General features: G+C 40.1%; 117 protein-coding genes, 3 tRNA genes, 1 other RNA gene and 2 pseudogenes (2 of these 123 only partly in view). 73 read left to right on the top strand and 50 right to left on the bottom strand.

The annotated features are described in order from the left end of the window. Positions 1–294 carry the start of a small ribosomal subunit biogenesis GTPase RsgA gene (gene rsgA / locus RF53_RS00975; RefSeq protein WP_039036361.1) on the bottom strand. 765 nt of this gene lie to the left of the window's left edge, so 294 of the gene's 1,059 nt are visible here — the first part of the coding sequence; the start codon lies at positions 292–294; the stop codon falls past the left edge of the window. Positions 295–456: 162 nt separating this feature from the next. Between rsgA and orn the strand changes: the two genes are divergently transcribed. The 4 genes from orn (at position 457) to RF53_RS00995 (ending at position 1,551) form a co-directional block, all read left to right on the top strand. Then, the gene (gene orn, locus RF53_RS00980; protein WP_008130263.1) at positions 457–1,002 is read left to right on the top strand and encodes an oligoribonuclease; all 546 of its coding nucleotides are present in this window, start codon (positions 457–459) and stop codon (positions 1,000–1,002) included. A 170-nt stretch (positions 1,003–1,172) separates the two neighbouring features. After that, positions 1,173–1,248, top strand: a tRNA-Gly gene (locus RF53_RS00985). Positions 1,249–1,286: 38 nt separating this feature from the next. Further along, a tRNA-Gly gene (locus RF53_RS00990) sits at positions 1,287–1,362 on the top strand. A gap of 113 nt (positions 1,363–1,475) precedes the next feature. After that, positions 1,476–1,551: transfer RNA gene (locus RF53_RS00995), tRNA-Gly, on the top strand. A gap of 225 nt (positions 1,552–1,776) precedes the next feature. Here the strand turns inward: RF53_RS00995 and RF53_RS01000 are convergent. The 3 genes from RF53_RS01000 to RF53_RS01010 all read right to left on the bottom strand — a co-directional run bounded on the left by RF53_RS01000 (position 1,777) and on the right by RF53_RS01010 (position 3,180). Further along, positions 1,777–2,205, bottom strand: a complete 429-nt coding sequence (locus tag RF53_RS01000) for a secondary thiamine-phosphate synthase enzyme YjbQ (RefSeq protein ID WP_039036362.1) — start codon at positions 2,203–2,205, stop codon at positions 1,777–1,779. Beyond that, the gene (locus RF53_RS01005) at positions 2,202–2,669 is read right to left on the bottom strand and encodes a chemotaxis protein CheX (protein WP_006792077.1); all 468 of its coding nucleotides are present in this window, start codon (positions 2,667–2,669) and stop codon (positions 2,202–2,204) included. Before RF53_RS01005 ends, RF53_RS01000 begins: the two co-directional genes overlap by 4 nt. Before the next feature lie 73 nt (positions 2,670–2,742). Continuing rightward, the gene (locus RF53_RS01010; protein WP_033019044.1) at positions 2,743–3,180 is read right to left on the bottom strand and encodes a transcriptional repressor; all 438 of its coding nucleotides are present in this window, start codon (positions 3,178–3,180) and stop codon (positions 2,743–2,745) included. A gap of 94 nt (positions 3,181–3,274) precedes the next feature. On the opposite strand from RF53_RS01010, the gene RF53_RS01015 reads away from it, so the two are divergent. The 8 genes from RF53_RS01015 to RF53_RS01050 all read left to right on the top strand — a co-directional run bounded on the left by RF53_RS01015 (position 3,275) and on the right by RF53_RS01050 (position 8,794). Beyond that, positions 3,275–3,895 (top strand): MarC family protein, encoded by a 621-nt coding sequence (locus RF53_RS01015; protein ID WP_006792079.1) that lies wholly within the window; start codon positions 3,275–3,277, stop codon positions 3,893–3,895. Positions 3,896–3,988: 93 nt separating this feature from the next. Next, entirely contained in the window at positions 3,989–4,963 is a 975-nt protein-coding gene (gene dusA, locus RF53_RS01020; protein WP_082014407.1) for a tRNA dihydrouridine(20/20a) synthase DusA, read from the top strand. A 240-nt stretch (positions 4,964–5,203) separates the two neighbouring features. Beyond that, the gene (locus RF53_RS01025; protein WP_039036363.1) at positions 5,204–5,884 is read left to right on the top strand and encodes a PspA/IM30 family protein; all 681 of its coding nucleotides are present in this window, start codon (positions 5,204–5,206) and stop codon (positions 5,882–5,884) included. Positions 5,885–5,892: 8 nt separating this feature from the next. Further along, on the top strand, positions 5,893–6,108 hold the full coding sequence (locus RF53_RS01030; RefSeq protein ID WP_008130273.1) for a PspC domain-containing protein: 216 nt from the start codon (positions 5,893–5,895) through the stop codon (positions 6,106–6,108). Position 6,109: 1 nt separating this feature from the next. After that, entirely contained in the window at positions 6,110–6,436 is a 327-nt protein-coding gene (locus RF53_RS01035; protein ID WP_008130274.1) for a hypothetical protein, read from the top strand. 79 nt (positions 6,437–6,515) lie between these two features. After that, on the top strand, positions 6,516–7,025 hold the full coding sequence (locus RF53_RS01040; protein ID WP_082014408.1) for a copper chaperone PCu(A)C: 510 nt from the start codon (positions 6,516–6,518) through the stop codon (positions 7,023–7,025). Positions 7,026–7,033: 8 nt separating this feature from the next. Next, a complete protein-coding gene (locus tag RF53_RS01045) occupies positions 7,034–8,020 on the top strand; it encodes a DUF2333 family protein (protein ID WP_010555652.1) in 987 nt (328 codons plus the stop codon). 3 nt (positions 8,021–8,023) lie between these two features. After that, complete coding sequence (locus RF53_RS01050; RefSeq protein ID WP_006792087.1) at positions 8,024–8,794, top strand: TIGR04219 family outer membrane beta-barrel protein; 771 nt, start codon at positions 8,024–8,026, stop codon at positions 8,792–8,794. A 33-nt stretch (positions 8,795–8,827) separates the two neighbouring features. Here the strand turns inward: RF53_RS01050 and RF53_RS01055 are convergent, their stop codons facing one another. Together RF53_RS01055 and RF53_RS01060 are read right to left on the bottom strand one after the other, a co-directional pair. After that, positions 8,828–9,715, bottom strand: coding sequence for a TIGR03899 family protein (locus RF53_RS01055; protein ID WP_039036364.1), 888 nt, complete (start codon positions 9,713–9,715; stop codon positions 8,828–8,830). Next, positions 9,684–10,265, bottom strand: coding sequence for an SRPBCC family protein (locus tag RF53_RS01060; RefSeq protein WP_039036365.1), 582 nt, complete (start codon positions 10,263–10,265; stop codon positions 9,684–9,686). The genes RF53_RS01055 and RF53_RS01060 overlap by 32 nt, the downstream gene beginning before the upstream one ends. A gap of 152 nt (positions 10,266–10,417) precedes the next feature. On the opposite strand from RF53_RS01060, the gene RF53_RS01065 reads away from it, so the two are divergent. Together RF53_RS01065 and RF53_RS01070 are read left to right on the top strand one after the other, a co-directional pair. Beyond that, positions 10,418–12,613 (top strand): bifunctional diguanylate cyclase/phosphodiesterase, encoded by a 2,196-nt coding sequence (locus RF53_RS01065; RefSeq protein ID WP_039036366.1) that lies wholly within the window; start codon positions 10,418–10,420, stop codon positions 12,611–12,613. A 107-nt stretch (positions 12,614–12,720) separates the two neighbouring features. After that, entirely contained in the window at positions 12,721–14,907 is a 2,187-nt protein-coding gene (locus RF53_RS01070) for a YgiQ family radical SAM protein (protein WP_039036367.1), read from the top strand. Positions 14,908–14,975: 68 nt separating this feature from the next. Here the strand turns inward: RF53_RS01070 and mgtE are convergent, their stop codons facing one another. From mgtE to RF53_RS01130, 12 genes are all read right to left on the bottom strand, one after another. Continuing rightward, positions 14,976–16,334 (bottom strand): magnesium transporter, encoded by a 1,359-nt coding sequence (gene mgtE, locus RF53_RS01075; protein ID WP_006792092.1) that lies wholly within the window; start codon positions 16,332–16,334, stop codon positions 14,976–14,978. Positions 16,335–16,442: 108 nt separating this feature from the next. Further along, positions 16,443–16,715 (bottom strand): HPr family phosphocarrier protein, encoded by a 273-nt coding sequence (locus RF53_RS01080; protein ID WP_006792093.1) that lies wholly within the window; start codon positions 16,713–16,715, stop codon positions 16,443–16,445. A 43-nt stretch (positions 16,716–16,758) separates the two neighbouring features. Next, positions 16,759–17,604: an RNase adapter RapZ gene (gene rapZ, locus RF53_RS01085; RefSeq protein WP_039036368.1), complete on the bottom strand. Its 846-nt coding sequence runs from the start codon at positions 17,602–17,604 to the stop codon at positions 16,759–16,761. A 19-nt stretch (positions 17,605–17,623) separates the two neighbouring features. Beyond that, entirely contained in the window at positions 17,624–18,076 is a 453-nt protein-coding gene (ptsN, locus tag RF53_RS01090) for a PTS IIA-like nitrogen regulatory protein PtsN (RefSeq protein ID WP_039036786.1), read from the bottom strand. A gap of 4 nt (positions 18,077–18,080) precedes the next feature. Further along, a complete protein-coding gene (hpf, locus tag RF53_RS01095; protein WP_006792096.1) occupies positions 18,081–18,368 on the bottom strand; it encodes a ribosome hibernation promoting factor in 288 nt (95 codons plus the stop codon). A 26-nt stretch (positions 18,369–18,394) separates the two neighbouring features. Beyond that, the gene (locus tag RF53_RS01100) at positions 18,395–19,894 is read right to left on the bottom strand and encodes an RNA polymerase factor sigma-54 (protein WP_006792097.1); all 1,500 of its coding nucleotides are present in this window, start codon (positions 19,892–19,894) and stop codon (positions 18,395–18,397) included. A 69-nt stretch (positions 19,895–19,963) separates the two neighbouring features. Beyond that, positions 19,964–20,689 (bottom strand): LPS export ABC transporter ATP-binding protein, encoded by a 726-nt coding sequence (gene lptB, locus RF53_RS01105; RefSeq protein ID WP_006792098.1) that lies wholly within the window; start codon positions 20,687–20,689, stop codon positions 19,964–19,966. Continuing rightward, positions 20,686–21,222, bottom strand: coding sequence for a lipopolysaccharide transport periplasmic protein LptA (gene lptA, locus RF53_RS01110; RefSeq protein ID WP_039036369.1), 537 nt, complete (start codon positions 21,220–21,222; stop codon positions 20,686–20,688). Before lptA ends, lptB begins: the two co-directional genes overlap by 4 nt. Next, positions 21,212–21,766 carry an LPS export ABC transporter periplasmic protein LptC gene (gene lptC / locus RF53_RS01115; protein ID WP_006792100.1) on the bottom strand — a complete coding sequence of 185 codons (555 nt, stop codon included), beginning with the start codon at positions 21,764–21,766 and terminating at the stop codon, positions 21,212–21,214. The genes lptA and lptC overlap by 11 nt, the downstream gene beginning before the upstream one ends. After that, entirely contained in the window at positions 21,763–22,314 is a 552-nt protein-coding gene (kdsC, locus tag RF53_RS01120; protein ID WP_039036370.1) for a 3-deoxy-manno-octulosonate-8-phosphatase KdsC, read from the bottom strand. Before kdsC ends, lptC begins: the two co-directional genes overlap by 4 nt. Further along, complete coding sequence (locus RF53_RS01125) at positions 22,315–23,286, bottom strand: KpsF/GutQ family sugar-phosphate isomerase (RefSeq protein WP_039036371.1); 972 nt, start codon at positions 23,284–23,286, stop codon at positions 22,315–22,317. Positions 23,287–23,289: 3 nt separating this feature from the next. Then, positions 23,290–24,258, bottom strand: a complete 969-nt coding sequence (locus RF53_RS01130) for a calcium/sodium antiporter (RefSeq protein ID WP_033019047.1) — start codon at positions 24,256–24,258, stop codon at positions 23,290–23,292. A gap of 381 nt (positions 24,259–24,639) precedes the next feature. On the opposite strand from RF53_RS01130, the gene RF53_RS01135 reads away from it, so the two are divergent. The 7 genes from RF53_RS01135 to murA are packed head-to-tail and all read left to right on the top strand — an operon-like array spanning position 24,640 to position 29,305. Next, positions 24,640–25,455: an ATP-binding cassette domain-containing protein gene (locus RF53_RS01135; RefSeq protein ID WP_074210176.1), complete on the top strand. Its 816-nt coding sequence runs from the start codon at positions 24,640–24,642 to the stop codon at positions 25,453–25,455. Next, positions 25,455–26,234 (top strand): lipid asymmetry maintenance ABC transporter permease subunit MlaE, encoded by a 780-nt coding sequence (gene mlaE / locus RF53_RS01140; protein WP_006792105.1) that lies wholly within the window; start codon positions 25,455–25,457, stop codon positions 26,232–26,234. Before RF53_RS01135 ends, mlaE begins: the two co-directional genes overlap by 1 nt. Before the next feature lie 14 nt (positions 26,235–26,248). Then, complete coding sequence (mlaD, locus tag RF53_RS01145; RefSeq protein WP_006792106.1) at positions 26,249–26,797, top strand: outer membrane lipid asymmetry maintenance protein MlaD; 549 nt, start codon at positions 26,249–26,251, stop codon at positions 26,795–26,797. Between the two features lie 5 nt (positions 26,798–26,802). Beyond that, positions 26,803–27,483, top strand: a complete 681-nt coding sequence (locus RF53_RS01150; RefSeq protein WP_010555664.1) for an MlaC/ttg2D family ABC transporter substrate-binding protein — start codon at positions 26,803–26,805, stop codon at positions 27,481–27,483. Further along, the gene (locus RF53_RS01155; protein WP_006792108.1) at positions 27,476–27,769 is read left to right on the top strand and encodes an STAS domain-containing protein; all 294 of its coding nucleotides are present in this window, start codon (positions 27,476–27,478) and stop codon (positions 27,767–27,769) included. Before RF53_RS01150 ends, RF53_RS01155 begins: the two co-directional genes overlap by 8 nt. Before the next feature lie 5 nt (positions 27,770–27,774). Next, positions 27,775–28,032 (top strand): BolA family protein, encoded by a 258-nt coding sequence (locus tag RF53_RS01160; RefSeq protein WP_006792109.1) that lies wholly within the window; start codon positions 27,775–27,777, stop codon positions 28,030–28,032. Positions 28,033–28,045: 13 nt separating this feature from the next. After that, complete coding sequence (gene murA / locus RF53_RS01165) at positions 28,046–29,305, top strand: UDP-N-acetylglucosamine 1-carboxyvinyltransferase (RefSeq protein ID WP_006792110.1); 1,260 nt, start codon at positions 28,046–28,048, stop codon at positions 29,303–29,305. Between the two features lie 45 nt (positions 29,306–29,350). Here murA and RF53_RS01170 read toward each other — a convergent pair whose 3' ends face one another. The 3 genes from RF53_RS01170 to RF53_RS01180 all read right to left on the bottom strand — a co-directional run bounded on the left by RF53_RS01170 (position 29,351) and on the right by RF53_RS01180 (position 32,463). Then, positions 29,351–30,433, bottom strand: a complete 1,083-nt coding sequence (locus RF53_RS01170) for a trypsin-like peptidase domain-containing protein (RefSeq protein WP_039036372.1) — start codon at positions 30,431–30,433, stop codon at positions 29,351–29,353. 101 nt (positions 30,434–30,534) lie between these two features. Beyond that, complete coding sequence (locus RF53_RS01175; protein WP_008130320.1) at positions 30,535–31,887, bottom strand: Do family serine endopeptidase; 1,353 nt, start codon at positions 31,885–31,887, stop codon at positions 30,535–30,537. Positions 31,888–32,019: 132 nt separating this feature from the next. Next, positions 32,020–32,463 (bottom strand): YhcB family protein, encoded by a 444-nt coding sequence (locus RF53_RS01180; protein WP_008130322.1) that lies wholly within the window; start codon positions 32,461–32,463, stop codon positions 32,020–32,022. A gap of 132 nt (positions 32,464–32,595) precedes the next feature. On the opposite strand from RF53_RS01180, the gene zapE reads away from it, so the two are divergent. From zapE to RF53_RS01220, 8 genes are all read left to right on the top strand, one after another. Then, entirely contained in the window at positions 32,596–33,684 is a 1,089-nt protein-coding gene (gene zapE / locus RF53_RS01185) for a cell division protein ZapE (protein ID WP_039036373.1), read from the top strand. Between the two features lie 270 nt (positions 33,685–33,954). Continuing rightward, complete coding sequence (gene rplM / locus RF53_RS01190) at positions 33,955–34,383, top strand: 50S ribosomal protein L13 (RefSeq protein WP_002957960.1); 429 nt, start codon at positions 33,955–33,957, stop codon at positions 34,381–34,383. Positions 34,384–34,391: 8 nt separating this feature from the next. Further along, on the top strand, positions 34,392–34,784 hold the full coding sequence (rpsI, locus tag RF53_RS01195) for a 30S ribosomal protein S9 (RefSeq protein WP_086007041.1): 393 nt from the start codon (positions 34,392–34,394) through the stop codon (positions 34,782–34,784). A gap of 579 nt (positions 34,785–35,363) precedes the next feature. After that, on the top strand, positions 35,364–35,954 hold the full coding sequence (gene petA / locus RF53_RS01200; protein ID WP_006792117.1) for a ubiquinol-cytochrome c reductase iron-sulfur subunit: 591 nt from the start codon (positions 35,364–35,366) through the stop codon (positions 35,952–35,954). Beyond that, on the top strand, positions 35,954–37,219 hold the full coding sequence (locus RF53_RS01205; protein WP_039036374.1) for a cytochrome b: 1,266 nt from the start codon (positions 35,954–35,956) through the stop codon (positions 37,217–37,219). The genes petA and RF53_RS01205 overlap by 1 nt, the downstream gene beginning before the upstream one ends. After that, positions 37,216–37,959: a cytochrome c1 gene (locus tag RF53_RS01210; RefSeq protein WP_006792119.1), complete on the top strand. Its 744-nt coding sequence runs from the start codon at positions 37,216–37,218 to the stop codon at positions 37,957–37,959. The genes RF53_RS01205 and RF53_RS01210 overlap by 4 nt, the downstream gene beginning before the upstream one ends. 79 nt (positions 37,960–38,038) lie before the next feature. Further along, entirely contained in the window at positions 38,039–38,665 is a 627-nt protein-coding gene (sspA, locus tag RF53_RS01215) for a stringent starvation protein SspA (protein WP_006792120.1), read from the top strand. Beyond that, the gene (locus RF53_RS01220) at positions 38,665–39,099 is read left to right on the top strand and encodes a ClpXP protease specificity-enhancing factor (protein ID WP_006792121.1); all 435 of its coding nucleotides are present in this window, start codon (positions 38,665–38,667) and stop codon (positions 39,097–39,099) included. The genes sspA and RF53_RS01220 overlap by 1 nt, the downstream gene beginning before the upstream one ends. 61 nt (positions 39,100–39,160) lie before the next feature. Here the strand turns inward: RF53_RS01220 and dolP are convergent, their stop codons facing one another. From dolP to RF53_RS01240, 4 genes are read right to left on the bottom strand one after another with little or no spacing between them, the layout of a single operon-like run. Next, on the bottom strand, positions 39,161–39,730 hold the full coding sequence (gene dolP / locus RF53_RS01225) for a division/outer membrane stress-associated lipid-binding lipoprotein (RefSeq protein ID WP_008130334.1): 570 nt from the start codon (positions 39,728–39,730) through the stop codon (positions 39,161–39,163). After that, positions 39,723–40,316, bottom strand: a complete 594-nt coding sequence (locus tag RF53_RS01230) for an SIS domain-containing protein (protein ID WP_006792123.1) — start codon at positions 40,314–40,316, stop codon at positions 39,723–39,725. Before RF53_RS01230 ends, dolP begins: the two co-directional genes overlap by 8 nt. Positions 40,317–40,341: 25 nt before the next feature. Then, positions 40,342–40,713, bottom strand: coding sequence for a YraN family protein (locus tag RF53_RS01235; protein WP_006792124.1), 372 nt, complete (start codon positions 40,711–40,713; stop codon positions 40,342–40,344). A 9-nt stretch (positions 40,714–40,722) separates the two neighbouring features. Beyond that, the gene (locus RF53_RS01240; RefSeq protein WP_039036375.1) at positions 40,723–42,600 is read right to left on the bottom strand and encodes a penicillin-binding protein activator; all 1,878 of its coding nucleotides are present in this window, start codon (positions 42,598–42,600) and stop codon (positions 40,723–40,725) included. 61 nt (positions 42,601–42,661) lie between these two features. Between RF53_RS01240 and rsmI the strand changes: the two genes are divergently transcribed. Beyond that, positions 42,662–43,519: a 16S rRNA (cytidine(1402)-2'-O)-methyltransferase gene (gene rsmI / locus RF53_RS01245; protein ID WP_039036376.1), complete on the top strand. Its 858-nt coding sequence runs from the start codon at positions 42,662–42,664 to the stop codon at positions 43,517–43,519. A gap of 41 nt (positions 43,520–43,560) precedes the next feature. Then, positions 43,561–43,924: RNase P RNA component class A (gene rnpB / locus RF53_RS19090), an RNA gene on the top strand. Between the two features lie 58 nt (positions 43,925–43,982). Here the strand turns inward: rnpB and RF53_RS01250 are convergent. Next, positions 43,983–44,999 carry a mechanosensitive ion channel family protein gene (locus tag RF53_RS01250; RefSeq protein WP_425273085.1) on the bottom strand — a complete coding sequence of 339 codons (1,017 nt, stop codon included), beginning with the start codon at positions 44,997–44,999 and terminating at the stop codon, positions 43,983–43,985. A 176-nt stretch (positions 45,000–45,175) separates the two neighbouring features. Between RF53_RS01250 and RF53_RS01255 the strand changes: the two genes are divergently transcribed. After that, positions 45,176–46,129: a YihY/virulence factor BrkB family protein gene (locus tag RF53_RS01255; protein WP_039036377.1), complete on the top strand. Its 954-nt coding sequence runs from the start codon at positions 45,176–45,178 to the stop codon at positions 46,127–46,129. Positions 46,130–46,136: 7 nt separating this feature from the next. On the opposite strand, the gene RF53_RS01260 is transcribed toward RF53_RS01255, so the two are convergent. Beyond that, positions 46,137–47,021: a LysR family transcriptional regulator gene (locus RF53_RS01260; RefSeq protein ID WP_039036378.1), complete on the bottom strand. Its 885-nt coding sequence runs from the start codon at positions 47,019–47,021 to the stop codon at positions 46,137–46,139. A 129-nt stretch (positions 47,022–47,150) separates the two neighbouring features. Continuing rightward, the gene (locus RF53_RS01265; RefSeq protein WP_082014409.1) at positions 47,151–50,162 is read right to left on the bottom strand and encodes a bifunctional diguanylate cyclase/phosphodiesterase; all 3,012 of its coding nucleotides are present in this window, start codon (positions 50,160–50,162) and stop codon (positions 47,151–47,153) included. Positions 50,163–50,437: 275 nt separating this feature from the next. Between RF53_RS01265 and RF53_RS01270 the strand changes: the two genes are divergently transcribed. Then, positions 50,438–51,283 (top strand): pirin family protein, encoded by an 846-nt coding sequence (locus RF53_RS01270; protein WP_039036380.1) that lies wholly within the window; start codon positions 50,438–50,440, stop codon positions 51,281–51,283. A gap of 16 nt (positions 51,284–51,299) precedes the next feature. Further along, positions 51,300–52,271, top strand: a complete 972-nt coding sequence (locus tag RF53_RS01275; protein WP_039036788.1) for a glutathione S-transferase family protein — start codon at positions 51,300–51,302, stop codon at positions 52,269–52,271. Positions 52,272–52,279: 8 nt separating this feature from the next. Here RF53_RS01275 and RF53_RS01280 read toward each other — a convergent pair whose 3' ends face one another. The 3 genes from RF53_RS01280 to RF53_RS01290 are packed head-to-tail and all read right to left on the bottom strand — an operon-like array spanning position 52,280 to position 53,324. Then, entirely contained in the window at positions 52,280–52,522 is a 243-nt protein-coding gene (locus RF53_RS01280) for a hypothetical protein (RefSeq protein WP_039036381.1), read from the bottom strand. Between the two features lies 1 nt (position 52,523). Next, complete coding sequence (locus RF53_RS01285; protein WP_008126785.1) at positions 52,524–52,979, bottom strand: hypothetical protein; 456 nt, start codon at positions 52,977–52,979, stop codon at positions 52,524–52,526. A gap of 6 nt (positions 52,980–52,985) precedes the next feature. Beyond that, entirely contained in the window at positions 52,986–53,324 is a 339-nt protein-coding gene (locus tag RF53_RS01290) for a hypothetical protein (protein ID WP_010555679.1), read from the bottom strand. A gap of 498 nt (positions 53,325–53,822) precedes the next feature. Between RF53_RS01290 and mraZ the strand changes: the two genes are divergently transcribed. The 16 genes from mraZ to lpxC all read left to right on the top strand — a co-directional run bounded on the left by mraZ (position 53,823) and on the right by lpxC (position 71,559). After that, positions 53,823–54,281 carry a division/cell wall cluster transcriptional repressor MraZ gene (gene mraZ / locus RF53_RS01295; RefSeq protein WP_006792136.1) on the top strand — a complete coding sequence of 153 codons (459 nt, stop codon included), beginning with the start codon at positions 53,823–53,825 and terminating at the stop codon, positions 54,279–54,281. 28 nt (positions 54,282–54,309) lie between these two features. Next, positions 54,310–55,248 (top strand): 16S rRNA (cytosine(1402)-N(4))-methyltransferase RsmH, encoded by a 939-nt coding sequence (rsmH, locus tag RF53_RS01300; RefSeq protein ID WP_010555681.1) that lies wholly within the window; start codon positions 54,310–54,312, stop codon positions 55,246–55,248. After that, complete coding sequence (gene ftsL / locus RF53_RS01305; protein ID WP_006792138.1) at positions 55,245–55,574, top strand: cell division protein FtsL; 330 nt, start codon at positions 55,245–55,247, stop codon at positions 55,572–55,574. The genes rsmH and ftsL overlap by 4 nt, the downstream gene beginning before the upstream one ends. Beyond that, entirely contained in the window at positions 55,571–57,388 is a 1,818-nt protein-coding gene (locus tag RF53_RS01310; protein WP_039036382.1) for a penicillin-binding transpeptidase domain-containing protein, read from the top strand. Before ftsL ends, RF53_RS01310 begins: the two co-directional genes overlap by 4 nt. Beyond that, positions 57,381–58,859, top strand: coding sequence for a UDP-N-acetylmuramoyl-L-alanyl-D-glutamate--2,6-diaminopimelate ligase (gene murE / locus RF53_RS01315; RefSeq protein ID WP_039036383.1), 1,479 nt, complete (start codon positions 57,381–57,383; stop codon positions 58,857–58,859). Before RF53_RS01310 ends, murE begins: the two co-directional genes overlap by 8 nt. Next, positions 58,856–60,238 carry a UDP-N-acetylmuramoyl-tripeptide--D-alanyl-D-alanine ligase gene (locus RF53_RS01320; RefSeq protein WP_033019026.1) on the top strand — a complete coding sequence of 461 codons (1,383 nt, stop codon included), beginning with the start codon at positions 58,856–58,858 and terminating at the stop codon, positions 60,236–60,238. Before murE ends, RF53_RS01320 begins: the two co-directional genes overlap by 4 nt. Continuing rightward, on the top strand, positions 60,238–61,320 hold the full coding sequence (gene mraY, locus RF53_RS01325) for a phospho-N-acetylmuramoyl-pentapeptide-transferase (RefSeq protein ID WP_006792142.1): 1,083 nt from the start codon (positions 60,238–60,240) through the stop codon (positions 61,318–61,320). The genes RF53_RS01320 and mraY overlap by 1 nt, the downstream gene beginning before the upstream one ends. Beyond that, on the top strand, positions 61,321–62,655 hold the full coding sequence (murD, locus tag RF53_RS01330; RefSeq protein WP_039036384.1) for a UDP-N-acetylmuramoyl-L-alanine--D-glutamate ligase: 1,335 nt from the start codon (positions 61,321–61,323) through the stop codon (positions 62,653–62,655). Beyond that, positions 62,652–63,827 carry a cell division protein FtsW gene (gene ftsW / locus RF53_RS01335; RefSeq protein WP_006792144.1) on the top strand — a complete coding sequence of 392 codons (1,176 nt, stop codon included), beginning with the start codon at positions 62,652–62,654 and terminating at the stop codon, positions 63,825–63,827. Before murD ends, ftsW begins: the two co-directional genes overlap by 4 nt. Further along, a complete protein-coding gene (gene murG, locus RF53_RS01340; protein WP_039036385.1) occupies positions 63,824–64,900 on the top strand; it encodes an undecaprenyldiphospho-muramoylpentapeptide beta-N-acetylglucosaminyltransferase in 1,077 nt (358 codons plus the stop codon). The genes ftsW and murG overlap by 4 nt, the downstream gene beginning before the upstream one ends. Continuing rightward, entirely contained in the window at positions 64,901–66,352 is a 1,452-nt protein-coding gene (gene murC, locus RF53_RS01345) for a UDP-N-acetylmuramate--L-alanine ligase (RefSeq protein ID WP_008126805.1), read from the top strand. After that, on the top strand, positions 66,349–67,269 hold the full coding sequence (locus RF53_RS01350) for a D-alanine--D-alanine ligase (RefSeq protein ID WP_010555686.1): 921 nt from the start codon (positions 66,349–66,351) through the stop codon (positions 67,267–67,269). Before murC ends, RF53_RS01350 begins: the two co-directional genes overlap by 4 nt. A 1-nt stretch (position 67,270) precedes the next feature. Beyond that, on the top strand, positions 67,271–68,050 hold the full coding sequence (locus RF53_RS01355) for a cell division protein FtsQ/DivIB (RefSeq protein ID WP_006792148.1): 780 nt from the start codon (positions 67,271–67,273) through the stop codon (positions 68,048–68,050). Further along, the gene (gene ftsA, locus RF53_RS01360) at positions 68,047–69,279 is read left to right on the top strand and encodes a cell division protein FtsA (RefSeq protein WP_010555687.1); all 1,233 of its coding nucleotides are present in this window, start codon (positions 68,047–68,049) and stop codon (positions 69,277–69,279) included. Before RF53_RS01355 ends, ftsA begins: the two co-directional genes overlap by 4 nt. 21 nt (positions 69,280–69,300) lie before the next feature. Further along, on the top strand, positions 69,301–70,545 hold the full coding sequence (ftsZ, locus tag RF53_RS01365) for a cell division protein FtsZ (RefSeq protein ID WP_010555688.1): 1,245 nt from the start codon (positions 69,301–69,303) through the stop codon (positions 70,543–70,545). Positions 70,546–70,647: 102 nt separating this feature from the next. Next, positions 70,648–71,559 carry a UDP-3-O-acyl-N-acetylglucosamine deacetylase gene (gene lpxC / locus RF53_RS01370; RefSeq protein WP_008126813.1) on the top strand — a complete coding sequence of 304 codons (912 nt, stop codon included), beginning with the start codon at positions 70,648–70,650 and terminating at the stop codon, positions 71,557–71,559. 106 nt (positions 71,560–71,665) lie between these two features. Here the strand turns inward: lpxC and yjjG are convergent, their stop codons facing one another. The 3 genes from yjjG to RF53_RS01385 all read right to left on the bottom strand — a co-directional run bounded on the left by yjjG (position 71,666) and on the right by RF53_RS01385 (position 73,870). Further along, on the bottom strand, positions 71,666–72,340 hold the full coding sequence (gene yjjG / locus RF53_RS01375; RefSeq protein WP_039036386.1) for a pyrimidine 5'-nucleotidase: 675 nt from the start codon (positions 72,338–72,340) through the stop codon (positions 71,666–71,668). Between the two features lie 15 nt (positions 72,341–72,355). Next, complete coding sequence (gene yjjX / locus RF53_RS01380; protein WP_006794075.1) at positions 72,356–72,895, bottom strand: inosine/xanthosine triphosphatase; 540 nt, start codon at positions 72,893–72,895, stop codon at positions 72,356–72,358. Positions 72,896–72,970: 75 nt separating this feature from the next. Next, entirely contained in the window at positions 72,971–73,870 is a 900-nt protein-coding gene (locus RF53_RS01385) for a phosphoribulokinase (RefSeq protein ID WP_008126819.1), read from the bottom strand. A gap of 157 nt (positions 73,871–74,027) precedes the next feature. Between RF53_RS01385 and RF53_RS01390 the strand changes: the two genes are divergently transcribed. Beyond that, the gene (locus tag RF53_RS01390; protein WP_039036387.1) at positions 74,028–74,903 is read left to right on the top strand and encodes a hypothetical protein; all 876 of its coding nucleotides are present in this window, start codon (positions 74,028–74,030) and stop codon (positions 74,901–74,903) included. Positions 74,904–74,964: 61 nt separating this feature from the next. Continuing rightward, positions 74,965–75,330: a hypothetical protein gene (locus RF53_RS01395; RefSeq protein WP_006794078.1), complete on the top strand. Its 366-nt coding sequence runs from the start codon at positions 74,965–74,967 to the stop codon at positions 75,328–75,330. 118 nt (positions 75,331–75,448) lie between these two features. Here RF53_RS01395 and RF53_RS01400 read toward each other — a convergent pair whose 3' ends face one another. The 6 genes from RF53_RS01400 to RF53_RS01425 form a co-directional block, all read right to left on the bottom strand. After that, entirely contained in the window at positions 75,449–78,022 is a 2,574-nt protein-coding gene (locus RF53_RS01400) for a M1 family metallopeptidase (protein WP_039036388.1), read from the bottom strand. A 123-nt stretch (positions 78,023–78,145) separates the two neighbouring features. Further along, on the bottom strand, positions 78,146–78,826 hold the full coding sequence (locus RF53_RS01405; protein WP_039036389.1) for a hypothetical protein: 681 nt from the start codon (positions 78,824–78,826) through the stop codon (positions 78,146–78,148). Positions 78,827–78,923: 97 nt separating this feature from the next. Beyond that, a complete protein-coding gene (locus RF53_RS01410) occupies positions 78,924–79,274 on the bottom strand; it encodes a DUF2750 domain-containing protein (protein WP_006794081.1) in 351 nt (116 codons plus the stop codon). Between the two features lie 17 nt (positions 79,275–79,291). Beyond that, entirely contained in the window at positions 79,292–79,870 is a 579-nt protein-coding gene (locus RF53_RS01415) for a glutathione S-transferase family protein (RefSeq protein WP_039036390.1), read from the bottom strand. Positions 79,871–79,933: 63 nt separating this feature from the next. After that, on the bottom strand, positions 79,934–80,215 hold the full coding sequence (locus RF53_RS01420) for a peptidylprolyl isomerase (RefSeq protein WP_006794083.1): 282 nt from the start codon (positions 80,213–80,215) through the stop codon (positions 79,934–79,936). Positions 80,216–80,299: 84 nt separating this feature from the next. Beyond that, entirely contained in the window at positions 80,300–80,875 is a 576-nt protein-coding gene (locus tag RF53_RS01425; protein WP_039036391.1) for a glutathione peroxidase, read from the bottom strand. A gap of 81 nt (positions 80,876–80,956) precedes the next feature. On the opposite strand from RF53_RS01425, the gene RF53_RS01430 reads away from it, so the two are divergent. The 3 genes from RF53_RS01430 (at position 80,957) to RF53_RS01440 (ending at position 84,741) form a co-directional block, all read left to right on the top strand. Then, positions 80,957–81,445, top strand: a complete 489-nt coding sequence (locus RF53_RS01430) for a GNAT family N-acetyltransferase (protein WP_039036789.1) — start codon at positions 80,957–80,959, stop codon at positions 81,443–81,445. Between the two features lie 118 nt (positions 81,446–81,563). Next, a complete protein-coding gene (locus RF53_RS01435) occupies positions 81,564–83,537 on the top strand; it encodes an ATP-binding protein (protein ID WP_006794086.1) in 1,974 nt (657 codons plus the stop codon). A gap of 70 nt (positions 83,538–83,607) precedes the next feature. Then, on the top strand, positions 83,608–84,741 hold the full coding sequence (locus tag RF53_RS01440; RefSeq protein ID WP_039036392.1) for a response regulator: 1,134 nt from the start codon (positions 83,608–83,610) through the stop codon (positions 84,739–84,741). 124 nt (positions 84,742–84,865) lie between these two features. Here the strand turns inward: RF53_RS01440 and queG are convergent, their stop codons facing one another. The 4 genes from queG to RF53_RS01460 form a co-directional block, all read right to left on the bottom strand. Then, positions 84,866–85,996: a tRNA epoxyqueuosine(34) reductase QueG gene (gene queG / locus RF53_RS01445; protein WP_039036393.1), complete on the bottom strand. Its 1,131-nt coding sequence runs from the start codon at positions 85,994–85,996 to the stop codon at positions 84,866–84,868. Between the two features lie 111 nt (positions 85,997–86,107). After that, the gene (locus tag RF53_RS01450; RefSeq protein WP_039036394.1) at positions 86,108–87,325 is read right to left on the bottom strand and encodes a methyl-accepting chemotaxis protein; all 1,218 of its coding nucleotides are present in this window, start codon (positions 87,323–87,325) and stop codon (positions 86,108–86,110) included. Positions 87,326–87,383: 58 nt separating this feature from the next. Further along, positions 87,384–88,088, bottom strand: coding sequence for a glycerophosphodiester phosphodiesterase (locus tag RF53_RS01455; RefSeq protein WP_039036395.1), 705 nt, complete (start codon positions 88,086–88,088; stop codon positions 87,384–87,386). Continuing rightward, positions 88,085–88,951: a DMT family transporter gene (locus RF53_RS01460; RefSeq protein WP_039036396.1), complete on the bottom strand. Its 867-nt coding sequence runs from the start codon at positions 88,949–88,951 to the stop codon at positions 88,085–88,087. The genes RF53_RS01455 and RF53_RS01460 overlap by 4 nt, the downstream gene beginning before the upstream one ends. A gap of 157 nt (positions 88,952–89,108) precedes the next feature. Between RF53_RS01460 and RF53_RS19490 the strand changes: the two genes are divergently transcribed. The 6 genes from RF53_RS19490 (at position 89,109) to rlmB (ending at position 95,232) form a co-directional block, all read left to right on the top strand. Further along, the gene (locus RF53_RS19490) at positions 89,109–89,279 is read left to right on the top strand and encodes a hypothetical protein (RefSeq protein WP_006794092.1); all 171 of its coding nucleotides are present in this window, start codon (positions 89,109–89,111) and stop codon (positions 89,277–89,279) included. Continuing rightward, the gene (locus RF53_RS01465) at positions 89,276–90,379 is read left to right on the top strand and encodes a sensor histidine kinase (RefSeq protein ID WP_039036397.1); all 1,104 of its coding nucleotides are present in this window, start codon (positions 89,276–89,278) and stop codon (positions 90,377–90,379) included. The genes RF53_RS19490 and RF53_RS01465 overlap by 4 nt, the downstream gene beginning before the upstream one ends. After that, positions 90,376–90,990, top strand: a complete 615-nt coding sequence (locus RF53_RS01470; RefSeq protein WP_039036398.1) for a response regulator transcription factor — start codon at positions 90,376–90,378, stop codon at positions 90,988–90,990. Before RF53_RS01465 ends, RF53_RS01470 begins: the two co-directional genes overlap by 4 nt. Positions 90,991–91,104: 114 nt before the next feature. After that, positions 91,105–91,842 (top strand): enoyl-CoA hydratase/isomerase family protein, encoded by a 738-nt coding sequence (locus tag RF53_RS01475; RefSeq protein ID WP_039036399.1) that lies wholly within the window; start codon positions 91,105–91,107, stop codon positions 91,840–91,842. A gap of 199 nt (positions 91,843–92,041) precedes the next feature. After that, positions 92,042–94,483 carry a ribonuclease R gene (gene rnr, locus RF53_RS01480; protein ID WP_039036400.1) on the top strand — a complete coding sequence of 814 codons (2,442 nt, stop codon included), beginning with the start codon at positions 92,042–92,044 and terminating at the stop codon, positions 94,481–94,483. A gap of 5 nt (positions 94,484–94,488) precedes the next feature. Further along, positions 94,489–95,232 (top strand): 23S rRNA (guanosine(2251)-2'-O)-methyltransferase RlmB, encoded by a 744-nt coding sequence (gene rlmB, locus RF53_RS01485; RefSeq protein WP_006794097.1) that lies wholly within the window; start codon positions 94,489–94,491, stop codon positions 95,230–95,232. Between the two features lie 108 nt (positions 95,233–95,340). Here rlmB and RF53_RS01490 read toward each other — a convergent pair whose 3' ends face one another. Together RF53_RS01490 and RF53_RS01495 are read right to left on the bottom strand one after the other, a co-directional pair. After that, the gene (locus RF53_RS01490) at positions 95,341–97,497 is read right to left on the bottom strand and encodes a TonB-dependent receptor family protein (RefSeq protein ID WP_039036401.1); all 2,157 of its coding nucleotides are present in this window, start codon (positions 97,495–97,497) and stop codon (positions 95,341–95,343) included. A 198-nt stretch (positions 97,498–97,695) separates the two neighbouring features. Next, positions 97,696–98,541 (bottom strand): LysR family transcriptional regulator, encoded by an 846-nt coding sequence (locus RF53_RS01495; protein ID WP_039036402.1) that lies wholly within the window; start codon positions 98,539–98,541, stop codon positions 97,696–97,698. Positions 98,542–98,667: 126 nt separating this feature from the next. Between RF53_RS01495 and RF53_RS01500 the strand changes: the two genes are divergently transcribed. From RF53_RS01500 to RF53_RS01545, 12 genes and pseudogenes are all read left to right on the top strand, one after another. After that, positions 98,668–99,267, top strand: a complete 600-nt coding sequence (locus RF53_RS01500) for a hypothetical protein (RefSeq protein WP_006794100.1) — start codon at positions 98,668–98,670, stop codon at positions 99,265–99,267. 93 nt (positions 99,268–99,360) lie between these two features. Then, complete coding sequence (gene gcvT / locus RF53_RS01505) at positions 99,361–100,443, top strand: glycine cleavage system aminomethyltransferase GcvT (RefSeq protein ID WP_006794101.1); 1,083 nt, start codon at positions 99,361–99,363, stop codon at positions 100,441–100,443. Between the two features lie 205 nt (positions 100,444–100,648). Continuing rightward, the gene (gene gcvH, locus RF53_RS01510; protein WP_006794102.1) at positions 100,649–101,038 is read left to right on the top strand and encodes a glycine cleavage system protein GcvH; all 390 of its coding nucleotides are present in this window, start codon (positions 100,649–100,651) and stop codon (positions 101,036–101,038) included. A 155-nt stretch (positions 101,039–101,193) separates the two neighbouring features. Then, on the top strand, positions 101,194–104,085 hold the full coding sequence (gcvP, locus tag RF53_RS01515) for an aminomethyl-transferring glycine dehydrogenase (protein ID WP_039036403.1): 2,892 nt from the start codon (positions 101,194–101,196) through the stop codon (positions 104,083–104,085). A gap of 267 nt (positions 104,086–104,352) precedes the next feature. Beyond that, a pseudogene (locus RF53_RS19705) lies at positions 104,353–104,484 on the top strand (hypothetical protein); the annotation flags it as partial. A 252-nt stretch (positions 104,485–104,736) separates the two neighbouring features. Further along, positions 104,737–106,932, top strand: coding sequence for a hypothetical protein (locus RF53_RS01520; RefSeq protein WP_039036404.1), 2,196 nt, complete (start codon positions 104,737–104,739; stop codon positions 106,930–106,932). Positions 106,933–107,058: 126 nt separating this feature from the next. After that, complete coding sequence (locus RF53_RS01525) at positions 107,059–107,367, top strand: hypothetical protein (protein ID WP_033025556.1); 309 nt, start codon at positions 107,059–107,061, stop codon at positions 107,365–107,367. 467 nt (positions 107,368–107,834) lie between these two features. Next, positions 107,835–108,131, top strand: coding sequence for a type II toxin-antitoxin system RelE/ParE family toxin (locus RF53_RS01530; RefSeq protein WP_039036405.1), 297 nt, complete (start codon positions 107,835–107,837; stop codon positions 108,129–108,131). Positions 108,132–108,136: 5 nt separating this feature from the next. Then, on the top strand, positions 108,137–108,421 hold the full coding sequence (locus RF53_RS01535; protein WP_007579952.1) for an addiction module antidote protein: 285 nt from the start codon (positions 108,137–108,139) through the stop codon (positions 108,419–108,421). 603 nt (positions 108,422–109,024) lie between these two features. Beyond that, a pseudogene (locus tag RF53_RS19710) lies at positions 109,025–109,220 on the top strand (IS66 family transposase); the annotation flags it as partial. A 232-nt stretch (positions 109,221–109,452) separates the two neighbouring features. Beyond that, positions 109,453–110,427 carry a transposase gene (locus RF53_RS01540; protein WP_039036406.1) on the top strand — a complete coding sequence of 325 codons (975 nt, stop codon included), beginning with the start codon at positions 109,453–109,455 and terminating at the stop codon, positions 110,425–110,427. Positions 110,428–110,459: 32 nt separating this feature from the next. Then, positions 110,460–111,218, top strand: a complete 759-nt coding sequence (locus RF53_RS01545; RefSeq protein ID WP_039036407.1) for a substrate-binding periplasmic protein — start codon at positions 110,460–110,462, stop codon at positions 111,216–111,218. Positions 111,219–111,457: 239 nt separating this feature from the next. Here the strand turns inward: RF53_RS01545 and RF53_RS01550 are convergent, their stop codons facing one another. The 4 genes from RF53_RS01550 to RF53_RS01565 form a co-directional block, all read right to left on the bottom strand. Beyond that, on the bottom strand, positions 111,458–112,606 hold the full coding sequence (locus tag RF53_RS01550) for a hypothetical protein (protein ID WP_039036408.1): 1,149 nt from the start codon (positions 112,604–112,606) through the stop codon (positions 111,458–111,460). Between the two features lie 239 nt (positions 112,607–112,845). After that, the gene (locus RF53_RS01555) at positions 112,846–114,261 is read right to left on the bottom strand and encodes an amidohydrolase family protein (RefSeq protein ID WP_052242852.1); all 1,416 of its coding nucleotides are present in this window, start codon (positions 114,259–114,261) and stop codon (positions 112,846–112,848) included. Positions 114,262–114,581: 320 nt separating this feature from the next. Next, positions 114,582–114,827 carry a DUF4235 domain-containing protein gene (locus RF53_RS01560; protein WP_039036409.1) on the bottom strand — a complete coding sequence of 82 codons (246 nt, stop codon included), beginning with the start codon at positions 114,825–114,827 and terminating at the stop codon, positions 114,582–114,584. A gap of 196 nt (positions 114,828–115,023) precedes the next feature. Then, positions 115,024–115,343 carry the 3' portion of a YqhA family protein gene (locus RF53_RS01565; RefSeq protein ID WP_039036410.1) on the bottom strand. The gene runs 157 nt beyond the window's last position, so only the last 320 of its 477 coding nucleotides appear in the window; its start codon lies off the right edge, out of view; its stop codon occupies positions 115,024–115,026.

A 115,343-nucleotide genomic window follows, 5' to 3' on the forward strand; every position in this document is an offset into this window, starting at 1 on the left:
TAAATCGCCTTCACTTACTTTAGCGCGACGAAATAACACTTCGTCGCCACATACTAAATTAGATACCGTTCGGCGTATATTACAGCGAAGCACGTCTCCATTTTGCGTTTCAACATCAGCGTGCTGACCAAATCGACTGATCACAATAGCGCTTTCAACCTGACCTAAATTATCTGCCTGCCACTCTTGGGCACCTTTTTTAGCTGGTTTTGAACCTGCGCTATTAATACGCTTTTGATGATTGGCCTTGATCTGACGCGATTGGCCTTTACTTAATTTTTTCTGTTTTGCCACGTTTGGCCTATAACCTTGTTTAAATGTCGGCTTTGAGCATAATACCAATTCGCAATAATACTTAACCGAGTTGGTATAAAAAAAGCTTTAGCTCGACGGTTGATGCTAATATGATATATCGAAATGCGTTGGATCTAAAGAAAAGCACCGTTTAAGGTAATTATGACTATTAATAAATCAAACTTAATTTGGCTCGATCTGGAAATGACCGGACTTGAACCTGCAACCGATAAAATACTTGAAATTGCAACTGTTGTCACTGATGCAGACCTTAATATATTAGCCGAGGGGCCAACTATTGCTATTCATCAAAGCGATGAATTACTTAATGGTATGGATGAGTGGTGTACTACTCAGCACGGTAAATCAGGCTTAACTGCGCGTTGTAAAGCAAGTACGTTTGATGAAGAGTATGCGGTAGCGCAAACATTAGAGTTTTTAAAGCAATGGGTGCCAGCCGGTGCATCCCCAATGTGCGGTAACTCAATTGGGCAAGACAGACGCTTTATGAATAAATATATGCGTGAACTCGAAGATTTTTTCCATTACCGCAACCTTGATGTAAGTACGATTAAAGAACTTGCTAGACGTTGGAAACCAGAAGTGCTCGCTCAAGTGAATAAAAAAGGCTCTCACCTTGCCTTAGACGACATTAAAGATTCGATTATGGAATTGAAGGTATACAGAGAAAAATTCTTTAATTTGTAAAAAACACTTGCAAACACATCGTATTATTGTAGAATCCTGCCCCGCTCAAGACGATAACCCCCGCGGGGTTAGTGTGCTTGAGCAAGCGATTATGCGGCACTAGCTCAGTTGCCGGAATGTTGAACGCGACGTGTCGCGCACCAACGGACAAATTACTGACTAACCATAATGCGGCACTAGCTCAGTTGGTAGAGCGCGACCTTGCCAAGGTCGAGGTCACGAGTTCGAGCCTCGTGTGCCGCTCCAATTTCTCACCAAAGAAATTGGAGTTAAAATTTAGAAATGCGGTACTAGCTCAGTTGGTAGAGCGCGACCTTGCCAAGGTCGAGGTCACGAGTTCGAGCCTCGTGTACCGCTCCAATTTCTAACCAAAAAATTTTAGTTAAAATACAAAATGTGGTGCTAGCCCAGTTGCTAGAGTGTTGAACGCGACCTGTCGCGCACCAACGTAAAATAACTAAAGAAGTAAAAATGCGGTACTAGCTCAGTTGGTAGAGCGCGACCTTGCCAAGGTCGAGGTCACGAGTTCGAGCCTCGTGTACCGCTCCAATATCTTTATCCCTTCAAAATATCTACATTAAAAAGCATAATTCAAACTGTTATTACCTAATTTTACCTATTTATAATATTCAGCATTCAGGCTTTGATTATTTGACTTTATCACTTTTGCGCAGAGCCAGCTTTTCATTAATAAAGCGATATTTTATCCTGAGGTCATATAGTTGAATTAAGAGGGGGGGGATACTTTTTGACTGAGAAGTTTTGAAATTTCAGTTAAAGCAGCTCACCTTGAATAGTTGCTATAATGCGCCTTGCGCCACCAACATCTCGGTGCTCGCCTAAATAAATACCCTGCCAAGTTCCTAAAGCTAAGTATCCATTTGAAATTGGAATACTTAACTCACAACCAAGTATGCTGGTTTTTATGTGGGCAGGCATATCGTCGTCGCCTTCATAATCATGACGATAATAAGGCTGTCGCTCAGGTACAAATTTATTGAAGTGACTTTCCATATCCATACGCACAGTAGGATCGGCATTTTCGTTAATCGTTAGACTTGCTGATGTGTGTTGAATAAATAAATGCAGTAAGCCTACTTTATAGTGGGCAATTTCGGGGAGTTGGTTTAAAACGTCATCATCAATTAAGTGAAAACCCCGAGAACGAGGTTTTAGTGAAATTGTTTTTTGTTGCCAACTCATAGTGTATCGAAACTAACTTCTATATTGGCTGTGCCAGCGTCGCTACTAAATGGCATTATGATTTTTTTGCCTTGGCTTTTATGTGTTATTGTATGGCCCGCACCTGAAACAACGATAGGTGTAGCCATATCAAAATCAAACCCTTTTTCGCCTAACAGGTTTTTTGCACCACCGGTTACCATATTAGTGATTTCACCCACCATGTCTGTGACTTCTTCATTAATAGTGTCTGGGCGCTCGCCAAGCATACGCTCCATAATTGTAAGAGCTAGACTTTCGTCAAATGTGATTGAGAACGACCCACGCGTTTGCGGGCCAACCATACCAATTAAACCAGATACATCGCCACAGGCGACTTCATCAGTTTTAATGCGCGGTTTACCAGGTTTCAACTGTGTTTGTGCCATGGTGCTTAACACGTTGATTAATGATGATAAAAAAGGATTGATAAACTCTACATTCATACTGAATACTCTTAAATTTGTGCTATTGAATGGCTACAACTTACTAGTATAGCCATAAAGAATTATTTTGTTTTTATAAAGCTCTGCAAGACTCACATTTACCATGAGCTTCAATTGTTTGCCCTGATACTACAAACCCACTTTCTGCCGCTAAGTTGTTTAGCTCATGAGAGATAACGGTAGAGTGAAGTTCTTTAACATATCCGCAGTTGTCGCAAATTAGCAATTGTACGGGATGAATATGATCAAAATGATGACACAACATAAATGCGTTGGTGCTTTCAATTTTATGAATAAATCCTAGTTCGGCTAAAAAGTCTAATGCACGATAAATAGTGGCTGGCTTGGCACCAGACTCAGTGATTTTTAGTTGTTCTAGTAGATCATAGGCACCTACACCGCCTTGTGCACTGGCTAATAAGCGAAATACTTTTTCACGGATAGGCGTAAAACGAGCGCCACGGTTGTCACATACTTGCTTAGCTTTACTAACTAGTGATTCTATATTCATCATTCTCTTATCCTTACGCTACCATGATATACTAACATACTGTGTTGTAGTTGCAGTGTTTTTATTAGGCGCTTTTTATTTAGGAAACCCCGAAATGAACGAATTATTAGCCATTTTTATCTTCTTTTTTGCGGTGATAGACCCAATAGGAACTGTACCTGTATTTATTGCAGTGACCCGAGGAGAAGATGATAAATTTAAGCGCAAAGTCATCTTTAAGGCCGTTGGGGTATCGGCTGTTGTGCTGCTATTTTTTGTTGTAGCTGGTGAGCTTTTATTAAATGCGATTGAAATTCCATTGTCGGCTTTTCAGATAGCGGGCGGCATAGTACTACTGCTTTTTGCACTGTCGATGATTTTTGGTGAAAGCAAACCCGAAACAGAAATAAAAAGCGTACGTGACAGCACTGAAACAGCCATCTTTCCATTGGCTATTCCTTCAATCGCGAGCCCAGGCGCTATGTTAGGTGCTGTGCTTATGACACGTAATGAAGAGTTTACTTGGATTGAGCAACTCATGACGTCCTCGATGATGCTTGCTGTTTTGGCTTTGGTACTCATATTACTTTTACTTGCAACACATGTGCATAAAGTTATTGGCGATAGTGGTGCGAGTATTATAAGTAGAATAATGGGACTTATTTTAAGCTCTGTTGCAGTAACTAATATTTTAAATGGTATAGCGCATTACTTTGGTTTGCAGGTATATAGCTAATATTGCTGCTAGTCGGGGTTTTGTGTAAAATGCGCCTCCTTTAAACGCCTTGCTTTTATACCCACTTGGGTTTTACATTTGGATGAATATATTTTGGATAAACCAACTTTAAACAGACGCTTTTCTGTCGCCCCAATGCTTGATTGGACTGACCGTCATTGTCGTACTTTTCATCGTAAAATGACAAAGCACACCGTGCTATACACAGAAATGATCACCACAGGCGCTATTTTGTTTGGCCGAGGCGACTACTTGCATTTTAACCAGCATGAGGGACCTGTTGCATTGCAATTGGGTGGTTCTGATCCTGAGGCATTGGCAAAATGTGCAAAGCTTGCCGGTGAGCGTGGTTATGATGAAATTAATTTAAACGTAGGTTGCCCGTCAGATCGGGTTCAAAATGGTCGCTTTGGTGCGTGTTTAATGGCCGAACCCGAATTGGTTGCTCAGTGCGTTGCGGCAATGAAAAATGAAGTTAGCATTCCGGTGACTGTTAAAACGCGCATTGGTATAGACGAACAAGATTCGTATGAGTTTTTATGTGCGTTAATTGAAGCAAGTCATAAAGTAGGCTGTGATGACTTTATTATCCATGCGCGCAAAGCATGGCTAAATGGTTTAAGCCCTAAAGAAAACCGTGAAGTTCCGCCACTTGATTACCCGCGTGTATATCAGCTTAAGAAAGATTATCCGCAACTCGATTTAAGTATCAATGGCGGCGTGAAAACGATTGAACAAAGTCTAGAGCATCTTCAATACATTGACGGGGTTATGGTTGGGCGCGAGGCCTACAGTAATCCGTTTATGCTTAACGAGGTTGATGAAAAAATTTACGGCGATACAGCTAACACGCAAACCCGTCATGATGTTGTGCGCTCTATGTATGATTACATTGAAGAGGAAATGCGATTAGGCGCTAATTTTTGGCATGTTGCACGTCATATGCTCGGTATTTTTCAGGGACAACCTGGTGCGCGTGGCTTTAGACGTCACCTTTCAGAGAACGGCCATGGCAAGCAGGCTGATTTATCTGTAATGGATAAAGCACTTAGCTTTGTTCCCGAGTAATTTTTTCAAACGTAATATATAAAGCCACTTATACAGTGGCTTTTTTGATCCTAAAAATTAGTCAAAAACATAATTTATTGGCCAATTATACTTAGCACTATTCAGTGTGTGGTCATTTTAATCTTATCTTTTTTCATTTCAACTCTTTGATAATAAACTTCTTTTATTAATATAAAGTGACTTGGCATAACTCTTGGAATCTACTCGTTGTAATTAATTAAAAATCAACAGGAGAATACAATGGGAATAGTTAATCGCGTAAACGATGTTATTCAATCAAATATAGTGGCAATGCTTGATAAAGCAGAAGATCCTCAAAAGCTTGTTAACTTAATGCTTAACGATATGCAGGATGCATTAAACGAATGCCGAAGCACAGCCGCTGCGCTTTTATGTGAAGAAAAAGCAATTACCCGCCACCTTGATACTAAAAAAGCAGAGCTTGCGACATGGCAATCTAAAGCTGAGTTAGCAATTGAAAAAGGACGCGATGATCTTGCAAAGTCAGCACTCATTTCTAAACAAGCTGTAAGCGAAAGCATTGAAAAGAAACAAGCCCAACGTGAGACTTTACAAGAGTCTTTATTAAAAATTAGATCTGACTGTGAACGCCTTCAACAAAAAATAGCAGAGGCAAAAACAAAGCAAGCTCAACTAGCGCAGCGCCATGATGTAGCCGTTGCCAGGTCGCATATAAATACTCAGTTAAATAGCGATAAAGTAGCTCATGCACTTTCTCGTTTTGAGCAAATAGAGCAACGTGTTGAGGGTATTGAAGCACAAGTCGAGGCGTATGAGTTAACTGATAAAGCTAATTCGACGGCAACTCAAATCGAGTCACTTGTTAAAAACGAAAAAATTGATACAGAGCTGGCTAGTTTAAAAGCACGCTTAAATGTTAGTTCTAAACAAAGCGCCTAGGAGGAGTTATGAGTCGATTTAATCATCAGCGTGGTTGGTTTAAAGACACGCTAAATAAAAAGATATCTGGCGTATGTAGTGGCTTAGCTTACCGATTAGATTTTCCGGTGTGGGCAACACGTTTGGTTACTATTTTACTGTTTTTAAGTTTTCCGTTTGTAGTTGCGCTTAGTTATTTTATTGCGCATTGCTGTTTAGAAGAAAAGCATATTAAGGAATTTTAAAATGAAAGCTATAGCTGTTTGTATACTCATTTATTTGGTGTTTTTTACTAACTCATTCTCATTTTTAAACTTTGACACGTGGCAGTTTCCATTGTGGATTGCAGATATGAGCTGGGTTGGTGTTGAATTAGTGAGTGTACTTATAGCCATTGTAGCCGTTGCCGCAATTGCTGCGTTAGTGACTTTAGGTTTGATTGGTGCAGCAGCAGTGGCTGTTATTGGTACTGTTTTGGCTTTGCTATTTGGCTCAGTGATGATTGCATGGCCATTATTATTTATTGCCGTATTGTGCTGGTTAGTGGCTGATAACAAAAAAGTGGTTTCTTAATCCTTAATTTAACTCACTATTCCCCGTTAACTATGTTAAATTTAACGTGTGATATTACGTTTTTACAAGGATTAAAATGATGACAAAATTGTGTTTATCTTTTGTGTCTGCATTGGCTTTTAGTTTTTTTTCGTCATCTTTGGCTGCGCACTCTGGCCATAACCATTCAGCCGATACCGCACAACTTGAAGTAAGTAACGCGCAAGTTAGAGAGTTCTTACCTGGCGGTAAGGCAAGTGCCGCCTACTTAACTATTTCCAACCATAGTGGTACAAATGCAATATTAACAAAGGCCAGTATTGACGGACTAGCACGTGTTGAAATACATGAGCATGCACATGTTGATGGTATGATGAAAATGCAAAAGGTTGAATCGGTCATTGTGAAAGCGCATGAAAGTGTCGATTTTCAGCCTGGAGGCTATCATTTAATGGTATTTGAGCCACAAGAGCCTTTAAAAGCAGGGCAAGAACGCAAACTAACGCTATATTTTAGTGATGGTAATCGCTTATTTACAAATATTGAGGTGGTTACGCTAGAGTCGCAAATAAATAAAGCTAAGTCGTCAGCACAACATTCTCATCACTAGGAGTTTACATGTCGCAACACAAAGGAAAAATAGCAGGCATTATAGTTATACTGCTTATTATATTTTACGCCATTGCCGTTTACTGGAGTACTGAGCCTTCACGTTTTGATGTGGTTGAAAGTGCAAAAGAGCAAGCGCAACTTCGAAATGAAACAATGGTGACGGGTTACATTACTACATCAACACTTATCACTGTTGCAAATACGCTACTTGATAAGCCAGGCGGATATTTATCAAACGACGTTATACCACCTAGCATTATTATGGATGATATGCCTGCTTGGGAATATGGCGCACTTGAAATGGTTCGTGATTTATCACTTTCTATGAGAAAAGATTTTAGCCGCTCTCAATCGCAATCAACTGAACACGAAGCGCTTAAAAAAGCACAACCTCAATTTAATATAAGTTCTGAAGCTTGGGCGTGGCCAAGTGCTGAGGGCGAGTACCAAAAAGGGATTGATTACTTAATTGTTTACCGTACGCAAATGGCTCATCAGCATGAGCGCGATAGTCAGTTTTATGCCCGCGCTGATAACTTACGTAGTTGGTTAAAAGAAGCTGAAAAACGTTTAGGCAGTCTAAGTCAGCGTTTAAGTGCAAGTGTTGGGCAAGATAAAGTTAATACTGACTTAGCTGGTAATTCTTCAAATAAGCAAGCAACGCTTGCTCCATTGCAGCAGCAAGTAAGAACACCATGGCTTGATATAGATGATGTGTTTTATGAATCTCGTGGTGCAACGTGGGCGTTACTGCATTTTTTACAAGCCGTAGAGTATGACTTTAACGATGTGCTTGAAAAGAAAAACGCACGCGTTAGCTTACAGCAAATCATCCGTGAACTTGAAGCCACGCAAGAAACCGTGTGGAGCCCACTAATTTTAAACGGAAATGGTTTTGGCTATGTTGCTAATCATTCTCTTGTTATGGCAAATTATATTTCTAGAGCCAACGCGGCTTTAATCGAACTAAGCGAACTATTAGCGCAAGGATAAAAAATGAAAAAGTATTGTTTAGCAGCTGCCTTATCTATGGCATGTTTAGCACCTGTAGCTCAGGCTGATACCCTATTAGGTTTGTATGTAGGTGTTGATGGTTGGCAGTCGGATAATGAAGGTCAGCTTTCTTACAAAGCAAATGCACCTCAAGATTTTAACTTTGAAGATGAAACATACATAAGCTATTACGCCGCGCTTGAACATCCGGTGCCATTAGTACCTAATCTTAAATTAAAGTATACAGAACTCGAGCTAAATGGCTCTACAGTGCTAAATGATACATTTAGCTTTAATGGTTCAGACTACGTAGTGGGTACAACCGTTAATTCTGTAAGCGATTTAACGCATGTAGATTACATTTTGTATTACGAAATATTTGATAATGACCTGATTTCTATTGATTTAGGTCTAAACGCAAAGCAGTTTGACGGTGACATCATTGTTAATGGTACAACGCAAGATGGTGGCGCAAACTTTACTGAAACGGTTGAGTTTTCTGGTTTTGTGCCACTTGCATACGCGCGTGCAGAAGCAGGCTTACCACTTACAGGTTTAAGTGTGTTTTTTGAAGGCAGCCTTTTGGCAATTGACGATAGTAAAGTTCAAGATTATCAAGTAGGTGTTGCTTGGGAACTTGTAGATAACTTAGCTGTAGATATTGCTGTTAAAGCGGGTTACCGATCAATGGTATTAGAGCTTGACGATATTGATGATATTACTACTGATATTGACGCATCGGGTCCGTTTGCAGGTATTCAGGTTCATTTTTAATTAGTGCCTTCTAATTGAACAAAGCGTGGCGTCCTATTTTGTAGTATGCCACGCTAAATCAAACTCTCCCTCTAGTGCCGTGTTTACCAGCTGCTTATATACTTTATTTACAGGAAATCGTATGAGTTTAGATAGTTCATCGCCGGTTTGTGTGAATTTGTAATAGCTTAAAACCAAATCACTATTTTTTGCTTTAAGCGTCACCTTTTGAGATAAAAACGACAACGTGAGTTCTTGGCCAGCTTTAAGCACCGCAGATTCGATTTCTTTTCTGTAAAGCAAATTCAAATCCATTAAAGTTAAAATATCAGGAAAGCCTATTCCTGTTTTACCTAAATTTAATGACACTTTATTTCCCTTACGAAGTAGGTCAAATAAAGACGGTTTTTTATAAAAGCCAAGTAAAATAAAGTGGCTATCGTCTTTTTCATTATAACCTGACAAAGACACGCATTTTTGCAAAGAGTCGGCTTCGCGCTGAGTCATGTGTTTTAGTGTTTGTAAGCTTTTAATTGAAAAAGTCCCCGGGCTTAATGTTTCACCGGTTAAAATTTTTGCCCACAATGCTTGCATAGAGCTATTTGAGGTGTCCTCACATAAAGCAATAAAGTGTTCAACCCAATCTGCATCAGGGTGTTTATTGCTAGCTACATCGGGGCAAAACTCCATTGCTTTGGTTAAGATAGCTTCTATATTTTGTTGGCGCTTAATAGCCAGTAAATCTTGTCTTTGCTTTGCGCGAGTCAGCAAAGGGTGTTCGCTATTTATATGGTACTGCGGTTTTACTTGCCCTTTTGTATTGTAACTTTGTTCTGATGATGGCGAAGTGTCGTTGTTGGGCACCTTAGTCACAGGGTAGCCAAGTAACGATTCTATTATATTAGCTAGATTAATCCGTGCTTGTGCTGTTTTTACTGTCATGGCTATTTGCTACGCTTTGTATATCGCTTAATTGTGCTACGGTTTTTAAATTATTTAACCCAAGCTCTAGAGTGTTATTTAAAATATACTCATATACGAGTGCCATATAGCCTGAAATGAGAAGAGTCGTTGATTGTCCCTCAATATAACAGGTCACGATATTGGCATTTGCCTGCGGTGAAAATGTGAGTGTGCCTTCAATAATGTGTTCATTATTTAGCAATATGTTGAACGACATTTCATCATCACTTAGGGAGGTTATAGTCATTTCACCATATCCCCATTTTCCTATCCATGATTGATGAGCGCCTACACCAGCGCCAGGTTCATTAACAATAAACTCAATGGTGGGGTCTACTTGCTGCCAAGGTGACCATGTGTGCCATTGGTTAAAGTCTGCAACAAGTGTTTTTATTGTGCTGGTATTGGCATTAATTTCTACGTGTTTACTTACACGATAATCTTGTGGCAGCAGTAATCCGACTACGACTATTATAAGTAGTAAAACTAATACATATTTGAACAGTACTTTTAATAATTTAATAACCATACCTTTGGTAGTTTTTTTAACTATATATGTAACAACTTTTTGTTAATCGACTATAGTATGAATTAGATCATAAGCCAAAAACTAAATTTATAGCTTTTTAAACATTACGTTAGAATATTTAAGCATTAAGCAGTATCAGAAAAAGGGTAAATATGTCGTCTGAACAAAATGATTTTCTATTTTTAGACCCACAGCAAGACGACGAAATAGTTGTTGAGCCATCTCGTTTTTGGGATATTTTAATTGTAGACGACGACGAAGAAATTCATACGGTTACAAAACTCGCATTATCTGGACTAGAGTATGGTGGTGCTAGGCTTAGGTTTCATCACGCATATTCTGGCGCTGAGGCCAAAAATATACTAACTCAGCCCAATGATATATCTGTTATTTTTTTAGACGTTATTATGGAAACTGACGATGCCGGCTTTCAGGTGGTTAAACATGTCAGAGACACTCTTAATAACAAACGCGTTCGCATTATTTTACGTACGGGCCAAGCCGCTAATATCCCCGAAGAAAAAGTTATTCGTGAATACGATATAAACGATTACAAAACTAAAACAGAGCTGACACGCTCAAAACTTGTGACAACGCTTATCGCTGCTATTCGTTCTTACGAACAGATATGCCTACTTGAGTATCAAGCGCAAGCGATGAATACTATTTTATCTGCCTCTAAATACATTTTGGGGCAAACAGATATAAAAGTATTGTGCAATAAAGCACTTGAATTTATGGGGGTTATTTTAGGTTGTAAATCTAACGGATTAATTTGTACCAAGCTTGATGGTGAAAATTTTATTCAGGTTCTGGGCGGGTGTGAAAAGTACGAAGAATATTTTGGTGAAAAATTAGTTAATGTTAACCAAACTGCGTTATCTCAGGTTGAGGCCTGTTTTGGACAACTCACTCATCAATATACAGACAACAGCATCACCTTTATTTTAAAAAGTAAGCACCGCAAAGCTGCTTTATACATTGAGAGTGGTGGAGCACCGACAGATATTCAACTGCAGTTTGCTGAAATATTTTTAACTAATATTAGTATTGCGCTCGATAATATACGGTTGTTTGTAAAGCTAAGAGATGCAGCTTATAGAGACCTACTCACTGGTATTTCAAATAGAACTGATTTTATTGAGCGCATAGATGATTTTCAAAACGTCAGTGAAAACAAATATGTGTTTGTTTTGTTAGACGTTATTAACTTCTCAGATATAAATGATGGCTTAGGGCAAGATGTAGGTAATAAGCTACTTATTGCTATTGTTGAGCGTTTGAGAGCAGTTGTCCCCACAGCTCAATTACTCTCTCGTGTAGGTGCTGATGTATTTGGTTTTTTAATCCCAAAAAGTGAATTTGTTTTAACTGATTTTAATGAAAAGTTAAGTCCGTCGTTTTCTGCTGCGGAACATGTGTTACCCATCGATTTTAGAATTGGCTTATGCCAACAGCAAGACTTTCAAGGCTCTGGTTTAGAAACATTAAAAGTGGCTTATATTGCTTTAAATCATGCTAAAAAAATAAAGCACAAGGAAGGTGTTTATTACAGTATTGATATGCAAGAAAAAATGGAGTGGCGATTAGGTTTAATTAGACAGCTGCGCCATGATTTTGCCAGAGGGAAGCTCGAAGTATGGTACCAACCGCAGTTATCGTTTGATGATTTGTCATTAATTGGTTGCGAAGCTCTTTTACGCTGGCCGTTGGAAAATGGCTCCTACATTTCACCCGCAGTGTTCATACCTTTAGCTGAAGACGCTGGACTCATCGTTGATATAGGGCAGTGGGTGTTAGAGCAAGCGTGCCAACAGCAAAAGCGATTAGAAAATGAAGGAACTGAAATATGTATTGCTGTTAACGTGTCGGTTCCGCAATTTAAAGTTAAAGGGTATGCGCAAACAGTAAAAAATACCTTACTAAAATACGGTGTGGACCCAAAAAACATTGAGCTTGAAGTCACTGAAAGCGTAGTAATGGATGAATTAGACACGGTTATTAATACTCTGAGGGAGCTTAAGGCGTTGGGTATTGAAGTGGCTATTGATGACTTTGGCACAGGGTTTTCTTCATTAAGTTATATACAAAGCCTTCCTATCGATAGACTAAAGATTGATAGGTCGTTTATTAAAGATCTTAATAATGGTGATACCGGTGCCGTTGCTGGATTAGTAATATCGTTAGGTGCAAAGTTAGGTTTAAAAACAATAGCAGAGGGTGTTGAAACGCAGGAACAAGCTAAGTTTTTAAAAGACTTGGGATGCGATGAAGTACAAGGGTTTATGTATGCTAAACCTATGCCTGAAAACAAGTTATTAGAGTTCATTAGTAAACGAAAAACATAGATAGTTATAGGCTTAGTGTTAAAGGTATTTCATACGTTGTAATGTTGTATATATAAACAAGTCTATGATGTATAATTTGCGCCTTTTGTTATTCTACGGTCACATTTATGAGCACACTCAAAGCTAAGCGCGCCTTATTCTCTTACCCCAAGTATTGGGCTGAGTGTTACGGCACTGCACCATTTTTACCTACATCACGCGAAGAAATGGATGCACTTGGCTGGGATAGCTGCGACATAATAATAATTAGTGGTGATGCGTATGTTGACCACCCAAGCTTTGGGATGGCAGTAATCGGACGTGTGCTCGAAGCGCAAGGTTTTAGAGTAGGTATTATTGCTCAGCCCAAATGGGATACAAAAGATGCATTTATGGAGCTTGGCAGGCCAAACCTATTTTTTGGTGTAACTGCTGGTAACATGGACTCAATGATTAACCGTTATACAGCTGAAAAGCGTATGCGTCACGATGATGCTTATACACCAGACAACGTAGGTGGTAAACGCCCAGATCGAGCGGTGATGATTTACTCTCAGAAGTGTCGTGAAGCATACAAAGGTATTCCTATTGTTATTGGCGGTATTGAGGCCAGCCTTCGCAGGATAGCCCATTATGATTATTGGCAAGAAAAAGTGCGCCGTAGCATTTTGTTTGACTCAAAAGCCGATATATTGATTTACGGAAATGCTGAGCGCCCATTAGTAGAAGTTGCCCACCGTATTGCCGGTGGTGAAACGATGGATACGATTCAAGACATTCGTGGTACCGCTGTGATTCGTAAAGAACCTTTGCCGGGCTGGCGGGGGAGTGATTCAACAGCTATTGATAAAATAGGTAAAATAGACCCCATTCCAAACCCTTACGGAGCCGATGATGTTGGCTGTAGCAAGTCTGAGTTTAAACAAGCAGGTATTGATTTAAAAGCAGAAGCTGCAAAGCCTATTACCGTGCAGCCAGCGCGTCCTAAGCCATGGGAGAAAACGTATGTTAAACTTCCAGCGTACGAGCAAGTAAGTGTTAACAAACCTTTATACGCGCATGCCTCAAGGATATTACACCAAGAAACTAACCCTGGTTGTGCAAGAGCTTTATTTCAGCGTCATGGCGATCGCTCTATTTGGGTGAATCCACCGGCTTATCCTTTAGAAACACATGAAATGGATGCGGTATTTGGATTACCTTATCAACGAATTCCTCATCCACGTTATGGCGACGCTAAAATACCTGCTTACGACATGATAAAAACGTCGGTGAATATTATGCGTGGCTGTTTTGGTGGGTGTTCATTCTGTTCGATTACAGAGCACGAAGGGCGTATTATTCAAAGCCGATCGCAAGAGTCCATTATTGAAGAAATTGAACAGATCAGAGATAAAGTGCCCGGTTTTACTGGCGTTATTTCCGATTTAGGTGGGCCAACGGCCAACATGTACAAATTACGTTGTACAAGCAAAAAAGCAGAAAGTACCTGCCGACGCTTATCGTGCGTATACCCTGATATTTGTAAGCACATGGACACGGATCACACGCCTACAATCGACTTATACAAAAAAGCACGTGATGTAAAAGGCATTAAAAAAGTTCTTATCGCTTCGGGCGTTCGCTATGACCTTGCTGTACGCGATCCTCGCTATGTTAAAGAGCTGGTGACACATCATGTGGGCGGGTATCTAAAAATAGCGCCAGAGCATACTGAAGACGGTCCATTATCAAAAATGATGAAGCCAGGCATGGGTGCTTACGATCAATTTAAAGAATTATTTGATAAGTACTCGAAAGAAGCGGGTAAAAAGCAGTATTTAATTCCGTATTTTATTTCTGCGCATCCAGGAACTAAAGACGAAGATATGGTAAACATGGCTTTATGGCTTAAGTCTAACGACTTTAAGTTGGATCAAGTGCAAAACTTTTATCCATCTCCAATGGCCAATGCGACCACTATTTACCATACAGAGATGAACTCACTGCGTAATATCAAGAATAATAGTGAAGTAGTGCCAGTGCCAAAAGGAGCACGCCAGCGCAGATTACACAAAGCTATTTTGCGCTACCATGATGCATCGGGCTGGCCAATGATACGTGAAGCACTTCGCAAAATGGGTAAAGCCAACTTAATTGGCAAAGGGCCAAACTGTTTAGTGCCAGAAGAAGGCCGTGATGAAAAAGCGGGTAAAACCGTTAATAAAGGCCGTAAAGGGGCTCGCCCAGCGCTTACACGTCATACGGGATTTAGTCAGTTTAAAAAGGCTAATACAAAACCTAAAGTGGGTGGAAATAGGCACAAAGCCAGATAGTTATTACCGAGACAATAAAAACGCGCAGCTATAAATTAACTGCGCGTTTTTTATAACAGCTTTTAAATTTATATTAACAGCCAAGTGGCGGTGCCTAAAAAGGCAAAAATACCCACAATATCTGTCACTGTTGTTAGCACTACACTGCCTGCAAGTGCAGGGTCTATATTCATTTTTTTAAGTAAAATTGGAATACTTGCACCAGCAACCCCTGCCACAACTAAGTTCATAAACATGGCAAAAGCGAGTACGCCGCCGAGCATAAAGTCCCACTGCCAAAGTGCAATAACACCCGCTATCAACAATGACCACAAAATGCCATTGAGTGCTCCAATAGCGAGTTCTTTCATCATTAAAAAGCGTTGGTTGGTTTGATTTATATGACCAACAGCTATACCACGAATAACAAGTGTGAGTGATTGACTACCAGCAACACCGCCCATAGAAGGAACAATGCCATTAAGCACTGCTAATATGGGTAAAATATCGAGTGTGCTTTCAAAAAAACTGGCTACAAAGGCGGCCGCAAGCGCAGTTAATAAGTTAACTCCTAACCATACTGAGCGTTTTTTAGAGCTTTTTAAGACAGGGGCAAAGGTATCTTCTTCATCATCAAGGCCCGCCAAACTCAGTAAACTATGTTCGGCGTCTTCACGAATTACGTCAACAATATCATCGATCGTGACACGACCAAGTAGCTGATCGTTGTCATCAACAACTGGGGCCGAGATCCAATTATGGCGCTCAAACAGTTGTGCGACTTCACTTTCATCCATTGAAATTGGAATTGACTCACATTCTTCATCCATTAAATCGCGAACAATTTTTTCTGGTGGATTAGTTAGCAATGTACTCAGCGATAAAGCACCAATAAAGCAGTTATGTTTATCAACCACATACAGGTCATCAGTGCCTTCAGGTAACTCTCCGCGAAGTCGAATATAACGTAGTACGACATCAATGGTCACATCCGGGCGAATAGTTACCGTATCGGTGTTCATGAGTGCACCTGCAGAACGCTCTTGATAAGATAGCGCTTGTGTTGCGCGTTCTCTATCTTGGGTGTCCATGGCGCTAACAACGTCTTGGTAAACGGTGTCAGGCAAACTACGTAATACTTCACCTAGGTCATCGTGACCCATGTCTTCAGTGGCAGCAGCAATGTGCTCAGGCTCCATTTGGGCAATAATACCCAGGCGCACGTCTTCTGATAATTCTTCGAGTACATCACCTTGAACATCAGGATCAACTAACTGCCATAGCAAGCGACGAATTTTGTGTGGAGATGATTCTAATAATAACGCAGTATCACATGGCGCTGTTTTTGCGAGCATGCGCCTAACTTGAACAAACTGACCACTATTAAGTGACTTGGTCACTTGTTTTAGTTGTTGTAGTGGGTAGTCTTGTTCAAAAGCTTCGGGCATTGGCGTCCTTTATTTATACTGTAACTGTTACCTAATGGGTGGGGGAGTACGACCTAGCAGCCAGTTATTTTGATTATAGTTATTTTATTTAAATGTTAAAAATTAACGTTACTCTTGTTCGTTAAATCGTTGCGAAATAAGTTCTCCAATTGCATTTAAAGCTTGCTCTGCATCAGGCCCTTCACATACCACTTTAACTTCTTTACCTTGGCTACTTTCAAGTAGCATCAGTGCTAATACACTGTCACCAGCAGCTTCTTTATCATCTTGAAACAAGGTGATTGAAGCATCAAATTTTACAGCGAGTTGGGCTAATACAGTCGCGGCTCTGGCATGCAGTCCTAATTTATTTTGTATTAAAAAAGTGTCTTCTATACGCATACATTACTCTATCAAAGCTGAACAGGTTATTAGTTTTGTAAAATTACTTTTCTTGTTCTCTGTGACGTATTTTTACATTGGGATGCGTAACTGCAAAGCTTTCGCCAATTGTTTGCGCTAAATATACAGAGCGATGTTGCCCGCCAGTACAGCCAATCGCAATAGTTAAATAGCTTCTGTTATTTCGCTCTAGGTGTGGTAGCCATGTTTGTACAAAGGTTTGTATTTGCCATGTAAATTTTTGAACTATGCTGTGGCTAGCCAAATAATCTTTTACTGGTTGGTCTAGGCCATTGAGTGGTTTTAGTTCAGGCTCCCAGTGCGGGTTAGGTAAAAAACGTGCATCAAATACGTAATCTGCCTCTTTAGGAATGCCATGTTTAAAACCAAATGATTCAAATGTAACAATCAGCTGCTTATCTTTTTTACCTAATATTTTTTCGCGAATTGATTCAGCAAGTTGATGAACGCTTAGCTCACTGGTATCGATCATGTAATCGGCGCGCGTAATTAGCACATCGAGAAGTTCTTTTTCTTTTTTTATGGCTAAATCAAGCGGAAGTGAATCTATTGATAAAGGGTGTAAGCGTCTGGTTTCAGAAAAGCGCTTAATAAGGGTTTGATCTTCACTGTCTAAGTAGAACAGCGTTGGTTTTGTAAAACCCGGTAAGTATTCGATGATGTGATTAAATTCATCTTGCTCTTTTGGTAAATTTCGCACATCTATACTAACGGCAATTTTATCGTAGTTATCAGAAACGCTTCTAATTAAAGAAGGTAATAAATTTACTGGAATGTTATCTACGCAATAATAACCTAGATCTTCAACAACGCGCAAAGCAACCGACTTACCAGAACCAGAACGGCCACTTATGATAATCAACTCCATTAATCACCCTTTAAATTTGTTACGATTGGTCAACAATAATTTGATACAACTCAGCATCCGATTTAGCACAGCGAAGCTGCTTACAAAATTCTTTATTTTTTAGTTTATCAGCTATCGTTGCTAGCGTCTTTAAATGCTGTTGGTTATCGCCTTCAGGTACGATGAGTGCAACAAAAATATCAACAGGGCGGTTGTCTATAGCATCAAAATTAATCGGTGTTTCACTTACTAACACCAATGCTAAAGGTTCTTGTGCGCCGCTCATTCGGCCATGTGGAATAGCAATACCTCTGCCTATCCCTGTGCTGCCTAGCTTTTCGCGGGTTAATAAAGCGCCCAAAATATCCTGTTGAGATAAATACGGAAATTTATCGTGAGCCAGCTCGCTAATAAACTCTAAAATTCTTTTTTTACTATTAAAAAGGACCGCAGCTTTACTGCAGTCCTGGCATATAAGTGAACTTAATTTCATCATATTAGTGTCGAGCAAGCTTCTCTTTGTGTTTAATTACTTGACGGTCAAGCTTGTCAATCAATGAATCAATAGCTGCATACATATCTTGATGTTCAGTGGATGCGAATAATTCAGCACCACTTACATGAATAGTTGCTTCTGCTTTTTGATTTAGTTTTTCTATATCAAGAATGACATGAACATTATTAATATGATCAGAGTGCCTTTCTAGCTTCGCAAATTTGGTATTTATATAGTCTCTTAATGAATCAGTTAGTTCTACATGACGACCAGTTAAATTTAGTTGCATAAGCATTACCCTCTTTGTTTAGCGTCTTAGATCAGGCTCTTTCGCTGATTTGACGGTGGAATAGCCAGAGATTCGCGATATTTTGCGATTGTACGTCTCGCTACTTTAATTCCTTGCTCAGCCAATATATCCGCAATTTTGCTATCACTCAATGGTTTTGCTGAGTTTTCTGCTGCGATTAATTTTTTAATAAGTGCACGTATTGCCGTAGATGAACATTCTCCACCATTTTCGGTACTTACGTGGCTTGAGAAAAAGTATTTAAGCTCAAATATTCCACGCGGTGTGTGCATATACTTTTGCGTAGTTACGCGCGAAATTGTTGATTCGTGCATTTCTACCATTTCGGCAACATCATTTAAAACCATCGGTTTCATGGCTTCTGGGCCGTGTTCAAAAAAGCCCTGTTGTTGTTTAACAATACAGTTAGTTACTTTTAAAAGTGTATCATTTCTACTTTCTAAGCTTTTTATAAACCATTTAGCTTCTTGTAAATGTGAGCGAATAAATTGACTGTCGCCGCTTGATTTAACTGTACGCGACATCGCTGCATATTGGCTGTTTACACGAATTTTTGGCATGCTGTCTGGGTTTAACTCTACAATCCAGCGGCCTTTAATTTTTTTAACTGACACATCAGGTATTACATACTCAGACTCTTCTCGTACTATTGTGTCTGCAGGCTTAGGGTTGAGCGTATGAATAAGTGTCATTACTTCTTTAAGCTCATCTTCTTTGAGCTTCGTTTTTTTCATTAATGTACGGTAGTCACGAGCAGCTAACAAATCAATGTGCTCGGTTAAAATCATTTTTGTTTCATCAATAAAAGGCGTGCCTTTATCAAATTGATTTAACTGAATACACAAACACTCTTGTAAGCTACGTGCCGCAATACCCACTGGGTCAAATAGCTGAATGCGCTTTAATACCGCTTCTATTTCGTCAAGTTCAACCTCAACGTCATCATCGTTATCTTGATTAAAGCTCTCTAAAATCTCTTCGCAACTGAGTGTCAGTATGCCTGAATCATCCACCGCTTCTACAATAGCAATAGCAATGGCTTCATCTGTAGGGCTAAATGGCGTTAATTGTAATTGCCACATTAAGTATTCGTGAAGCGTTTCAGTTGATGCGCCCTGATATATAGACTCATCTTCAGGCATTGGTCCTGAAGATGATGCAGGGGCTGCACTCATGTACTCATCCCAGCTAACGTCCATTGCCATGTCGTCACTTACAGTATCTTTAGCAAGCGCTTCACCACTGTCTTGTTCATACTCGCTAGGGGCTTCATCTGCAGATACGGTTACTGTAACTTCATCGTTATCTGCTTTTTGCTCATTTTTGCCCGCAAGATCATCGGCATAGTCTTGCTCCTCAACCTCAAGTAATGGGTTGCTGTCGAGCGCTTCTTGTATTTCTTGCTGAAGATCCAATGTGCTTAATTGCAGCAAGCGAATAGCTTGTTGCAACTGAGGTGTCATTGTAAGTTGCTGGCCCATGCGCAGCTGTAGTGATTGCCTCATGTATCTCTAACAATCCTTTTAAGTTGTTATAGTTAATACTAGCAGATGCTTATAAATAAGGCGTAAATGTTACAGCCTAAATTGCTCGCCTAAATATACATCGCGTACAGTTTTATCATTTAATACGTGTTCAGGGGTACCAGAAGCAATCAGTTCCCCATGAGAAACAATGTAGGCTTTTTCGCAAACATCAAGGGTTTCTCTTACATTGTGGTCTGTTATTAATACGCCAATCCCACGGTTTTTCAGGTGTTCAATAATTTTTTTAATATCTAATACTGAGATAGGGTCAACACCGGCAAATGGTTCGTCTAGCAAAATAAACTTTGGATCTGCGGCTAAAGCACGTGCAATCTCTACTCGGCGACGTTCTCCGCCCGATAATGCCATACCTTTGCTATCGCGAATGTGTTGAATGCTAAATTCATCTAATAGATTATTCAATGTATCTTCTCTGGCTTGTTTAGTGAGCTCCTTTCGAGTTTCTAAAATAGCCATTAAGTTTTGATACACTGTTAATTTTCTGAATATAGACGACTCTTGTGGTAAGTAGCCTATGCCTAATCTAGCACGACTGTGCATAGGTAAAAGCGTAATATCGTTATCATCGATAGATATTTTGCCTTTGTCGCTAGGGACTAAGCCTACAATCATGTAAAAGGTTGTTGTTTTACCTGCGCCGTTTGGCCCAAGCAAGCCTACAATACTGCCAGCTTTAACTTCTAAGCCCACATTTTTTACAACTTCACGGCCTTTGTAGCTTTTGGCTAGTAGCTCTGCTTTTAATGTACTCATGGTTGGCCTTTGTCATTTTTTTTAGGCTCCACAGGCACTAAGATAGTGTGTACACGGTCAGTTGAGCTTTCATCTTTTTCGGCGCTAATAAGCTGCTGTTCTATATCGTAGGTAATGCTTTTAGCATTCATTTTTTGCCCAGCTTGAGATATCTCTGCATCTCCAATTAATGTTAAAAAACGCGTTGAAACATCGTATCTAACTTCATTAGCGCTGGCGCGCATTATTGTGCCGTCGGCTTGTTTTTCTTCAAAATAAGCAGGCTTACCTGTAGCTATTAACAATTGCTTGTTGTCGCCTAGCTCATCGCGCTTGTGAACCTCAAGGCGGTCTGCGGTAATTTTTCTGTCGCCATGAATAATTTCAACATTTTTTTCGAAGATACCTACGTTTTCTTTTAGTTGACCCTCTTGTTTATCCGCACTAATCGAAATTTGATTTGCAGAAATTGGCGCTGTTGGTTCAGCGGCATTAGTACCTAATGCAAGTAAAAATGTTGGAATAATAAAGAGTGTTGATAGTTTATTGGTCATAATAAATAGTTCGCGTATGGTTAATTAATTTTATCACTTCGGTTTTTAAATCGGCTTCTAAGCCTTTACCGGTGATTTTTAAATTGGGCCCTGTAACAATGACAGGCTGCTCTGATTGCATCGTTAGTAATTTTATATCTACCTGAATGTTATCAGCATTAATTTTATCTATCATTGCGTTATCAGTTAAATTACTAGCAACAACGTTACCTTCTAATATTAATTGTCTGCCTTCGTACAATGTTGCTTCATTAGCGTTAATTCGCCATGTTTGCTTGTTGTTGTATAGCGTAAAAATAGGTTTATCAAAAAAGGTAAACCCTAATTCTTGATATAGCTCCATTCGCGCTGCCGTTACTTTATGGCTGATTTTCCCATTTTCGTCATACGCTGTTTGTTTTAGCTCTATGGCTGTGTAATCTGGCTTTGCAATTATGTCTGCTTCGGTTTGTTGTGGTAAATTTACTTGTGTAAAATAAGGGTACCAAAGCCAAACCATACAGCTGATGAATAAAACGCTTAATATTATGCGCGCTGCATTCATGAACTAGTCCCTTTTGTGGTCAAAGGTTTGTTATTTTCAAGCATTAGCAGGTCGGTTAGTTCTCTCACTGCACCAAAGCCACCTGGCATTTGTGTTGTATAATGTGCTAAACGTTTTATTAGCGGATGTGCGTCATTTACTGCAACAGAAAACCCTACTAACTCCATCACTGGCATGTCTGGGCCATCATCGCCAATGTAGGCAATTTGCTCATCATTTAAATTGAGCTTTGTTTTTAGTTCTTCGTAAGCGAGTAATTTATTTTCTTGGCCTTGGTATATATGTTGTACTGTTAAGCTTGTCATACGCTGTTGTACTATTTTTGAGTGGCGTCCTGTAATTACCGCAACTTCAAAGCCACTATTAATTAGCGCTTTAATGCCAAAGCCATCTTTTGTATTAAATGCTTTGAGCTCTTCGCCTTGGTTACCCAAATAAATGCGACCATCAGAAAACACACCATCAATATCACAAATAAGTAGCTTTACTTTTTTTGCACGTGCTTTTGCGTCTTCACTCAATGGTTGATAGAGCTCTTCAAATTGCATTTATAATACTCCTGCTTTTAGTAAGTCTTGCATATTTAATGCACCAATAGGGTGGTTTTGCTCATTAACGATGATTAAACCATTAATACGCTTTTGCTCCATAATATTAAGTGCTTCAGCGGCCAAAATATCTTGCGTTGCCGTTGTGCAGGACTTGGTCATTACAACATCTATTTGTGTTGTATGTATATCAATTCGTTGTTCTAAAATACGACGTAAATCACCGTCGGTAAAGAGCCCTACAAGTTGTTGCTGAGAATCAACTATGGCTGTCATGCCTAAGCCTTTTGCCGACATTTCTATCAGTGCATCTTTTATAGTTTGAGTAACGTTAATAATAGGTGTGTTTTTACCGCTATGCATGACATCTTTTAGGGTCAGCAGTAAACGTTTACCTAAACTGCCGCCGGGGTGAGATAGCGCAAAGTCATCAGCTGTAAAACCGCGAGCTTCTAACAGTGCAACCGCCATGGCATCGCCCATTGCAAGTGTTGCTGTTGTGCTTGCTGTAGGGGCTAAGCCTAACGAACAGGCTTCTTTTTGTACTTTTATGCAAATATGTACGTTTGCAAGCGTTGCCATTGTTGAGCTAGCGTTGCCTGTCATGGCTATCATTTTTGCGCCGAGGCGTTTCAAAACGGGAATTATATTGAGGACTTCGCTTGTTTCACCAGAATTAGAAATTAGCATAACCACATCATTTTTAGTGATCATACCTAAGTCGCCATGGCTTGCCTCACCTGGGTGTACAAAAAATGCAGGGCTGCCAGTACTTGCTAATGTCGCCGCTATTTTATTGCCAATATGACCCGATTTTCCCATGCCTATAACAATAGTTCGGCCTTGGCAGTCGTATATTAACTGACATGCTTGATGAAAATTTTCATCCACATATTGTGCAATATCACTCAATGCTTGGCGCTCTATGTCTAATACACGTAGGCCTTGTTTAATAAAATTTAGCGTTGCCATTACTTACCCTACTTGACTGAAAATATACCCTTGGTAGCCTAAAAAAGCGATTAATAATAAGCCGCCCTCTACTCTATTGATGCGCTGAGCACCTCTAAAGTTCAATGACATGATAATAAGCGCAACCGTGGCACCAATCATAATAAGTATGTCGCGGTTAGCAACAGACGGGTCAATAACAGAAGGGTTAATAATGCCTGCGAAAGGCAGCACGGCAAGAATATTAAAAATATTAGAGCCAACAATATTACCCAGTGCTAAGTCATCTTCATTTTTAAGAACCCCTGCTATTGAAGCTGCAAGCTCGGGCAAGCTAGTACCTATTGCAATAATTGTTAAGCCAATGACTAAATCGCTTAGGCCAAAATATTTTGCAATATCGACCGCTGAATCTATTAAAAAATGTGCACTGACAGGGAGTAATACCATACCAATAACTAACCAAATGACTGCTTTTTTTGTTGGTACGTCATTGGGTACTTCATCACATGCTTCTGATACAAATGGGTCTGTTTGATTTTTAGCACGTAGCGAAACAATAATCAGCCCACCAATAAAGACGACAAAACCAATTAATAAGGCAACGCCTTCAGCAAGCGAAAAGTAGTTATCTGAAAAAATATACCAAGTAGCTAGAGATACGATAAGCACTAATGGGATTTCACGTTTTAATGTACTTGAAGAAACGCTAAGAGGCCTAAATAAAGCGGTAATACCTAATACCAGTAAAATATTTGTGATATTTGAGCCAATTGCGTTACCTACCGCTGTGTCTGTTTTTCCAGCCAATGCAGCAGAGGCTGACACCATCATTTCAGGTGCTGATGAGCCCATGGCAACAACAGTCAAACCAACAATTAAGGTTGGTACGCCAAAGTTTTTAGCCAGTGCGGCCGCACCATAAACAAACCTGTCAGCACTCCAAACTAGGGCTGCAAAACCAAGAATCAAAATAACAAACGAGGTAACCATTGTATTAAGCCAGTTATTCAAAATAGGAATGGCGCGAATAGTAACAAATGCCACGATGAAAGTATAAATAAAAGAGTAAGGTCAACTACGTAGACTAATTCATTTTACTAAATTAATTAGTCGGGGCTGTTAGGCTTTCAGTATTAAAGTTTTGCTGATGTATGGGGAATAACTACACCACCAGGTACTAACTTGCCAAAATTCTAAATGGGTTGCTGAAAATTTAACCTTAATAGGTAATAGACCTCAGTTTAAGTGTTGGTTAAGTGAAGATGAGTGAGTCTTAATGTGTGTTTTAAACGTACATTACAAAATCTTACGAATTGTTTTTTCCATATTGGATCAAAAAGATTTAAAATAGGGGCACTAGTGAACATTTTTATGGAGAGCGACTTGTCGCAATCAATAGTAGAAGTCAAGGATGTTAGCTTTTCCAGGGGCGATAGGGTCATATATAAAAATATGAGCTTTAGTGTGCCTAAAGGCAAAATCACTGCGATTATGGGGCCAAGCGGTATTGGTAAAACCACCATGTTGCGTTTAATTGGTGGCCAATTAAAACCTGATTCGGGTGATATTTTATTTGAAGGTGGCAGTATTCCTTCCATGACGCGTTCAGAATTATACGAAGCGCGTACAAAAATGAGCATGCTATTTCAAAGTGGTGCCTTGTTTACCGACATGTCTGTGTTTGACAATATTGCTTTTCCGATTCGTGAGCACACAAAACTAAGTGAAGATCTTATTCGTTTAGTGGTGTTAATGAAGTTGCAGGCTGTGGGTTTACGCGGTGCTAAAGATTTAATGCCCTCAGAGTTATCAGGTGGGATGGCAAGGCGTGCTGCTCTTGCTCGCGCAATAGCGCTCGATCCAGAGCTCATCATGTATGACGAACCGTTTGCTGGCCAAGATCCTATCTCAATGGGCGTGCTTGTAAAGTTAATTAAATCGCTCAATCAAGTATTAGGTTTATCGTCTTTAATTGTGACCCATGATGTAACTGAAGTAATGAGTATTGCCGATCACGTTATTATTATTGCCGATCAGGGCGTAATAGGCTCAGGTACGCCAGATGAAATGCGCAATCATGAATCTGAGCTAGTTCAGCAATTTTTAAAAGGTTTGTCTGATGGTCCTGTGCCATTTCATTTCCCTGCGCAAGCCTATGCAGATGAGTTGCTTGGAGAAAAAGCCTAATGTTGGATTTGTTTCAAAAGTTAGGGCATAAAACTCTGGGTCGCTTTGCTGCCCTTGGTCGCTCAGCTTACATGTTGTTCAGCGCACTCGCGCATGTTCCTAATTTTAAAAAAGGCACTCCGCTGCTTGTTCGCCAGCTTTATATGGTGGGTTCGCAGTCGCTGCTTATTATAATGGTATCAGGCTTGTTTATCGGTATGGTACTCGCATTGCAAGGCTACACCGTATTAGTAGGGTATGGTGCTGAAGATAGCTTAGGGCCACTTGTAGCACTGAGTTTATTACGTGAGCTAGGCCCTGTAGTTACCGCGCTATTATTTGCTGGGCGTGCAGGTAGTGCACTTACCGCAGAAATAGGTCTCATGAAAGCCACCGAACAATTATCATCATTAGAGATGATGGCAATTGATCCACTCAAACGTATTATTGCACCTCGCTTTTGGGCTGGTTTTATTAGCATGCCTTTACTTGCAATTATATTCTCTGCCGTTGCAATTATAGGGGCTCATTTAGTCGGGGTTGATTGGTTAGGTGTAGATACCGGTAGTTTTTGGTCAATTATGCAATCGCAAGTGTCGTTTCAGGCAGATGTACTAAACGGCATAATTAAAAGCTTTGTATTTGCAATAGTGGTTACTTGGATTGCACTTTACAAAGGCTATGACTGTGTTCCAACGTCGGAAGGGATCAGCAAAGCAACTACCGAGACAGTTGTACACTCGTCATTGGCCGTTTTAGGTTTCGACTTTATTTTGACAGCGGTAATGTTTACCAGCTAATTAGGGTATAAATAATGAATTCACGGAAATTAGAAATTTTAGTTGGCTTTTTTGTAGCGCTTGGCATTTTAGCTTTTGCTATGTTAGCGCTTAAAGTAGCGAATGCAGGTATTAGTGGCTCAGGCGAAACTTATTCACTCAATGCAAAGTTTGAAAATATTGGCTCATTAAAAGCACGAGCCCCCATCAAAGTAGGTGGTGTGGTAATTGGTCGCGTTGAGTCAATTTATGTTCATCCAAAAGAGTTTTTACCTGTGGTTGATATGACTATTGATGCGCAATACTTATGTCGTTTTTCAGATACAAGCTCTATATCCATACTTACATCGGGTATTTTAGGCGAGCAATACTTAGGTATAAATCCTGTTATTGCCTCCAGTTCAGCTGAACAGCGCTGTTTAGGTGAAACAGTAACCAACAATGAACAAGATACAGCAATTGATGATTTATTTGGCGTAGAAAGTAAGGCGTTAGGGAATGGGGATTCAATTATTGATACCAAGTCTGCCATTGTGTTAGAAGAATTAATTGGGCAGTTTTTATTCAACCAAGGTAGTGAGTAATTATTATGTTGAAAAAGTATTTAGCTATTATAACGCTTAGCGCATTAAGCCTAATGCAAACGGTGAGTGCTGCAGAAGTAAAGTTAGACGATCCAAATAAAATGGTGCGCAAGGTATCAGAGCATACATTTGACCGAATCAAAAAAGATCAACCATTGATTGTTAAAGATCAAGAGTATCTTCGCGTTATCGTTGAAGAAGAGTTGATGCCCTATATTGATTATAAATACGCAGCACTGCGTGTTTTAGGAAGTGAAGTATCTAAGGTACGAGCAATCACAGATGATGCTGAAAAAGCACAAGCAATTAAAGACATTCAGCGCTTTATTGGCGTGTTTAGAGAGTATTTAGTTGCTACGTATGCAGGTGTATTTACTCAATATACTAACCAACACGTTGAATTTGGTGCACCGCAACCATTTAAAGGTCAGGATGTGGTTGTAGTTAAAACAAAAATTATTGAAGATGGTAAGCCAGATATTCGCATTGATTTTAAAGTTCGTGAAGATCGCAGTGGTCAGTGGCGTGCATACGACATGATTGCTGAAGGCATAAGCTTGTTAGATGCTAAGCAAAGTGAGCTACAAGGCATTTTGCGTCAGCAAGGTATTGACAAAGTAAGTGACCTTTTAGAGCAAAAAAGTAAGCTTCCAGTTCAATTTAGAGGCAGCAGCTCGAATGACTAAATTGGCGATAAGCCAAATTGATGATCAACAGTTTCGAGCGAGCGGCGAGCTCTCTCGAAATTCAATTGGCGATGAACAACTTCTGAACAAGCAGCTACAAACTAAGCATAAAACCATCTATTTTGACCTAAGTGGGGTGTCAAGGGTTGACACAGCCGGCTTAGCTTGGTTAATTCACTCTTTTGCAGAATTAAAGCAGCAAGGTATTCGCCTTGAATTGCAAAATCCACCTGAGCAATTGCAAAATTTAATGCAATTGGGTCAAGTTACAACCCTATTTGAGTGAGAGTTATGGAAACTAGCCAAGTCGAAACATTATTACGCGAAGAACTTCAATTAGCAGAAGTTCATGTAAAAGCCAATGGAAGCCATTATGAAGTTGTTGCCGTGGGTGAGTGCTTCGACGGTTTAAGCCGAGTTAAAAAGCAACAGCTAGTATATGGTCCACTAATGAATACTATTTCAGACGGTACTATTCATGCAGTTTCTATTCGTGCTTTTACACCGACTGAGTGGAAACGCGAACAAAAATTTATTTTACCGCAATAAATAGGGCCTCCTAATGGATCAATTTGTAATTCAAGGTGGCACTTCACTTGCTGGTGAGGTGACTATTTCTGGTGCTAAAAACGCGGCACTGCCTATTTTATTTGCCTCACTTTTGGCCGACGGTAAAAGCACATTTACCAATGTGCCACGCTTACGCGATATTGTAACTACTGAAGCTTTGCTAAAAACATTAGGTGCAGATGTAAATTGGCAGGGTGACACCCTCGTCATAGATGGTGCAACTGTTGATAAAACGTTGGCCCCATACGATTTAGTAAAGCAAATGCGCGCGTCTGTATTAGCATTAGGGCCTTTAGTTGCTCGCTTTGGTGAGGCACAAGTTTCATTGCCAGGCGGCTGTGCTATTGGTGCTCGCCCTGTTGATATTCACATTCAAGGCATGGAACGTTTAGGTGCGCAAATTAGTGTTGAAAATGGCTATATCAATGCAAAAGTGGATGGTCGCCTTAAAGGCGCTGAGATCTTTATGGAGATGGTCAGTGTAGGCGCAACCGAGAACTTGTTGATGGCAGCAGCGCTGGCCGATGGTAAAACAGTACTTGAAAACGCAGCCCGTGAACCTGAAATTACCGATTTAGCAAATTGCTTGATTGCAATGGGTGCTAAAATTACAGGCGCAGGGACGAGCCGTATTGAAATTGAAGGCGTAGAACGCTTATCCGGTTGTGAACATAAAATTTTACCGGATCGTATTGAAACAGGTACGTTCTTAGTTGCTGCAGCAATGGCTGGCGGTGAAGTATTGTGTAAAAACACAGACTTTCATTCACTTGAACCGGTTATTGAAAAACTGCGCGCGACAAATGCCTTACTTGAAGTGAAAGACGATTCTATTTATCTGGATATGCGTGGTCGTGAGCTTAAAGCGGTGAATGTTAAAACAGCCCCGCATCCAGGGTTCCCAACCGATATGCAAGCTCAGTTTACTGCACTTAATGTAGTGGCTAATGGCAGCGCGACAATTACAGAAACTATTTTTGAGAACCGTTTCATGCATGTGCCTGAGTTACAGCGCATGGGCGCAAACATTCGTTTAGAAGGCAACACAGCAATATGTGGTGAGACTAAAAGTCTTTCTGGCGCTCAAGTTATGGCTACGGATTTACGAGCATCAGCAAGCTTAATCCTTACAGGGATTGTAGCGCAAGGTGAAACAGTTGTTGATCGTATTTATCACGTTGATAGAGGGTATCAGCGTATTGAGGATAAACTCAGCGCGCTAGGCGCTAACATAAAGCGTAAAGCAAGCTAACACGTTTAAATGATGGTCGGTGTGATTACACCGACCTTTCTTTATTTAGAGTTTGGTTTCAAGCTCAGCCACAGTAACCATTATTTTTTCGATTTTTCCATCTCTATACAATTCAAACTCTATTTCTTTACCTGGTTCAGTATTGCCAATTTTTTCGAGTACCTTTTGTGGATTAGCCACTGAAAGCCCTGCAATTTTTATTACAATATCTTGTTCTTCAATGCCTGCTTGCCACGCAGGCCCTAATGGGTCTAAATTTGTAATACGCATGCCGGTCACAGGGGTTAAGTTGTCATTAACCTCTTTGCCTGTACTGTCTACAGCTGTGCCTTCAAAGCCTAAGTAACCACGCACTACACGACCATGGCGAATTAGCTTAGCCATGACTTCCTTCGCTAGGGTGTAGGGGACAGCAAAAAAGATGCCTTGAATGTTTAAGTTTTCGCGGGTTTTAAATTGCGCTGAAGTAATACCTACTAAATCACCATTTGAATTAACGAGTGCACCACCGGAATTTCCTACATTAATTGCTGCATCCATTTGCAGTAGGTTATTAAACGGGCTATCGGTGATTTTTTGTTTACCTGTGGCACTAATAATCCCTTGTGTGATTGTTTGTCCTAGATTAAGTGGGTTGCCAATCGCTAATACAACATCTCCCACGCTAGTCGTATAGTCATCGTTTACGGGTATAACAGGAAGGTGTTCTGCATTTATTTTAAGTAGTGCTAGATCTGTAATTGTATCAAAGCCTATCAGCTGAACATCAAAAAAACGTCGGCCGTCAGTTAAAATCACCATGATGACATCAGCATTATTAACAACGTGATAATTAGTAAGTATGTAGCCATCTGGCGACATAATAACGCCAGAGCCTAACTCCTGAACGGTGTTTTTTCTTTTGTAGCGGGGCTCCTTGGAAATACTTTCAGAAAAAATAGTAACGACTGACGGGGCTGCGCGCTTTACTGCATCAGAAAAGCTTAAGTGGCTTGCACTCATTGCACTAGGGATAGGAACATTAGGCAGCAGCGCTGCTCTCATATTTGGGCTGAAAAAAACCACCAAAAAAGCAATACTGAGACCTGCAAATAGAGGAGGGAGGACAAATTTAATGAATTTCAGCACAAGTTTCTTATTATTAAAGGAGCAATCCCTTTATGATGGCACAAAAAAAATAACAGCGGCAAGTGCCACTGTTATTTTTATTACACATATACTGCGATTAATTACTGAATTAGGATAAATATAGACTCACGTCCACGTTTAACGCCTAGTACAATATTACCTTTCGTATTTTCGATGATTTTATTCATATCGCGAATTGTCTCAACACGTTGGCGGTTCACTTGAACTATCATGTCACCTTCTTCTAGGCCTACCCGTGCAGAAGGAGAGCGAGGATCGACAGAAGTAATTTCAATCCCCTTTGCGTTATTTTTCTGAACATTTTCTAATTCAGCCCCTTGAAATGCGGGGTGCAGTTCTTCGCCAACCGCTTTAACACCAGATGCACCGTCGAGTGTGACTTTGAGCGTTTTTATTTTTCCATCTCGGTAAATACTGAGCTTTATTTCTCTGCCTTCACCTAATGTAGCAATTTTACTTCGCAGTTCATGGAAGCCGCTTATATCGCTGCCATTAATGCTTACAATAACATCCCCGGCTTTTATGCCTGCTTTACTTGCAGCAGTATCATCCATTACCTGCATTACATAAGCACCTTGTTTAACATCAAGCTGTTGTGCTTTGGCTAAGCCCGCATCAAGTGGACGACCCGATATGCCTAGCGAGCCACGGCGTACTTCACCATGCTCAATAATCTGATCAACCAAGTTTTTCATCATGTTAGAAGGAATAGCAAAACCAATTCCAACGTTACCACCAGATGCACCTAAAATAGCGGTGTTAATGCCAATTAGTTCTCCATTTAAATTCACTAAAGCACCGCCGGAATTACCTTGGTTAATTGCGGCGTCTGTTTGAATGAAATCTTCGTAACCTTCAATGTTTAAACCACTGCGTCCAAGGGCACTAACAATGCCTGAGGTGACGGTGTGGCTTAAGCCAAACGGGTTGCCTATAGCAACTGCAAAATCACCGACTCGTAATTGGTCTGAGTTAGCAAGTTTGATTTCTGTCAGGTCATCAGCGTCTATTTGTAGTAGTGCAATGTCAGACTCTTTATCTGTACCAATTTTAGTAGCTTCAAATTCACGTCCATCTTCGAGTGTAACGATCATTTTTTCAGCATCTTGGATCACGTGATTATTAGTAACCACATAACCTTCATCTGCATCGATAATCACACCTGAACCCAAACCACTAAATTGGCGCTTTTGGCTGCGAGGTTGTTGCTGGCCAAAAAAGAACTCAAGTGGATCGGCGCGGCGGCGAACCTCTTTAGAGCCCGAAACCTGAATACTCACAACACCAGGGGAGATTTGTTCAAGCATAGGTGCAAGAGTCGGTAGCTGTTGCCCATTAACTGCTATTGGTAACTTTGCGTAAGACGCTACCGGGCTCATTAATAAGCTTGTAGATAAAATAGCAGCACTGATAAGTGATAATTTCATTTTCATAGTCAAGGTTTACTCCACTTAGGAAAAACAAAAATTAAAAAAGGCTGCATAAGCAGCCTTTTTTTAGTTTGTTAGTAAGATAAAACAACAAAGCTGTTATATCTAAAGACTATGGGGTCAAAAAAAAGTTCATCAAGATGCTTTAGAGCGGTCCTGTACTTTATTTTCACCAGCAAATAAACCAGACTCACCTGACACAAAGTCTGCCGGTTGCGCCTCTGCTGAAGAGCGATCAGAACGACGCTCTTTTAAAGATGCTTGTAATTGCTCTGTTGTTTCTTTTGAAAAGTAAGGGGCTGCTGGTTCTTTATTTCTATCTTCTAACAGTAATTGATTAGTTTCTTCTACATGACTCAAGAGCTGGTTGTAGTTATCTTTCATTTTATTTACAAGCTTGCTGGTGCTTGCTAAATGGTCAGCTACGTCTTGGCGGTATTGCTCAAGTTCGCTTTGCGCTTGTTCCGCTTGCTCTTTTAACTCATCTTGTTTGAACTGTTTTTTAGTAACAAATGCACCAATAAAAAATGCTATAACCGCAACAATAACGATTAAACCTACCCATATAACTGTGCCCATAAACTACCCCTTTGGGAAAATAACGAAAGAATGCTGATTCATTTATAAATCATATTAAGTGTAATATACCCCGAGTTATGATGCGTGTTAATATGCTTTACAAATTAAACTGCGTTTTGACTGAAAATACATATGACTCCTTGGCAAACATATCAACAAGATTTAAAACGAGATGACTTTGTACACGACGCAGCACAAGAAAATGCTGTGCGCCACTTGCAACGTTTATACGATGACCTCACGCAAGCAAAACCAAAATCAACAGGTTTTTTCGCTAATTTATTTGGTAAAAATGAACCAGAATCTATAAAAGGCTTGTATTTTTGGGGAGGAGTTGGGCGTGGAAAAACGTATTTAGTTGATACTTTTTATGAGGCATTACCAAGTGATCGAAAAATGCGCGTGCATTTTCACCGTTTCATGCACCGTGTGCATGATGAATTAAAAAAACTAAATAACACGACCAATCCGTTGGAAAAAGTAGCGGATATATTTAAATCAGAAACAGACATCATTTGTTTTGATGAATTCTTTGTGCAAGACATAACGGATGCCATGTTACTGGGTGGTTTAATGGAAGCGCTTTTTGCTCGTGGAATTGTTTTAGTCGCTACCTCTAATATTGTGCCTGACGATTTATATAGAAATGGCCTACAGCGGGCTCGTTTTATGCCTGCCATTGAACTGGTAAAACTCAATACTGAAATAGTGAATGTAGATTCGGGTATTGACTATCGACTGAGAACCTTAGAACAGGCTGAGATTTTTCACAGCCCGCTTGATGAACAAGCGGATAAAAATCTATTTGAATATTTTGATAAGTTGTCTGCTGAACCGGGTCAACTCGATCACCCTATAGAAATAGAAGGGCGCTTAATAAAAACGCGCAAAGTAGCTCAAAGTGTCGTGCTATTCGAATTTAGTGAATTGTGTGAGACTGCACGTAGCCAAGTTGATTACATGGAAATTAGCCGTTTATATAACACGGTAATTATCTCTAATGTAAAACAGCTTGGCCAAAGTAATGACGATGCAGCAAGGCGCTTCATTGCTCTAGTGGATGAATTTTACGAACGCCACGTGACGCTAATTATTTCAGCAGAAAAACCGATTACCGAACTTTACACCCAAGGTAACTTAAATTTTGAATTTAAACGCTGCATAAGCCGTTTACAAGAAATGCAGTCGTTAGAGTATTTGGCAAGAGAACATTTAGCTTAATAAAAATTAGAATGCCGGTCGTTTTGCGCTCTCAACACTTATTTGTAAATAGCGATAATTTTCTTGTGGGAAAAACAACCGATCGGTAGCAATGTGGTTTAAGTGCTGGTATACTCCCGCGTCTGCCACGTTGCGTTCTATGCCTTCATATAGTTTAGCCACTAATGAGCGGCGCAAAAGTCTAAAACTCGAAGGGGTTATAGCAAACTTAGAGCAGTAGTTAATATTAACTACTTGTGGTTTTAATTGAAAAACATTGGATTTTTATAAATGAAAACGTTTGTTGCTAAACCAGAAACAGTAAAACGTGACTGGTACGTAGTTGACGCTGAAGGTAAAACTTTAGGTCGCATCGCTACTGAAATCGCTCATCGCCTACGCGGTAAGCACAAAGCTGAATACACTCCACACGTAGATACTGGTGATTACATCATCGTTATCAACGCTGAGAAAGTTACTGTAACTGGTAACAAATTCAAAGATAAAGTGTACTACGCTCACTCTGGTTTTCCAGGTGGCCTTAAGTCTACTACTTTTGATAAACTTCAAGCTGCAAAGCCTGAAATGATCATCGAAAAAGCAGTTAAAGGCATGTTGCCACGTGGTCCTTTAGGCCGCGCTATGTACCGTAAACTTAAAGTTTACGCAGGTACTGAGCATAACCATGCTGCACAACAGCCTCAGGTTCTAGACATTTAAGGAGCACTATCATGGCAAATCAATACTACGGTACAGGTCGTCGTAAAAGTTCAAGTGCTCGCGTATTCTTACGCCCAGGCACTGGTAACATCGTAATCAACAAGCGCTCTTTAGAAGAGTACTTTGGTCGCGAAACAGCACGCATGGTTGTTCATCAAGCTCTTGAGCTTGTTGATATGACTGAAAAATTTGACCTTTTCATCACCGTTTCTGGTGGTGGTACAACTGGTCAAGCTGGTGCTATCCGTCACGGTATCACTCGTGCACTTATGGAGTTTGACGAGTCACTACGTCCACAACTTCGTAAAGCAGGTTTCGTTACTCGTGATGCACGTAAAGTTGAACGTAAGAAAGTGGGTCTTAAGAAAGCGCGTAAGCGTCCACAGTTCTCAAAACGTTAATCTATACGTTATCAAGAATTCAAAAACCCAGCTTATGCTGGGTTTTTTGTTATTGGCGATAAATTTCTTCTGATTCCTTTGAGCTTTAAAAAATTGTTAGCCTAAGCTGTAATTGCAAATTACTGTTTATGATGATCACACAGTGCAATAACGGCGTATTAATTGAACGAAAGGAAGTAAATAGCCAGATAGGTGCAAAAAAGTTAAATAATTATCGTAATTAGTTTAAATCCATCAGTTAATTGATGGAATTTTTTGCTACAATTGGCGTGGAAGTAAAACGATCAAGTTTTATAACACTATAGTGTAGTCTTAAAACTTCCGCTTAGTGGAGTTGATCTTGGTCACTACATCGTTTTTACAGAAGTGATATTATTACTTTTCGGCTCGTGCTCGAACTAGCTTAATCAAACCATTGGTGAAATTAATATTTTTCAAGACCTGAGTTGTTAATAACCTTGTTTTAAACAAGGGTTTTAATTATGATCATTTCTATTTTAAAAATTTCGAATAATTAACCTGCTGTAACTGATGTTCTCAATATAGCAAGTGTTGAGAATCGTAAGTGGAGATAAGTGGATGAGCAATGCGCCTGTAGACAATGGCCGACGTCGCTTTTTAACCATAGCTACCTCTGTTGTTGGTGGTGTTGGTGCGGCTGGGGCTGCTGTTCCTTTTATTGCGTCTTGGAATCCAAGTGAGCGAGCTAAATCTGCGGGTGCGCCTGTAGAAGTAGATATAAGCAAACTTGAGCCAGGACAATTAATACGTGTCGAGTGGCGTGGTAAACCTGTATGGGTTGTATCACGAACCCCAAAAATGCTTGAGCAAATGAAAGAACATGAAGGTCAACTTCGTGATCCGCAATCGCAAGAGCCACAACAATTAGAATCATCAACAAATGACTACCGTTCATTACGTCCAGAGATTTTTGTCGCTGTAGGTATTTGTACGCATTTAGGATGTTCACCTAGCTTTTTACAAGGTGGCTTTGGTGAAAAAGTGGAAGGGACTGATGATGGTTTTTATTGTCCATGTCACGGTTCTAAATTTGATATGGCTGGCCGTGTTTTTCAATCGGTTCCAGCACCATTAAACTTAGAAATTCCACCATATACTTTTCTTGATGAAACCACTATTTTAGTGGGCGAAGAACAAGGGGTGGCCTAATGTTTGGTAAGATTATTGGTTGGATTGACGACAGAATCCCAATGACACGTGTTTGGAACATGCATATTGCACAGTATCCAGCACCTAAAAACTTTAACTTTTGGTACTTCTTTGGCTCATTAGCAATGTTAGTACTAGTTAACCAAATACTGACCGGTATTTGGCTAACAATGAACTACGTACCGTCTGCTGAAGGTGCATTTGCATCAATAGAATATATCATGCGTGATGTAGATTATGGCTGGTTACTGCGCTATCTGCATTCAACCGGTGCATCAGCATTCTTCATTGTTGTATACCTGCATATGTTCCGTGGCATGATCTACGGTTCTTACCAAAAACCACGTGAGTTACTGTGGTTGTTTGGTATGTTTATTTTCTTAGCCCTAATGGCTGAAGCATTCATGGGTTACTTATTACCATGGGGCCAAATGTCGTTCTGGGGTGCACAGGTAATCATTTCATTATTCGGGGCTATTCCTGTTATTGGTGATGACCTTACACTTTGGATCCGTGGTGACTACGTAATTTCTGGTGCAACGCTTAACCGCTTCTTTGCATTACACGTAATTGCACTGCCATTGGTTATTGTTATCTTAGTATTTTTACACATTGTTGCACTACACGAAGTGGGTTCTAATAACCCAGACGGTATTGATAACAAACGTAAAAAAGGCACTGTTCCTGAAGAAGATAAGCCTAAATTTAAGTTCCATGAATACTACACTGATAAAAAAGACATTATTGATGCGATTCCGTTCCATCCTTATTACACAGTAAAAGATATTGTGGGTGTGGTTGGTTTCTTAATCTTGTTCTGTTGGGTTGTGTTCTTTATGCCTGCTATGGGTGGTTTCTTTTTAGAGGCGCCAAACTTTGAAGCGGCGAACCCACTTAAAACACCGGAACATATATTCCCTGTTTGGTACTTCACGCCATTCTACGCAATCTTGCGCGCAATCCCTGATAAATTAATGGGTGTTGCAGCAATGGGTGCGTCAATCGTAGTACTTGCGTTATTACCTTGGATTGACCGTGGTTCAGTTCGTTCTGTTCGTTACCGTTGTGGTTTCCACAAATGGAACATTGCAGGCTTTGTTATTACTTTTGTTCTTTTAGGTTGGGTTGGTGCTACACCGCAAACTGACTTTAAAACAATTGTTTCGCAAGTTTGTACTGTGACTTACTTTATGTTCTTCGTACTGTTATTTGTTTACAGTAAGAATGAAAAAACTAAGCCATTGCCTGAGAGGTTAACGAAATGATGAAAAAACTAATAATTGGTTTATTCGCTTTATCAGTAAATATGTTACCTGCAATGGCGGCAGGCCCGTCAGTTCCTTTAATGGACGCGGGTAACGATATATCTGATCAGCCATCTTTGCAGCGCGGTGCTAAGTTGTTCATGAACTACTGTCTTGGTTGTCACCAAATGCAGTATCAGCGTTATGAACGTACTTTCCGTGATATTGGTATTCCAACGGAAGTTGGCCAAGAGCAGCTTATTTTTGATGGTTCAAAAGTAGGTAGCCATATCAAGAACTCAATGGCTAAAGATGATGCAGCAAAATGGTTTGGTGCGGCTCCGCCGGATTTAACCAATGTTGCACGTGTACGCGGAAGTGATTGGATTTACACGTACTTGAAATCATTTTACAAAGATGAGTCTCGCCCATTTGGTGTAAATAATACGTTATTTCCATCAGTAGGTATGCCACATGTTCTACAAGAACTTCAGGGTGTTCCTACTCCTATAACTGAAGAAGTAACTGTTGACGGTGTAACAACTGTACATATCACAGGTACTGAAACAGATGGTTCAGGTGAGATGAGTGTAGATGAATATGACCAAGCAGTTCGTGATTTAACGAATTTCCTAGAGTACGTAGGTGAACCTACTCGACTTGAATCGGAAGCGCTAGGTATTAAGGTAATTGGGTTTTTAGTTATCCTATTTATCTTGGCATTTATGCTTAAGAAAGAATACTGGAGAGATGTTCATTAATTTTGAACATATTTAAAGGTAATTTTGCAATAGGGGCTTAAGCCCCTATTGCTGTTTTAGTTATTTAATGGAGGTAGGCATGGCCGTAGCTGCCAATAAGCGCCCTGTAATGACCCTTTTCTCTGGGGCTAACTGTATGTATAGCCATCAAGTACGTATCGTACTTGCAGAAAAAGGTGTAAGTGTAGATATTCATTTGGCTGAAAAGGATAATCTGCCAGAAGCACTTCACGAAATTAACCCTTACGGTACAGTGCCAACACTGATTGACCGTGAGCTTGGTTTATATCAGGCAAATATCATCATGGAATACCTTGATGAACGTTTCCCTCATCCTCCACTAATGCCTGTTTACCCGGTAATGCGTGGTCGTAGCCGTTTAATGATGCACCGCATTGATACTGATTGGTACAGCTTAGCTGCTAAAATCAGCAATAACACATCAGATGCAGCACAAGCTCGTAAAGAGTTAACTGAGGCATTACTTGCAGTAGCTCCTATCTTTAGCGAAGCTCCTTACTTTATGAGTGAAGAGTTTAGCTTAGTAGATTGTTACTTAGCACCACTACTATGGCGTTTACCTGAGTTTGGTATTGAGCTTAATGGTGCAGGCTCTAAAGAGATGAAAGAGTACATGATCCGTTTATTCGAACGTGAATCATTCCAAGCCTCTTTAACTGAAGCTGAGCGTGAGATCCGTTTATAATGACGCCTAATCGTCCTTATTTATTACGTGCTTTTTTTGATTGGATAGTCGATAACGAATGTACGCCACATATTGTGGTGGACGCTGGTTTTGCGAATGTGCAAGTGCCTACACAATTTGTGCAAGATGGACAAATAGTGCTTAACATTAGCCCATCAGCAGTAACACAGTTTTCGTTAGACCTAACCCAACTTAGTTTTAACGCGCGTTTTGGCGGTCAGCCAATGCAAGTTTATGTACCTTTAGGTGCTGTGCTTGCAATTTACGCCCGTGAGAATGGCGAAGGTACAGTCTTTACTGCAGACGAGTTTGTAGAGGACGAAGACGAGTTTGATACAGGGCTAGAAAGTGTTGATTCATCTGAGTATATAGATGAAACACCGCCAGAAAAACCTGAAAAGAAAAAAGGCTCACATTTACGTGTTATAAAATAATATGTAGATTACAAAAAAACCGCTTAAAAGCGGTTTTTTTATCGCTGTAGTTTAGTGACTTTTAATTAATATATTCAAATACCTTTACTACTCGCTCTACGCCCGACACATTACGTGCAATATCAACTGCACGATTAGCTTCATCTTGAGACACCAAGCCCATCAAATACACCTCAGCGTTTTCTGTAACCACTTTAATGTTATTGCTACTAATATCTTTAGCTGCTAGTAACTGTGCTTTTACCTTTGAGGTGAGCCACGAATCATGAGTTTGAGTTGTTATACCAATATTTGAACCAATACGAAGTTGGTTATGAATTTTACGAATGCCGGCAATCGCTTCTACGGTTATTTGTGCTTCGTTTTTCATTTCCTGATTAGCAACTTGACCAACAAGCAAAACAATACCATTGACACTTATAGCGTTAACTCGAGCAGACTTTTCTAGGCGTTCAACTTCACTAATAGCAATGCTAGCTTTAATTTCTATATTGTTATCATCGATTTGAGAGCCTATAGTGCGACGGTCGTTTGCAGCGGTTACTGCACTGGCAGTGCCGGCTACAACAGCTGCAGCACAGCCTTGTAATAATACAACGGTACCTAAAATAATAAGGGAGCGTTTAAACATAATTTTCATCCTGCGGGAAAAGCGTTAAATCTATAAGTTCACTTAAACAATGTAAGTTAGTTAAATGCGACTCTATAATACGGCTTGGACGTTTAGACGGTGTTCTTATTTCAACATCATTAGGGCCAAGTAAACCCACTAATTCACCGCCATCGTCACCGACCATAACAATGACCTTCATATCGCGTGTAAGTGCAGCTTCAACGGCTGAAATTACCTGCTTTTCATTGCCATTAATTGCTAATACCAATAGTAAGTCACCTTGTTGAGCGAATGCACGGATTTGACGGGCAAATGTATCGTGATCATCACTGTGATTGTTCTGCCCAAGATTTATATTTTCTTGTGACAAAGCAATAGCAGGCAAGCAAGGACGCTCTGTTTCGTAGTGATTGACCAATATACCCGCTATATGTTGCGCAAGCATATGACAGTTAGCTGTCCCGCAACAAATTAACTTATTACCGTTAATAAGGCTTTGTGCAATTGTGAACGCGGCCGATTCAAGCGCACTGGGAAGGACCTCTCCAGCGGCTATTTGAACTTGAATACTTTCTGTGAAAATTTCTTTTATTGTGTCTTGCATAGCCTACCAATTCTTTTTAGTATTTTTAAAATACGTTTTTAAGCCAATTATATGTAGGAGATGATTCTCCGGTTATGGCTACATAGTCAATTCTTAATGCCTGATTTGTTAAGTTTTTAGCTGCTAAGTAATGATGAATACTACGTTTAAGCCGTGCTTGTTTTTGGGCGCTGAGCGCATAATTAGCACCACCTCGAGCATTGTTTTTGCGAAACTTCACTTCCACAAAAACAAGGGTGTTACCCTCTTTCATAATAATATCGAGCTCACCAAAGGGGCAGTAATAATTACGTTCTATAGGTTTTAAACCTTGCGCTACTAGGTATTTTTGCGCTTGTAGTTCGTAGTACTGACCTTTTTCACGACTATTTTGCCACAGCTCTTTAAACCACGACATGCCGCCCCCTTAATTTATCGTTTTTACACCGCTAGCCGACTGCATAAATAAGGGCACAGGGCGTTGTGTTTTTAACTGCACAGACTTAATTTGGCGATTAGTATATTGAGCCCAATCAAGTACGCGTTGTAGGTGACCATTACTATTAACTGATAACTTACCGCTCAAACCGCTAAATTTATTGCCAGGCATTAAGCTCAACTGCCTAATATCGTTAATAACGAGTACTGCATCGTATGCCATGGCGAATAAGCGCTGGCTAATATCGGCTTGCTCAGGCCAAAGCAAATTATACTGCTCACGTAAGTTATGTTGTGTGATTTGTGAATTAAGCATCCAAGGTAATTCTGTGAAATACAGGCCGTCTAAATCGCCTTTGTCGGTTGAGTCAATTTGCTTACTGTGACTTTTTGAGCTCGCATACAGCGGAATTCGCTCTGAGAATGTACTCACATTTACATCGAGGTAGGGCTTAATTAAGCGTGTTTCTATTGCATCACCTAAAATATAAATTACATCAATATCACTACGTGAGCGTGTTTCACTTTCAACTTCTTGCTTGAATAAGGCTTTTATTGTTTTTATACGCTCTTTAGATTGATCAACTTCTAATAAGCTACTAACCGTTTTTGGCATGTCTTGATTGTTTTCATAAAAACCAATTTGAGGTTTAGTCTCGCTGTAGCGTTGCCATTGCTGATTAAAAAAATCAACTAAGCGCTGGCCATTCGTATTTTCTGGAGCGAGTAGCATGGGTTTTTGGTATCCCATAGCTAGAAAATGCTCTAAAGCTTGTTCAACTTCGTGCTCTGGGTTTAGGGCAAAATAGTAGTGTTGGAGCGAAATAGTGTCTCCATCGAATGTATTTAAATGCAACGTAGGAATATTAATAAGCGTTTCAGCTGCCGTAAGCTTATCTATGTTCGCTTTAAGTAGTGGCCCAACTACAAAGTCAGGGTTAATTTGGTCAAGTTTTGCTGCAATGTCTGCAGTACTTAAATTTTCATCAATAAAAATAGCTTCATTAATATTTTGTTTATCTAATGCGGCTAAAGCTCCTGCTTTTAAAGCATCACCTAGGCGTTCGTTAGGACCTGATTGAGGGAATAACAAAACTAAGCGGTCAATGTTCAAAGGTGCTAATTCAACAAAGTTTTCATCTTGTTTAGGTAACACGGCTCCAGCAGGGTGCCCCACGTAACGGCGTCGCCAATTATTTATTGCTTGATCTAACTCTACACCGCTACCTGCATATACTTGATGGTATAAAGCAAGATTTACCCAGCCTTGTTGAATAACAGAGCCACGGTTAAAACGCTCCAGCGCATAAGAAGAAAGCTGTTTTAGGTTATCCCATAATTGTTGGTCGAGTTGTGGTATATCAATATTATTTTTTGCAGATGTTTCTGATGCTCTAAAAAAATAGGGAGCCGCTTTTTTAGGGAAATTTTGTGAGGCGTAAATACTGGCTGTTAAAAACTGATGCCATGCAAAGTGTTCAGGTTGTGTCAGTTGACCATCTAACGATTGTAAAATAATCAAAGACTGGTCATTTTTATTTTGTTGCTTTTGCGCGTATGCAATATAAAGGCGATTTTGAGTTTGATCGACACTCGCTGTTAACTCTAGGTCGCTACCAATTTGCTCTAATAATGGCCAGTTCTTCTCAGAAATAGCAGCATCACGTGCGCTATACAATAATTGTATTTTATCTGCACCTTCGCGATTTACGGCCAATTGATAGATAGATTGAGCATTAGTCGCTTGATTTTTTAGCGCATTTGCACTGCTGCTGAAGTTATCGCTTTTTTTAATTGGTTTTTCGGTTGTGCTACACGCCGATAACCCTGACAATATAATTAATAGACCAACTAGTTTAAGTCGCACAATGATTTCCCAATACGTTAACGCGATTTGCTTATATTACTGACTGACGCAGGAGACCTCAATGTTAAATGAGGAGAATTCACATAAAATTGGCACTCTTTACGTTGTTGCCACCCCAATTGGCAATTATGACGACCTAAGTCAGCGTGCTATCGCGACATTATCGCAGGTTGACTTAATCGCTGCTGAAGACACTCGCCATACAGGTAAACTCCTTAGCCATTTTGGTATTAAGGCAAAAACATTTGCATTACATGATCACAACGAAAAACAAAAAGCACAGCAAATTATCGATCAGCTTAATCAAGGATTAAATATTGCTTTAGTATCGGATGCAGGCACGCCACTCATTAGTGACCCTGGATATGCGGTTGTAAACTTATGTCGTGAGCAAGGGGCAAGCGTAACCCCAGTACCAGGTGCGTGCGCTGCTATAACCGCGGTGTGTTGTTCAGGGCTGCCTACCGATCGTTTTCAGTTTATTGGCTTTACGCCCGCTAAAAGTAAGGCTCGCCAAGATTTTTTTATCGATGCGGTTAACTCAAGTATTACCAGTATAATGTATGAAAGTACGCACCGTATTATGGCAAGTCTAGACGATTTAGAAACTGCACTTGGCAGTGAACAGCAGGTCGTATTTGCCAAAGAGCTAACTAAAACGTTCGAAACTTTTTTTAATGGCTCAGTGAGTGAGCTAAAGCAGTTTTTAACCGATGATCCCACTAAGCAACGCGGCGAAATAGTTCTCATGCTGCCGGGCAAACCTAAGGTGGTAGACGACATTCCACCAGAGGCTCGTAAAATGTTGGCTCTACTTGAAAAAGAAATGCCAATGAAAAAGGCGTGCGGTGTTGTAGCTGAGTACTTTGGCATGAAAAAAAATGCACTATACAAAACAATTATTGAAGAAAAAGAGTAAATATTACTGCGCTTGGCTTTAGCGTCATGTATACTGCGCGCCGAGTCAGCCAAGATAATCGCTGCCTGTGACGAAAATGATCAGGGGGAGGAAAGTCCGGGCTCCACAGGGCAGAGTGCCAGCTAACGGCTGGGGGGCGTGAGCCCACGACAAGTGCAGCAGAGAGAAGACCGCCAACTTCGGTTGGTAAGGGTGAAAGGGTGCGGTAAGAGCGCACCGGGCCGCTAGTAATAGTCGGTTGCAAGGTAAACTCCACTCGGAGCAAGACCAAATAGGGTTCCTTATGGCGTGGCCCACGTTGGAACCGGGTAGGTTGCTTGAGCCATAGAGCGATTTATGGCCTAGACGAATGATTATCACTTTCTTCGGAAAGGACAAAACCCGGCTTATAGGCTGACTCACTCATTCAATAAAAAGCCCGCAGTTAACGCTGCGGGCTTTTTTGCATCTAAATTTTATTAACTTAAATAATATTCTTTCCTTGTTCAGGATCCCTTGACTGCTCTGCCTGTTCGCGTATTTCGTCAGTATCACTGCTTACATCGTTAAGTGTTTCGGTTTGCTCGTGGGTTTCCGGTGGTTTCTTTTCATTTAAACGCTCTTTTATTGCTGAGCTTGAAAAATCCTCGCCAGAGGCATTTAGTAAAATCCGTTCTCTGGCATCATCCGGCATACTAATATTTTTCTCAGTAAACTCATTAACTAGTTCACGCATAAGCTGAGAGCTTACTTTAAGTGGGCTATGCTGCTCGCTATTAACCCAAAAATATAAAATAAAGTTTATTGTTGATGAGCCTAAATTTTTTATAAGTACTTGTGCTGGGGGATCGTTTAATACGGCCGTTTGTTTGTTTGCTATATTTAGAGCAAGCGTTTGCGCGCTGCGTATGTCGTTATCGTAACCTATACCTATTTCCACTTTACCGCGCATTTTGGGGTTGGCAGTTAAATTTTTGATGGTATTTTTATATACCGTAGCATTTGGAATTTGAATGTGATTACCATCGTAATCAACAAGCGTTGTGGCACGGGCCGTTACTTTTTTTATAACGCCTAAACGTCCATCTACTTCAATTACGTCGTCTATTTTAAACGGGCGTTGCACACTTAAGAGTAAGCTTGCGATAAAGTTCTCAGCAATGTCTCTAAAAGCAAAGCCTAATATTAAGCCTATTAAACCGGTCCCACTCATTATGGCTACCGCAAATTCAGTAAGCCCTGCTAAACGTAAAAACAGATATAGGCCTAATAAAATGACTAAAGTGCTAATTCCGCGCCTTACAACCAGCAAAACTAGCTTACTATCGGTTACTAAATTGATAGGTTTTATGAGCATGCGTGAAAGAGGGCCTGCTGTAAAATAGCTGATAGTGAGTAAGAGTAAACCTAACAACAAGGTGGGTAATATTTGCGCTGTAGCGTGAACTAATTGCATGCTTTGGTCATAAAAAAATTGCCACGAAAACACATTTCCTTCCATTACCGGGTTCAATGAGGGGGTACTGGCAGCTGATGGTACGTCTGATGCTATTGTAGGCATTGGGTTTCTTCCGTGTTTAGTTACTTTTACTTTAACAGCAAGTTTAATACCAAACACCTTTTTTAAGTTGGCAGTTATTTTGCTTCATTAAAGTACTAACTATAGTGAGATTAAGTATGAAAAAGCCAAAAAGAGGTCAACATGCAGAGCAACCAGCACATATTCCCATGAAGGGCTGGTGGGATATTGCTAAGCGTATTTTTGCGCGCATGAGCAAAGATAATTTATCTTTGGTTTCTGCCGGAGTGGCATTTTATGCGTTACTTGCTATTTTCCCAGCTATTGCTGCTTTAGTTTCTATATACGCTTATTTTGCTTCACCTGCAGAGATCAGTGAGCACCTTAGGCAGTTTACAACCTTAATACCAAATAGTTCGCGTGAACTGATTTTATCGCAAATTTCAGAGCTCACGCAAAGCTCTCAGGCGCGGCTAACTTTAGGGGCGTTAGGCACGTTATTACTCACTATTTGGAGTAGCTCTAAGGGAAGCCAAGCATTAATTACAGCCTGCAACATAAGTTATCATGAATATGAAAAACGTTCTTTCTTGAGGGCGCAGTTTGTTCGTTTTATGTTTTCGGTAGGTGCTATTTTAGTCGCTATTTTTGCGCTGTTGATTATAGGTATTTTGCCTATAGTACTAAATTTAGTAGGTCTCAAAGACAGTATTGATTTGTTAATTAAGGTCGTGTCGTGGCCAATACTAGCACTTACGTTTAACTTTGCATTGGTGCTTTTATACCGTTACGCACCACATAGAAAAGCGGCTAAATGGCGTTGGATAACGCTTGGCTCTGCTATTGCAACCGTATTTTGGATTATAGCATCTATTGGCTTTTCATTTTATGTATCGCGTTTTTCAAGTTATAACGAAACTTATGGATCCTTGGGTGGGGTGGTTATAATGCTAATGTGGTTATACATAAGCGCGTACATCGTCACCATGGGAGCCGTGATTAACGCAGAAACAGAGCAGCAAACGGCAAAAGACAGCACAATTGGACCTGAGAAAGAGCTAGGTGAACGCGGCGCGTATGTTGCTGATCACTTAGGTATCAAAAACGATTAATCAATCGTTACTCTGCTGCAATTATTGCTGTAAGTTGATCTTTAAACTCTTGTGCTGCAGGGCCTAATCTATCAACATCGTTGCACATTAAATATAAGTTGAGAGGACGCGTAATGCCTTGCTCAAGGTTTAGTACCTTGAGTGTATGATCATTAATAAGATGAGCTACTTGATTAAACGGAAGCCACGCGTAACCTAGATTTTGGCTCACCATATCAATTGAATTACGTAAGTGGCTAACGGTCCAGCGCATATCTGCGCCTAACCACCCTTCGTCTTGATTAGTGTGTGTTGCAGAATCGCGCACTACAATTTGTCGATGTTGTTTTAAATCTCGAAAGCTTAATTGTTCTTCATATTTGTTAAGTGGGTGATTTTTATGCGCTACGGCAATAAACTCAACATCTGTCAATTTGCTACAACTAATGCCATAAATAGGAACTGATGAAATAGCTAAATCAACCACCGCATTGTTAAGTAATTCATTGGCGCCGGTTAGCACGCTTTCGATCAAATCGATTTTTAGTAATGGATAAAGCTCACTTGTTTTAGCAAGTGCTTGATACAAAATGGGCAGAGGGAATACTTCATCAACTGCTATTTTTAATGTACTTTCCACTCCTTCACTTAGTGTATTTGCAACAGATTCTATTTTATTCGCTTCTTCAATTAAAAACTCTGCACGGCGTAATATAAGTTTTCCACTTTCCGTTAAAAACGCTTTACGGCCTTTCACCTCAAGTAGTTTTATTTGCAAAGCGGCTTCGAGTTTTTGCACTGCATGATGAACCGTTGACTGGCTTTTAAATACCGCGGCACTGGCGCCAGCAAAACCACCATGTTCTACCACGGCTTTAAACATCCGCCATTGATCTAATGTGGGTTTTGCCATTTGAAATCCTGTTAGAAATTTATTTGCTTCTTGGACTTGACCGTATAGACGCATTTTTAATTGCATAACAGAAATAGATTAATTTATGTTTTAACCCAGCCCTAACAAAATTCATTAATCACGGTAAGTTTACTTTGAAAGAATTACTTTTTTCTCAGCAATAAGGTCCATAAAGTCGCTTTTATTTAAAGGCTTGGAAAATAAGTAACCTTGCCCATAATCACAACCAGCCTCAGTTAGTAGCTGGTATTGTAAAGGTGTTTCAATGCCTTCTGCTATTACTTTTAAACCAAGCTGGTGAGCCATTACAATAATTGCTTCACACAACGATAGTTCTTGGCTATCAGCTTTAATATTATCAACAAAGCGTTTATCAATTTTTAAGTAGTCAGTATCCATTTCCTGTAAGTAGGCAAGCGATGAGTAGCCTGTACCAAAATCGTCAAGCGCCAGTTGCATCCCTGATTTCACAATGTGTTTGAGGCGCTTTTGCGTCAGTTCCTCAGGGTTAACCATTAAGCCTTCTGTTATTTCAGCAACAATAGAAGAGGGGGAAATTTTAGCGGCATCAAGCATGGCATACCAATCATCAATACCACTATTAGCAGTAGATAATTGTACAGGGGAGACGTTTACACTTATTTGAAAATCGTCATCAGTCAATTTTTTTATATCGGTGAGTGTTTCTATTGCTTGGGAAAATACAAATTGGCCAATGGCATTAATTTGTCTTGTTTCTTCAGCAAGTGGAATAAACGCGATAGGGCTTATTAACCCTTTTTGTGGGTGTTGCCAGCGTATTAAGCCTTCGGCCTTGTGTATATGTAGATCGTTTAGCGACACAATAGGCTGATAAAATAATTCGAACTGGTTATATTCTATTGCACAGCGCAAGTCTTTGAGTAACACCATACGAGCTTGTGCTTGCTCTCTCATATCACGAGAGAAAAATTCAAAGCCATTACGGCCATTATTTTTAGCCTTATACATTGCCTGATCGGCTGCTTTTAATAGCTGCTCGGTGTTTTCACCATCTTCGGGCGCACAGGCTATACCCATGCTGGCACTTATAAATACTTCTTCATTTTCAACATGTAGCGCAGACGATAAGCTTTGTAAAATATTGCTAGCAATCTGGTTTATATGGCGAGTACTTTTAATATGATTAAAAACAATAACAAATTCATCACCACCAATACGCGCAACAAATTCGGCATTTTTAGCTGAATTGACAATACGCTGCGACACCACTTTTAATAGGTTGTCTCCATAGTGGTGGCCTAAAGTATCGTTAATATCTTTAAAATGATCAATATCTAAAAGCATCACAACAAAGCTTTCATTATTAGCATTAGAAAACTGTTTATTTAGTCGCTTTTTAAGCTCTAATCGATTTGGTAAATCGGTCAAATGATCGAAGTGAGCTTGTCGCCAAATTGTTTTATTTGCTTGAATTTTTTCAGTTAAATCAGTGAAGATAGCTATTCGGCGTGCAGGTTTGTTATTTTCATCGTAAACAGTGTCTATATTTAGCCACTCAGTAAATAGTACCCCATTTTTTTTACGGTTTATAATTTCGCCTTGCCAGCGGCCAGTGGCATTTATTGATGCCCAAATTTTTTCATAAAACTCTTTTGAGTGCTCCCCTGAAGAAAGTATGCGGGTAGAGTGGCCAATTACTTCGTCTTTAGAATATTGTGTTGTTTCACAAAAGGCAGGGTTTACATCAAAAATAATACCGTTGGCATCTGTAATTGCCATACTTTCACTACTATTGCCGTAAACAAGAGATGCTAAGTGAAGCGAGTCTTCATTTACTTTTCGTTGGCTGATATCACGCAGCACAAGTATTAACTCATCGTTCTTTTCAAGGTGATTGATATGAGCTTCAAAGTAATGAGTGCTTATGCCTGTACTTATTTTAAAATCAAATGTGATGACATCTTTGCGAGTAGATGCTTCATTTAAAATTTGTTCAGTGATGTCGGTTGGTAAAATATCTAATAATTTTTCAGGCAGTTTACTGCTTGCGGCGAATAGCGGGATAATAGTGCCACTAATATTAAGTACCTTACCTAGGTTATTTAACCTAAGGTACATATCGGGGAGGGCATTTAGTAACCCAGTCAACTCGTCGTGTTTGTTTTTTAAATCGGCTTCTGTTTGCAAACGTGTTTCAGCCATGGCTTCAAAGCGAGTATACAAAGCTGATAATTCAGGACTATTAGGTTTTATTTTATGAGCGGGCATATTGCCTTGTGCTAATAGGTCGGTTGCTTGGGAGAGTTTTTCAATAGGGTAAAAAATACTTTTTTTAATTAAATGGTGGCCAATAAAAGCAATAATTAAAATAGCGCTAAAAAATAAAATAATAGTTTCTAAAAAGTGCTTATTGGCTCGAACAATATATTTATCAGTGGGCGATGTGATGTAAATTTCTAAATTATTGTTATTAATGTCATTATAAATAGTTGCTCGGTGAAAGATTTGATTGACGTTGTTATCGTCTTTAAACATAGCTAATGAGCTATCGCCATGTAAAAAGTGTTTGTTGTTAATTTTTTCCCCTAAAGGTAGCAATGAGTTTGGGTAACTTGCCAGTACAAGGCCATTAGAATCAGCAATAACAGCGTTCGAACCAATTGGGAATTCGGCTTTGTCTAAAGCTGCACTCCACCAGTCAAGTGCAATCACTGTAACAACAACGCCCTTTAATTGCTCTTGCTTATCAATAATAGGGTGAGCAAAGTTAACACTGGGTGCTTGAATGCTTCTGTCGTATTGAAAATACCCAATTGAAAAGCTTTTATTTGCTATGGCATTTTTAAAGTATTGCCTATCACTAATAGACACATTTTTTACTATGCCATTGGTTACACAAATTAAGTTTCCTTTGTCATCAACTACACCAATATTGGCAACGTTTGTGTAGAGCTCTTGTATTTGGTAAAAATAGCCAGGGCACGTGTCCGGAAGTTTAGGTTTTGCAGCAATTGTGTTTGCTAAAAACCGAGTGAGTTGCTCAGTTTCTCCAATCATTGCTGTTTGTTGGTGGGTTAAATGCTTAGCAATATTAACGACTTTTTCTTCGCTTTTTTCAATTGCAGCCTCACGTTCTGCCCATAGGGCTAAAAATGTCACAAGAATGCCCGGGATACTAATAATGATTAGTAACCTATAAAATTGACTTTTGAGCGATGAGGTTAAAATACTCTGTCCCTTTTTTGAGTAAATTTAATGGTGATTGTAGTCAATAAAATATAAAAAAACCATATTTTATAAGTTGTTATGAAAAAATATTTTACTATCAAATCATTCTAAAAAAACGAATGGTTAGCGCGATATAAAGACATGGTTGTTTGGTTTTATCAGTGCTTAAATAAGTATAGATAATATTTCAGATAGTGATTTAAAAAATGAATATAGCAAAAATATTAACGTCCTATGCAACTCAAGATGGTGACGGTGTCAATATAAGCCGTATCCCTGGATTCGATGGTAAATACCTTGACCCGTTTTTAATGATCGATGAGCTCAAGTCAGATAACGAGGCTGATTATATGGGCGGTTTTCCTGCGCATCCGCACCGAGGTATGGAAACGTTTACTTATATTATTAAAGGAGGATTTGAGCACAAAGATCAAATGGGTAATAAAAAAGCGATCAGAGCAGGCGATGTGCAATGGATGAGTACAGGCAATGGAGTGATTCATAGCGAAATGCCTCTGCCTGATGCCAAAGACGGACTCCATGGTTTTCAAATTTGGATCAATATGCCAAGCAAAGAAAAAATGCGCGATCCCATTTATCAAGATACAACGCAAAGCCCAGCTCCAACTTTTAAAAATGAAAATGGTGTTACATTAACTGCCCTTGCTGGTTCATGGCAATTTGAGGCAGTTGAATTAACATCAAGTATTCAAAAGCTCTCTGCAAATGCCGCTTTAGCCGATGTAAATTTACCTGCTGGTAAGCAGCTAAAGCTTGCTCCTTTAAAACAACAAAATGTGATGCTTTACATACATTCGGGATCCCTTATCGCGCCAGATAATCAAACATTAAAGGCGGGTAAGTTACTAATTTTAGAGCAAGGTAGCGATATTGATATAGCAACGCAACATGGTGCAGGTGTATTAATTTTAGCGGGTGATCCGCTCAAGCAACCCATTGCACACATGGGGCCATTTGTTATGACAACACAAGCCGAAATACAGCAAGCCGTTCATGATTACCAAAATGGTCAATTTGGCACACTTATTTAATTTTGAGGAGCAAATAATGGGATTACTTGTTAATGGTCAATGGCAAGATAAATGGTATGACACAGATTCAAGCGACGGAAAGTTTGAGCGTGAGGCAGCGCAATTACGAAATTGGATCACGTCAGACGGTAGCGCAGGTGAAACTGGCGAAGGTGGTTTTAAAGCTGAGGCTGGGCGTTATCATTTATATGTTTCGTTAGCGTGCCCTTGGGCACACCGCACACTTATTTTCCGTACGTTAAAAAAGCTTGATGAACTTATTTCTGTATCGATTGTAAGCCCTGACATGTTGGCTAATGGCTGGGAGTTTGATCAAAATAACCACAGCACGGGTGATGCCTTATTTGCTAGTGATTACTTACACCAAGTTTATACTAAAAATAATTCTAATTACTCAGGGCGAGTAACTGTTCCTGTGTTGTGGGACAAAAAACAAAACAAGATAGTTAGTAATGAATCTGCCGATATAATACGCATGTTTAATAGTGCGTTTAATGAAATAACAGGTAATAAAGACGATTACTACCCTGAATCACTTCGTAGTGAAATCGATGAACTTAATGCGTTAGTTTACCCAAATATTAATAACGGTGTTTACCGAGCTGGATTTGCAACGGCAACGCACGCTTACGAACAAGCATTCGACGATGTGTTTACAGCTCTAGACAAAGTTGAAAAAATACTGAGTAAAAAACGCTACCTTGCGGGCGACAAAATTACGGAAGCAGATTGGCGATTATTTACAACGTTAATTAGATTTGATTGTGTGTATGTAGGGCATTTTAAATGCAATTTGCGCACAATTGAGAGTTCCCCTTCGTTGAGTGGATACTTAAGGGATTTGTACCAAGTTGAGGGGGTTGCAAATACGGTTGATTTCTATCATATTAAGCGGCATTACTATTTTAGCCACACTATGATTAATCCCACTCAGATTGTACCAAAAGGGCCAGAAATAAATTATTTGCAAGCACATGGCAGGGCATAGTTAACCAGCTAACCAATTAACCTAATTAGCCAGCCGTATTTTCTTATAAGGCTGGTTTCACTTCTACCGGATTGAACGGCAACGCCAGCTATAAATGCGCTGCTTAAGCCTACTTTACTGGCTGCAAAACGCTTTAATCGATATACAAACGCGGCTTGGTGTTGTCGCTTAAGCTCGCTTTGTAAATCCATTTGTTTAGTCAGTGCTTTTACGTTTGCATCAGGGTTTTTAATCAATATATCAACTAACATATTAATGTCCTTGTAAGTTTAATAATTGTTTAATGCTTTTAAGGGTTTTGCTAAAGCCTATTTTGTTGCTTAAATACGCAACGCTTTTCCATAGCCAAAATAAGCATGCGACCTGTAATAGTGTAACGGTTGCAATACTTACCCACACAGAACCAAATAGGTCGTATATCGCATAACCTGCCGCACCTAATACGCCCGCCCACAACAAAACCAAACCACTGGCAAAACAGCCTAAAAATATAGAGATCAATGCAAGCGATCTTAACGATAAGCGCCATTCAGCCTTTGCAAGCTGGTGGGTGATCTTTCCTTGAGTATGATAATCATCCTTGAGCTGTTTTGAATACGTTAAGAGTTTTGCAATATGATCTTGCCAATCGTCCTTTTGATACTGTTGATCAGTCGTTTGGTTTTGCGCTTTACCATCCTTGGTAGTGCTCGAGTGGAAATTTTCCATCAGGTTTTACTTACGACGGAACAATGAAGTAATTAACATACCCGCTGCAAATGCAATCCCTGCTGTAGCTAGAGGATTTTCAGATGCGAAGGCACGTGTTTTAGCTGTGCACTCACTCAGCTTTTCGCGAGCAATTAATTGCTTTTCGCTCAGTGCCTCAGCAGAACTAGATGCACCTTTTCTCACGCTACTTTCAGCTGTTGCTGCTTTTGTAGACAGTGCATCAACAGCATCGTGAGCAGCTGATGTTGCTTTTTCTGTCAGTGGGGCATCAGTCGTTTGTGCTTTAGTGTCAGACTTAATATCTGTAGTCGTATTTTGTTTAGTCGTCGTAGCAGTAGCCATAATCAATCCTTAATGAGTAAAAGTATTCAAGTAGTGTATTAGTTAAAGCAACAATTAAACCAGACTGTGATTTTTTTATAAAGTGTTGATTTTATTTGTTATTATATTTTATTGGTGAAGCGTTTTTAATATATAATAAAAACGATGTAGTAACTCTTACTGCCGATATAAGTAAATATTACAAAGTGAGTAAAACCCGCTAGAAAATTGTAATTATTCACTGTTTATTCAGTAATCAAACCATGTAAACAAAAAGTTATTAAAATGGATAAAAATATTTTTTTGTTTGTATCTCCACTTTTTCCCACGTAATTCAACCGCTTCGCCTGAACCCTTATTTTTTCTAGCTTAGAGACTCGTCAAAGGAGGTCAGCTTACTTGACAAAAAGGCTTGTCAAGCCCTAAACTGGAGCACTGTGGTAAAAAGTGGTTTTTAGTGGATCAAACTGGATCAGCATAGATTAATAGCTGATTAAAATAATTTAAAGCAGGCTAATTATGTTCCGTGGCGCGAGTTCACTGAGTTTGGATGATAAAGGACGTTTTGCGGTGCCGACCAAGTACCGAGAATCGCTGCTATCTGAAGATCAGGGAACAGTGATTTGTACCGTCGCGTTAAATGAGCCCTGCTTGTGGTTGTATCCATTGGCTGAATGGCAAGAAATAGAAAGTCGCTTAGCTAAAATTTCCAATATGAATCCACGCGCCCGTCGAATGCAACGCATGTTGTTAGGCAATGCGACAGAGTATCAACTTGATAAAAATGGTCGGATTTTGTTAGCGCCGTCGTTACGTGCGCATGCAGACCTTGGTAAAAAAATAATGCTAGTTGGGTTAATGAATAAATTTGAAATCTGGGATGAAGCGCGTTGGAACGAGCAAATGCGCCAAGACACTGAGCTTGAGAGGCTAGGTGATTTTGAGCCTAATTCAGATTTAGATAACTTTACACTTTAACGGCACAAAAAAAGGCAAACAATAGCTAATGACAGCGCAATTTGAACACGTATCTGTTTTGATGGACGAAACCATTGATGCCCTAGCAATTAAGCCAGACGGCATATATATGGATGGCACATTTGGACGAGGCGGTCATTCAGGTCAAATACTAGCTCGTTTAGGCGATGCAGGACGCTTACAGGCAATAGACCAAGATCCACAGGCTATAAAGTCGGCTGAAAAATTTGCAGATGACTCCCGCTTTGCTATAGCACACACTCGATTTTCAAAACTCTACGATGTAGCTGAGCAAAACGATCTCATTGGTAAAGTGGATGGCATTTTATTAGATATTGGTGTGTCATCTCCACAACTTGATGATGCTGAGCGCGGTTTTAGTTTTATGAAAGATGGCCCGCTTGATATGCGCATGGATCCAACAAGCGGCCGAAGTGCTGCTCAGTGGTTGGCAGAAGCTGAGTTAGATGATATCACCCACGTCATTAAAAAGTTGGGTGAAGAAAAGTTCGGTAAGCGTATTGCACATAAAATTTTAGAAACTCGAGAGCACACACCCATTACAACAACTAAGCAGCTTGCTGATTTAGTTGATGAAGCCGTACCAGTGAAAGATAAGTTTAAACACCCCGCAACGCGCACTTTTCAGGCTATTCGTATTTATATAAACAGCGAACTTGAAGAAATACAAACGGCGCTGCAATCGGCCGTAAAAGTATTAAAGCCGGGCGGTCGCCTAGTGGTCATTTCGTTTCATTCACTTGAAGATCGCATAGTAAAACAATTTATTAGAAAACAGAGTAAGGGAGAAGCATTACCCAGAGGTCTGCCTTTAACCGATGCACAAATAAATCAAAATCTGACGTTAAAAGCAGTGGGTAAAGCTATTAAACCAAGCACTGAAGAAGTAGCGCGCAATCCGCGTTCACGAAGCTCTGTACTTAGGATTGCTCAGAGGTTGGGATGAATACAAAAGCAAATCATCGTCAACCTCCCAATTTATTTTTCGAAATAATTAAAGGCCTTGGTGCTAATAAGCTCACCTTGGCCTTGTTGGTTACGATATTTGTTTCTGGCTTTAGCGTAGTGCAAGTCACGCATTTAGCGCGCGGGCAATTAATTGAACAAGATAAACTACTGCAGGAACGAGATGAGCTTGATTTAGAGTGGCGGTACTTACTAGTTGAGGAGGAGTTTTACTCTCAGCATGCGCGTATTGAAGAAGTAGCAACCTCGCAATTAAAAATGAAAAGACCGACGAGTCAGGATGAACAGGTAATTATAGTAAAATGAGAAATCGAGGCAAAAAACCAGTTAACAACTTAATCACATGGCGCTTTATGCTGGTGTGTTCGGTTGTGTTTTTGGTGTTTGTGACGCTAGTGTCTCGTGCCGCCTATTTACAAGTAATTGAACCTGATAAAGCACGTTCGGAAAGTGACAAACGTACAGTACGCGTTGAAAAACTTCATGTGCAACGCGGAATGATCTTTGACCGCAATGGCAAAGAGCTCGCGGTTAGTGTACCCGTTGTGAGTGTGTATGCTGACCCTAAAGCTTTACATAAATCACTGGTATCTAAAGTTGTTAGACAAGCGCGAAAAAATGGTGAAGACAAACAAGCGCTGTTAGATAATGCAGTAGAGCTAAACAAACGCACCGCACAGTATTATAAAAACGATTTACGTTGGCGCGAATTAGCTGATGTATTACGTATTGATCAGGCAAAAATTAACTCCCGACTTTTAAATGATCCGAGTCGTCGTTTTGTTTATTTAAAACGCCAAGTAACCCCTGCAGTAGCCGATTATATTGGTGGCTTGCGTCTTCCTGGTATTCATTTATTGGATGAGTCTAAGCGTTACTATCCGGCTGGCGAAGTGACCGCGCATATTATTGGTTTTACCAACATCGATGGTAAAGGCATTGAAGGTATTGAAAAGCTCTATGAAAATGCTTTAACCGGTGAAGAAGGTCGTCGAACTATAAGAAAAGACGCCCAAGGCCGTGAAGTGCAAGTGCTAGATGAGCGAGAACGTGTAGAGCCCGAAAGTATTCAACTAAGTATTGATCAACGTATTCAGGCTATTGCTTATAAAGCTGTAAAGTCAGCGGTTTTATCTTATAAGGCTACATCGGGTTCAGCCATGGTGGTTGATGTTAAAACCGGTGAAGTATTAGCAATGGTTAATAGCCCGTCTTTCAATCCAAATAATCTAACCGATGCGGCTCCTCATAAACGCAGAAATCGCGCTATTACTGATTTGTTCGAACCGGGTTCAACCGTTAAGCCACTGGCCATTTTAGCTGGGCTAGACTACGGCGCAATTCAAGCCGATGAACAAATTGACACCTACCCAGGTTGGATGCGTTTAGGGGGAAGTTTAGTCCAAGATACGCGTAACCATGGTGAAATGTCACTACGAGAAATACTAAAATATTCGTCAAATATGGGGGTGACTAAGGTTACTCAGTTGGTTCCAAAAGACTACCTGGTGGGTTTATTCCAAAAGGTCGGATTCGGATCTGACTCTGGCACGGGTATGGTAGGTGAAAGCAGTGGTTTATTTTACCCTAATCGTCGTTGGTCTGATCACGAAATTGCTGCATTGTCATTTGGTTACAATATTGCTGTTAGTACTGCGCAAATGGCTCGCTTCTATGCCATGTTAGGCGCGGGAGGTGTCAACAGACCGCTCACTGTACTAAAGCAAGATTCTATTCCTGAAGGGGATCGTGTTTTTCAACAGCAAGATGTTGAAGCTGTAGTAAACATGATGGAAAGCGTATTTGAAAGTGGTGGCACAGCACATAACGTTAAAGTTGATGGTTACCGTGCAGCGGGTAAAACGGGTACTTCTAAAAAAGCCGCAGTAGGTGGTTACGGTGATGAATATGTTGGTTATTTTGCAGGTGTTGCACCAGCAAGTAATCCACGTTTAGCTGTGGTAGTAATGATCAATGAACCTGGTGGTGATGTGTACTATGGAGGTGCCACTGCAGGCCCTGCATTTGCAGAAATCGTTTCTAACGCATTAAGAATATTAAACGTCGCACCCGACAAGGAAGAAGTTGCGTACGTAAAAGGTAAAAAGAACGATGCGTGATTTAAAAAGCATTTTAAAATACATAGAAATAGATGCACCATCGCAGCTTGTAAGTCATTTGCGATTAGATAGCCGAGACGTCAACCCAGGCGATGTATTTGTAGCAATAAAAGGCCATGAGCTAGATGGCGGGCAGTTTATAGCTAAAGCAATTGAAAAGGGTGCTGTCGCAGTTATTGCCGACAGACTGTGCGAGTTTGATGTTGCATTTGAGTCACTTTATTTAGTGTCTGAGCTTGATAAAAAGTTGGCTGAACTTGCTAGTCGTTTTTACGATAAACCGAGCCATAACCTTGATTTAATTGGTGTAACCGGTACAAACGGTAAATCGACTACCACGGCTATGATTGCTCATTTAGCGCAGTATTGTAATACGCAGTCAGCAATTATTGGTACGCTTGGTTTTGGTCATCCAGATAATTTAACGCCGCTCATAAACACCACGCCTTCAGCAGTCGATTTACAACATATATTGAGCGATTTACATCAAGCAGATAAAAAGCTGGTGGCAATGGAGGTGTCGTCGCACGGACTTGTGCAGCACCGTGTTGCACAGTGCCAGTTTAAAGCTGCTGTATTTACTAACCTTTCTCGCGATCACTTAGATTACCATGGTGATATGGCGAGTTATGGTGATGCAAAACTCATGCTATTTCGTGATTTTGACCCACAGCTTGTTGTACTAAACCAAGATGACAACCAAGCAGAGCAGTGGCTTGAAAAATACGATTTTAATAATTTAATTTGCTACGGACGAAAAAATTTAGCGCCTAAAAATGCACAGTATGTGTACTTTTCAGATGTTGATTATTCGGCTGAAGGTATTTCGGCGCAATTATCTACAAGCTGGGGTGATATTAAGGTAAAATCGCCGCTGTTTGGTGAATTTAATCTTTATAACTTAACAGCTGCTTTAGCCACGTTATTGGGTTTAGGTTATCCCCTAGAGCAACTTATTGCAGGTTGCCAACAACTTCAGCCAGTAGCAGGACGAATGCAAGCATTTAATGTTGCTGGTAAACCAACTTGCGTAGTTGATTATGCGCATACGCCAGAAGCATTAGCTTTAGCATTACAAGCATTGCAAAAACATGTGCCAGGTGGCGTGAGCTGTGTATTTGGCTGTGGTGGTGACAGGGACAAGGGGAAGCGCGTATTAATGGCCCAAGCTGCTGAAAAAAATGCTAACAAAGTGATTATTACCAGCGATAACCCACGCTCAGAAGATCCAAATATGATTATTGCAGAGGTAGCTTCAGGTTTAGCTGCACCTCAAAGCGCACATTTAGAAGCTGATAGAGCGTCAGCAATTAGTTATGCAATTAATAATGCAGCTTCTAATGAAGTGGTGTTAATTGCGGGAAAAGGCCACGAAGATTATCAAATTATAGGCGATGAACGTATCGACTTTTGCGATCGCCAGTTTGTACAAGAACAATTAATAAAAACAGATAGAGGGACTCAAGCATGATCCCGATGGATTTTGATTGGTTAGCCAATGTGTTAACAACCGATTATCAGGGTGATAATCAGCAAGTGCTCAACATAAATACAGATACTCGCACAGTATGCGAAGGTGAAGTGTTTTTAGCACTTAAAGGGCCAAATTTTGATGGCCATAAATTTATAGCTGAGGCAAAACAAAAAGGCGCGATAGGCGTTATTGTCGATCATAAAGTCGATGTTGATATTGCCCAGTTTATAGTAAATGACACGCGTATAGCATTAGGCGCAATTGGTACAGCTGTTATGGCGCAAGTGGCACCTAAAACAATCGCTATTACGGGCAGTGTGGGTAAAACCACCGTAAAAGAAATGTGCGCGGCTATTTTATCTGTGCATGGCGATGTGCTGGCAACCAAAGGTAATTTTAATAACGATATTGGCGTACCGCTAACGTTGTTGCGTTTAGAGCCACAACACCGTTTTGCAGTAATAGAGCTGGGTGCAAATCATTTAGGTGAAATTGCATACACAACGGCAATGGCTAAACCTGATGTAGCGGTAGTGTGTAATGTAGCACCAGCCCACTTAGAAGGTTTTGGTAGCTTGATGGGCGTGGCCAAAGCAAAAGGCGAAATTTTTGATGGCCTTAAAGAAAATGGCGTAGCCATAATTAATTGCGACAGTGAGTTTAGTCAATATTGGCTAGATAAACTTGAAGGGCGCAACATAAAGCGCTTTTCAACCTCTGAAAAACTCGATATTTGGGCTGAAGATATAAGCTTAGATGCTAATGCACGTGCAAGCTTTACGTTATGTACAAAACAAAAAAAGGTACCTGTTACTCTCGCATTACCAGGCAAACATAATATCAGCAATGCGCTTATTGCAGCTGCACTGACAAGCGAGCTTGATGTCACTTTAGATGATATTGCTCATGCATTGGCGACGATGGGCGATGTAAAAGGGCGCGTAAACTTAATAGAAGTGTCTGACATGCTCACCGTGGTTGATGATACTTACAATGCCAATGTTAAATCGGTTAAGGCTGCGATTGACTTACTGAGTGATATGCAAGGGCATCGTATTTTAGCGCTGGGTGATATGGGTGAGCTTGGTGAAGACGCACGTAAATACCATCAAGAAGTTGGCGAATATGCGCTTGAAAAAGGCATTGATGAGCTATTTACTCTAGGTGTGTTGAGTAAGTGTGCAAGCGATGTATTTGCGCTTGCGAATCGTCACTTCTCAAACCGTGACCAGATGCAGCAACAAATTCAAGCCACAATTAATCAAGTAAATAAAAAAACGACCATCGTCGTGAAAGGATCACGCAGTTCTCGCATGGAATTATTAGTAACCGATTTAGTTAATGGCCAGCAACAAGCCATCAATGGAGTATCATAATGTTAGTTTGGCTGGCTGAGTATTTAACACAGTATTTTAGTGGTTTTAATGTTTTTTCGTATTTAACACTGCGGGCTATTTTGGGGATTTTAACTGCGCTCATTATGTCTCTGTATTTAGGGCCAAAGCTAATTCGTGGTTTGCAAAAAATGCAAATTGGGCAAACAGTACGCGATGATGGCCCACAATCACACTTATCAAAATCGGGTACGCCAACTATGGGTGGCCTGCTTATTTTAGCGGCAATTTTTACAAGTACCTTATTGTGGGCCGATCTCTCCAATAAGTATGTGTGGGCAACGTTATTTGTAATTGGCTCACTGGGAATTGTCGGCTTTATCGATGATTACCGAAAAGTTATCCGTAAAGATCCAAAAGGGCTTATAGCGAAATGGAAGTACTTTTGGCAGTCAGTAATTGCACTTGTGGTTGCAACTGCATTGTACTTTACAAGTACGCAAGCTGCAGAAACGTCTTTAGTTGTGCCGTTTTTTAAAGATGTTTTACCGCAGTTAGGCTTGTTTTACATTGTTATTACCTATTTTGCATTGGTTGGAACATCAAATGCTGTAAACCTGACTGATGGTCTAGATGGTCTCGCTATTGTACCGACTATTTTAGTTGCGGCGGCACTTGCCATAATTGCTTACTTAACCGGTAATATTAATTTTTCTGCTTATTTACATATTCCTCATTTGCCATTAGCCAGTGAGCTTGTGGTTGTATGTACTGCCATTGTTGGTGCAGGGCTTGGGTTTTTATGGTTTAACACCTACCCGGCGCAAGTATTCATGGGTGATGTAGGCTCATTAGCATTAGGTGGAGCGCTGGGGATTATTGCAGTGCTGGTTCGTCAAGAACTTCTACTTATTATCATGGGCGGTGTCTTTGTAATGGAGGCGTTGTCGGTGATTTTACAAGTGGGCTCGTATAAGTTACGAGGGCAACGAATTTTTAGAATGGCGCCTATTCACCATCATTACGAATTAAAAGGTTGGCCAGAGCCGCGCGTTATTGTGCGTTTTTGGATTATATCTATTGTGTTGGTTCTCGCAGGTCTTGCGACATTAAAGATAAGATAAATGCAATATTTAAACGAGATAAAGAATAAACAAATAACAGTGCTCGGACTCGGTGTAACCGGTTTGGGCATTGTGCGTTTTTTACTATCTCACGGTTTAACGCCAAAGGTTGTCGACAGCCGAGCAAATCCCCCAGGGATTGAATGGCTGAGCAGTCATGCGCCTAGTTTAAATACACACTTTGGCAGCTTAGATGCTGCTGGGCTTAATAGCAGTGATATGATTATTGTAAGCCCTGGGTTAAGCCTTAAAACGCCTGCCATTGCGAGTGCTATTAATTCGGGTGTTGAAGTCATAGGTGATGTTGAGCTATTTGCGCGCATTAATACTAAACCTGTAGTGGCAGTGACTGGCTCAAATGGTAAATCAACCGTAGTGACTTTAGCCTATGACGTGTTAAAAGCGGCTGGCTTTAATGTAGCACTTGGCGGCAATATTGGTACCGCAGTACTTGATTTACTCAATGACGACTTTGATGTTTATGTGCTTGAGCTTTCGAGCTTTCAATTAGATACCACAACAAGCTTAAAATCGGTGAGTGCAACGGTGTTAAATGTATCTGAAGATCATTTAGATCGTTACGATAGCTACCAAGCATATATAGATTCAAAGCTATCTATTTACAACGGTACACAATGTCTTGTTGTTAATGAAGATGACAAACAAACGCATCCGTCCAGTAGCAGTGCTACGGCTAAAATTGGTTTTGGTACTCAACAGGGTGAATATTATTTAGGGCAGCATAATAGCAGTACGTATTTTTTCGCTAACAATGAAGCGTTTTTACCTGTTGATACACTTGCTGTTGTAGGTAAGCACAATTATTTAAATACGCTTGCGGTTATGGCGTTACTAAGCCCCTTTAATATTAGTAAAGAGGCTTATAAAAAGGCACTAAATGAGTTTAGCGGATTGGCTCATCGCTGCCAATTTGTTACTCGGCAACATGGCGTTAAATACTTTAACGATTCAAAGGCAACAAATGTAGGCGCTACCATAGCAGCCATAGACAGTTTGGCCACAGAAACTCAAAACTTAATTGTGATAGCGGGAGGCGATGCAAAAGGCGCTGATTTAAACCCGCTTAAACCTTACTTACAAAAGCATGTAAAAGCGCTGATCTGTTTTGGTAAAGATGCCAAAAAGCTAGTGGCTCTGAGCAGCAAAAGCCATTTAACAAATAACATGAGTGAGGCGGTTAATTTAGCTAAGCAGCTTAGTTCGCCGGGTAATGTAGTTTTATTAGCGCCAGCATGTGCAAGCATTGATATGTATAACAACTATATGCAACGTGGTGATGACTTTGTTAAGTGTGTTTTGGCGGATAACATATGATTGCGCTTGCACAAATAAAAGACACATTAACACCAAAACCTTCGCCGCAGCTTTATGATGTGCCTTTGCTTTATTCAATGCTAATGCTAATTGGTGTTGGCTTTATTATGGTGATGAGTGCGTCTATGCCCACGGCAGAGCGCCTTTTTGATAACTCACATCATATTGCTATTCGTCATGGGATGTTTTTGGCCGTTGCGTTTGTTCTTTTTTGGATCACGGTTTGTGTGCCAATGGATTGGTGGAAACGCTCAAATGCATATTTATTGATACTGGGCATGGTATTGCTCATTGCTGTATTAATTATTGGCCGCGAGGTTAATGGTGCCAAGCGTTGGATCCCAATTGGACCTATTGGTTTTCAGGTGGCTGAAGCCGCTAAATTGTACTTTTTTAGTTATATAGCGGGTTACTTGGTCCGAAAGCGTGAAGAAGTACAAGAGAACATCAAAGGCTTTGCAAAGCCTATTGCAGTGTTTGCTGTGTATGCATTGCTTATTTTGTTGCAGCCTGATTTAGGCACCGTAGTTGTTATGTTTGTAACAACAGTTGGCTTATTGTTTTTAGCGGGCGCAAAACTATGGCAGTTTTTTGTCCTTATTTTAACCGGGATTGGCTTGGTTGTTTTGTTGATTATTGTTGAGCCTTATCGTATGGCGCGTGTTGTTGGCTTTTTAGACCCTTGGGACGACCCATTCGGAAAAGGGTACCAGCTCGTTCAATCGTTAATGGCGTACAGCCAAGGTGGATGGTTTGGCCAAGGGTTAGGTAATAGCGTGCAAAAGTTGCAATACCTTCCTGAAGCACACAATGATTTTATTTTTGCGGTTATTGGCGAAGAGCTTGGTTTAGTTGGCGTGGTAAGCATTTTAATGGTGCTCGCCACTTTAGTATTTAGAGCACTATTAATTGGCCAGCAAGCCTTAAAGTGCGGTAAAGAATACGAAGGCTACTTTGCCTTTGCAATAGGTATTTGGTTTGCGTTTCAAACCATGGTGAATGTAGGGGCAAGTGCGGGGATTTTACCGACGAAAGGTCTTACATTACCGTTTATTTCTTATGGTGGTTCTAGTTTGATGATTATGACCATAGCAACCGGAATATTATTACGCGTTGATTTTGAAACTAAAATGGCAACTAAGCAAGCGACCTCAGGCGGAGGTAAACGATGAGTAAAAAGTGTGTTGTAGTCGCTGGTGGAACTGGCGGGCATATATTTCCAGGTATTGCAGTTGCTGATTACTTAAAAGCACAGGGGTGGCAAGTTACTTGGATTGGCACACCCGATAGAATGGAAGCAAGCGTTGTTCCTAAGCACAATATAGAAATTGATTTTATTAATGTAAAAGGCGTGCGTGGCAACGGATTAAAACGCCTTGTTAAAGCGCCATTCATGGTTATTAATGCAATATTGCAAGCGCGTAAGGTATTGAAAAATCAACGTCCAGATGTTGTTCTTGCCATGGGAGGATACGTAACTGGACCAACAGGTATTGCTGCAAAAAGTTTAGGTATTCCGTTAGTTATTCATGAACAGAATGCGGTTGCTGGCATGAGTAACCGATGGCTTTCACGATTTGCTAATCGGGTTTTAGCGGCTTTTCCAAGCGCTTTTGATGCAGGACAAGCCGAACTTGTCGGCAATCCAGTTCGTCAAAGTGTAATAGACATAGCAACGCGTGACGTTTCAACACCGGTTAATATGTTGGTTGTAGGAGGGTCGTTAGGGGCTCAGGTACTAAACCAAACACTTCCAAGTGCATTTAAAGCGCTTAACAAAACTAGTGCAATAAATGTATGGCACCAGACAGGTAAAGGACATTTAAACAACGTTGAGCAAACATACAAAACGCACATGTTCGAAAGCGATAATGTAAAAGTTGCGGAATTTATCGATGACATGGATGCAGCGTATGCTTGGGCTGATATTGTTATCTGCCGAGCTGGTGCGCTAACGGTAAGTGAAATTGCAGCAGCGGGAAAAATGGCTGTGTTTGTGCCGTTTCCTCATGCAGTTGACGACCATCAAACGGCTAACGCCCAATATTTGGTTGAGGCAGATGGAGCGTTACTCATGCAGCAAAGTGTATTTAATGAGCAATCGATTGTTGCGCTATTAACCCCTTACTTAGTAAACCCTAGTTTAATTAATAAAATGGCTAATAACGCAAAAAAACAAGCCATTTTAGATGCCACAGCAAGCGTAGCCGCGCACTGTGAGCAAGTATCAAATAAGAGAGCGTAAGTGAAAGAAGCATCAGTACAAAACAAAAGTATACGACCTGCAATGCGTCGAATAGAAACCATTCACTTTATTGGTATCGGTGGAGCGGGTATGGGCGGTATTGCCGAGGTGCTCGCTTTTGAAGGTTACCGTATTACAGGGTCTGATATTGCGCATAGTGCGATGACAGATCGCTTGATTAAAGCGGGTGCAGAAGTATTCATTGGTCATCACGAAAACAACGTAAAAGATGCCAATGTGGTGGTAGTTTCAAGTGCTATTGACGAAACTAACCCTGAAATAATTGCCGCAAAAGCTGCAAGAATTCCTGTTGTGCGTCGTGCTGAAATGCTAGCTGAATTAATGCGTTTTCGCCATGGCATTGCCATTGCAGGTACACACGGTAAAACCACAACAACAAGTTTAATTGCCAGCATTTATGCACAAGCTGGGCTCGATCCAACCTTCATTATTGGTGGTTTATTAAATAGTGCAGGCAGTAACGCTAAAGTGGGTAAAAGCGATTTTTTAATTGCAGAAGCTGATGAGAGTGATGCGTCGTTTTTACACTTACAACCTATGGTATCGGTGATCACTAATATTGAAGAAGATCACATGGATACATACGGTGGCAGCCTTGAAAAAATGAAAGACACTTATGTCGATTTTATACATAACCTGCCATTTTATGGTCTGGCTGTTGTATGTATCGACTCTGAGGTAGCCGCCGAACTAATTCCTCGTTTTGGGCGTCCTATTATTACCTATGGCGAGTCGCCAACGGCTGATTATCGTATGAGTGATTTTAGCCAGTCAGCTAATACGTGTACGTTTACGGTAACCAATAAACAAGGTGAGTGTTTAACGGCAACGCTAAATATGCCAGGTAAACATAACGCATTAAATGCAACTGCAGCGATTGCAGTAGCAAAAGATCAAAATATTGCTAACCAAGCAATTTTAGAAGCATTACAAAAGTTTGAAGGTATTGGCCGTCGTTTTCAACACTACGGCGAATTTGAAAACGAACGCGGCAATATAATGTTAGTGGATGATTACGGTCATCACCCTTCAGAGGTTGCAGCAACTATTGCGGCAGTACGCGAGGGGTGGCCCGATAAACGCTTAGTAATGATTTATCAGCCGCATCGTTATAGTCGTACTCGTGATTTATATGAAGACTTTGTAAAAGTACTTGCCGATGTAGATCAGCTTTTATTGTTAGATGTTTATGGCGCAGGCGAAGAGCCTATAGTGGGCGCTGATAGTAAAAGTTTATGTCGAAGTCTTCGTCAACGTGGCAAAGAGCCATTGCATGTAGCATCAAGTAAAGAGCTTGCGGGTGTATTAGCAGATAACCTGCAAAATAATGACTTAGTATTGACCCAAGGTGCGGGTAATATAGGTCAGTTAGTAAAAACGTTAGCAGCAACAGGCATGTCGATAGAAAAATTAAAACAAGGTGAAGTATGACCCAAGTAAATGCACAATTTGGTAAAGTAGCGGTAATGCTTGGTGGTAACTCAGCAGAGCGTGAAGTGTCATTAAAGTCGGGTCAGGCTGTTTTTAATGCATTACAAAATTGCGGTGTAGATGCGATTGCATTCGATCCTCAAAATCGGTCATTGTGGGAACTCAAAGAGTTAAATGTAGATCGTGTTTTTATTGCACTACATGGCCGAGGTGGTGAGGACGGAACTGTTCAAGGTGCACTAGAGTTTATGAACTTACCTTACACCGGCAGTAACGTACTGGGTTCAGCGCTGGCAATGGATAAAATTCGTTGTAAGCACTTGTTTAAATCAGCAGGCTTAAGCACCGCGCCTTATGCCGTTGTAGATGCTAAAAAAGGTTTTGATGCACACGCTATCATGGCTGAATTTAAAAAAGTGATGGTTAAGCCTTCTCATGAAGGGTCGAGCATTGGTATGGCACAGGCAACTACTGCGCAAGAACTTGAAGATGCATTAATCAATGCATTTAAGTTTGATAGCCAAGTGTTGGTTGAGCAGTGGATAACGGGTCGTGAATTTACAGTGACTGTTTTAGGTGATGAAGTACAGCCCGTAATTGAAATGACAACGCCAAATGGCTTTTACGATTATCAGGCAAAGTATCAATCAAATACTACGCAGTATCATTGCCCAGCCAATTTATCGGCGCACGATACGCAGCAATTACAGGCTATGTCGTTAGAAGCGTTTGACTTAGTTGGCGCAAGCGGTTGGGGCCGCGTAGATGCAATGCAAGATGAGCAAGGCAACTTTTATTTATTAGAGGTTAATACTGTACCCGGAATGACAGAAAAATCATTAGTGCCTATGGCAGCTAAAGCAAATGGGGCAAGTTTTGAGCAATTAGTTGTTCGCATTTTGGAGCAAACGCTTTAATATGCATCCCCTTTTAGAAAAAGCTCATAAAATCAAACAGAACCTAAATTGGTCGCTGATTTTTGGCGTGAGCTTTTTTTTAGTTGTTATTATTGGCTTAGTGCAAATTACAACGGGTGTATCTGATTGGTTAGTAAAAAATAAAGATGCACAAATAAAGCACTTAACGGTGCAAGGGCATCCTAAATACACAGATGAAACCGCAATAATAACAGCAATAAAAAAAGCGGATTTAAGTAGTTTTTTTGAGCTTGATGTAAAACATGTACAACAGCTAGTGCAAAATCTACCTTGGGTGGCCACTGTATCGGTGCGAAAACAATGGCCTGATACGATTCAGGTTTACGTTGTTGAACACGAGGCGGTTGCGCATTGGAATAGTGACTTGTTAATTAATAACAACGGTGAGGCTTTTCAAGCTCGCAGCGATAAGTTAAGTAAAGATTTACCTCAGTTATTTGGCCCAGAAGGGAGCGAACAAGAAGCATGGATTGCCTTTAAGCAGTTTGACGAAATGCTTAAAGTAAACGCGTTAACGCTTAAAAGTTTAGCGTTATCAGAGCGTTTTTCTTGGCAGCTTTGGCTTGATAGCGGGGTGCGCTTAAATTTAGGGCGTAGGGATAAAGCCAAGCGTGTACAACGTTTTATAGACGTTTACCCACGTATGGAATATCCAGAAAAAGCACAGATAGATGCAGTCGATTTACGGTATGATACCGGCCTTGCAGTGAGCTTTAAGCCAGTGCAAGAAGAACAATTACAAAATAAGAGTAAGGCATGACTAAGTCAGCAGAAAGAAACCTCGTGATTGGATTAGACGTTGGTACCTCGAAAGTGGTAGCCACGGTAGGTGAAATCACCGCAGATAACAAGCTCAGCATTGTTGGTGTGGGCAGCCAAGTATCCCATGGTATGGATAAAGGTGGCGTTAACGATTTAAACTTAGTGTCTGAGTCTATTCGCCGCGCTATAGACGAAGCCGAATTAATGGCAGATTGTCGAATTAGTTCAGTGTACTTGGGGATTTCTGGTAAACATATTCAATGCCAGAACGAAAGCGGTGTTGTTGCTATCAATAATACTGAAGTAACAGACGAAGATATTGAAAATGTGATTCACATTGCGCGTTCTGTGCCTATTTCAGCTGAACGTAAAATGCTGCATGCACTACCGCAAGAGTACAGCATAGACATGCAAGAAGGGATTAAAAACCCATTAGGCATGAGTGGTGTGCGTATGGAGGCACGTGCTCACATTATTACCTGCTCTAACGACATGGCTAAAAACATAGAAAAATGTGTTGAGCGTTGTGGCCTTGAAGTCGACCAATTGATATTTACAGCATTGGCTTCTTGTTATTCAGTTCTCACAGATGATGAAAAAGAGCTTGGAGTCGCGGTACTCGATATTGGTGGTGGTACAATGGACATCACTATTTATATCAACGGTGCGCTGCGTCATTCAGCAGTAATCCCTGTGGCGGGTAATCAGGTAACGGGTGATATTGCAAAAATATTTCGTACACCTATATCGCATGCAGAGTCACTCAAAGTACAATACGCATGTGCAAGCAGCCAATTGGCAAGCAGTGAAGACACTATTGAAGTACCAAGTGTAGGCGGGCGCCCTGCAAGATTAATGTCACGTCATACATTATCAGAGGTGGTAGAACCTCGTTTCAGAGAATTATTTGAACTTGCGATGGAAGAAATTCGTCGTTCAGGTTTAGAAGACCAAATTGCGGCAGGTCTCGTTATAACAGGCGGAACTGCCAAAATGACTGGTGCAATGGAAGTGGCGGAAGACATTTTTCAAATGCCAGTAAGAATAGGTAAACCAATCGGGATGGTTGGTTTAACAGACTACGTAGATGATCCTTCGTACGCAACCGCTGTTGGTTTGTTACAATACGGGCGCACCATGCAATCGATGAATGCACAAAAGTCGAAAGCAGAGGATAACAATAATTGGTGGAACCGCATTACTAAATGGTTTCAAGGCGAGTTTTAAGACTCAAGTCGGAGAGTGAACATGTTTGATATAATGGAACAACACAGCGAAGAAGCTGTAATAAAAGTAATTGGCGTGGGCGGCGGCGGCGGTAACGCTGTTGAGCACATGGTAAAACAGCAAATCGAAGGCGTGCGCTTTATTGCCGCTAATACAGATGCGCAAGCATTACGAAATTCTGCTGCTGACGTAACAGTTCAATTAGGCACACAAATAACCTCTGGGTTAGGTGCGGGTGCAAACCCTGAAGTAGGCCGCGAATCGGCTGAAGAAGATGCAGAGACTATTCGTGCAAGCCTTGAAGGTGCCGACATGGTATTTATCGCAGCGGGCATGGGCGGCGGTACAGGTACAGGGGCTGCGCCTGTGGTTGCTAAAATTGCTAAAGAGCTGGGTATTTTAACTGTTGCGGTAGTGACGCGTCCTTTCGACTTTGAAGGTAAGAAGCGTGCAGCGGCAGCTGAACAAGGTATCAGCGAGTTGTCAGAAATTGTAGACTCGCTTATTACAATTCCGAACAATAAATTACTTAAAGTTTTAGGCAAAGGCACTACACTTCTAGATGCATTTGCTAAAGCTAATGACGTATTATTTGGTGCGGTACAAGGTATTGCAGAACTCATTACGCGATCTGGTTTAATTAACGTGGATTTCGCTGACGTACGAACTGTTATGTCTGCTATGGGTACTGCTATGATGGGTACTGCATCTGCGTCGGGTCCTGATCGTGCACAAGAAGCCGCAGAAGCTGCTATTTCAAGCCCATTATTAGAAGACGTTGATTTAACAGGTGCCAAAGGTATCTTAGTTAATATCACCGCGGGTATGGATATTGCGATTGAAGAATTCGAAATAGTAGGTAACCACGTTAAGGCACTTGCCTCTGAGAACGCAACGGTTGTTGTGGGTGCGGTAATTGATCCTGAAATGAGCGACGAGTTACGTGTAACTGTAGTTGCAACGGGTTTAGGCGGCGATCGTCGTCCACAGTTTGGTATTGTTGATAACGGTTTTAAAAAGGCTTCGGGTTCTGATGTTGCAAACACGTCTAACCAAGCAAGCAGCATGTATGTGCCTAGCTTTGCAAGCCAAGACAGCACCGATGAAAGTGCAGCTAAAGCACAAACTGAAAGCGCAGAAAAAGCGAGTTCAGCAAGTTCTAGCAATACAGCAAGCTCGTCGTCACAAACGAGTAAAAAAGCGGATAAATCAGAGGGTGGTGATTACTTTGACATCCCTGCATTTTTACGCAAACAAGCAGACTAATAAAAACGTTATTTTGCTGGTAAATTGAGCGAATATTGTAAGGCGCGCGTATATATGTTACTATCCGCCGTCTAACTGTAATAAATTTAAGTGAGCGAACCTATGATTAAACAGCGTACGATTGCAGAAGTAGTCAAAGCCATAGGAATTGGACTTCATAAAGGTGAGAAGGTCACAATAACTCTCCGACCTGCGAGCGCAAATACTGGGATTGTATTTCGTCGTGTCGACCTTGATCCGGTTGTTGAATTTGAAACAACACCTGAAGCCGTTGGCGATACGCAGTTGTGTACCTGTTTAATTAACAAAGATGGCGTTCGTTTATCAACTACTGAGCACCTAATTGCTGCAGTTGCAGCAATGGGGATTGATAACCTAATTGTAGAATTAGACAGCTCAGAAGTGCCAATTATGGATGGTAGTGCATTACCATTCATTTATTTATTACAAAAAGGCGGCATTGAAGAGCAAAATGCCGCTAAACGCTTTATTCGTATTAAAGAAAAAGTACGTATTGAAGAAGGTGACAAATGGGCCGAAGTAGAACCGTACGACGGTTTTCACATCGACTTTGAAATCGCTTTTGATCACCCGGCTATTAACGAAAGTCGTCAGCGTGTTGGTTTAGACATCACCGCTCAAAGCTTTACTGAAGAAATTAGCCGTGCTCGTACTTTTGGTTTTATGAAAGATATTGAATACATGCATGCTAATAACCTTGCTTTAGGTGGCAGCATGGACAGCGCAGTAGTACTTGACGAGTTTAAAGTACTAAACCCAAATGGTTTACGCTACAGCGATGAGTTCGTTAAGCACAAAATACTAGACTGTGTTGGTGACATGTTTATGACAGGCCATAACATTTTAGGTAAGGTGACTGCGTTTAAGTCGGGTCACGATTTAAACAATAAGTTGCTTCGTAAAGTAATGGCAACCGAGTCAGCGTGGGAGTGGGCAACATTTGAAACGCCTGTAACGATGCCTGCACCCGGTCTTGAGTTAGCAACAGCCTAACCAAGCACTTTAAAGTACACACTTAAAACAGTTACAAAAAATGACGCTTATTAGCGTCATTTTTTTTGCTATGTATCTATTTTTTTAAAATAGTAAGTTTTAAAAATTAAATACCTAAAATGGCCTGTAACTGTTCTAATTTGGTTATTGTGTAAGTGGGGGTTATTCCTTCTGGTAATTGTTCACCAGGGTGTTGCAACCAACATGTATCTATACCTACATTATTACCGCCAAGTATGTCACTTGATGCGGTATCACCCACCATTAATATTTGACTCTTATTTGGGTTACCCATCAGTTCGAAGGTATGTTCAAAAATAGCTTTGTTAGGTTTTGCTATACCTACAAGCTCAGAAATAACTAACCATTCAAACATATCTTTTAAACCCGTATGCTCTAAACGTACTGTTTGCAGGCGAGCAAAGCCATTAGTAATGATGCCTAACCTAGCATGAGGCTTTAATTTATTAAGCAACTCAACAGCACCTGGTAATGGCTCACAAATTTGCGCCATTGCATCTAAAAATGCATCGTTTAACTCTTTAGCGGATACATTTAATTTTGCTGACCATTCGTTAAAGCGGGTTACCTGTAAGTAATCAGCGCTAATAACGCCATTTTGATAATCAACCCACAGTTGTTTATTGGTTTTTTGATAGTGAATGTAATCGTCTTTAGTAAAGTTAACGCCGTATTTTTTAAACATACGGGTCATACCGGCTAATATATCAAACCTAAATAAAGTTTCGTCTGCATCAAACAACACGTAGCTGTATTTCATTCAATTTCCTGTATTTTATTTGCGATAAAGGTCGCTATGTAAAAAGGGTGCCATGGCCAAAGTTAGTGCTTGGGTATAGGTACTTTCGCGTGTTGCATGGTTATTTGTAAGCAGGCCAATGGCGCCGCCTTTTTGTTTTATATTTGTGGTGTTAAATGCTTTATCCATTACATCGCCAAGCTCTTCGCCATTAAGTAATGCTTTAAAAAGTATATTGGGTAATGGAAGGTTACTGCTTCGCCCTACAACCTGTTCTGTGGCGTTATCAATAACTACATAGGCAAAGGTCGCTGCACCATAGCTAAATTGCTCTGCACCGCCTTCCATTGCCACGTAGTAATCGGCTTGATGGTGCTTTTTACAATAGTTAACACGGTTTTGCGCGCCAATACGTGTTTCATCTTCACCAATAGGTTGATCTGGCACGTTTGAAGGAGCGTTAACACCTAGGCAATCAATGGTGTTATTTGGAAAGTACATAGTAAAAATATGCTTTGCTGCATTTATTTTTACTGGATTTTTAGATCCAACTATAACTTTTAACAATGATGACATGCTGATCTCGTATTGAGTAAAATCAGCAGTGTACGTGACTTCTGTTAAACAAAAAAGAGCACTAAAGCGATAATACTAAATAGGTAAATCAAGCGGAGCAAGGTTCTCTAGTGCGCGCTTTTTCATAATAATATCTTTTATCAGCGGTGTTAATACAAGCTCCATTGCAAGGCCCATTTTACCGCCCGGCACTACCAGCGTATTAATACGCGACATAAAGCTACCTTCAATCATTCTCAGATAATAAGGAAAATCAACATCTTCAATGCCTCTAAAGCGGATCACAACAAAACTTTCATCAAGTGATGGAATGTCTTTTGCGCTAAATGGGTTTGATGTATCTACGGTAGGCACACGCTGAAAGTTAATATGCGTTCGTGAAAACTGAGGGGTAATATGATTTATGTAATCGTCCATACTACGCACAATTGACCCCATCACGGCTTCGCGAGAGTGGCCTCGCTCTGAAGTATCGCGGATTAGCTTTTGTATCCATTCAAGGTTAATAATAGGCACCATGCCTATGAGTAAATCAACATGCTTGGCTACATCAACGTCTTGGTCAACAACTCCGCCATGCAAACCTTCGTAGAACAAAATATCTGTATTATGCTCAAGCTCTTGCCAAGGAGTAAATGTCCCTGGCAGTTGGTTATAAGGTACAGCTTCATCAAAGGTGTGCAAGTAGCGGCGCAATTTGCCTTGCCCTGTTTCACCATAATTACTAAATAACGATTCAAGGGCGCCAAAGTCGTTAGCTTCACGGCCAAAGTAACTAATATGTTTACTTTCTTGTTGGGCTTCGCGTATTTTTTTGTCCATTTCGGGACGTGTATAACGATGAAAGCTATCACCTTCAATAAATGCAGCCTGAATATTTAGGCTACGAAAAATATGCTTAATGGCATTTGTCGTGGTAGTTGTGCCTGCACCCGACGAACCAGTAATTGCAATGATAGGATTTTTAGCTGACATGTTAATTCTCTTTTTTAGGACCAGGCTATATAACCAGACTAAACTTAACACTTTTTTAAGTCGTTTGGGTATCTTACGTGTTGACTGACTAAGCTCAAGTGACGCCATCAGCAAATAACGTTATCATGAGGTGCTTAAAATTAAAACGAGAGAAAGCATGAAACTTTTAAAACCATTACTTAGCTTCTTTTCATTAAGTGCGTTAGCTGCAGGTTGTGCGCACGCTAACATGCCTAAAAGCCAAATATTACTTGCTGATTTAAATACGCCATATGGTGTTCAAGTGACCATAGTAAGCGACAAAACAAGTTACAATAACCAGCCTTATTTAATTAATGACGATTTATACTTTACCCATGAGGTAATAACTAATAACCAAAGCCAAACCGATATTGCACACTACAATTTAACAACACGTGAAATAACTAACTTAACAAATACACCTGTCAGTGAGTATTCGCCAACGTTAATGCCTAATAAAACAAGTTTGTCAGCCATTGTTGTAGAGGCCGATTCAAAACAAAAGTTGTGGCAGTATCCGCTTGATATACAAAGTGCGCCTAGTCGTATTTTTGATTGGATAGAGCCTGTTGGCTACCATGCTTGGGGCATTAAAAACGATTTAGTGATGTTTATTTTAGGTCAGCCGCATACGCTTCAATACACCTCAGTAGACGCTGCTAGAGGTGAAATAGCCGCCAGTGATATTTCTCGTACACTTATTTATAACCACAACGCGGCGATGTTTTTATTTAGTTACACTAAAAATGATCAGCATATTTTAGCGAGCTTTAATCCACAAAATAAACAGGTAAGCGATTTATTAAGGCTACCCACTCAGGTACAAGACTTCATTTTAAAAGATGATAAAACAATTGCTTACGCTATTAAAAATCGTGTTTATCAACGTAAGCTCGATGGCAGTAATGAGATATCGCAATGGCTTGATTTAAGCACTTACTGCGAAACTAATATCACCCGAATGAGTTACAACAATGATAAGCTTGCATTTGTATGCGACGTAACACAATAAAGTAAGACTTCAAACTGCGTATGCGTTAAGGTAATACGCAAATTAACGAATAGGGATAAACATGGCGTACAGTGCAGATGAGTTAACAGAGCAGCTTATAAAACTACAATGCAGAAGTAATTTTAAAATTAAAAACATTGCTGAATACATGTTAGTTAATTCTAAAGAGGCCTTTTACACTCACAGTGAAAGTGGGAAAGGTAAAATAGTGATTCGCCCTGCGTTTGAAGTATTTAGCGATGACTTTAATGACATAGATGGTGTAACACGTGCACAAGGGTATTTTCATAGCAGTGAAATGACCCGTTTTCCAACTCGTATATATAAAAGCGCTCAACCAATTCATTATGGTGTCGCATTTAAAATAAATTCAGAGCAAGCTGCAAAAGACTTTATTGCTAAGTTGACGATGATCATTGGTAATTAATCTGAACTTTAGTTAAGAAGTTTTTTATCCGTAATTTGAGTTAATTAGTTTCGCCCTAAAATTATAAAGCCGCTGAGTGAATACTCAGCGGCTTTTTTATAGCTTAATCACATAGTGGTTATTTACTGTTTAAGAAGCTATTAACCGAATCAAGCTCGCGTTTTTTTAGTGCAATACAATCAAGCGTACTTTCTTCTAGTTTACTCAATGTACGGCTGTACCCAGGCACTTCTGAAATTTTATCGTTAAAGAAGTTTTGAGTGGTTGCTAAGCTTTTGGCATCACAGCCTACGGTTGTAAAGTACGGTAAATTAGGAATAAAGAACGGCGGCAAACTTGCTGTTACTTTATCGTAATTGTTATAAACCCAATCGATAAATAATGCTTGGCGCTCTTCTGTGTAACTTTGCCCAGATAAAATAGTACGCATATCAGACGCAGTTACTTCATCAGTTAAGCTGTAAGCCAGCACTGTATTTTGTAACTCAGACTCACCAAAAAAGCCCATAGCAGCTAGCATGTTAGTGCGCACTTGAGGGTCTTTAGTCGTTTTAAATGTTGTCATGAATTGATCAAGCAAGGCTTTATCACCATGAAAAGCCGCGAGTCTTAAATAAACACCTGCTAAGTATGGGTCTACTTTTTGAGGATTAGTCAAATACACTTGCGTTTGTTCTTTGGCTTTATTGATTACGTTTTGGTCTTCGCCATCAAAGCCTAAGCGTGATATAACGGCTGCACGAAGTTGCGATACTGCACCATCTTCGTCAATTTTTGCCTCTAAACCATATTTTTTAGCAGCAGGAGTCACTGCGTCACGGATAAATGCAGGCCATAAGTCTTTATTGCTTTCATCTTTGAACGTACGTTGCTGCGATACTAAGTAGCCCAGTGCAGTATTTGCTACACGAGGGTGGCTGTCACTTACAAATACTTCAAGTGTTTGCATTAACTTGGCGGCAGAGATAACGCCAGCCTTAAGCAGTGCATCGGTGGCCGATAATAGCGCTAAACGTTCGCGGTCAGTCAGCACTGTTGGCGCGTTTTCAATTAATGCGTTAAATTGCGCGTCATCCATTACCCAGCGGTAGTAGCCAAGAGCACCTTGGTCAGGGTAAATCCACTCTGGTGCAAAATCTAAATCAAGCGTTTGGCTTTGTTTGTTTAGTAAAACACTGGCTGTTTTAACGTTGTCGCCTGCACCGTATTTAATCGTTACTGGCACATTCCAAAGTTGTGCTGGCGCATCAACACCAGCATTTACAAAGCGGCTTTGTGAAATGGTTACTTTTTTGCCTTGCTGTTTAACACTCACAAGAGGGAAAGAAGACTGCTCGATAAATGATTTTAAAACACTGGCTACATCTTTATTTGATGCTTTACCTAGTGCTTGCCATAAATCAGCCGCTTCTGCATTTTTATAAGAGAAGTCTTTTAAGTAACGCTGAATCCCTTTTTGGAACGCCTCTTGGCCAATCCAGTTTTCAACCATTGCAAGTACTGAGCTACCTTTACTGTATGCAAGGCCCAAACCGTCCATAATGTCAGCTTCGGTTTTAATTGGCTTACGAATAGGCTTAGTACTTAAGCGGGCGTCTAGTGCCATTACGTTATTTTGTGGTAAGTCTAAATGTGATTCAAACTCAGGGTTTAGCTGCTTGGTCATTTTAGCTGCCATCCAGCTTGCAAACGCTTCGTTTAACCACAGGTCATTCCACCACTTCATGGTTACCAAGTTACCGTACCATTGGTGTGCTAGTTCGTGAGCAATAATAGATACGTTACGTTGTTTCTTACTGCGTGTCGCTGCTGCTAAATCAACGAGTAAAATGTCTTCGCGGTAAGTTACTAAGCCTGAGTTTTCCATTGCGCCAAATGGGAATTCAGGCACGGCAACTGAGTCGAGTTTTTTATACACATAAGGAATACCAAAATACTCTTCTAATGCTGCAAGTACGCGCGGCATATTATCTTTAGCATATTCGGCTAAATGAATTTTACCTTGAGGAGTAATAACACGCCCAGGAATGGGCATACCTTCAATGTCTATTTCTTCAAACGGGCCAACAGCCATCGCAACTAAATACGATGGAATAGGCGGTGTTTTATCAAAAAAGTGGGTTGTCATATCACCATTTATTGTTGTTTTTAGTTCTGGTGTATTGGCATATACTTTTTGTGAACTTGGAGCCGTTATTGTTAACTGAAAAGGAATTTTATAGCTTGGTTCATCAAAAACGGGGAAGGCACGACGTGCATCACTCATTTCAAATTGGGTAAATAGGTAAGGTGTACCTTGATCCAATGTTTTGTATAACCCCACACTTTGGCGGTTGTAGGGAGCAGAAAAATCAATATTAAGTGTGTATTTACCTGGTTGAATTTTTTCATCACAGCTAAATTTAACTTTACCTGTTTTAAGTATTTCATTACTTAAGTCACAGTTTTCTTTACCTAAAAGTTGCGCCATTTTTACAGCATAATCCACACCGTTTAGCTCAATGTAATGTGTTGGTTTTAATACTTCTAAGGCAATTTCAGTCATCCCTGTGAATGTATCTTTACTTGGGTCAAGTGTCAGCGATACATTTTGCGAACTTGGTTTTGCGAGTTTTTCGATAACGAATTCGTTAGCGTTTGCTGCATTTATTGCTAGCGCAACACTCACAGTTAAGAGGCTTTTAAGAAACATAGTGATCCCTTGTTTATTGTTAGAAACGCCCAGATTTTATGGGTACAGTTTATCCTACCAGTTTTTGTGAGGCGCGTAATTGATTTAAGAAGTGGCTTTGATGGTAAATAGTAACAAAGTTTGTCAGTGACTTTCGCGTGATAGAAAACGTTGCCAGCTGAGTTGTGTATTTATAATACGTACTTGTTGAATAACCGTATTTAATAAGCTGATTTCATCAAACTGACGGTTTGGGTATTCGTTAAAACCCATTAAATAATTAAAAGCATCTTTAGAGTTAGCCTGAAGCGCATAAATACGTACTTGTTGTTCAAAGTTAAGGCGTAAGCTACTAATGGCGGTTTTCATACCGAGCTGGTCAACGTTGGGGATATCACATTTTTGCAAATAGCCGGCACGATCGCCTTCACCCGAAAACCAAATACGTACTTTTTCACTGTATCTGCCGGTTTTAGCCGGGAGGTCAAACATAAGTCGCTGGTGGTTTTTAGACTTTATAAACTCAATATAATCACTAAATCCTGCATCGATAAGTGCTTTATGTACAGGGACTAAGCGAGGCTTTATTTTACCGTGAGTATGAAAGTTAAAACATAAAATATCATCAATAATACAAAGATCATCAAGTGTTAAACAGCCTATTTCATCACTGTAAGCACCGCTGTAATAGGCTATTAATGGCAGCCAAAAGTGCCAATGTTTTGCTTGCTCGCGGGGGAGTCGAACATCACCGTATATATATCCATTATAAAGAGTGTGCAGTTCCATAGCTGAAAAAGGGCGGCGACCAAGATGGGTTTTCAACGTAATACCTTGAAAATAGTGAGATGTTTTATTTTATACCCAACTAGCACTAGATGCTAGTCGGGTTATCAGGCTTTAAGGTCCTGTGTGTAAATTATTATTCACTTAAAGCACGAGCTAAACCCGTTGGTTCAATCTCTACACATACTTGGTCATCATTCCAATTTATGCCAACTAATGCGTCGTCCTCATTTAAATCTTCAACCCATGCATCTAAAAATTCATCAAGGTTAATTTCTACCGGACTGTAATCTTTCCATTCTTCTTTACACTGCGCTTTAGCCGCTTCTTCACTTTCCCAAAGCAGTAAAACATCAGTGTCGTCAAATTGGTTTGAGTCGCACACTACAAAGCCATTATCTTCTGCGCCCAGTGCCCAAATGACTTCGCTAACACGTACTTTTTCTACGAAGTTAACTAGCTGTGATTCAATTTCAATATCGCTCATGTGTTTACCTTATTAAGTTAGTGACGAGGATTAGTTTCTATTGCTGATTGACGTTCGCTAAATTGTGCATGAAATGCAACAAGTTCACTGTACTGACTAAAGTCAGTTAATTCACGAAAGCTAATCCAATCAAGCAGGCAGTATAAACTGATGCTGAGGTATTCACAGCTTTTAAATTGTTCATCGTTTAAATGGCTGTTTAAAAAGCTTAATGTTTGTTCTATTCGCTCATTTTGCAGATTAAAAAATAATGCATCGCTTCGTGTATCTAAACCTGAGCGCTCGCATAATAGCATTTCAACAAGCGAGTCGTTGCAGGCATTAATAGTGGTAAGTAAGTGCTCTTGCGGCCAGTTTAGCTTTGATTTGCCTGTTTTCTCTAATAAGTAGCGTATTATTGAGTTTGAGTCGCTCAGTGTTAAATCACCATCAATTAAAATAGGTATTTTACGGGCTGGGTTTTTATTGGCCATTTTAGGGCGATCTTGAGCTGAAAATATGTCTAAGCTTATAAGCTCCATATTACAGTTGTTTTGCAGAGCCCATATTCTAATTCGGCGAACGTAAGGTGAGGGAACAGAACCAATTAATTGCATAATTACTCCAAAAAAAAGCCGCTAAAGCGGCTTTATTAAACGTTAATAGCAGTAAAGCTCAATTTATTCTGAACGGCTAGTAACTTCAAGTAAATGGTAACCAAATTGCGTTTGTACAGGGCCCTGTACCTGGTTTATTGGGGCAGAAAAAACCACTTTATCAAACTCAGGAACCATCATCCCTGGGCCAAACTCACCCAGAGCGCCGCCGTCTTGTCCTGATGGGCAATTAGAATGTACTTTTGCTAATTCAGCAAAGTCTTCGCCTTGTTCAATTTTTGTTTTTAAGTCTAAACATTGTGCTTCGCTGTCTACCAAAATGTGTCGTGCGCTTGCCACTGCCATAAAATCTCCTGATTATAAGTGGTGTTTTTTTAACCTAGTGTATTGCCATACTAGTTAGTTTGTACAAATTGTACCAGTATAAATTTAGATTTTAGACAGGGAATTTTCCACTGCCTTAATCATTTTTTCTGAATCTGGTTTTACTTTGCTGTTAAATCGTAAAATTGTTTTACGATCAGCAGATACTAAATATTTATAAAAGTTCCAATTGGGCGAACTTGTTTGCTCGTTTAAATGCTTGAATATAGGATTTGCATCACTTCCTCTCACTTCGCTGGTGGCGAACATAGGAAAGGTGACCCCATAATTAATAAAACAGACTTTGGCCGTTTCTTTTTCGTTATCTTCTTCTTGGAAAAAGTCATCAGAAGGGAAGCCCAATACTACAAGCCCTTCGTCTTTGTATGTTTTGTGTAGTTTTTCTAAGCTTTCAAACTGAGGGGTGAAGCCACAGTTACTCGCAGTATTAACAATTAACAGAGGTTTGTTTTTGTAGTCGCATAAATTAATGGACTCTTTAGAGCGAAGCTTTCGGATATCAACGTTAGTAAAATCGTCACAGGTTTGGGGATTTATGGCTTCATTATTTGGCTGTGTTTGTGCCATTAAAGTTGAACTACCCAGCAACACAGTAAACCCTATTATCATTTTTTTAAGCATCATATTACCTAACTATCCGATTGTTTGATTGGCTGATCATACGCTAATATGGAGGAAATTGATCAACCACTTAAATTTACTATGACAACTCGCTTAGCAACTATTGACGACCTTAATGATATTGTCGCCATTTATAATGAAACCATAGAAGGGCGAATGGTAACGGCAGATACCGAAGAAGTAACCGTTGAAGAAAAAAAAGATTGGTTTAATAGTCATACCCAAAAACGCCCAATATATGTGTATTGCGAAAACGATACCGTACTTGCCTGGGTGAGTTATAAATCGTTTTACGGACGCCCTGCTTACGACGGAACCGTGGAAATGAGCATTTACATAACTAAAAATGCACAAGGTAAAGGCTTGGGTAAAAAGTTAATGCAGTTTGCGCAATCGGAGGCTAAAAAGCTTGATATTAGCGTGTTACTTGGCTTTATTTTTAGCCATAATTTGCCAAGCGTAAAGTTATTTAAGCACTTTGGTTTTGATGTGTGGGGGGAGTTACCAAACGTTGCCGTTATGGATAATAACTTATACAGCCTAACCATATTTGGTAAGCATTTAGAATAAGTTACGCTTATTTATTGGTCATATTTGTTTACAAATAACGCACAGGAATGTGTGTTTTTTTCGTGTTTTTATACTACGCTGGTAACATATTAATTTTATTGGTTGTAAGTGTAGTTTAATGGCTAGAAAAATATTGATCATAGACAGCAGCACCATCATAGCAATGAGAGTAAAAGTACTCTTAGAGCTCATTGGATGTAATGTTGAGCTGATTCATTTCTCTATGCTTGAGATGTTTACTCACGCCGAAAATTACGATTTAGTTGTCATAGCTCACGGTGTGCCGGTTGCCCCTATCAAGCCGCTAATTGATAAACTATCTCATGGGCGTTTATTATTACTTGCCCCTAAAACCGAAAACACAGAGCAGTTAACCGCATTTGCTGGCCTAAATAAAATAGTACCTGATGCTACGGTTGTTTATCCTTTCTTCTCTAATAAAGAGATCACCTCTCTTTTAGAGAGCTTGTTAGAGCTAGACTCTAACCATATGATGCAACTGCCCACTATATTGTTGGTCGATCATATCCAAAATCGCCTTGATAATATGAAGAGCAATTTAATTGGCGCACATATTAAAACCCTTACGGCAAGCAGCTTAAATGACGCACTCACGATTGCAAAAAGTAATAAAATTGATATTTTAATCAGCGATTTTAGCCTCGGTGAAGCGACTGGTCTTCAAATATTTTCAAAATTAAAAGTGTCGCAACCAAATGCACGGTGCTTGCTTTTCACTTCCCGCCCTGACCAAGTTTCAATGATTGAAGCTATTCGCCAAGGTGTTGAAGACGTACTGATTAAACCGCTCAATGAAAATATTTTACTGCAATCAGTGCATAAGCTTTGGCAAACTGAATTATTAAAACGCCGCAATGCCGAGTTAGTTGAGCGCCTTCAAGAAACCGTCGACGCTCTAATAGAAAAAGACAGCTTGCTACAAGTTATTTATAAACACACCCCTGACGCTATCATGCTATTTAAACGCAACGGTCAAATTATTGAAGCAAATGACGCTTGCTTAAGATTGTTAGATCTACCGTTTAGCGGGCTTTCTGGTAAATCGTTATTTGATTTTTTAGATAACGATTCGATTGCTGGAATCAAAGAAAAAATTTCAACATTAAACAGCAATCGTCAGTTCAGTTACGATTTACGTCTACCCATTAAAAGCGGTGGCACAGTGCCTTTATTTGGCTCTTTTAACGAAATAGATCACCATGGTGAGATTGCACTGGCTGTAATTTTTAAAAATGTAACTCACTTAAAACAAAAAGAAGAGCTACTTCAAGAAGCTAAAGGGTTACTAGAAGAAGAGGTCAAAGCCCGTACATCGCAGTTAGAGCATGCTAAAAATGTAGCCGAAGCGGCAAATTTAAGTAAATCAGACTTCTTAGCAAATATGTCACATGAGCTGCGAACCCCCATGCACTCAATTTTAAGTTTTGCACGCTTTGGACTCGATAAGCTAGAAGCTGGCGACTTTGCTAGAGAAAAGTTACTAAAATACTTATCTCGTATCGAGTGTAGTGGCGATAGGCTGCTATCTTTATTAAATAACCTTCTTGATTTATCAAAGCTTGATGTAGGTAAATTTCCGTTTAACCCGCGCCCTCATAATTTAGAAAGTATTATTAAAACGAGCATTGATGATGTGTCGGGCACGGCGATGGAAAAACACATTAATATTATTTTTCCTGCGCCAGATTCACCGGTCATTGTGCAATGCGATGAAGAGCAAATAAATCAGTTGTTGCGCAACGTATTGGGCAATGCATTAAAGTTTAGTGAGCCCAAAAGTAACATCACGCTTAAATTAGCATCGGATGGCCAATTTGCTGATATTGAAGTCATTGATAGTGGTATAGGTATTCCTGAAGATGAGCTTGATCATATTTTCACAAAGTTTGTGCAAAGCAGTAAAACAAACAGTGGTGCGGGCGGTACGGGGCTAGGCTTAGCACTTTGCCGAGAATTTGTATCGTTGCATCAAGGTCAAATTAGCGCGTGTAATAATACCAATGGTGGTGCCACAGTTCACATAAAATTACCACTTGAAATAAATTTAGACGAACACCTAGTCGATGAATAAAAGTACGCTAAAACAGTAAGTTGTTTATGTTAATACAATTTATTTTTGAATTTAAAAGGATGATTTAGTTATGGCTTTAACAAAAATACTAGCAGTAGATGACGAGCCCTTTAACCTTGAGATAATTGAAGAAATTTTAGAAGACTTAGATTTTGAGTTAAGGCTAGCCAACAGTGGCTCTGAATGCTTGGATATGGTTGAGGACTATATGCCTCAAGTTATTTTACTTGACGTAAGCATGCCGCAGATGAGTGGTTACGAAGTGTGTAAAACGCTTAAATCAAACCCAAGTACCGCACATATTATTGTTATGTTTGTATCTGCAAGAGGAACTGTGGAGGAGCGCATGGAAGGCTACTCAGCCGGCGCTGAAGATTACATAGTAAAACCATTTGGGCATGATGAGCTTAGATCTAAATTAAAAAATCTAAACCAAGTATTAGTAGAGAAACAAAGCCTAGAAAAACAAGTAGAAGCGGCAACTTCAACCGCGTTCAATGCAATGGCTAACAGCAGCGAAATGGGGCAAATAGTCAACTACGTAGAAAGCATAGCACTCATAACTAACCCAGACGATTTAGCAAAAGCACTTATTGATTGCCTACAATCTTTTGATTTACAAAGTAATGTAGAATTTAGATACGACTCTATTGTTAAACATTATGCTCTACATGGTGTTTGCTCGCCTATTGTGATCGAGTTATTTGAAATGCTTAAAAACAAAGGCCGTTTGCATGAGTTTTCGCAGCGCTTATTAGTTAACTACGAGCTAATTAGTTTACTCATCTTAAACATGCCAGGACACGATCCTGATAAACACGGCAGAATACGCGATCACGTGTGCTTTATTGTTAGTGTTACAGAACAGCAGTTACGCGCCATAATAACTAAGAACTTATTAGATGCGCAGCAGGTAAAACTAAACGCAGTAGCAAGTACAGTACACAGTAAATTTCATGGTTTGATAGATTTACTTAATGAAAATCGCTTAAACAACGAACAAGTATTTAAAAAACTTCAGGAAGAGCTTGAGGTTAGAATTCCAACAATGGGTTTAGACGAAGACCAAGAAATTTTTATCTATAAAAAAGTAGATGAAACAATTCAAAATTCAGTAGCCCGCGAGGAGTCTGTTATTCAGGTAAAAGAGGCGTTCGCAGACATTGAAAGAGAGCTTTCGATACTGTTAAACCATAGCCAATAATAAACACATAGACTTACTTTTAGGGCTTGTTTGCCATTAATATAGGGTTTACCGCCCTATAATGGCGAATAATCACACTCCAATAGCTCTGATTTGCTTTAGTACTAAATAGGCTTCTATGAATTTATGCATCTCGTGGTAAGCCTTTTTCCACTATCCTAATAAGTCTTTGCGTTTTTCTAAGTGAGGGTTGTTTATTGTTTTGCTGCTCCAGTGCCCATTGAATATGCTCTTTTACTAGATCACTACAACCATCAATTTTTTGTTCTAACGCGCTAATAATGTCAGGGTCAAAGTTTGCATTACCTAAACCAACGGCTAAATTACGTAACCAACGTTCATGTCCAATTCGGCGAATTGGGCTGCCTTCGGTATTTTTTAAAAATGTAGTTTCATCCCAACTAAACAGCTCAAGCAAGTCTTTGTCTTTTAACTGCGTGCGCGGATGAAAGTCTTGTTCGTCGGTTATTTGTCCATAGCGGTTCCACGGGCAAACTAATTGACAATCGTCGCAGCCATAAACTCGGTTACCTAATAAAGTTCTGTATTGCTCAGGAATAGGGCCTTGGTGTTCTATTGTTAAGTATGAAATACACTTACGGGCATCAACCACATAAGGTTCTACAATTGCACCTGTAGGACATAAGGTTATGCAGGCTACACACTTACCGCAGCCTTCAAAGGTATTTTCATTATCAACAGGTAAAGGTAAATCAATAAACAATTCACCTAAAAAAAACCACGATCCAGCTTCTTTGTTTATTAGTAATGAATGTTTGCCACGCCAGCCCAGCCCCGCTTTTTCAGCCAATTGGCGCTCTAATACAGGGGCTGAATCAACAAAGGGTCTAAAACCATATTCACCTACTTCTTGTTCTATTTTTTGGCCGAGCTTTTTTAATCGATTACGAATTAATTTATGGTAGTCTCGGCCAAGTGCGTAACGGCTAATATAGGCTTTTTGTTTGTTTTTTAATGTTTTAGCAAAGCCAGCATCGGGGGGCAGGTAGTTCATTTTTACCGATATAACACGTTGTGTGCCGGGAATAAGCTCGTCAGGGCGAGCGCGTTTCATTCCATGTGCCGCCATATAATCCATTGAGCCATGAAACCCGGCGTCAAGCCAACGCTGAAGCTGTTGTTCATGCTTACTCAAATCTATATCAGTGATCCCTACTTCGCTAAAGCCGAGTTCTTTTCCCCATGCTTTTATTTGCTGGGCTAATTTAGGGTAGTCAGGAGTTAGGTTGCTCACACATATTCACGCATATTAAATAATCGCCCTGTAATTTAGCATAATTACAGTGGTGTGTTGAGGTTTACGCATCAATAGGTGTTTGAGCGTAAACCGCGTTTATGATAAAAATTAAAGTACAAAGCGCTTCAATTGCTGCTGTGTTTGTAAGCTTAACTCTTGCGACAATTGACTGTCGGCAAGAGCGGTGTCTATTTGCTGTTTAGCCTGCTCGCCTAATTCAACAATTTGCTCTACCGATTGATGGGTTAAATTTTGCGTATCTTCTAGTAAATGTACGGCGCTGGCAATTTGCTGTAATTGCTGTTGATTACTCTCAAATTCATTAAGCATTTTACTAAACCCTTCAGAGGTTGAACAAATTGAGCTTTGTGCATTTTTAGAATGGTTAATAAGTTGCTCTGACTCTTTATTTGTTTCACTTACTAGGTCGTTCATTTGGGTTATAAAATCACTGATTTGGCGAGTAGCTCCACTTACTTTAACCGAGAGGGTACGTACTTCATCAGCAACAACAGCAAAACCACGCCCAGCTTCTCCTGCTCGCGCAGCTTCTATCGCGGCGTTAAGCGCGAGTAAGTTAGTTTGATCAGAAAACTCCTCAACCATTTTTAAAATACTGCGAATATTCTCACTGTTTTCCTTCAAGCCATCAACGGTGCTCGCAAAACTGCCTAACATATCAGTTATTAACTGCACTTTCTCAACCAGAGAACTCAGATCTTGAGCTGAGAGTTTTACAAAGGCTAAGTGCTCATTATTTACAGTATGAACACTGTCGGTATTGCCCACAATATTTTGCAAGCTTTGTGTTATTTGGTTACTGGCATCAATAATTGTATGACTTAAGGTAATTTGCTGTTCGCTCGAATTTTCCGTACTTTGCATTGACTCAGTTGCGGCTTTATTACTTTGTGCGCTGGCTTCAGCGCTTGTGTAAGTCGTGTTAAGTAATTGGCTTAAGTGGCTTGTAAAATCGTTATATTGCGTACTTAACGTTTTAAATTCGTCGTATGAAAAATGCGGAAGTTTAGCGTTTAAATTGGCATCTTGTTGATTAATTTTAATAAGTGTATCGCACATAGCTTTTACAGGGCGAACAATCAAAAAGCGCATGTAAAAAAGCGTAAACGCAAAGCCTGAAATAATAACCAAGGTTAGTAGCCAAAAAAGGCCAAGATTTTGTTGCTCACTTAAGCTGTCATAAAGCCAAAACAAAGTAATAGCTTGAAACAAAAAAACAAAACTTAAGTTACCAATAATTTTACGCGTTAGAGTAAAAAAGAATGTTTGTTCGATGTAATTATAAATTTTCATTAAGCCACTCATCTTGCTTAAACCTATGTTTGAACGCTTTTACACAGGCATTTGCAAGGTATAAGCGACTCTATTTATCAGCTAACGATAGCAAATATGCCTTGGATTGCATGGGAAAGTTAGTAAAAATCCCGTCTAAACCGAAGTCACGCATAAGTGCAATATCTTGTTGTTTATCGACTGTATAAGCGTAAACTTCAAGCCCGCGTTTTTTAGCATCATCTACAAACGCTTTGTTAATAAAATTTTTATCTACATGCACACTAAATGCATTTAAGTCTTGTGCAAACTTTGCATAATTAATTGGAATAGAAGACGTTAAAGCGCCTATTTTTAACCAGGGTAAACGCTTTTTAAGCCATTGTAATTGATGATGATCAAACGATGATACTAAAATATTAGCACATGAAATGGTTCCCGCACTGATATTACGTTCAAGCTGGTCAGCAAACTTTTCAAGTTCAAAGGTATGCTTAAGTTCTAAATTAAGTAAGGTTTTATTGTTATTCCAATCAAATAACTGTTGTAGCCTTGGTATACATTCGCCATTACCCGCATCAAGCTTTGTAAGGGTTGCTGCATCAAACTCACTAACTTTGCCTTTTCCGTTGGTGGTTCTGTCTAGCCACGAGTCATGTATTAGCATGTAATCATCGGTAGCGCTTTGAATATCTACTTCAATGCCGTCTACACCCATATTTAAGGCTTCTAAAATGGCGCTTTTCGTATTTTCGGGAAAGTGCCCGCTAGCACCCCTGTGTGCAAAAATTTTCATTGTCGAGCCTTCTTGGTTATTGACCATGTTTCAAAGCATGCAGCGCTTACAATAAGTGCGCCGCCAATCAGGGTCATTAATGTTGGGCGTTCGTGAACAATAATAATAGCCAAAATAGTACCGTACAACGGTTGTAAGCACGAAATTAGCCCTGCCGTTGCGGCTGATAAATTTTTGAGGCTTGCTGCAAATAGCGAGTGGGGTGTAGCGGTAAATATAATGCCAGCGACGGCAATTAATATAAGATCTTGATTACTCACCTCGTACACAGGTACTTCAATAAATGCGCACAGCATTATGCTCGCTACCAAGGTTTGGTAAAACATCGTCTGTGGGCCGCCGTATTGGCTAAAATAGCGTTTGTGAGTAATGTTTCTGACAGAGAAAAACAACGCAGATACCACGCCAGTAATAACACCAAGTGTTACATCGTCACCTAAATCAGCACTTGGTACTAATAAATAAATACCCAAAACAACTACACCAGCGCTTATTATATCTTTTGCTTGAGGTTTACTTTTATTAAATAAAGGCTCTAAAAAAACGGTCATTACTGGATAGCTAAAAAATGCAAGCATACCAATGGTTATGCCTGCCATTTGCATACCTGCAAAATAAGTCACCCAATGTAGCCCTACTGTAACACCTAAAAATAAAGCAATAAGGTAGTCTTTGGGATTGTTTAACTTAATTTGTTTTTTCCCGAATGAAAGCATTGCCAATATTGCCATACCAGCAATAGCTGTTCGGTAAACTGTAATATCCAGAGCATTTAAACCAATGAGTTTGGCAAAAAGGGCGGTTCCCCCAAAAAGTAACACGGCAATATGTAGGTAAATTAAGCTTTGCTGTTGTGGCTGCATTTAAACATCATCTCCTTTTTTTAATATGTTATCACCGAGGGGGTGTCAACAAGATGAATTTTTTGAAACATGACAAATGTCAGCAAAGTTAATGACACTTCACACTCTTATTATTTTTATGTATTGGCATAGTTATCCTACTTAACAGGAGAGTGCTATGAATAGTTTAGTTTTAATGAGTCTTGATATTAGCGAGTTTTTTGATTCGCTTAATTTTACTATTAATTACATTGATTATTTTATGCTGATAAGCATTTTTGTGGTATCTATATTTATTAATAAAAAGAGTGCTTTAAATAAAAATAATACACCAGAGGTGCTAGCATGAGTTCGCAAAGTAGCTTTTCTCAACAAACGGATAAAACGTTTTGGAAATACGGCCATTTAATTTTTACAGGCTTTTACTTACTGCCATTAATTATTAATTTTGACCAATTTACAAAAAGCCAAATGGGCCTATGTTTAGCTTTTTATATTGCCTTTATTATCTTGTATGTAAAAGCAATTAACTGCGATAACACAAAAATAACCACCTTATTTTTAGCCTTGCTCGCTATTTGTTTTAGCGCCACTTTTTTTACCTCTGGCACACCTACCTTATATGGCTTTGTTGCCTATGTAGCTGGGTATAGTTATAACTTAAAACAGCGGTTTTATGCTGCATTAGCCATTGTGGTGGCGCTTTTTACAAGTTCGTATTTAAGCGATATGGGAAAGCTTCAATACTTTTTGGCTGTTGCCTTAATATTATGTGCCGCCTTATTTAGTTATGGAATTGCAGCAAAAAGAGAACGCGACCATAAAAAGCGCGAGCAAGAAAGTGCAAACCAATTAGAGCAATTAGCTGCTATTGCTGAGCGTGAACGTATTGCGCGTGACCTACACGATATTTTAGGCCACTCACTATCATCTATTGCATTAAAGGCCGAGCTGGCTAATAAGCTAAACCAAGGTGAGCGCTACGAGCAAGCAAACAACGAAATAGCCCAAGTAGCAGACCTTGCAAGGCAGCTACTTAGCGATGTACGCAGTGCCGTAAGCGACTTAAAAGAGCTTAATTTGGTAAGCCAAGTTGCCCAGTTAAAACAACGGTTATTAGAGCAAGATTTTAATATTACGTTTAACGTTGAGTTATCTGTGCTACCTGCCAAGGTAGAGGGCATTGCTAGTTTAATAATTAAAGAGTCAGTCACTAACTTACTACGCCATAGTTCAACTAAAAACAGCGCTATAACAATTAAGCAAACACCTCAGCAATTACTTATTGAAGTAATAGATAATGCACCCTGTGGCAGGCTCGAGGCAGGCAACGGTTTAAACGGTATAAAAGAACGAGCAGAGCAAATACAAGGTAGTGCAACTTTTACCTGTGGTGAACAATTTACATTAAACGTAGTACTGCCAATTTCATCTGAGGATTTACAATGATCAAAATATTTTTAGTGGAAGATCAGGCGCTGGTGCGTGACGCTGTTAGTGCACTACTTAGCCTAGATTTTAATATTGACGTAATTGGTCAAGCAAGTAACGGGCTAGATGCCCTAAATGCTATTAATGCGTTTGATGAAGATGCAATGCCAGATATTATTTTAACCGATATTGAAATGCCTAAAATGAACGGCATCGAACTTAGTGAAAAAATAGCAATGCAATTTCCGGCTATAAAAATGGTGATCATGACCACGTTTTCACGCGCTGGGTATATTAGGCGGTCGTTAAGTGCCGGTGTTAAAGGATTTATATTAAAAGAAGCCCCGAGTGACGAGCTAATCAACGCACTCAAAAAGGTAATGCAAGGACAAAAAGTGATTGACCCAGAGCTTGCAATTAACGCTCTAGACGATGCCGATCCACTTACCGACAAAGAGCGAAAAGCATTAAAGCTTGCAAGCGATGGACTTAAAACGAGCGAAATAGCCACACAGTTATTTATAAGTGAAGGCACAACGCGTAACTACCTGTCAGACGCAATTGCCAAACTTAATGCAACAAACCGAATCGACGCAGCACGTATAGCTAAACAAAAAGGGTGGTTATAAACACATGTGATTAAGGTTTATAAATTTAACACAAACCCTTACTATGTTAGTTATAACAACAAAAGTAACGAACAACGCTTAAAGTAAGCCTAAAATTCGTAAAAAGAGGGTTAAATGGCAAATTTAATAGATTTAACAGTAAAAAACAGTGTCGCAGTTTTAACAATGAACACCGCAGAAAATCGACACAATCCAGCGTTTTTGGCTGAATTTAATTTACACCTTGATCATATAGAGGCTGATAAAAGCATTCACTCGGTGGTACTTACCTCAGCAAGCGACAAAAGCTGGTCGCTGGGTATTGACCTTGAGTGGATGGCAAACCCAAGCATTTTACCAGCGGCTATTTCTGACTTTATGTTGCAAATAACACAGTTGCTACAACGTATTGTTACGTTTCCTATGCCTATTATTGCAGCCCTCAATGGTCATACTTATGGTAATGGAGCCGTGCTTGCCTGTGCCTGTGATTTTAGATTTATGAAATCAGACAAAGGCTTTTTTTGCTTTCCTGAAGTGGATGTACTGGTGCCTTTTGTACCGTCTATGTTTCCTATTATTAATAAAGCGATACCGCAAACCTTCTTTAACAGGCTAGCAATGACGGGCGAACGGGTGGGTGCACAACAACTGTTTGAGAACAACGTTATAGAAGCTGTATTTTCTAACAGTGACGAACTGCAAGCCGGTGTACTTGAATTTGCAGCGCAGTTTAATAAAAACCGTTGGATTTACGCTCAAAACAAATCGCAAATGAACAAACACATCTTGCAAACTATTAAAGAAGAAGACCCCGCTTTTATCGATAACGTCAGTAAAATGTTATACAAAAATCTTCATAAAACTAAGTAATGGCTTAGTCACTGATGCAGCTTAATCACAATGACACAATTAAGCTGCATAATTAAGGACATATTAAGGCCCTGTACGCTAAGTTTAAAAAGCTAAATAACCGATAGGTGAGCTTTGTTTAAATATTAAGTGCTTTTACCTGTCTCATTTTACGTATATGGGTTAAAATAACCTTCATAACCAACTAACAAGATAGTGAATGTCAAACCAAGATCCAAATCTCAGTCGAGAACAAGAAAAGTACGAAAACCCCGTCCCTAGCCGTGAGTTTATACTTACTCATCTTCAAGAGCGTTCAAAACCAGCTAACTACGCACAATTATGTGAAGAACTAGCCGTTAATGATGAAGAGCGTCAAATTGCATTTAAACGTCGCCTTCGTGCCATGGAGCGTGATGGTCAGTTATATTTTAATAAATTTAAATGCTATGCACTTATTGACGAAGCCGGTTTAACCAAAGGTAAAGTAATAGGCCACAGAGACGGTTTTGGCTTTTTAGAAGTTGAAGGCGAGAGCAAAGATTGGTTTATTGCCAAACATCAAATGAACATGGTGTTACATGGCGACATTGTACTAGCTAAAGGTACAAAGCGTGGCTCTGGCTCAAAATGCGATGCCCGTATTATTAAAGTGCTTACCAACGAGCGCGCCCCTATTGTAGGGCGTTATTTTGTTGAGCATGGTGTTGCAGTTGTAGTCGCTGAAGATCCGCGTATTACGCAAGACATCATGATTTTACCAGGCAACGAAAACGGTGCCCGCCACAACCAAATGGTGCAGGTTAAAATCACTCAAAACCCTAGCCGCAATATGAACGCAGTAGGTAAAGTGGTTGATGTACTAGGTGAGCATTTAGCGCCAGGTATGGAAATTGAAGTTGCCCTTCGTAATCACGACATTCCGCATGTTTGGCCAGAAGACGTTGACGCACAAGTCGCCCACTTAGGCGAATTTGTAGAAGATGCAGACAAACAAGGCCGCGTAGATTTACGCGACTTACCGCTTGTTACGATAGATGGCGAAGACGCCCGCGACTTTGACGACGCAGTGTACTGTGAGCCTAAAAAATCAGGCGGTTGGCGTTTATGGGTTGCTATTGCCGATGTGTCGCATTATGTAGGCATGAATACACCACTTAACAAAGAAGCCATCGCACGTGGTAACTCAGTGTATTTTCCTGAGCAAGTTATTCCAATGCTACCAAAAGTACTGTCTAACGGGTTGTGTTCGCTTAACCCTAAAGTAGACCGCCTTTGTATGGTTGCTGAAATGACCGTATCAGCGGCAGGTAAATTGTCGGGTTATAAATTTTACGAAGCGGTGATGAATTCTCACGCCCGTTTAACTTACACTAAAGTAAACGCCATTTTACAAAATGACGAAAAGCTTCGCGAAGAATACGCACCCGTAGTGCCACATTTAACTGATTTACAGCAAATGTACATGGCGCTTAAATCAGCACGCCAAGAGCGTGGTGCTATTGAATTTGAAACACTCGAAACACGCTTTGTATTTAATGCACACCGCAAAATAGAGTCTATTGTGCCTGTTATCCGCAACGACGCGCACAAACTCATTGAAGAATGTATGATTTTAGCCAACGTGTCAGCGGCTAAATTACTCGAAAAGCACGAGGCCAGTGCACTTTACCGTGTGCATGATGAACCCGACAGTGAAAAGCTAGGTAACTTTACACAGTTTTTAACTGAGTTAGGGATTCAGAGCACATTAGGTGACGAACCAACGCCTAAAGAAATTACGCAAATATTAGCTAAATTAGGCGAGCGCCCAGAGGCCGAGCTTATTCAAACTATGCTGCTGCGCTCAATGAAACAAGCGGTTTATCAGCCAGATAACATAGGTCACTTTGGTTTAGCGTTATCGGCTTATGCACACTTTACATCGCCTATTCGTCGTTACCCAGATTTAGTTGTACACCGTGCAATTAAAGCGGTACTAAAAGCACAGGGCCAACAAACGTCAGGCGCATACGCGTACACTGACGATGAAGTAGATCAATTAGGCGAGCAGTGTTCAACCACTGAGCGCCGTGCAGACGACGCGACTCGCGAAGTAGCCGACTGGCTTAAATGTGAGTTTATGCAAGACCACGTTGGCGATGAGTTTAACGGGGTTATTTCGTCGGTTACAAACTTTGGTTTATTTATACGATTAGACGATTTACAAATTGATGGTTTAATTCACGTTACTAATTTAGGCGACGAGTTTTTTGCACATGATGCTGCAAAACATTGCCTGATTGGTGAACACAGCCACACCGTTTACCGACTTGGCGATAAAGTAACGGTGCAAGTTGCCTCAGTCAGTTTAGACGACCGCCGTATAAACTTAGTACTTAAAGGCGATGTAGCACAAGATAGGTATTCACGCCGTCGTGCACCTAAAGGTAAAGGCCCTGCGAGTGTACGCTCACAATTAAAAGCAGGCAAAGTACCGGGTAAAAAGTCAGACGACAAGCCAAAAGGTAAAAAAAAGCCAGCCGGTAAAGGCAAAGCTGCTGGTAAGTCGGCGGTTAAAGCCAGCGAAGGCACCGCAAAGAAAAAACCGAAAAAGAAATCGGCTAAAAAGCCTAAAAGACCAGGCAAAAATGCCCGTAAACGTACAAGCCCAGGAGCATAAAATACGTGAGTAATGAATTAATTTTTGGCTTTCACTCTGTTGAAGCAATTTTAGCAAAAGAGCCTGAGCGATTTTTAGAAATTTACGCCCTTAAAGGCCGTGATGATAAACGCTTAACACCGATTATTGATGAAGCACGTAAATTTGGTATTTCAGTACAATTTATGCAGCGTAAAGCACTTGATAACAAGTCGAAAGACGAGCAACATCAGGGGATTATTGCTAACGTAAAAGCGGCGCCAACGTACAACGAAAAAGATTTAGATGTGATCATTGCGCGTGAAGAAACTCCATTTTTACTCGTACTTGATGGCATAACCGACCCGCATAACTTAGGTGCATGCTTGCGTAGTGCAGATGCCGCTGGCGTACATGCGATCATTGTTCCTAAAGATAAGTCGGCAAAGCTTAACGGTACAGCACGAAAAGTAGCGTGTGGCGCAGCAGAAACAGTGCCTCTTATTCAGGTTACTAACCTTGCACGTACGCTTCGTGAAATTAAAGATGCTGGCGTATGGGTAGTTGGCACTGCTGGCGAAACCGACACGCATGTATTTGATGCAAGCTTAACAGGCCCAATGGCCATAGTTATGGGCGCAGAAGGTGAGGGGATGCGCCGTTTGACACGTGAGCATTGCGATGTATTGGTTAAAATTCCAATGGCGGGGTCGGTGTCTAGCTTAAATGTATCGGTTGCAACCGGTATTTGTTTATTTGAAGTATTACGCCAACGTAACGCAAACAATTAAATTGCTCTAGCTTAAAGCTTAAGCATTAAAAAAGCCGAGATTAAATAATCTCGGCTTTTTTGTATTTATAATTTACGCTGTTAGCGAACCGTTTAACCAGCTTTAAGCTTAAAAGCTATATGTGTAGCCCATTTGAATACTGCGTGGCTTACCTGGCTGAATACCGCCATTAGCACGGTTAGCTATGTACGTTTTATCAAACAGGTTATCAACCGTTAAGTATACTTTTTGGTTGTCGTCGATTAAGTATTTAGCTGCTAAATCCCATACTACACGGCTATCAATTGCGTTTAAGCCTGAGTCAGATAGGTCGGCATGTGAATCAGATACGTAACGTATTTGGCTGTTAACAACAAACGATGAAAACTCAGCGCCTAATGATAAAGCAACTTGATTTTCAGGTACGTAAGGCATTGCATCGCCTTTTTCTACCGAGCCCCAAATTTCTGAATCAAACGTGTTTTTAAACTCAGAGTCAGTGTATGTGTACGTTAATTTAACTGGAAATTGCGCAGCGTCTGTTGCAAAAGTACGACCCGCACTAAATTCAAAGCCCGATACTTCTACTTCACCGTAGTTGTATTGGTCGCCAATATTTTCGTCGCTACAACCCACAGCAGCAGTACAGTTACCGTGCATGTTGTCGTAATCAGAGAAAAACGCAATCACTTCACCGTTAAAGCCATCCATATTAAAGCGAGAGCCAAACTCAAGGTTTACACTTTCTTCTTCTTCTTGGTCAGCATTACCCGGTGCCGCTGGAGCGTAACCTTTTTGAATACCGGCAAGTAACGTAACGTTATCGTTAAGTGTATAAGTGGCACCTAACGATGGCACTAAAATTTCAGTATCGTTAGAAATATCTTTAGTTAAGCCATTGCTACGAGTTGGATCTGATTTAGACCATTCTTCACGCGTAATGGTAATGTCTTCGTAACGAAGACCTGCATTAATAACTAACGCGTCTAGTGTCCATTCGTCTTGAACAAATAACGTGCTTGCTTTTGCGCTATCTACACGGTTGCTATCTGAACCTGGTACACCTTGCGATGTAAGTGTCATGCTTAGGTCTTGATTAAGCGTGTAAGTGTCTTGCCATTGGAAACGATCCATTTCGTCTTCGTGGTAACGCACACCTACAGTAATGTAGTGATCGCCTGCAGGAATATGTAATTCAGACTGAATGCCTTTTGCTTGGTAATCACGGTTGTTGGCTTTAACACCAATACCTTCAATACCTTCGCTAGTTGGATTTGCTTCAAAGTCGCTGTATTGCTCAAGCGTGCTTGTTCCTACACTGCTTGCTTTATACCAGTTACGATGAAAATCGTTTAGGTAAGCGGTTGCAAGTAATTCGTAGCCTTCACCAAAACGGTACGCATAGTTTAGTTGGTAAGCGTTGTGGCGAGTGTTCATTTCATCGTTTTGCGATGCAGCGTAACGGCGATTAGGGTTTGCTTTGTAATCTTCGTCAGTTAAGCCCATGTAAGTTTCGTCTGATGTTTCATCAGAGTATTTTACTTTTAGCTCAATATTGTGAGCATCGTTTTTACCAAACGTATGACCAAACTTTAATAGTAAATCAGTTTTTTCAAATCCCGTATTATCGCTGCCAACAGGAAGCTCTTTAAAGCCGTCTGCGCCGTAAGTAAATACTTCAACCAAGCCAGACGTGTTGTTTTTTTCTTTACCAAAGTATGCGTGACCTTTGTAGTAGCCATCGCTACCAAGGGCTGCATCTACCATACCTTTAGAACTATTAGGCTCGGTTGGTAAGCTACGAGAAAGTAAGTTTAAAACGCCACCTGTAGTACGAGGACCGTACTTAACTGAGGCAGCACCTTTTAATACTTCAATTGTTTCCATACGACCCATAGTAGGGAAGTAGTAAGCAGAAGGCGCAGAGTAAGGCGCAGGTGCGACTAATACACCGTCTTCCATTACAGAAATTTTATCGTTACGGCCGGTACCAGTACCGCGCATACCAATGTTAGGGCGAAGGCCATAGCCATCTTCTTCTTGAACGTAAACACCCGGAACAGACGCTAAAACACGCGAAATATCGGTAAACTCAAATTTTTGAAGTTCTTCGTCAGAGATAAAAGTAGCCGAACCTGGAATGTCGTTAATAGCTTGCTGTGAGCCAATAACTGTAATTTGTTCAAAGCGCTGTTCTTTATCGCTGGTGTCTTTAGCCATTGCAGTAGCTGTAAAAGACAAAGCAACCGCAGTTGCAAGAGTAGATACTAAAAACTTAGTGTTCATTTTTGTCCTAATCACATTGATTTTCTGAATTGGCGTAATTTGAACACGTTAACGAATGCGAATCAATATTATTTAGTATAAAACTATTCATTTTTTTAGAACTAAAAACACAGGGTTATGCAACGTGGTTAACTTTTTTGTTTCTTTTATATTATTTTGTAATCATGGGGCTAGGTACAAAGTGGGTGTTTTAATTTATTAGCCTAAACGCAAGGCAATAAACTCAGCAAGCTTATCTACCGCATTTTCTGACTCACCCGAACTTTTAACCAAGCTAATACCAATGTCGCCCAGTGCAGGTAAGTGTTTAGTGTGTACTTGGTAATTAAGCTCACTGGGTACGGTACTTTTTGCCAGTACTGTAATGCCAAGCCCTTCTTTTAAAGCCGCAATAAGCCCTGTTAAGTCGGCGTTGCTATATACAATACGGTATTTTATGCCGGCATTTTTAAGCGCATCGGTAGCGCGGCGCCGATAAATACATCCCTCTGGCGCGGTTACTAAGGTAACCACTTGGTTTTTTGCTTGGTTTAAATCCCCCACCCACACCAATTGATCTTGCATAAAAATAGGAAATTTACTTGAGGTAAGTTGCTCGTTTAGCGCAAGCACTAGATCAAATTGGTCTTGCCTAGAAGCCGAAAGCAAATGCTTACTTAATCGCGATTTAACTTCAAGCGATACTTCTGGGTACAGCGCCACAAAGTCGCCAATAATAGAAGGGAGTATACGCGCAGCAAATTCGCTAGGTATGCCTAAACGTACTTTTCCGGTAATGCTCTCTGACGTAAATTGCTGCAAAATGGCATCGTTGTATTGCATCATTTGTTTTGCCATGGGCAATAATAGTTCGCCGTACTGGTTTAATACTTGGCGCTGGCCTTGCTTTTTAAATAATTTATAGCCTAATACATCTTCTAAACGCTTTATTTGTAAGCTTACCGCAGGTTGCGAAAGCCCCAAAAAGTCGCCGGCTTTGGCAAATCCGCCTACATCTACAATCATTACAAAGGTGCGTAAACTGTCGGTTGATATATTTTTCATATTTAAAATTACAATTTATGTGGCTACATATATAAGTATTATTTATCAATTGATAAATAATTACAATTTGTTGTTACAGACCCCGCGCAATATAATTTTAAGATTAAAAATACACAGGTGTTTGTTATGACTTTTAACCCAATAATGTTTGCCCGCCACAGCAACGCTAACAGCGCGGTTATAAACGCTTTGCAAGCAAATAACAGCACAGTTGTAATGGATTTTAGCGGCAGCGAAGCTTCTGTATTTTTAAGCAGTATTTTAGGCCACGATTTAACAAAATTAACGGCCAGCGGTTTAGGTTTAAAAGGCACATTAGACGGCGACTTTTATTCTGACTTTAGTTACGCCGTGTATTATTTTAGCGAAACCGCTTTTCGATTTGTATTACCTCACAGCGCAAGCCTGCAATTACAGTCACTTATAAACGAACAACAGCTTCGTTTTGATATTGACTACGTTATTCGTACCGACCTAACTAGCTTTACCTTAAGCGGCGAAAACGCCTTTGATACGCTAGTTGATGCCTTTAAATTAACACCCGGTTTGCGATTATCTGACGCGCAACTATGCTACGGTGCGCAAAGCGGCGAGGTATTTATTACCGCGATTGATAACAAAGATGAGCAGCACTTTGTGCTCATAGCTAAAGCGCCAGAGCTACAAAAATGGCAAAGCTATATGCAAACGCAGGGTTTTGCAGTAATGCAAAACCAGGCCGCATAACAAAAACAACCAACAGGTAAACATAATAATGTTTACCTGTTTTTAATTTAAGCCACGCCCATTAAGGGTTAATTTAAAACGTGAAGGAATGTTATGACTTCTAAAACTGTACTCCATGCTAAGCACCTAGAAGCGGGCGCAAAAATGGTTGATTTTCATGGCTGGGAAATGCCAATCAACTACGGCTCACAAATAGAAGAACATAATGCAGTGCGTAACGATGCAGGCATGTTTGACGTATCACACATGACCATTGTTGATATTGAAGGCGACCAAGCTAAAGCATTTTTACGTAAGCTTGTAGCAAACGACGTGGCTAAATTAACCGTACCAGGTAAAGCACTTTACACCGGCATGCTTAACGAGCAAGGCGGCGTAATTGACGACCTTATTATTTACTTTTTCAGCGAAACGTTTTACCGCTTAGTGGTTAACTCGGCTACGCGCGAAAAAGACTTAGCGCATTTAGCTAATGTATCGAGCGATTTTGCCGTTACAGTGACTGAGCGCCCAGAGTTTGCAATGATTGCAGTGCAAGGCCCTAACGCACGCGAAAAAACAGGCACGCTTTTAAATGCAGAGCAACAAGCTGCAGTTGAAGGCATGAAGCCGTTTTTTGGCGTTCAAGTGGGTGATTTATTTATTGCTACAACGGGTTATACTGGCGAAGACGGTTACGAAATTGTAGTACCAAACGACCAAGCAGCCGATTTATGGCAACAACTGCTAGACGCAGGTGTAGCGCCAGCTGGTTTAGGTGCACGTGACACGCTACGTTTAGAAGCAGGTATGAACCTTTACGGCCTAGATATGGACGAAAGCGTATCGCCACTTGCAGCTAACATGGCATGGACCATTGCATGGGAACCAGAAGATCGTGACTTTATTGGCCGTGACGTACTGGTTAAACAACGCGCTGAAAAAAGCACCGACAAGCTTGTTGGTTTAGTACTTGAAGAAAAAGGCGTATTGCGTAGCGGTTCAAAAGTAATTGTTGACGGTGGAGAAGGGGTTATTACCTCAGGTACTTTTTCACCTACACTTGGTTTTAGTGTAGCCCTTGCACGTGTACCACGTTCAACAGGCGACACTGCTCAAGTAGAAATGCGCAAAAAATTAGTTAACGTTAAAGTAGTGAAGCCTAGCTTTGTACGTAACGGTAAATCAATAATTTAAAATTTGGTGTTATCACCCAATAATACCAATCATGTTGAGTTATTAATCACTTATAGCGACGGATAAATAGAGTGATAACAAGGCATTAATTTTGATATGTAGTTGTTCTACCTAAGAAATTAATAACGATGTTAGCGCTTTATTTAGACCGCTAGAGTGGTTAAATATTTAAGTTGATTGGTATCATAACCAAAGGAACAAGATAATGAGCAATATCCCTACTGAATTAAAATACGCTTCTTCACACGAGTGGGTTCGCGACGAAGGTGACGGTACCTTTACAGTTGGTATTACAGAACACGCGCAAGAACTACTTGGCGACATGGTGTTTGTTGAATTACCAGAAGTAGGCGACGAAGTAGACGCAGGCGAAGACTGTGCAGTAGCGGAGTCGGTTAAAGCTGCTTCAGACATTTACGCACCAATTGGTGGTGAAGTGATTGCTATTAATGAAGAGCTAGAAGACGCACCTGAAACAGTAAACAACGACGCGTACGGCGACGGTTGGTTATTCCGTCTTAAAGCATCTGATGTGTCTGAGCTAGACAACCTATTAGACGCTGAAGGCTACTCGCACACTATCGACGAAGAGTAATCACTTTTTGTCTAAAGCCCCGCATGTTGAGTAAACAATCGGGGCTTTTATGATTTTACAGCTTATTGCCCATACCCAGTAAGTTGCCAAATCATCATATATTTTAATCAATACTAGTTACCCATTAGTATTTAGGATCATAGGAATCTGGACACATGTCAAACGCCAAATCTCTTGAACAGTTAGAGCAAAAGCAAGATTTTATTCGCCGCCATATTGGGCCAAGCCCAGCGCAAGTAAGCGATATGCTAAGCGCTCTTGAAGTATCGAGTGTACAAGAGCTGATCGATCAAACTGTACCGGCTAACATTCGCCTAGAGCAACCGCTAAGCATTGGCGAAAGCCGTACTGAAGTTGAAACACTAAGCTACTTAAAATCAGTAGCAAGCAAAAATAAAGTTTTCAAATCGTACATTGGCCAAGGTTACCACCCAACACATGTACCGCACGTAATTTTACGTAACGTACTTGAAAACCCGGGTTGGTATACAGCGTACACGCCGTATCAGCCAGAGATTGCACAAGGGCGTTTAGAATCATTACTAAACTTCCAGACTATGACCCTAGATTTAACCGGCCTTGATTTAGCAAGTGCGTCGTTACTTGACGAATCAACCGCTGCAGCCGAGGCAATGGGCCTTGCAAAACGCGTATCTAAAGCTAAAAAAGCTAATGCCTTTTTTATTGCCGACGACGTACACACACAAACTATTGACGTAGTAAGCACCCGTGCTGAGCAGTTTGGTTTTGAAATCATTATTGGTAAAGCGGCCGACGCCGTTAACCACGACATTTTTGGCGCATTATTCCAATACCCATCTACATCGGGCGAAATAGTTGACGTAACCGACCTAATTGCTGGTGTTCAAAGCAAAAAAGCCATTGCCTGTGTTGCTGCCGACATTATGAGTTTATTACTATTAAAAGCACCGGGTAAACTAGGCGCCGACGTAGTATTAGGTTCGGCTCAGCGTTTTGGTGTACCAATGGGTTACGGTGGTCCACATGCTGCATTTTTTGCAACACGTGACGCATACAAACGTTCATTACCAGGGCGTATTATTGGTGTATCTAAAGACCGTTTAGGTAACGACGCACTGCGTATGGCAATGCAAACGCGCGAACAACACATTCGCCGCGACAAAGCCAACTCAAACATTTGTACAGCGCAGGTATTACTTGCCAACATGGCGGCGTTTTATGCGGTGTACCATGGCCCACAAGGCTTAAAAACTATCGCGCAACGTATACATCGCTTTGCTGATATTTTAGCTGCAGGCCTAAAAACCAAAGGCATCGCCCTTAAGCACAGCACGTGGTTTGATACGTTAACAATTGTTGGCGACAATAAAGATGACGTAATAGCACGTGCTCTTGCCAAAGGCGTTAACTTTGCTACAAACCACGACGGCGAATACTCAATTTCGGTTTCAGAAACCACAACCCGTGCAGACGTTGCCGAGCTATTTGATATTGTACTAGGTGAAGGCCATGGCCTAAGCGTAGACAGTATTGCAGCCGATATTGAAGCAAACGGTAGCGACTCTATTCCAGCGAGTTTAGTACGTGATGACGAAGTATTAACGCATCCAAACTTTAACAGCTACCACAGCGAAACAGACATGCTTCGCTACATTAAGCGCCTTGAAAACAAAGATTTAGCGCTCAACCACTCAATGATCTCGTTAGGTTCATGCACCATGAAACTAAACGCGACCGCTGAGATGATTCCAGTTACATGGCCTGAGTTTGCAAACCTTCACCCATTCTGCCCGCTAGACCAAGCAGAAGGTTATCAAATAATGATTAACGAGCTACACGACTGGCTAGTTAACATTACGGGTTACGATGCGGTTTCACTTCAGCCAAACTCGGGTGCACAAGGTGAATACGCAGGCTTAATTGCCATTCGTAAATACCACGAGTCACGAGGGGATGCACACCGTAATGTATGTTTAATCCCAAGCTCAGCGCATGGTACTAACCCAGCATCGGCACAAATGGCGAGCATGAAAATTGTTGTGGTTAACTGTGATAAAAACGGCAACATCGACATGGAAGACTTAAAAGCGAAAGCTGAAGAGGTGTCTGAAAACCTGTCGTGTGCCATGATCACGTACCCATCTACCCACGGTGTTTACGAAGAAACCATTCGTGAACTATGTGACATTATTCATGAGCACGGCGGCCAAGTTTACATGGACGGCGCAAACATGAACGCGCAAGTGGGTGTAACAAGCCCGGGCTTTATTGGCTCAGACGTATCGCACTTAAACTTGCACAAAACGTTTTGTATTCCACACGGTGGCGGCGGCCCAGGTGTAGGCCCAATTGGTGTTAAATCGCACCTTGCGCCATTTATGCCAAACCACAGCGTAATTAACGTACCGGGTACAAACATTAACAACGGTGCCGTATCGGCAGCGCCTTACGGCTCAGCCGCTATTTTACCTATTTCATGGGCGTACATTGCCATGATGGGGTCAGAGGGCTTAAAACAAGCCACTGAAATGGCGATTGTGAACGCTAACTACTTAACGCAAGAGTTAAGCCAGCACTTCCCAATTTTATACCGTGGCCGTAACAATCGCGTTGCGCACGAATGTATTGTTGATTTACGCCCATTAAAAGAAGCGTCAGGCATTACTGAAATGGACGTTGCTAAGCGCTTGCAAGATTACGGCTTCCATTCACCCACTATGTCGTTCCCAGTTGCGGGCACGCTAATGATTGAGCCGACAGAGTCTGAATCAAAAGGCGAGATAGACCGCTTTATCGAAGCTATGGTCTCTATCAAAGGCGAAATCGACAAAGTAATCTCTGGCGAATGGTCAATCGAAAACAACCCACTAGTGTTTGCACCGCATACACAAGCTGACGTACTTGGTAACGAATGGGACCGCGCGTACGACCGTTTTTACGCTGCGTTCCCAGTGCCTTCGGTAGCTAAAGACAAGTTCTGGCCAACTGTTACACGTATAGATGACGTATACGGCGACCGTAATTTAGTATGTTCATGCCCAGCGGTAGAGACTTATCGCGATTAAGAGAACATACTAATTTTTGAACTTTAATGGGTAGTAAGTTCCATTATAGTTCGGGAATTTATCAAAATTATAAAAGCCGTTGCAGCAATGCAACGGCTTTTTTGTGTGTTTAAACATTGTAGACGCACAGCTTGCTGGCGTGTTGGGCGCAGCCCAAAAGGTGTTTAACTGTTGTTGGCGCATACTTTGTTTGCTTTTGGCTCATTGAGGGATTAGAAACCTAATTCAAGGTTTTGTCGCGCTGGCGACAGCAGTCAAAGAGAGGCTTATGAATGGGTAAATAAACCAAACAAAGAGTTCAATGAACAGTCTGCTTTGGAGTTTATGATTGGTGGAGATATAGAGCGATTGAAGCAAGTTAGAGAGTTTGTTGATGGGCCATTTTACTCTATTCATTGAATTGTACCTATCAGTGAATAGTGAAACAAACAATTTTAATCTTAAGAATTAGAATTATTCCTTACAGAAGTTGTTGACTTTGCTGAGGAATTTATTTACCTTAAAAGGAGACTAAATTGCAGTCGGCTACAGAGCATGTTTGCTCTAACTTTATACTCCGCTCCCTATCTATTGCACGGGAGGTTTCAGCTGCAAACCGGTTATACCGGATACTTTATGTGAAACCTAACTTCATTATTTTTGGAGAATACTATGTGCAGGATTGATGCGCCTTTTGGCAATATCACCTTCGATGAAAAAAACGACCCTAAAGAACGCTTCATACAAGCTCTGGATGAGTTTGATATACAAGGCAATTTCAGAACTTTAATGATTAAACACTTTTCAGATACATGGATGAATGTATTTAGAGGTGTATTAGCTCTTGAAGATGCCCTAGCTGAGACTCAATCCCATACATCAGATTCTGCAAAGTGCATTTCTATTTTATTGACTCAACAGAAAACTATTGTAAATAGTATTTCGAGTTATTACGGATATTATCTACTCCCATTGGATGATGAGGCAATAATTGCTTTTTTAAAGGACGTAGCTGAGATTTATTACCCTAACGCACTGTTTGGGTTATTTAATGACTGTATGGATGAACGTAGTAGCTATATAATGTTTTCATCATGGTTGTATGGAAAGGATTACTGCCTCACTAAAGCATTCTTTGATGATACTTCATTATGTTTGTTGAATAGTAGCGATAGAGCGTTTCAAGTTTGGAGTTTCTTTGATGAAATATCCAATAATTTAAGTTTACTAGATAGTAACCGCTTATATAAAGCTATGACTTATATAGCTACTTCAAACATCGTGCAAGGCCCTCAAACTGAAGAGGTAACTAGCACTTCAACTAATATAATTCGTGGTTTAGATTTTATAAGGGCATGGATAACTTACGACTCTCAAGCTGGTAGGTTTAGTTATAAGTGGTTCGATTTTTTATACTTTTACAATAAGTCCTTCTCTAATCTTGATTATTCAATATCTCATGAACTTATAGACAGTGATGAAATTCAAACTTTAAATTATGAATGGCTTGAAAACACGAAGCTAGAGCTTCAAGAGTTACAATTTATAAATACTGATTTAGATATTGTTCCACCCGAAGAGCATGAACAGTGGGCTCGAGACCTAGATGGATACTTTAAAACGTTTACGTATCGTAACTTTGAGACGTACTATAACCACAACAGCTCAAATGTTATTGATTTATATAAGCGTCAAGATAATGCTCATCATGAGTTTTGTTTAAAATTTAAACCGCTACAGATATCGGCTTGGATTGAATTTTCTATAAAAGAAGATTTTCGAAGATTGCTTGAATCAAAGCCTAGTCAGTCTCGAGGTGAATTAAAGGATAGCGTTGATTTATGGGGTTATGGTAAGTATTTCACCTTATGGAAAAAAGTATTTTTAGCTGCTCTAGAAGAATTAGACTATCAAAGTAAACTACGAGTTTTATCTTGTTCAATTCCTTTTAATAGCCGTCGAGCTGAAGATTTATTATATCCAGAATGCGCTGCTTGGTGGAATGAGCTTTTTACCGACTTGATTGCCCATAAGGATTTTCCTAAATCGTTAATTCCTGATTGGACTGTTGTAGCAATGGACAGGCTAGAACGAGAAGAGATGGTTCCCTATATAGATAGAAGCATTGGGATAATACGTGGTGAAATCGTAAAAAAAGAGAATGAAGATCATCTTGAAACATATCATCAAAAACTTGAAAAGTTACTTAGTTCTTTAGATCGCTCTTCACCTGAAAAGGCTCTACGCCACCGCCTCTTACTAATGCGTTCTTCAACTAACGCTTTTTCTGATGAATCAATCTCAAAGCTTAAAACCCCGTTTAAGCGTGATGGTTTTTGTAAATGGTACGATTCTTTAAACCAGCTTGCAGATGAACATTTCGCATATAAAACGAATCGAAATAGAGAAGTCACACAAGCTAATTATGATCAAATTAAAAAAGAGTTTTATGTTCAATTTTCCCAGCAATTAGCTGAATTTTGCCTAAGCCGACTGCGTCTTCGTAAAGGTGAAAAAACGAAAGATGATAAATATGAAACGAGCCAAGTTACAGAACAATCTTCTGTTTGGAGGCAAGGTTACTTAAAAGCTCTTACTGAATTAGGTTTAGACTTAAATGGACAAGTCCATAAAACAGTTAACTTCACTAAAAAATCAGATCCCAATGAGGATGTGCGAGCTATTGCCAGTGAGTGTTATAAGGCTGTTCGACGACACGCTAAGAAAGACTCTTCAGTTCAAGATATAAAAAGAAGCATTATTGCTGCCGAATGGTGGCTTCTTATGTGTCAGCGAACTGAGTTAGGTCATGAAATTGATTCTGACAAAGCCGTAAGAACTAGACGTAACCTTATGCGCAACCCATAACTTATTAATTATCTTCAATCTAAATAACTAAACTTGGTGTACTAGAGCCTGATGCTCTTACTCTGACGCTAGCCGTCCGCCATGTAAAAACTTTACGGTCAATATGGCCAGTCAAGGAGTATACGTATGCATAACTTTTCTGAAAATTTATTTAAAAAACACATTAGACAAATAGAAGCTGATATTGAGTCTGACTACCAAATGTTGAAATTTGGGTCAGGTGTTCATGATGGCCAAGTTCGAATAGCTGAGTCAGGTATTACGACATGTAAAAAGTGTGTCTCTGGTGATGGTATTAAAAAACGAATTTACGGTAGCTCTATTGAAGCAGAAAGAGCTGCTGATGATTTCTATGAGCGATCAAATCGAGAGCTCGAAGCTTATAGGTGTCCCGTAGGCAGTGGTTGGCATTTGAGGAAACCTAAATATAGATAATGAGTAGTTATGATTAACATTCCCAAACTATAATAATTACGCTTGGATTGGGGCTAATAGCACCTACTAAAATTCCCAATCTATAACTAAAAATTCTATAACGAAAAACGCGGTCTAAAAAACTGCATTTTCCCAAACTATAATGACTTTGATCACGCGACTAATTTTTGAACTTTAATGGGTAGTAAGTCCCATTATAGTTTGGGAATTTATCAAAATTTAAAAAGCCGATGCAGCAATGCAACGGCTTTTTTGTGCGTGGTGATTCCCCATAAATAATATGGGCGTAGGTTGGGTAGAGTGAAACGAAACCCAACGAATCACAAATATACTTTCTCGCTCACAACCCAAAAGTATGTGTTATTTATTGTAGGCGTTTAGCTTACTGACGCGTTGATTGTAAAATTAAAATTCGGTATCCCTTAAGTAAAATTGCACGCACGTAGCCTTTGGGCTACAATTGTTTTATGAAATATCGTATTAAGAAAACCGACGAGTTCGATAAATGGCTTAAAAAGCTCAAAGATCGTCAAGCTTTTATGGCAATAGCTAAACGTATTACACGTGCCATAAATGGTAATTTTGGCGATAGTGAACCTGTTGGTGGTGGCATATCTGAAATGCGAATTTTCGTAGGGAAAGGCTATCGTGTTTATTACATAATTAGAGGCGGTGAAGTTATTTTACTACTCAATGGTGGCCACAAAGGTACACAAGGCAAAGACATTACCAAAGCAAAAGCCCTTTTAAGAGAATTGGAGTAATTATTATGGCGCTACAAACATCAGATTTTAACCCGTTTGACTATATGGAAACACAGCAAGAAATTAATACATTTTTAGAAGAGTGTTTAGCTGATGATGATCCAAATACCTTTATTGAAGCACTTGGCTTATTAGTTAAAAAGCATGGCGTGAGTGATATTGCTAAAGCAACGGGCTTAAACCGTGAAAGTTTATATAAAGCCGTTAACGGTAAAACCAAGCCACGTTGGGAAACTATTTTTAAAGTGATGAAAGCACTTAACTTTCGCCTTACAACACAAGTTGCATAAGCTGGATTGAGTGAAACGAAACCCAACAAATCACAAATATACTTACTCGCTCACAAGCCAAGAGTATGTGTTATTTATTGTAGGCGTTTAGCTTGCTGACGCGCGGGCGATAGCCCGAATAAGTATTTGAATAGGTGCTTGAGGTCACCATCATCGATAATGTGAATACGCTTCGCATTTTTTAAGATTAGAAACCTTAGTCAAGGTTTTGTCGCGCTGGCGACGGCAGCCAAAGAGGGGCTATAGATTTTCAAACTTAACTCTGCTGCTAGTAATTCATCCTTGAAGCGGGTTTACTGTCGGCATCCATGCCTTCACTTACTCATACTGCGAAGCTGCGCTTCGGTTATTCGTCACCTCACAGCGCACCCGAGCATCACGCTTAATCCTTCAAAACCACAATCGATGTGAACGTAAACGCCATGAAAGCACATCCATGTGCAAGCATGGCTTTCATTTCATCCATGAAATGCATTACTCATCAATTGCTTATTTTCAGGGCGAGATGACGGGGGGAGTTAAAAGTGAGATTGGTTTTAGCTGGATGCAAGAACTGACTCTCTGCATTCCATGTTTCAGAATTAAGTGCTCAATAGCATTTAAGCAATTACCTATGTGGTAAATCAGTTTGAGAAATTTATGCGCTACCTCGATGATGGCAGACTCAGTATTGATAATAACCGTGCAGAGCGAGCCATAAAACCGTTCGTAATAGAGCGAAAAAACTGCCTTTTCTCAGTTACCTGCATTGGTGGCACATGCCAGCGCTATACTTTATAGTCTTGTTGAAACCGCAAGGAAAATGACCTTATGGTGCATGGCAAAACCTCAACGTGCTTGCAACATATTGTTGAGCAGCCAGATAACCAGAGCCGCTACTACCTTGGAACATCAGCAAAGCTTAGGTGTCGTTTGCTATACGCTTACTCTAGGCAATGATATTTAGCGTCACAAAAACCAAAGGGGTCAAGTCTTGACTTTAGACATCAATGGTCTAGATTTATAGTTTACTGCTTATGGAGTGAATTGCTATGTCTAGGCCGCTGCGAATAGAGTATGAAAATGCGTTTTATCATGTGATGAATCGTGGAAGAGGGCACGAAAATACCTTTTTGAGCGATGACGACTTTAAGAATTTTTTATACTGCATTGAGCAAGCAAGCCTTCGGTTTAATATTGAAGTGCATTCGTATTGTTTGATGACCAATCATTACCATCTGCTAATAAAAACTCCCGATGCTAACTTAGGCCGAGCCATGAAGCATATTAATGGCCTCTACACTCAATACTTTAATCGAACACATAACACAGATGGTGCACTGTTCAGGGGCCGATACAAAGCCGTGTTGGTGGATGCTGATAACTACTTATTGCATGTTAGCCGGTATATTCATCGTAACCCAATTGAAACGAGTACCCCATTGGTAGATGACCTTGCTAAGTACAAATGGTCTAGCTATTCAGCTTTTATTAAAAGTGGTGCGACACCTAAATGGTTAGTTCGAGATTTTATATTTTCGCTGCAAGGTAAAAAGCGTAAGTATGTTGCTTACAAACATTTTGTTGAATATGAATGTAATGAAGAAGTAAGCGCTTTTTATAGTGCTAAAAAGTTATTGTCGGTGCTAGGCAGTGATGACTTTATTGAAAGCATTAAAGGCTACATTACAACCTCAAACAATGAAAGCAAGCTTGTTAGTAAAAGGCATTCAGCGAATGATGTAATTACCTACTTGGCTAACCACTTTAATGTTGAGGTAGATGATATAGTAATGGTTAAAAAGGGGCGAAAAGAAAAAAACTTACCCCGATGGTATGCTATTAAATTGTGCCAAGATTTAACGGGATTAAATTTGCAGGCATTAGCAGATGTTTTTAATGTTAAACACTATTCGGCCATATCAAAAGCTGTTGGTAGATTAAATGCATTAATTATTGAGAATAAGCAGGTTGAATTACAGTGGGAAGCGCTTCGAGGTTGTTTGATGTCTGAAGTCAAGATTTGACCCCTTAATGAGATCTTTAATAAGAGGTTACTATGATTTGTAGGGTGTTTATTTTACTTTGCATTTTTTGCTTTAGCATTGGCTCGTTAAATGCCAGTGAAAAGGGTAAAACCATTACGTTTGCGGTTGGTCACGATCATGACAAAATGCTGATGGAGAATTACCCAATTTATCGTGCTAGTTGGCAATTTTTAAATCAAAGTCTAGCTAAATTAGGATATGAAGTAGACGCCATTATTTTACCATGGGCGAGAGCTAACTATTATACTCAATTAGGAAAAGCTGACGGTCTATTTTTAGCTGCTAACCTTCCTGGACGAGAGCAGTGGGCGGTTTTATCAAACCCAATTGGAATGGGGGTATTTGGTGCTTTTTATCATAAGGATAGAAAAGACGAACATGCTATTATTGCGGGTGTTCGTTTAGGTGTGCATGACAAAATATTAACTGGCTACAATACTTATGAGTTGTTAGAAGTAGCCACAGCTCAGCAAGGGTTTAAACTGCTTTTTAACCAAAAGGTAGACCGTTTAATTATGTCAGAAAGTTATGGCAAGTATTTGTTGAGCACTGAGCTAATTGAATTTAAAAACGACATATTATTTGACTCCGATGTAATTGAAAAACGTTCAATTCATGTTGCATTTGCAAAAGATATTGCTGAAAGTTTGGAAGCAATGGCGGTAGTGAATAAAGCCATTGATTTAGGTATGAGCGACGGTACATACCATGACGTTATGACTAAAAATAAAGTACCTGAAAGTATGTTTTTGCCTAACCTTAATAAATAGTAATTATATTTTATGTGTTTTTAAGAAAGCCCCGTTGGGTCAGTTTTCTGCTGTTTAATGAGTGAAAATGTAATACTTGCCCTTAGTAACTCTATTTAACCGCCCTGTTGAAGTAAGAGTTGATTAAGAATCTCATAAAAAATATTTTTCTATTTAACGACCCAAAAGCAATTTTTAGCTAGTTATAAAAAGGGCAATAATATTGCCCTTTTTTACGCGCTTAAACTTATTTTTATAACTTATAGCGCGACTAGACTTTGCTCTAGCATTGCCTTTATTTGGTTTACTATTTTAGCTTCTATTTCGGGTTCGAATTGTTGTATACGTGGGGTATGAATATGCCCTGTAGGTATACTTGAATTAAGCGCATCGCGAAGACGAATACTTCGGTACGATATTTCGTTAGACAAGTAACCACCGCCGCCGCCATTAACCGCAATACTGTTTTTTAGCTCGCCATACGAAGGCGCTTTATAGGTTTTTTCAAGCGTGGTGACTTCACGATTGTCGATAACTTTATAAGGGCCTTTGGCTTGTTGCATGTAACTTACAGGCAAGCTAAATTTTACAAACTCATTGCCTGGGAGTGGTCGGCCATTAAGTTTTGGTATTACTGGGCTTGTTTGCGTTCCGCCATACACAATATTAGCGTTATCAGGCGCGGTCACACTACGACGTTTACCCGGAAAGTGCTCTAAATCAAATTGTGTTCTGCCCATACTTACGGTGACTACCATGTCTACATTATTAAGTGCGTAGTAGGGGGCAAGCAGTGATTCTATTATGCCTTGATCAAAGTCTTCGTAGCGCACAGGCACCATAACGGTGTTAATTTCTGCGCTTATGCCGTTGTAATTAATAACTTGGCCGTCGAGTAATAACGCTGCAACACCTGAGGGGTTACTTTGGTTTATGTTTCTATCGAGTAAAAAAGGGTCAAAGCCTGTAAGTAATATTTTTTTAGTGCTGCCTGATGAAAAAGTAAGGTCGGTGCGGCCTCTGCTGCCTTCCTCAAGTAGGGTTAGTAACGTATTGAGTTGAGCCTGCGTAATTGAAAACTTAGGCGATGTTGTCCGTATTACTTTGCTTGAAAGCAGGCGTGCCCAGTAAAGTGCTCGGTCGTCGTAGTTATTGGTATTTATTATACGTTGTTTGGCGTTTTCCCATAGTTCAAAGCTAAAGCGTTGTACTAATGTTTTTGCACTTTTAAAGTTGTTAAGCTCTTTAAATTGCTGCTCAAAACTTGTTACCTGTGGTGTAAATGCTTTTAAAACATTGGGCATTGCTAATTGGGCTTTGTTGATACGCTGTTCTTCAACAGTTAAAGGATTACTTAAAGCAGCGAATGAAGAGGCGATTAAGCTGGTCGCTAATAATACTTTGATCATAATATTCCTAATATAAGGCTATTGTTTTATATGTAATTTACTATCCTACGATTGCTAATTTAGAGCAACCCATTAACGTTGAATCGACTGATATTTTCTTTTGTGATTAACTCACTTTGGTTATTGGACTTATAAAGCTAGCATTGAGTCTTTTTTATGGGGAAAGCATTAAAAATATTAAATAAATGCTCTCCACTTTCGACGTGCATTAAGAAAGTGGAGAAAAAGGTTTAGGGGGGCTATTTGTCAGCTGTCGCTTTACCGTCTTGCTTATAAACTTTGCCGTTTTTCATTACTAAATCAACATGCTGTAAAAGGTTTATATAACGTAATACGTCACCTTTAACAGCAATAATGTCGGCGTATTTTCCTTCGCTTACTGTTCCCACTTTATCGTTTACCTTCATAAGCACTGATGGCCAGTAAGTGGCGGCACGAATTGTATCCATTGCAGAAATTTCCATTTCGTTTACCCAAACAGCTAGTTCGTTCCATGTGCTTTGGCAGTGAAATTTAGTTGGTATTCCGCTGTCTGTACCGACCAGTAAAACTACACCAGATTCTTTTAATTGTTGAATTTTACGTTTTAACGTGGGTTTGCGCATTGGTGTTAATTGCATATATTCAAGTTCGCCTACGTTTTTTAATGAGCCGCGAATATCATCAATAGTGCTTTGCTCTAGACCTCTGTGCCAGCATGTATTATCTAAACGCTCGGGGTTGGCAACGGTTAAATCATAATTCCAAAGTCCTTCTACTGTTGGGGTCCAATAAAGTGGTCCGCCGGCAATTCGGCCTTTGGCAGTACGCTCTCTGAGTAAAGTAATTACATCGTTGGGAAATTCGGGGGCTGTAGTAAGTCCAGTGTGCTCAAAATTATCTACTCCGATTTCTAGGCCTCGTCTAATTTCATCAGGTTTGTGTGAGTGAGCAACAACTACCAGATTGCGTTTATGGGCTTGGTCAACAATAGCCTGTGCTACCTCAATTTTCATTATGTCATGATCAATTAGTTTGATGATATCAACACCAGCATCAGCCAGTTTGTTGACCTTTTTTTTGGCATCTTCAACGTTTTTAACACCCCACCTATAAAGCTCGGTACCAGGATAGGCTTCGTGTTGCAAAAAGGGGCCCGAAACGAACAAGCGTGGTCCAGGGATTTCACCATTGTCTATTTTATTTTTTATTGTAATGGAGTCTTTTAATGGTGCGCCTAAATCGCGGGCACTAGTTATCCCTGCTAATAATAGTTGTTCTGCGCTTGCAGGCATAATTTCGTTCGTGAGCTTGGGAGTATATTCTTTATGCCAATGCTTGTAGTTAGCATGACCATTTAGCATTAAATGTGCATGGTTTTCCCAAAGGCCTGGAAGTACATCCATCCCTTCTGTTGAGACAATTTTGTACTCCGTAGGTACAGGTAATGTGTCAACTGTTCCTACTTTTTCAATGAGCCCGTTTTTTACTAGTATGACACTGTTGGCAAGTGGCTGATTACCAAATCCATCTATCAGCCTTCCGCCAACTAATGCGGTTGGTTCAGATTGCTCAGCAGCAGTCGCTATTGGTACGATTAAAACGCTTAAAAAAGATAAGCAGGTGAAAATTGAGAGTGCAGATCTATATAAACCTGTTGTTGTAATATTCAACATCGGTACATTCCTTTTGTTTAATTATTATCTAATAGTTATAGTTGCTCAATTAAGATAACGTCAAAACAGACAACTTAGCAAAACAAAACGGTGAACAAATAATTTAACCAAAGAGAAAGAACCGTTTACTGCTTGAACAGTATTTTATGGTGGCACCCTCAACTCAGGTTATGCAAATTATATGGGGAATCGTACACGGTCTAGTACAGGAATATAGAACGTTCATATCTATATTGTTTGGGGTAATTATGGCTGGTGGAGTGATAGGAAGGTTAAATCTCTTGTAAACACTAATATTACAAGAGGCATTAATTTAAATCTTATTTGGATTGACGTTTGTCGAGAATATATCGTACAGCCATTCTTGCTGCGCCCGCTCCAATGCCTGAAACGACCGCCCAAGTTACTGCTTCTTTAAGATCTGTATTTTCGCTTGGCTTGTCTTTTGGGGCTGGTTCGTTGGTAACCTTTTCCCACGATTTTTGTAAAGTTTTCCTTGTTAACATACCGGCAGATGCAGCGGCGAGACCTATACCTATTGTCGTAATTAGTTGTTTGTTACTCATAATGTTCTCCTTTTGCTAAATTTAGATAGCCATATTTATGTTTAATTTTTAAAGCAAGAACATGAGTAACAGCAATTTATATACCGAAAAGGAAGCAGCCTAACTTAAGCCGTAATTTGAATGTAAAAGCAGGTGGCACTGTAATCCACTGATTTGTAATTTGGCGAATTAAAATTATTTATAAAACTATTTATAGCTAGTCTTTCATTGAACGCCATGCAAATGTTGAGGCAGCTATAACAATTGCAATGGCTATTCCTAGGTAAAGGGTTTCTAGTGTGCCGCCAAATTCCACTGCATGTTCTAAAAATAGTATGACAAGAACAACTGAGGTTACTTGTACGAGGGTTATTTTTAAATCGTGAAAGTCTTTGATATTAAAAGCGGCTAAAAACTTACTTTCTTTTGATTTAGCAGGCGATATGAATAAGCGGTATAAGCTAATGGCAATTACTTGTAGGGTAATACCGATTAACAGTAAATCGAGAATTTTAAGTAGTTCAACTATGAGGGCTT

The organism is Pseudoalteromonas sp. ECSMB14103, from assembly GCF_000813065.1.
Classification (GTDB): domain Bacteria; phylum Pseudomonadota; class Gammaproteobacteria; order Enterobacterales; family Alteromonadaceae; genus Pseudoalteromonas; species Pseudoalteromonas marina.

What these genes read in the sequence shown, in the direction of transcription:
- orn (WP_008130263.1), top strand. Translation starts at nt 457, where the DNA reads ATGACTATTAATAAATCAAACTTAATTTGGCTCGATCTGGAAATGACC.
- RF53_RS01000 (WP_039036362.1), bottom strand. Translation starts at nt 2,205, where the DNA reads ATGAGTTGGCAACAAAAAACAATTTCACTAAAACCTCGTTCTCGGGGT.
- RF53_RS01005 (WP_006792077.1), bottom strand. Translation starts at nt 2,669, where the DNA reads ATGAATGTAGAGTTTATCAATCCTTTTTTATCATCATTAATCAACGTG.
- RF53_RS01010 (WP_033019044.1), bottom strand. Translation starts at nt 3,180, where the DNA reads ATGAATATAGAATCACTAGTTAGTAAAGCTAAGCAAGTATGTGACAAC.
- RF53_RS01015 (WP_006792079.1), top strand. Translation starts at nt 3,275, where the DNA reads ATGAACGAATTATTAGCCATTTTTATCTTCTTTTTTGCGGTGATAGAC.
- RF53_RS01025 (WP_039036363.1), top strand. Translation starts at nt 5,204, where the DNA reads ATGGGAATAGTTAATCGCGTAAACGATGTTATTCAATCAAATATAGTG.
- RF53_RS01030 (WP_008130273.1), top strand. Translation starts at nt 5,893, where the DNA reads ATGAGTCGATTTAATCATCAGCGTGGTTGGTTTAAAGACACGCTAAAT.
- RF53_RS01035 (WP_008130274.1), top strand. Translation starts at nt 6,110, where the DNA reads ATGAAAGCTATAGCTGTTTGTATACTCATTTATTTGGTGTTTTTTACT.
- RF53_RS01040 (WP_082014408.1), top strand. Translation starts at nt 6,516, where the DNA reads ATGACAAAATTGTGTTTATCTTTTGTGTCTGCATTGGCTTTTAGTTTT.
- RF53_RS01045 (WP_010555652.1), top strand. Translation starts at nt 7,034, where the DNA reads ATGTCGCAACACAAAGGAAAAATAGCAGGCATTATAGTTATACTGCTT.
- RF53_RS01050 (WP_006792087.1), top strand. Translation starts at nt 8,024, where the DNA reads ATGAAAAAGTATTGTTTAGCAGCTGCCTTATCTATGGCATGTTTAGCA.
- RF53_RS01055 (WP_039036364.1), bottom strand. Translation starts at nt 9,715, where the DNA reads ATGACAGTAAAAACAGCACAAGCACGGATTAATCTAGCTAATATAATA.
- RF53_RS01060 (WP_039036365.1), bottom strand. Translation starts at nt 10,265, where the DNA reads ATGGTTATTAAATTATTAAAAGTACTGTTCAAATATGTATTAGTTTTA.
- RF53_RS01065 (WP_039036366.1), top strand. Translation starts at nt 10,418, where the DNA reads ATGTCGTCTGAACAAAATGATTTTCTATTTTTAGACCCACAGCAAGAC.
- RF53_RS01070 (WP_039036367.1), top strand. Translation starts at nt 12,721, where the DNA reads ATGAGCACACTCAAAGCTAAGCGCGCCTTATTCTCTTACCCCAAGTAT.
- mgtE (WP_006792092.1), bottom strand. Translation starts at nt 16,334, where the DNA reads ATGCCCGAAGCTTTTGAACAAGACTACCCACTACAACAACTAAAACAA.
- RF53_RS01080 (WP_006792093.1), bottom strand. Translation starts at nt 16,715, where the DNA reads ATGCGTATAGAAGACACTTTTTTAATACAAAATAAATTAGGACTGCAT.
- rapZ (WP_039036368.1), bottom strand. Translation starts at nt 17,604, where the DNA reads ATGGAGTTGATTATCATAAGTGGCCGTTCTGGTTCTGGTAAGTCGGTT.
- ptsN (WP_039036786.1), bottom strand. Translation starts at nt 18,076, where the DNA reads ATGAAATTAAGTTCACTTATATGCCAGGACTGCAGTAAAGCTGCGGTC.
- hpf (WP_006792096.1), bottom strand. Translation starts at nt 18,368, where the DNA reads ATGCAACTAAATTTAACTGGTCGTCATGTAGAACTAACTGATTCATTA.
- RF53_RS01100 (WP_006792097.1), bottom strand. Translation starts at nt 19,894, where the DNA reads ATGAGGCAATCACTACAGCTGCGCATGGGCCAGCAACTTACAATGACA.
- lptB (WP_006792098.1), bottom strand. Translation starts at nt 20,689, where the DNA reads ATGAGTACATTAAAAGCAGAGCTACTAGCCAAAAGCTACAAAGGCCGT.
- lptA (WP_039036369.1), bottom strand. Translation starts at nt 21,222, where the DNA reads ATGACCAATAAACTATCAACACTCTTTATTATTCCAACATTTTTACTT.
- lptC (WP_006792100.1), bottom strand. Translation starts at nt 21,766, where the DNA reads ATGAATGCAGCGCGCATAATATTAAGCGTTTTATTCATCAGCTGTATG.
- kdsC (WP_039036370.1), bottom strand. Translation starts at nt 22,314, where the DNA reads ATGCAATTTGAAGAGCTCTATCAACCATTGAGTGAAGACGCAAAAGCA.
- RF53_RS01125 (WP_039036371.1), bottom strand. Translation starts at nt 23,286, where the DNA reads ATGGCAACGCTAAATTTTATTAAACAAGGCCTACGTGTATTAGACATA.
- RF53_RS01130 (WP_033019047.1), bottom strand. Translation starts at nt 24,258, where the DNA reads ATGGTTACCTCGTTTGTTATTTTGATTCTTGGTTTTGCAGCCCTAGTT.
- RF53_RS01135 (WP_074210176.1), top strand. Translation starts at nt 24,640, where the DNA reads ATGGAGAGCGACTTGTCGCAATCAATAGTAGAAGTCAAGGATGTTAGC.
- mlaE (WP_006792105.1), top strand. Translation starts at nt 25,455, where the DNA reads ATGTTGGATTTGTTTCAAAAGTTAGGGCATAAAACTCTGGGTCGCTTT.
- mlaD (WP_006792106.1), top strand. Translation starts at nt 26,249, where the DNA reads ATGAATTCACGGAAATTAGAAATTTTAGTTGGCTTTTTTGTAGCGCTT.
- RF53_RS01150 (WP_010555664.1), top strand. Translation starts at nt 26,803, where the DNA reads ATGTTGAAAAAGTATTTAGCTATTATAACGCTTAGCGCATTAAGCCTA.
- RF53_RS01155 (WP_006792108.1), top strand. Translation starts at nt 27,476, where the DNA reads ATGACTAAATTGGCGATAAGCCAAATTGATGATCAACAGTTTCGAGCG.
- RF53_RS01160 (WP_006792109.1), top strand. Translation starts at nt 27,775, where the DNA reads ATGGAAACTAGCCAAGTCGAAACATTATTACGCGAAGAACTTCAATTA.
- murA (WP_006792110.1), top strand. Translation starts at nt 28,046, where the DNA reads ATGGATCAATTTGTAATTCAAGGTGGCACTTCACTTGCTGGTGAGGTG.
- RF53_RS01175 (WP_008130320.1), bottom strand. Translation starts at nt 31,887, where the DNA reads ATGAAAATGAAATTATCACTTATCAGTGCTGCTATTTTATCTACAAGC.
- RF53_RS01180 (WP_008130322.1), bottom strand. Translation starts at nt 32,463, where the DNA reads ATGGGCACAGTTATATGGGTAGGTTTAATCGTTATTGTTGCGGTTATA.
- zapE (WP_039036373.1), top strand. Translation starts at nt 32,596, where the DNA reads ATGACTCCTTGGCAAACATATCAACAAGATTTAAAACGAGATGACTTT.
- rplM (WP_002957960.1), top strand. Translation starts at nt 33,955, where the DNA reads ATGAAAACGTTTGTTGCTAAACCAGAAACAGTAAAACGTGACTGGTAC.
- petA (WP_006792117.1), top strand. Translation starts at nt 35,364, where the DNA reads ATGAGCAATGCGCCTGTAGACAATGGCCGACGTCGCTTTTTAACCATA.
- RF53_RS01205 (WP_039036374.1), top strand. Translation starts at nt 35,954, where the DNA reads ATGTTTGGTAAGATTATTGGTTGGATTGACGACAGAATCCCAATGACA.
- RF53_RS01210 (WP_006792119.1), top strand. Translation starts at nt 37,216, where the DNA reads ATGATGAAAAAACTAATAATTGGTTTATTCGCTTTATCAGTAAATATG.
- sspA (WP_006792120.1), top strand. Translation starts at nt 38,039, where the DNA reads ATGGCCGTAGCTGCCAATAAGCGCCCTGTAATGACCCTTTTCTCTGGG.
- RF53_RS01220 (WP_006792121.1), top strand. Translation starts at nt 38,665, where the DNA reads ATGACGCCTAATCGTCCTTATTTATTACGTGCTTTTTTTGATTGGATA.
- dolP (WP_008130334.1), bottom strand. Translation starts at nt 39,730, where the DNA reads ATGTTTAAACGCTCCCTTATTATTTTAGGTACCGTTGTATTATTACAA.
- RF53_RS01230 (WP_006792123.1), bottom strand. Translation starts at nt 40,316, where the DNA reads ATGCAAGACACAATAAAAGAAATTTTCACAGAAAGTATTCAAGTTCAA.
- RF53_RS01235 (WP_006792124.1), bottom strand. Translation starts at nt 40,713, where the DNA reads ATGTCGTGGTTTAAAGAGCTGTGGCAAAATAGTCGTGAAAAAGGTCAG.
- rsmI (WP_039036376.1), top strand. Translation starts at nt 42,662, where the DNA reads ATGTTAAATGAGGAGAATTCACATAAAATTGGCACTCTTTACGTTGTT.
- RF53_RS01250 (WP_425273085.1), bottom strand. Translation starts at nt 44,999, where the DNA reads ATGGAAGGAAATGTGTTTTCGTGGCAATTTTTTTATGACCAAAGCATG.
- RF53_RS01255 (WP_039036377.1), top strand. Translation starts at nt 45,176, where the DNA reads ATGAAAAAGCCAAAAAGAGGTCAACATGCAGAGCAACCAGCACATATT.
- RF53_RS01260 (WP_039036378.1), bottom strand. Translation starts at nt 47,021, where the DNA reads ATGGCAAAACCCACATTAGATCAATGGCGGATGTTTAAAGCCGTGGTA.
- RF53_RS01270 (WP_039036380.1), top strand. Translation starts at nt 50,438, where the DNA reads ATGAATATAGCAAAAATATTAACGTCCTATGCAACTCAAGATGGTGAC.
- RF53_RS01275 (WP_039036788.1), top strand. Translation starts at nt 51,300, where the DNA reads ATGGGATTACTTGTTAATGGTCAATGGCAAGATAAATGGTATGACACA.
- RF53_RS01280 (WP_039036381.1), bottom strand. Translation starts at nt 52,522, where the DNA reads ATGTTAGTTGATATATTGATTAAAAACCCTGATGCAAACGTAAAAGCA.
- RF53_RS01285 (WP_008126785.1), bottom strand. Translation starts at nt 52,979, where the DNA reads ATGGAAAATTTCCACTCGAGCACTACCAAGGATGGTAAAGCGCAAAAC.
- RF53_RS01290 (WP_010555679.1), bottom strand. Translation starts at nt 53,324, where the DNA reads ATGGCTACTGCTACGACGACTAAACAAAATACGACTACAGATATTAAG.
- mraZ (WP_006792136.1), top strand. Translation starts at nt 53,823, where the DNA reads ATGTTCCGTGGCGCGAGTTCACTGAGTTTGGATGATAAAGGACGTTTT.
- rsmH (WP_010555681.1), top strand. Translation starts at nt 54,310, where the DNA reads ATGACAGCGCAATTTGAACACGTATCTGTTTTGATGGACGAAACCATT.
- ftsL (WP_006792138.1), top strand. Translation starts at nt 55,245, where the DNA reads ATGAATACAAAAGCAAATCATCGTCAACCTCCCAATTTATTTTTCGAA.
- RF53_RS01310 (WP_039036382.1), top strand. Translation starts at nt 55,571, where the DNA reads ATGAGAAATCGAGGCAAAAAACCAGTTAACAACTTAATCACATGGCGC.
- murE (WP_039036383.1), top strand. Translation starts at nt 57,381, where the DNA reads ATGCGTGATTTAAAAAGCATTTTAAAATACATAGAAATAGATGCACCA.
- RF53_RS01320 (WP_033019026.1), top strand. Translation starts at nt 58,856, where the DNA reads ATGATCCCGATGGATTTTGATTGGTTAGCCAATGTGTTAACAACCGAT.
- mraY (WP_006792142.1), top strand. Translation starts at nt 60,238, where the DNA reads ATGTTAGTTTGGCTGGCTGAGTATTTAACACAGTATTTTAGTGGTTTT.
- murD (WP_039036384.1), top strand. Translation starts at nt 61,321, where the DNA reads ATGCAATATTTAAACGAGATAAAGAATAAACAAATAACAGTGCTCGGA.
- ftsW (WP_006792144.1), top strand. Translation starts at nt 62,652, where the DNA reads ATGATTGCGCTTGCACAAATAAAAGACACATTAACACCAAAACCTTCG.
- murG (WP_039036385.1), top strand. Translation starts at nt 63,824, where the DNA reads ATGAGTAAAAAGTGTGTTGTAGTCGCTGGTGGAACTGGCGGGCATATA.
- RF53_RS01350 (WP_010555686.1), top strand. Translation starts at nt 66,349, where the DNA reads ATGACCCAAGTAAATGCACAATTTGGTAAAGTAGCGGTAATGCTTGGT.
- RF53_RS01355 (WP_006792148.1), top strand. Translation starts at nt 67,271, where the DNA reads ATGCATCCCCTTTTAGAAAAAGCTCATAAAATCAAACAGAACCTAAAT.
- ftsA (WP_010555687.1), top strand. Translation starts at nt 68,047, where the DNA reads ATGACTAAGTCAGCAGAAAGAAACCTCGTGATTGGATTAGACGTTGGT.
- ftsZ (WP_010555688.1), top strand. Translation starts at nt 69,301, where the DNA reads ATGTTTGATATAATGGAACAACACAGCGAAGAAGCTGTAATAAAAGTA.
- lpxC (WP_008126813.1), top strand. Translation starts at nt 70,648, where the DNA reads ATGATTAAACAGCGTACGATTGCAGAAGTAGTCAAAGCCATAGGAATT.
- yjjG (WP_039036386.1), bottom strand. Translation starts at nt 72,340, where the DNA reads ATGAAATACAGCTACGTGTTGTTTGATGCAGACGAAACTTTATTTAGG.
- yjjX (WP_006794075.1), bottom strand. Translation starts at nt 72,895, where the DNA reads ATGTCATCATTGTTAAAAGTTATAGTTGGATCTAAAAATCCAGTAAAA.
- RF53_RS01385 (WP_008126819.1), bottom strand. Translation starts at nt 73,870, where the DNA reads ATGTCAGCTAAAAATCCTATCATTGCAATTACTGGTTCGTCGGGTGCA.
- RF53_RS01390 (WP_039036387.1), top strand. Translation starts at nt 74,028, where the DNA reads ATGAAACTTTTAAAACCATTACTTAGCTTCTTTTCATTAAGTGCGTTA.
- RF53_RS01395 (WP_006794078.1), top strand. Translation starts at nt 74,965, where the DNA reads ATGGCGTACAGTGCAGATGAGTTAACAGAGCAGCTTATAAAACTACAA.
- RF53_RS01400 (WP_039036388.1), bottom strand. Translation starts at nt 78,022, where the DNA reads ATGTTTCTTAAAAGCCTCTTAACTGTGAGTGTTGCGCTAGCAATAAAT.
- RF53_RS01410 (WP_006794081.1), bottom strand. Translation starts at nt 79,274, where the DNA reads ATGAGCGATATTGAAATTGAATCACAGCTAGTTAACTTCGTAGAAAAA.
- RF53_RS01415 (WP_039036390.1), bottom strand. Translation starts at nt 79,870, where the DNA reads ATGCAATTAATTGGTTCTGTTCCCTCACCTTACGTTCGCCGAATTAGA.
- RF53_RS01420 (WP_006794083.1), bottom strand. Translation starts at nt 80,215, where the DNA reads ATGGCAGTGGCAAGCGCACGACACATTTTGGTAGACAGCGAAGCACAA.
- RF53_RS01425 (WP_039036391.1), bottom strand. Translation starts at nt 80,875, where the DNA reads ATGCTTAAAAAAATGATAATAGGGTTTACTGTGTTGCTGGGTAGTTCA.
- RF53_RS01430 (WP_039036789.1), top strand. Translation starts at nt 80,957, where the DNA reads ATGACAACTCGCTTAGCAACTATTGACGACCTTAATGATATTGTCGCC.
- RF53_RS01435 (WP_006794086.1), top strand. Translation starts at nt 81,564, where the DNA reads ATGGCTAGAAAAATATTGATCATAGACAGCAGCACCATCATAGCAATG.
- RF53_RS01440 (WP_039036392.1), top strand. Translation starts at nt 83,608, where the DNA reads ATGGCTTTAACAAAAATACTAGCAGTAGATGACGAGCCCTTTAACCTT.
- RF53_RS01450 (WP_039036394.1), bottom strand. Translation starts at nt 87,325, where the DNA reads ATGAGTGGCTTAATGAAAATTTATAATTACATCGAACAAACATTCTTT.
- RF53_RS01455 (WP_039036395.1), bottom strand. Translation starts at nt 88,088, where the DNA reads ATGAAAATTTTTGCACACAGGGGTGCTAGCGGGCACTTTCCCGAAAAT.
- RF53_RS01460 (WP_039036396.1), bottom strand. Translation starts at nt 88,951, where the DNA reads ATGCAGCCACAACAGCAAAGCTTAATTTACCTACATATTGCCGTGTTA.
- RF53_RS19490 (WP_006794092.1), top strand. Translation starts at nt 89,109, where the DNA reads ATGAATAGTTTAGTTTTAATGAGTCTTGATATTAGCGAGTTTTTTGAT.
- RF53_RS01465 (WP_039036397.1), top strand. Translation starts at nt 89,276, where the DNA reads ATGAGTTCGCAAAGTAGCTTTTCTCAACAAACGGATAAAACGTTTTGG.
- RF53_RS01470 (WP_039036398.1), top strand. Translation starts at nt 90,376, where the DNA reads ATGATCAAAATATTTTTAGTGGAAGATCAGGCGCTGGTGCGTGACGCT.
- RF53_RS01475 (WP_039036399.1), top strand. Translation starts at nt 91,105, where the DNA reads ATGGCAAATTTAATAGATTTAACAGTAAAAAACAGTGTCGCAGTTTTA.
- rnr (WP_039036400.1), top strand. Translation starts at nt 92,042, where the DNA reads ATGTCAAACCAAGATCCAAATCTCAGTCGAGAACAAGAAAAGTACGAA.
- RF53_RS01490 (WP_039036401.1), bottom strand. Translation starts at nt 97,497, where the DNA reads ATGAACACTAAGTTTTTAGTATCTACTCTTGCAACTGCGGTTGCTTTG.
- RF53_RS01495 (WP_039036402.1), bottom strand. Translation starts at nt 98,541, where the DNA reads ATGAAAAATATATCAACCGACAGTTTACGCACCTTTGTAATGATTGTA.
- RF53_RS01500 (WP_006794100.1), top strand. Translation starts at nt 98,668, where the DNA reads ATGACTTTTAACCCAATAATGTTTGCCCGCCACAGCAACGCTAACAGC.
- gcvT (WP_006794101.1), top strand. Translation starts at nt 99,361, where the DNA reads ATGACTTCTAAAACTGTACTCCATGCTAAGCACCTAGAAGCGGGCGCA.
- gcvH (WP_006794102.1), top strand. Translation starts at nt 100,649, where the DNA reads ATGAGCAATATCCCTACTGAATTAAAATACGCTTCTTCACACGAGTGG.
- gcvP (WP_039036403.1), top strand. Translation starts at nt 101,194, where the DNA reads ATGTCAAACGCCAAATCTCTTGAACAGTTAGAGCAAAAGCAAGATTTT.
- RF53_RS01520 (WP_039036404.1), top strand. Translation starts at nt 104,737, where the DNA reads ATGTGCAGGATTGATGCGCCTTTTGGCAATATCACCTTCGATGAAAAA.
- RF53_RS01525 (WP_033025556.1), top strand. Translation starts at nt 107,059, where the DNA reads ATGCATAACTTTTCTGAAAATTTATTTAAAAAACACATTAGACAAATA.
- RF53_RS01530 (WP_039036405.1), top strand. Translation starts at nt 107,835, where the DNA reads ATGAAATATCGTATTAAGAAAACCGACGAGTTCGATAAATGGCTTAAA.
- RF53_RS01535 (WP_007579952.1), top strand. Translation starts at nt 108,137, where the DNA reads ATGGCGCTACAAACATCAGATTTTAACCCGTTTGACTATATGGAAACA.
- RF53_RS01540 (WP_039036406.1), top strand. Translation starts at nt 109,453, where the DNA reads ATGTCTAGGCCGCTGCGAATAGAGTATGAAAATGCGTTTTATCATGTG.
- RF53_RS01545 (WP_039036407.1), top strand. Translation starts at nt 110,460, where the DNA reads ATGATTTGTAGGGTGTTTATTTTACTTTGCATTTTTTGCTTTAGCATT.
- RF53_RS01550 (WP_039036408.1), bottom strand. Translation starts at nt 112,606, where the DNA reads ATGATCAAAGTATTATTAGCGACCAGCTTAATCGCCTCTTCATTCGCT.
- RF53_RS01555 (WP_052242852.1), bottom strand. Translation starts at nt 114,261, where the DNA reads ATGTTGAATATTACAACAACAGGTTTATATAGATCTGCACTCTCAATT.
- RF53_RS01560 (WP_039036409.1), bottom strand. Translation starts at nt 114,827, where the DNA reads ATGAGTAACAAACAACTAATTACGACAATAGGTATAGGTCTCGCCGCT.